This is a genomic window from Synechococcus sp. Cu2B8-bc1011 (genome assembly GCF_047302735.1).
In the GTDB taxonomy this organism is placed as follows: Bacteria; Cyanobacteriota; Cyanobacteriia; order PCC-6307; family Cyanobiaceae; genus Synechococcus_C.
In genome coordinates, this window is the sequence record NZ_CP138915.1 from 223915 (window position 1) to 336424 (window position 112510).

Consider the following 112510-nt stretch of genomic DNA (forward strand, 5'->3'; position numbering starts at 1 on the left):
TAAAAAAACCTCTTGCATGCAGTTGCATAACAAGAGGTTGCTTACTAATAGACAGAACGAAAGTTCATCCCTCTCACGAGGGATGAACTTTTAACCGATCAGAACTTGAAGGTGGTCTTCAGAAGTCCACCGAAGTTGTTGAAGGTGTCGTCGCCACGGCCTCCACCGAAGGCTCGGGCAGAACCATCGGTGAGATCACCATAAGGACGGCTGAGGTAATAGATCGCAGGAGTTACAGAAATGTTGTCTGTAACTTGGAACTGATACCAGAATTCCCAGGCATAATTGCCATCTGCAACGAAGTCAGATCCCGGAACGTCGCTGCGGAAATCAACGTTCGTGACGAAAGTGGGCTGACCAACGGCCATACCCAAAGTGTTGCCCTTCATGAAGGCATCGGCCCACTGAAGACCTACATACCAGGACTGAGTTGTCGCAGAACGGAAAAATTCATTGTCATCACCATCGGTAATGCTGTTGTAGCCCCAACCAGTGCTGATGCTAGGAATCCAACCAGGTTGCTCAGGAGACCACCAGGCACTCAAACCAACAGAAGAGCTGTTGCCGTTGTTGGTGAAAAAGTTGGAAAGAGGTGTGCCTTGACCGGAAAGGTCAAAGGTGTCCCCTTGGTAACGGTTCTTAGAGCTGTAGTTGTAAGCAGCTGCAAGGCCCCAATTCTCAGGAGCGTAAGCAATCTGAACAGTTCCGCTCGAACCAGCACAGTCAGTGGCAATTCCACCTGAATTACTACAATCTTCTATCCCGAAAAATCCTTCTGGGCCACCTGGGGTGGAGTTGCCACCATTAGTGCTCACGTAGTTAGCACTGATACTGAAGTCGTTGGACTCCCAGCTCAAACCTGCACCAGCACCTAAAGCTAGGTTGTAAGCAGCAGGAGCACCCGCGTAGGTGAAGATATCAAGAATGGTGTCGGCTGGGTAAGCACTTGGCCATACAGCCAGCATGTCGTCCTGACGGACACGACCACCAACGGTTGCAGTGAAGCTGCTACCGATTGGGAACTGATAGAAGAGACGATTAACTGCAACGCTGTTGTCGCCTGAAGGCTCTTCAAATGCAACTTCCAGGGCGTTAAGACCCACGTAGCCGCTGCCACCGTAGGTTGAATCGTTGAAGTTGCCAGCACGCAGAACCGTGCGAAGCAAGTCCTTACCGGTGAAGCTGGTGTCGAGGAAAAGCTTCAGGTCGTAGTTAAACGTTGTGCCGCCTGAAAGAGCAGCAGCTTCTTCATCACGCTTGCCTCCGAAGAAACCGTCAGCATTACCGCCATAGCTGTTAGCACCAATCACGAAGGTGGCAACACCTTTCAGCTTGGTGGTGGTGGAGAACTGAGTGGCTTCCAGTTCGCCAACGCGGGCTTCCAAACCGTCAACACGGCCCTTGAGGATGGCGAGTTCCTTTTCGAACTCCTTCATCAGGCGCTTGAGCTCGTCGGTCACTTCGGTGACGCGGTCGAGACAGGCGTTCAACAGAGCAGCCGCTTCAAAGCGGGTCATCGCCCTGTTGCCGCGGTAGGTGCCGTTGGGGTAACCGGCCACACAGCCGTAGCGCTCGATCAGGTTGCTCAGAGCCTGATAAGCCCAGTCGGTTGGGTAAACGTCGGAAAACTGAGTGATGCTGGTGACTTGCTCGCCAGTGGCGGCATAGTCAGACACACCGTTGATATTGAGCTCAGTGGCGTTTGCAGCCACTGGTGCCAAAAGGCCCAGGGCAGCTGGGGCCACCAGCAGTTGATGGAAAAGTTTCATTTTCGGTCCTCACACCAAAAAATTGAGGTATCGAGACGCGTGGCGTCGTGTGTAAATTGATACACCCACAACGTAAAACAAACAACACGCATGCCAGATGAGGCAATGGCACAGATCAAACAGCCAAGGCCCTAGGCGCTTCTCAAGCCTTTTGTTTTCAGCGCTAACAACCCTTCTCAGACAATTTGTGGAGCACCGAAGCCACAACAACCGAGAGTGACAGTTGTCCCACTGGTGCAGGTGTTGAACCAGCTCCACACCTTTCCAAAAAGCAGAGTAGGCATTCGAAGAACTCAACAACTACTAATCCATCACTATTCATCATCCAAACAGGAGAAACATCAAAGCAATAAAAAACCCCTTACATGCAATTGCAAATAAGGGGTTCAAAGTTAAATCGCTAAATTGCAGAGAATCCCTCTCACGAGGGATTAACTTTTAACCGATCAGAACTTGAAGGTGGTCTTCACAAGTCCACCAAAGTTGTTGAAGGTGCCGTCTGAATCGCCTTCAAGATTGTTGGTCGCGTATCCAAGTGGGCGGCTCAAGTAGTACAGAGCTGGAGTCACAGAGATGTTGTCTGTGACTTGGAACTGATACCACCACTCCCATGCATAGTTGCCATCAGCAACAAAGTCACTTCCGTCATTGATGAAGGAGTCGTTATCCCAACTTGTTACGAAGGTTGGCTGACCAACCGCCATACCAAGGGTATTGCCCTTCATGAAGGCATCAGCCCATTGCAGACCTACGTACCAAGATTGTGATGTAGCACCATCAATTGAGCCGAAACCACCGCCGAAATCAGCGTTTGAGATGTCAACAGAGTTGTAACCCCAACCAGCACTGATGCTAGGAATCCAACCGGCTTCTTCAGGAGTCCACCATGCACTCAAGCCAAAAGAATTAGTAGTGCCGAGAGAGCTGAAAAGGTTGGCAGTAGGGGTGCCATTACCGGAATAAATACCAGCTCCGTTGTTACCTGATGCATAGTTATATGCAGCAGCTAAACCCCAGTTTTCAGGAGCATAGGCAATCTGCACTGTTCCGCTCGAAGATGCACAATCTGTGGCGATACCACCGCAGTCATCTGCATCTCTGAGGAAGGCATTCGTATCAGCAACACCAGGTGTGCTGTTACCACCGTTGCCACTCACGTAGTTAGCGCTGATGCTGAAGTCGTTGGATTCCCAGCTCAAACCACCACCAGCACCAAGCTGAAGGTTGTAGGTCTGAGGTGCACCTGCGTAGGTGAAGAAGTCGAGAACAGTGTCAGAGGGATAAGCACTAGGCCATACGGCCAGCATGTCGTCCTGACGGACACGACCACCAATCGTTGCAGTGAAGTTGCTACCGATTGGGAATTGATACCAAAGGCGGTTCACCACAACGTTGTTAGGTGAACCTTCTTCAAAGGCTGTCTCTAGAGCATCGAGGCCGACATAGCCGCCTCCGCCATAGGCGGAATCACCAAAGTTGCCACCACGCAACATTGTGCGAAGCAAATCCTTACCGGTGAAGCTGGTGTCTAGGAACAGACGCAGGTCATAGTTGAAGGTTGTTGCACCAGAAAGTGCCGCAGCTGCATCAGCACGCTTTTCGCCAACAATTCCATTGGAATTGACAATTCCTGCTACGTCAGCAAGACCCTGCCTTGCGTCACCACCGAAGCTGTTAGCACCGATCACGAAGGTCGCTTGACCTTTCAGTTTGGTGGTGGTGGAGAACTGAGTGGCTTCCAGTTCGCCAACGCGGGCTTCCAAACCGTCAACACGGCCCTTGAGGATGGCGAGTTCCTTTTCGAACTCCTTCATCAGGCGCTTGAGCTCGTCGGTCACTTCGGTGACGCGGTCGAGACAGGCGTTCAACAGAGCAGCCGCTTCAAAGCGGGTCATCGCCCTGTTACCGCGGTAGGTGCCGTTGGGGTAACCGGCCACACAGCCGTAGCGCTCGATCAGGTTGCTCAGAGCCTGATAAGCCCAGTCGGTTGGGTAAACGTCGGAAAACTGAGTGATGCTGGTGACTTGCTCGCCAGTGGCGGCATAGTCAGAGACACCGTTGATATTGAGCTCAGTGGCGTTTGCAGCCACTGGTGCCAAAAGGCCCAGGGCAGCTGGGGCCACCAGCAGTTGATGGAAAAGTTTCATTTCGGCCTCACACCAAAAATTGAGGAACTTGACGTTTTGCGTCAATACAAAATTATTAAAACCACTCCCCCTTACCGAATAGCGCTGTGACAGAAAAGACGATGGAATGTATTCGATCAGACGAAAACGGAGCTGCGATGTAGCTTTTAATACCAAAAATTCCAGCTATGTATTAACACGAACACATCCAAAGAGACATGCTCGGGGAATCCAAAAGAGCAATTGGTACACTGCGCTACAAAACAGGCTTGGCATTTCTAGCTTCAGCAAAATACCCGCGATAAAACAATTCACACAATCAAAGGGAAGACAGACATCGAGAAACAACAACAAAAACGATCGCGAATGAATCGATGGCTTTCACCCACAAATCAGCGCCAGGAAAACTTTTAGAGTGAAACAGAGGCAAAAGAAAGGCCCCAACTTAAAAAATTTCAGCCAAGACACTTCTCCCAAACAATCTATTAACAAACAAAGAAGACGAAAAGCAGGCAAGAACTTCAGTGAATTGATTGATGAGCCAAACAGAGACGCAAAGGGCTCAGCACACAGCACCAATCGAGTTCAAACAGGAACCCATCAGAGAAAGAGCGGAAACATCCGGCAGCCCTCTAAATACTGACCCCAGATGCAGCTCCTACGCACATCTCCAACAGACAAACGAAAATCCCAAATGCTACAAACCGAGAGCTGCTATTAAGTATTGACTGCAGTTGAAGAGTCCACACTGATAGCCATCGGGCTGAGAGGCATAATGCTTCATTCGAATGAAAGCTGCCGATGGCGCGAACAAAGGGCCACAACCTGCTTAAAGCAATCATCGTCGCCGTCATTCCAAGCCTCATTGTCTACGCACTGGCCATCAATCTTAGCGCCATGGCAGGAATCAAAGGGATTCTGGTGATCAGAGACCTCGCTCAAACGTGTGATTCCGCGCTAGGCATCGGTCTGATTTCAAACTTGGGATACCTCCTCTGGATCGCAACAGCTGCGATCGCGCTGTTTACTGCATACGGCACACCAACAAATAGCCAGCACAAATTAAAAGAGCTATTGCTTTGCGGGGGCTGGTTTTCATTCATACTCTGCATAGACGACATGTTCTTATTGCACGATAGATACATTGGCCAAACATTCCTGTATGTAGTTTACGCAGTATTCGCCTTCCTCATTGTTTTCAGATTCCGAGAGCAGCTGATCAAAAACGGGGGAGAAATATTTATCCTTGCCACAACTCTATTGGCTTTTTCTGTATTAACCGACAAGTTCCAACGCGATCTCGTCGACATCCTGCCAGTTAAATACGAAACAATACAGATTTTCGAGGAAGGAGTGAAATTTCTCGGAATATCTTCCTGGTTCTATTTTTGGTGGACCACCTCCTCAAAATTCATAAGGAAAGCAGCAAGCCATGAAAATCGTTAGCCATTCGCTGATCCAATAGAATTATCTACACATCCAATGAGTCAAAGAAAAATCAAAAAGGCACTTTCGTGGATTGCCAACAATCTGGATCTCAGGCCAATTTACTTCCTTATTGTTTTATATACAGTTATTCGTTGGCTACCCTTTGGAATCTTCGGATGGCTTCAGAACGAGGACGGGCTGATGGAGTGGGGCAGCGTGGCCCTGCTAATCCTCTCGGCCATCAACGCTTTTCGTCTTCAAAAGCAATCACAGCAAAGATGGGAACGGCTTGGATGGCTGTTGTTGTTGGTTCTCTTCTGCCTCTTCATCGGTGAAGAAATCAGCTGGGGCGAGCGACTGCACGGTGCCGGCATCGACGCCATCCGATCGATCAACACGCAAGGAGAAACGAACCTGCACAACATCGCCGTCTTCCAGGGGAAAGGGCTCCTGCATCTCGGATGGGCAGGCCTCGGTCTGGTCCTCGGCCTGGCGGGATTCGTATTCCGCACCGCGCCCCTCATCCCCGCCACGCGGTTCACGCTCTATTTCACCTTGCCAGCGATCTGGTATCTGGGATTCGAATTCTGCGGGAAAGCCGGCGAATGCCTGATCACTGTCGCCAATCATCAGGAGATTTATGAACTCTTGATCATCGCTGGGCTCTACCTGCACACGCGCAGCTGGTGCCGAACGCGTGGCATTTCAACCCGTATCTTCGGCACTGGCTGATGCTCCTGCGCCATCAAAACCTGATCTGGTGGATCGCCCTCGGGCTGATCTGGTCGCTGAGCTGTGTGCTCGACCACACGTGGCTGCAGCTAGATCAACGCCTGCCCTCTTGGGATCAGGCCGAGTACCTCAGCAGCGCAATTGAGCATGGCAGGCAGCTGAGGGTGCTCGACCCGGGCCGGTGGGAGGGGTTGCAGGCGCTCCTGGATCTCTCACCAAAAATCCCTCCTCTGTCATCCATTCTCAGCGGAAGCCTGATGGCCATCGTCGGGCAAAACCCTGATCAGGCCGGATGGATCCTGAGCTTCTGGCATGGGGTCGTGTTGCTGACAGTGGCGAGCTGGGGCCGGTGCATTGGCGGCCGACGTCTTGGAATCCTCGCGGCGCTCTTTCTCGCCATGGCTCCTGGCATGGCAGAACATCGCGTTGAGTTCACCCTTGACCTAGCACTCACAGGAACGACAACGCTGGCCTTGTTCCTGCTGTACCGCTGGCAGCGACCTGGTTCGCAAGGTGGCCAATGGCCTCAGGCCATCGTCGCTGCCACGGCCCTTGCCGCTTCAGTTCTCACCAAGCAGAGTGCACTTCTGGTGGTGGCTCTCCCTGCGATCTGGGCCGGACTGCAAGCTCTGAGAGAGCCCAAACGCAGCCTTCAGCTCGTAGCAGGTCTTGGACTCGCGTTGATCGCGATCATTCCCTGGCTGCAGCACAACTGGATCACGACACTTGGCGGAACACAACGCGCCGTGATTGCATCGGCGGCCGAGGAAGGCGACCCCGGCCTGCTGCAGTTGGAATCGTGGATCTGGTACCCACGACTGCTACCGAAACAGGTGGGAGGCCTGGTGCTCGGCGGCGGACTTGCCGGTTGTTTGCTGCAAGCTATGAAGCGAAGCAATTCCGGTGGAATCGAGAAAACGGAAGGGATGGGCTGGCTTACAGGCACGGCAATCTGTGTCCTGATTGCGACGAGCCTGAGCCCCAACAAGGATGCTCGTTACATCGCACCCCTATTGCCACTGTTGAGCATCATCCTGGCCAGGGGCTGGCTGCTCCTACTGCAGGCCTTCGGCAAACGGCCATGGCAACGGGCCATCGGCCCGGTCCTGCTCCTACTGGCCTCCTTGCTCAGCGCAATCGAGCTCATCCGGATCCAGTGGGGTGACATCCGGGATGCGCCGGGATCTCCCGCGGCGGACGTGATTGCAAGCCTCAGACAACGAGAAGGGAGTGATCACGTCACGGTTCTGATCGCCGCCAGCGACCGCGATCTCAATGAACAGACCCTGAGCTACCTCGGCAATCTTGATGGCGGAGCCATCGATGTAAGGCGACTGGGCCGTTCCAAGGGGCAAAGCACTCTCGCAAGAGAACAGGCTGAGTGGTGGATTCTGGCCACAGGTGATCAGGGCACCTCTCGCAAATCAGCCCGCCAACTGAGCAGAGAAGTAAGACAGGATCCTCGCTTTGAACGGGTTCAGACCTGGCCCTGGAGCAAGGGGAGGGATATCGAGCTCTGGAAACGCAAGCCGACGGCTCCTGAACCGGAACGCTTTGACAGGCGGTTCATTGCACTGGCACGGAGCATGGAGGAAGGCCCTGCAGCGCTCGAAGCCATCTTCGGCTCCATTGAGCCCTGGCACCTGCTGGATCCGAGATTCGCATACCAAGAGCGTGTTGAGAACTGGGCGTTAGCGCAGCTGGAAGAAAGCCCTGATGACCGGGACGCTCTCTGGAGCCTGGCCTTGATCAACGTTCTGCGCAATCGACCGAACAAAGCTGCTGACTGGTTTGAGCGCATCCAGAAAGTCGAAGGAGAAGAGAGCTGGGCTCGTACTTACCGGCTCGTCGTCTTGATCGCGAACTGGCAGACCTGCAAAGCATCCTGGTCGGCCTCCGATCAGATGGAGAAACTTCAATCCGGTCAGCAGCGAGACATCATCACGGCTCTGCGAGATCTTGCACGAACAGCATGCTTTGACCCTCGCGGTCCCATCGGGCTGTTCTCCAGTCTCGAACCGGCTGTGACAACAATCATTGACTCGATCGAAGGGACATCGCGCTAGCCCGGCGCTGTGGATCGCGACCTGAGCAAACGGCGAAGTGACGTGAAGCCATGCATCCAGAGGCCCAATCCCATCAGTAACTCGATTGCCTCCTGATCATTGCGGATGCGATCGCCATGGCTGATCCATGAGACATCCCAGTAAAAATAAAACGCTGCAACAATGAGGAAATAAAGACTGAACCGACGCGCTGGGAAGGCTTCAATAGCAGGAAAAAATCGCCAACCAAGCCAGCCCAGAAAAACCCCTGCAGCCATAAACGAGGCGTGCAGATAGTTTTGAACACCCTCAAGATTATGCAAATTTGATTCGCCTTGGGCATTGACATCTCGAAGGAGATCAAATCCAAAGCCCGTCAACCTTTCGCCCCAGCTAATCTCCTCTCCGGCAACATAGAGACAAAAAACCGTCATCAACAACCACCACATCGCCTGCATACGACGGCGACGATTGAACGAAAGCAAAAAACACAACAAAGCCGACAGCCCGGCACCCAGATAAGCAAAAAACTGCAACCATTCAGCCAAACCGTCTTCACCTTTCCGCCAAAAGTCAAAAACACCAAAAGGCAAAAAATACACTATTCCATACAAAACAATCAAATAGACCAGCGGGAAAAGATCAACGCTAGGAGCCAAGTCTCCCCAAGGAGTTTTAATTACACGTCGCCCAGATTCTTCAGTAGCCACTTCCAAAAGACGCTCCAATCAATGCTATTGTATATGAGAGCAAATCTGGCAATTTGCATAGCTAGCCCTGTGAGCTCCTGCATGACAAGCAGCCTGCAGGAATAGATCTAAGCATTGATCCACTATTTTGAAAAGGAATTGATGGATCATTGTTGACTTTTGCCTGAAGGCTTTAGCCCTAAACGTCTAATCCGCCTGGGGCTTTAATACTGTCAGCAATACCATAGCAATGTCGCCTGGCTGACTGACAAAAGGGTTCTGATGGAACAACTTGACCTATGACTTCACGCTAATCCATGCTCAACAGAATTCAACGCCTCCAACCAGAGAGTCGAATTAAATGGGTAGCACTTTTATTTGCAGGCCTTGGGATATTGCTTCTGTGGTGGAGATTGATAAGCCTTAGTGCTAGCTACGACCAGGGTATCTTTCTGCAAGTTTTGTGGAATGGCATAGGAGGCCACCCGTTTGAAAGCACACTATCTTCCCAGCTCTCCACGAATGTAATTCATAGTGGAGAAGTTCCGTCCGTTGCCTATCAAAGACTTAGCCAACATTTCACGCCAATTTTAGTCACTTGGATCCCACTCGTTCGTCTCCTCGGGATCTGGGCACTGCCTGTCGTACAAATCAGCCTAATTACAGGGGCTGGCTTAGTTCTCTTTCAACTTGCCAAACTTGACCTTAGCCCAAACCTTGCAGAAAGGATCACCGTAGCCTTTTACTGCGCCAATGCCATTGTTGCTCCAACCCTGAGCAATTTCACAGATTTATGCCAATTACCACTCCTAGTTTTTGCGCTCCTTTACGGCTTAAAAACCAATCGCACGGCCTTATGGATTATCAGCGCGCTACTGATTCCATTAATACGAGAAGATACCGGGGTCGTTCTCGCAAGCATTGGCCTATGGCTCTCAATCAAAGATCAACGACGACGCACAATTGGCATTCTGTTTGTTATCACAGGGCTTGCATGGGTTGGCATCGTCACGAACATGCTGATGCCGATTTTTGGAGATGACAACAGCAAACGATTTATGGTGGCCAATTTCGGGCAATTTGCACCCGACGCAGAAAGTGCATCAAGTTTTGACATCGCCAAACAAGTTTTTGGTCAACCATTGACTCTTCTCCGCGAACTGGTCAGCCCACCAGGAGACACCTTGTTGTATTTCCTGGGCATGGGACTACCACTCCTATTCGTTCCCTTAATTTCAGCCGATGCACTTTTAATGGCATCACTTCCCCTTCTAGGGCTATTGTTAGCGCGAGGGAGCAACGACCCTCTATCGATCAATATTCGATACACATTTTTAGTCGTTCCGGGACTGTTCGCTGGCACAAGCCTGTGGTGGAAATCACGGCAAAATCTATTTAACTCAAGAAAGCTCAGAAATATATGGGCTGGATGTATAGCATTATCTTTAATTTTTGCCGTTGCTGGCAACCAAAATCGAAGCTTTTCTTTCCTCATTCCAGACAGCATTCATCCATGGGTTTATCAGCCCCCCCTTCAGCAATGGGAGCATGGAGTCAAAGCCAGACACGCCCTTCAATCAATCCCTGCCAATGCGTCAGTGAGCGCCAACACAAACTTAATACCTTGGCTTGCCCAAAGACAGGTTTTAGTGCGCTTTCCGCACGGCACCGAGTATCAAGACATCAATGAGCAAATGCATTCCGTTGACTGGGTTGCGGTTGACCTTAAGACGCTGGCTCATTTTTCCGAGGCGTTTTCAACAGATCGGAAACGTCTGAAGAAAAGTCTGAAGTGGCTTGATGAAAACTCCTCAATCTATCGAGTTCAATCCATTGAAGACGGCGTTGTGGTTTTGAATCGCAATGGCAAAACTGATCAAAAACTGCAACAGGATCTAAATCGATTGATTCAGAGTTTTAAAGCTAAAACGATGCCCCCAAGCCAGAGGTGAAACACCTTTTGGCTTGGGGGCTCTCGCCGGGTCTGCTTTGTCGCAGAACCGATTGATCTAGGAGCTAGATGCCGGAATCAGCCGGCGTTCTCCGCGATCAGCAAACCCTGAATGAAAGAACTGGAACTCATGGACACCTCCTCCGAAATGGATTGATGTTGCCGGCGATGCATGCGACAAAGACTGGTCGAGCCGAAGATCGATAAGCCTTGTCACACCGCTGCAAACTGTACCTATGCAGCATAAAAGAGAAACGCCTTTAGTGCTAAGACACCCTTGATTGCTTCTCTGGCTCGAAACACTGGTTGTTTGGCTGCCTTGGCTTGTCAACCACCCTCTTATCTACAGAAATCCCCTGGAGCAACTCAACCATGGCCGTAGCGCTCTAAGGCTGATCAATACCATCCCAAACGGCAGCAGCGTTGCCGCCACCACCGGGTTGATCCCCCACCTGGCCAATCGCGAGGTCCTGATCCGATTTCCATACAACATCCACTATCAGGATCAAAGCGGACAACAGTTTCCTGTGGATTGGGTTGTGGCTGATTTGCACAACCAACGCATGTTTCAGACATTCATCAAACAGCGCAAAGGTTTGGAGAGAAACCTCCGACAGCTGAATGACCTCATCGGTCAAGATTACGGGGTTTTTGCTTTTGACGACGACGTCGTCCTCCTGCAACGTCAAACCACAGGGGATGCATCTCAACAAAAAGATTTCGAGCGCTTCGCTGAGGCGCTGAACCTCTAAAACGAGTCTCATCCCATTAAAAAAGCCTTCCATAAAAGGAAGGCTGACTGAATGATGAAAAAGCTCTGAATCAGAGAGCGTTACCGCGGGGCAGAACCTCTTCAGGGAAGACGAAGTTTTCGTGCGGCTGGTCAGCCGGTGCCATCCAGGCACGCAGACCTTCATTCAGAAGAATGTTCTTCGTGTAGAAGGTTTCAAATTCAGGATCCTCTGCTGCGCGAATTTCCTGTGACACGAAGTCATAGGCACGCAAGTTGAGGGCAAGGCCGACGATGCCGATGGCACTGGTCCACAAGCCCATCACTGGCACAAACAGCATGAAGAAGTGCAGCCAACGCTTGTTGGAGAACGCAATTCCGAAGATTTGGCTCCAGAAACGGTTGGCGGTGACCATCGAATAGGTCTCTTCTTCCTGGGTGGGTTCAAACGCCTTAAAGGTGTTCGACTGTTCACCATCCTCAAACAGGGTGTTTTCCACCGTTGCACCGTGAATGGCGCAAAGCAGTGCACCGCCAAGAATGCCGGCCACTCCCATCATGTGGAAGGGGTTCAGGGTCCAGTTATGGAAACCTTGGAGGAACAACAGGAAGCGGAAAATTGCAGCCACACCAAAGGAGGGCGCAAAGAACCAGCTGCTCTGTCCCAAGGGGTACATCAGGAACACGCTGACGAACACCGCAATCGGACCTGAGAAGGCGATGGCGTTGTAGGGACGAATGCCGACGAGACGAGCAATTTCGAACTGACGCAGCATGAAGCCGATCAATGCGAAGGCGCCGTGGAGAGCTACGAAAGCCCAGAGGCCTCCAAGCTGGCACCAGCGGACAAAATCACCCTGGGCTTCTGGGCCCCAGAGCAAGAGAAGGCTGTGACCCATCGCATCAGCGGGGGTGGACACAGCAGCAGTGAGAAAGTTGCAACCCTCGAGGTACGACGACGCGATGCCGTGGGTGTACCAGGAAGTTACGAAGGTGGTTCCCGTTAACCAGCCACCAATGGAGAGGTAGGCCGTGGGAAGGAGGAGAATGCCGGACCAGCCGACAAACACAAATCGGTCGCGCTTGAGCCAGTCATCGAGGACGTCGAACCATCCCCGCTGCGGCATGCGACCTGCAGCGATCGTCATGAGAGAGCTTCATGAAGCTTTACGTTTGTGAGCTTAAAGGGCTTGGCACTTTTTGCAGAGACAAGTTGGCCCAGCTGCTCAGAGATGAGTGAAAATACTCAGCCCGCCGTTTCCTGCTTCTGGCGAGGAGAATGGGACCACAACATTTTTTCACCTGTGTACGTCGTCGAATTAGCTCTTCGCATGAGCCCGATGCCTATCTCTGTTCAACGCAAGGAGTCGGGAGATGCTGAATCTGTCTATCAACAGGTTCGTCAAGCCCTTGAACAGGGACAGCCACGATTGCTCGAAATGACCTGCGAAAAAGTCGAAGGCAAACGGCTCAGCGTCCTCACGAGCGACGTTTTAGCTGTTCAGATCTACGAGAAAACGGCGGCATCCGGGGGAAGCAAACGCCCAGGTTTTTCACTCGACAGCTAATCCCTGTGGGAACGGACACCAACGAACGGGTTCTTCAGTTTGAAGGCGTGAATTTTTGCTGGCCCTGCGGAACCCGCGCTCTGGACCGATGCAGCTTCAGCGTTCCAGCTCCAGGTCTGTGGATGCTTGTTGGCAGCAACGGGAGCGGGAAAAGCACTCTGTTTCGAATGATTGGGGGGTTGATCCAACCACAAGCGGGACGCGTGGACTGCAAGGTTCAAACGGCCTTGGTGTTCCAAAATCCCGACCACCAACTCCTGCTCCCAAGTTGCGGCAGCAACCTTCTCCTGAACCTCCCCCCCACGCTTGCCCCTTCCCTCAAACGCAAGCGGATCGCCCATCTGCTTGAACAGGTTGGACTTGCTGGTATGGCGGCCCGGCAAATTCACACGTTGAGTGGAGGCCAAAAGCAGCGTCTAGCAATCGCTGGCGCTCTAGCCAGCGAAGCAAAACTTTTACTCCTTGACGAACCGACAGCCCTACTGGACCCATCCAGCCAAAGCTCGGTCTTGGCAACGGTGCAACAGTTGTGTCACCGCTCACTCAATCCACTCACAGCTCTGTGGATCACGCATCGGCTGGATGAACTGGACCATGCTGATGGCGCAGCACTGATGAAAAAAGGCATGGTTGGCCCCTGGGAGAAAGGCCTTTCCTTGCGCCGCACGCTCAAGGCACTTGCCTAAGTCAGGGCCAGACAGTTAAGGTCTCCTGGTCCCAATCCTCGGTAGCTCAGCGGTAGAGCGGTCGACTGTTAATCGATTGGTCGCAGGTTCGAATCCCGCCCGGGGAGTTTTTTAATGACTGTCATCACCCACAAGGTGGTGACTTTTTTTGGTCTTAGCAGCACTATTTTTTCTTCAATCAGAGAAAATTTTCCACTGCATGCCATCCAAATCAAAAGATTTCCTGTAGAGGCGCGCGAGCCAATCTCTGAGTTACTACGTCAAACCCCTGTCAGGCAAAGGGCTTTTAGAGGCATGCCAACCACGAAGGACAGCTCCTGAATTCTGCACAAATTGGTTGATCTTGAGAGAATTACTCCTTAATGACGCGGCACTACCTCGTCCAACTGTTTTTTCGCCAGCATTTTGATGAAACCTTCCATCCTGCTGATCGAAGACGACCGGGACATGAGCGAACTGGTAGGTGGACACCTCGAGCACAGCGGTTTTGATGTTCAGCGAGCCGATGACGGCATTAAGGGCCAGGCACTTGCCTTGCAATACACCCCAGATTTAATTCTCCTTGATTTAATGCTGCCCAATGTGGACGGGCTCACGCTCTGCCAACGACTTCGCCGCGATGAAAGAACGGCATCCATCCCCATCCTGATGCTGACCGCCTTGGGTGGTACGAAGGACAAGGTGAGTGGGTTTAATTCGGGCGCCGATGATTACCTCACAAAACCATTCGATCTTGAAGAGCTTCAAGCACGGGTGAAAGCGCTCCTTAGGCGTAGCGACAGAGCTCCTATCGGAACGTCGGGAAATCATCACGAAATTCTGAGCTACGGACCCTTGACCTTGGTACCTGAGCGCTTTGAGGCGATCTGGTTCGAGCATCCGGTGCGACTCACCCACTTGGAATTCGAGCTTCTGCATTGCCTGCTCCAACGCCACGGTCAAACCGTTGCACCCTCTCTCATCCTCAAGGAAGTTTGGGGTTACGAGCCAGACGACGACATTGAAACGATTCGCGTTCACGTCCGTCACCTGCGCACGAAATTAGAACCAGATCCACGCAAACCTCGGTTTATCAAAACGGTTTATGGAGCTGGCTACTGCCTCGAGCTGCCTACCGGATCCCAACTCGATGGACTCCAGGATGTTCTTGCTCAAGCGCGCCAGGATCGAGAGCAAAAAGCTGAAGCAACAAATCGGGCCACGGCCTGATTCAACGATCAAAGCCCCATCAAATCGAGAAATGTGACTTCCCAGGCCAACCTGGGTTGCACAAATGAAAGCAATTGAACGCGTAGCTTCTCGAGTTTTCGTAGAACCTGCTCATTTTGTTGTTCCCTCCAAAGGCGCTGCTGCAACCAATTGATCAGCCAAAGCTGTTGCTCGCCGTCGAGAGCCTCAGTGAGATCACGCGCGAGCCCCAGGGCCTCAATCGGCTGGGTTGGCAAGGCGTGCAAACGTCCTATCAGATCCGGTGAAACACGTGACCACTGCCTGACATGGTCCAATAACGCCCCTGGAGAGCCACCAGCCATTGCAACCAATTCAGGCTGGGCCAGTCCTTGCTTCACAGCCTCTTGATCGACCTCAGCGGACAAACGTTGGAGAACTAGCTGCATATCTTCCGCACTGAGCTGGATCAATCGAATCAGCTGACAGCGTGAACGAATCGTGGGAAGCAAGCGCTCGGGAGCCGCCGACAACAAGATCAAGACTCCATGGCCCGGTTCCTCAAGCGTTTTGAGCAGAGCATTGGCGGCAGCCTCCGCCATCGCTTCCGGCTCCTCGAGCACAACAAGACCACGCGACGACTCCAGCGGTTGACGTGACAGAAAACGGCTGATGTCTCGAATCTGATCCAACCTCACAAGGGGAGGGGTTCGTCGACTCACGCCTACCTCTTCAGCTTCAGAGCGAGAGATCAAACGCCCCTGGTGGCTGTAGCTGGGTTCCACCCAGAGGAGATCAGGGTGGTTGCGTTCTGCCAAGCGACGCCGGTGCCGTTGATTGCAATGGCCTTCACTGATCACGCCCTCGAGGAAGCGCAGCACAGCAAGGCGACGGCCAACACCTTCTGGACCAGCGAAGATATAAGCAGGAGCGAGACGCTCCTGCTTCAGGGCTGACTTTAAAAGGGTCACAGCAAGAGGCTGGCCCACCAGATCAGCAAACAGATCTTGGTCTTCAAGCACTACGTTGCTCATCGCTGCCAAGCCGCAGCTCGGGTGAGCAAGGCGGTTTGAATCGCCTCCGCAACCTCCAAAAGCGGACGGTCGGCCACAACCGACACCCAGCCACGCGCCTGAGCCATGGCAGTAAAGCCCTTGGAAACACGCTCTAAGAAAGCAAGTCCTTCCGCTTCGATTCGGTCTTCCTCACGACTTCCGCGTCGCTGAACACTCAAGGCCAAAGGGATATCCAGCCAAACCGTCATGTCGGGGCTGAGACCTCGTGTGGCAATTCGCTCGAGATCAGTGATGAGCTCCCGATCGAGACCTCGTCCGTATCCCTGGTAAGCCATCGTCGATCCCGTGAAGCGATCACTGAGCACCCAATCACCCCGCTCTAAGGCGGGCTGAATGACTCGGTCCACGTGTTGGGCGCGATCCGCTGCATACATCAGCAATTCTGCTGTAGGCCCAGGGTCAGCATCTCGAGGGGGATGGAGCAAAAGCTGACGAAGGCTTGCCCCCAGGGCCGTTCCCCCTGGTTCTCGGGTCACAACCAGCTGAGATTCATCGGGCATCAGTCCGCTCTTTGGAAGCCAACTGGACAGCTGCTGAAGCTGAGTCGTTTTGCCGCAACCATCGATGCCCTCCAGCACCAGCAGTCGCCCCTTCCGCCTGACCATGGTTAGCGAAGCCGCAAGCTGAGGGCATTCAGGACCACAGACACCGAGCTAAATGCCATGAGTAAAGCTGCCAGAGGTGGGGATAACAAGAGGCCAAAGCCAGGCAACAACACACCAGCCGCAATCGGCAAAGCGATGAGGTTGTATCCAAAAGCCCAAATCAAGTTCTGACGGATCTTGGCCATCGTTCGCCTGGCCAAGCAAAGCGCCTCAGGCACCGCCTCAAGCCTGTCCCCGAGCAGCACAAGGTCAGCCGTGTCCTGTGCGATCTGGGTTCCCGTGCCCACTGCGATGCCAAGGTCGGCTGCCGCCAAGGCGGGGGCATCGTTGATGCCGTCACCCACCATCGCCACAGATCCCTGCTCGCGCAAAAGCTCAAGCCGTTCAAGTTTCTGATGCGGCAAGAGCTGCCAAGCCAGATCAGCGTCGGCGAAACCAAGCTCTCGTCCCACCCTTTCAACGGTCTGACGACGATCCCCACTCAACATGGCGACGGACTGACCCTGGTCTCGCAAGCGCTGGATGGCGAGCGATGCGTCCGGGCGAAGTCGATCGTCGACGGTGACGAGACCCAGTGGATTCTCAGCCAAAGCAACAGCCACTAACGACTGCCCACGCTGAACAACCGAATCGAGTGTTTCTTGCTGTTGCTCCGTCCAGGAGACCCCTTGATCACGCAGCCATTCCGGGGAGCCAACGCGCACCAGACCATCCACTCCTTGCAAACGACCTTCCATCCCCGCACCAGGTGTGGTGCGGCTGGACTCAACTCCTAGAAGAGGCAACTGAAGCCGTTGCGCCTCTTGCAACAGCGCATGAGCTAATGGATGACGGCTCGTCTGCTCAAGACTGGCCGCCAACTGCAGCGCTTGAGGGGGATCCTCGCTGACCAACACGGAATCCACCAGGGGCCGCCCAAGCGTGAGCGTGCCTGTTTTATCGAACACCATGCGCTGCACAGAAGCTGCCAACTCGATCACATCCCCACCTCGAAACAACCAGCCCTGCTTCGCTGCCAAGCCTGAAGAGACGGTGATCACAGTGGGAGTGGCCAACCCGAGAGCGCAAGGGCAAGCAACCACCAGCACGGCAATGGAGAGTTGGAGCGCGAGACCAAGTGGCGTCTCAGCTCCCGCTCCAAGAGACCCATGAAGGCCATGGGCATGGCCGTGATCCATCAACGCGACAGGGACATCAAGAACTTGAGGCCAGAGACGACACCCGACCTGCCACCAAAACAAGAACGTGAGAGCAGCAAAACTCACCACCGCGTAACAAAACTGACCGGCCACTCGATCGGCAAGGCCCTGAATCGGCGCCTTTCTTGCCTGGGCTTGCTCCACCAAATCAATGATGCGCGCCAGAGCGGTTTCACGACCAATCCGCTGCACCTCCATCATCAAGGTGGCCTCCAGGTTGAGGCTGCCGGAACTGAGCTCAGCGCCTGGAGAGGCATCCAGAGGTAAAGGTTCCCCAGTCAGGCTGGAGAGATCCACGGCCGAATGCCCCTCACGCACGATTCCATCCACTGGAACACGATCGCCGGCCAAAAGCTGAATCTTTTCCCCTGGTCGCAGCGCCGAAACAGACACCTCCCGAATCGCGCCATCGTCCATCAACAATCGAGCAACATCGGGCTGGAGAGCCGCTAGGTCCTGTAGAGCACGGCCCGTGCGATGGCGAGCCCTCTCTTCTAGGAAACGACCCAGCAACACAAAGCCCAAGAGCATGACTGGCTCGTTAAAGAAGCAGGGCCAACCCACCTGAGGCCAAACCAAAGCCACCAAGCTGGCCAAATAGGCACTTCCAACACCAAGGCTGACCAGGGTGTCCATCGTTGGCACACCCATTCGAGCTGAGCGCCATCCGGCAATCAGAATGGGCCTTCCCGGCCCTGCCAAAGCAACAGTGGCCAAGCCAGCGTGAAAAGGAAGCGAACCAAGGGTTGGAACGTGGACGGTTCCGGCTTCAGCCAGATGACCCACCACCGACAACACGAGCAAGACAAGAGCAACGATCAACTGACGCCACTGCTTCCACCAACCCCAACTGCGATCAGCCTCAACCGCTGCACCAAAGGTATTGATCTCGCGAGGATGGGCACTGAAACCCCTGGCCGTTAAGGCCTCAACCACTCCATCAAGATCAGCAACAGCATCGTTTTCAAAGCGAAGCCAAGCGCTGCGAGTGACAAGATTCACGCTGGCTTCGCAGACCCCAGGTTGATCAAGAAGCGTGCGCTCAACCGAACGAACGCAACCGCCACACTTCATTCCCTCCACGTCTAAGAGCATCGTGGGAGGTGACTTTGTGGCGTTAGCGGAATTTGTCACAACTGCAGAACGCATTCTTGAACGCTAGGCAGGGCTGCTGATTCCAGTCAGGATGGAGTCACACCTTTTTTGGGTTTCCTGTGCCGCGCAGTAATCGAAACGACAATTTTATCGACAAAAGCTTCACGGTCATGGCAGATCTGATCGTGAAGCTGCTGCCGATTAATGCCCGTTCCAAAGAAGCTTATGTGTATTACCGCGACGGGCTCTCCGCCCAGAACGACGGTGATTACGCCGAAGCCTTGGAAAACTACGAGGAAAGCCTGAAGCTTGAGGAGAACCCGATCGACAGGGGGGAGACCCTCAAAAATATCGCCATCATCTATATGAGCAATGGTGAGGAAGAGCGAGCGCTGGAGACCTACCAAAAGGCATTGGAGGAGAACCCCAAGCAACCGTCATGCCTGAAAAACATGGGCCTGATTTTTGAAAAACGCGGTCGCACTGCTGAAGAAGAGGGACGTCGTGATGATGCCGATGGCTGGTTTGATCAAGCAGCAAACGTTTGGACCCAAGCCGTGAGGCTGAATCCAGGTGGTTACCTCGAAATTGAAAACTGGCTGAAATCAACCGGCCGCAGCAATGTGGACGTGTACTTCTGAGGGTCATGCTTCGTGATCAGCAGGATTCACACCAAGGGCTAGGACAAGCGCTTCCGTGATCGAGCCAGCTTCGTGCAGCTCCAAGTTCAAGCTGGCCTCCCCAGTTCCGAGTCCACACCCTTTAGGAACAACTGCTCGTCTGAATCCAAGGCGGACGGCCTCTTGCAAGCGCAACTCCAACTGCCCAACAGGCCTGAGCTGCCCACCAAGGCCCAGTTCACCGAGCAGGACGGTGCCTGCCGGCAAGATGAGATCGCGATAACTCGCCACAACAGCAGCAGCCACCCCCAAATCAGCCCCAGGCTCCTCTACATCGAGGCCACCAGCTACAGCGAGGTAGCAGTCGAAACGTGACAGCGGCAAGCCCATGTGCTTTTCGAGCACCGCCAGGATCTGATGCAAACGATTGACCGCAATCCCTGTAGCCGTGCGTCTTGGACTCGCATAGCTCGTGGTGCTGACCAAGGCCTGGAGATCGACGACAAGAGGCCTGGTGCCCTCACAGGCAACAATCGTCGCGACTCCACTGGCCTCATCACCACTCAGAAACAACTCGCTCGGGTTGTTGACCTCAACAAGACCTTGACCCTGCATTTCGAACACGCCGAGTTCATGGGTGGCACCAAAGCGATTTTTAACGGCACGTAGAAGTCGATGACTCGCAAAACGATCCCCCTCAAAGGTGAGCACGGCGTCCACCAAATGCTCGAGAACCTTGGGTCCTGCCAACAACCCCTCCTTGGTCACGTGGCCGACAAGCAGCAAAGCCGTGTTCTGACGCTTGGCTAATCGCTGCAGAGACGCGGCACATTCCCGCACTTGAGCAACAGATCCCGGAGCGCTCGACAGGTTGGCGTCATGCAGGGCCTGAATGCTGTCGATGATGGCGACATCGGGCTGCAGAGCCTCGAGCTCTTCCAACACCAACTCGAGATCTGTTTCGGCAAGCAGTTGAAGCCCCTCGCTCTCTCCACCCAAGCGCAACCAGCGCAACTTCACTTGCTGAGCTGATTCCTCAGCGCTGACATAGAGAACGGACAGACGGTTCGCCATGACCGAAGCGCTTTGAAGCAGCAGCGTGCTTTTACCGATCCCTGGGTCACCCCCCACAAGCACCAGCGAACCGGGTACAACTCCACCGCCCAATACACGATCTAATTCTGGGTAGCCGCTCTCAAGACGTTGAATCGGCCGATCACCCAGATCGGCCATAGCGGTCGAACGTCGCGCCACTGGAGCCTTTGCTGCCTCGGCAGGAGCACGTCTGCGCCGCCCGTCGTGTTTCGGAGCGGTTTGCTCGACCAGAGAATTCCAGCTACCGCAACTGCTGCAGCGGCCAAAAAACTGCCGAGTCTGCGCACCACAGCTCTGACAAACAAAGATTGAAGCGGGTCGGGACACGTCGAACTATGAAGAAAGTTGGCTTTCGGTGAATGAACGGGGCCTCCGTCCATTTATCTGTAACCAATACCAGTACGAAATAAGTTCGGATATGACGGCCACAGCCGCCAGCAAGGAAACCATTCTCGTTGTCGACGACGAGGCGAGTATTCGACGCATTCTGGAAACCCGCCTGTCGATGATTGGTTACAACGTTGTAACCGCCTGCGATGGCACGGAAGCTCTCGAAAGCTTTGAACAGTGCAATCCAGATCTGGTGGTCTTGGACGTGATGATGCCAAAGCTTGACGGCTATGGAGTCTGCCAAGAATTACGCAAGGAGTCGGATGTTCCGATCGTGATGCTCACCGCCTTGGGTGACGTTGCAGACAGGATTACCGGGCTTGAGCTGGGTGCTGACGACTATGTCGTTAAACCGTTTAGTCCCAAAGAGCTTGAAGCAAGAATACGCTGCGTTCTGCGCCGGGTAGAGAAAGAACAGATCGCTGGAATCCCCAATTCTGGAGTGATTCAAGTCGCAGATTTACGGATCGACACTAATAAGCGTCAAGTGTTCCGTGCAGATGAACGGATCCGCCTCACCGGAATGGAGTTCAGCCTCCTAGAACTGCTCGTAGGTCGCTCTGGCGAACCATTCAGCCGCGGTGAAATTTTGAAGGATGTGTGGGGATATACACCTGAGCGTCACGTGGACACCCGGGTCGTGGATGTTCATATCTCACGGCTTCGCTCCAAACTCGAAGACGATCCGGCCAATCCCGAGCTGATCCTGACGGCTCGGGGAACCGGTTACTTGTTCCAGCGCATCATCGATTCCGTTGCACCCGAAGGATCCTGAATTCAGCCCGGCCGAAGAAGCCCGGAGCAGACCACGCCGATCAAAGGCGGTGAGAAGACTTGTGATTTGGTATCGGCGCAATAGCGCCGTGACCAGTCTCGTCGACACCGCCACCACCTCTGCCAGCGCTGCGGGCAACGTTGCTGAATCGGTCGGATCGATGGCAGGAAGCGTTGTCACTAACGCCGGAAGCATGGCGGGGCAAATGCTCCAACCGGTGATGGACCCGCTGCGCCGCTTGCAAACCACAGAGGTCGGTGATGACGGACTCATCAAGGACAGTGATCGCCTTTGGGTAGCGGTCGATGGAATGGGTGGAGATCATTCCCCTGGGGAGATCCTGGAGGGTTCTCTGCAAGCGATCGATCGGCTGCCCTTGCGAATCCGCTTTGTCGGCGAAACCAACCGGGTCATGGAGGCTGCTGAGGCCTCTGGACTCACAGAACCGCTCAACCACGCGATCAACGCAGGCCACCTAGAGCTGATCCCCAGCGGACCTTCCGTGGAAATGCATGAGGAAGCCACTGTTGTGCGCCGGAAGCGTGATGCCAGCGTCAATGTCGCCATGGATCTAGTGAAGCGCGGAGACGCCTTGGCGATTTACTCCGCGGGAAATTCTGGCGCTGTGATGGCTTCTGCCATCTTTCGCCTTGGTCGCCTTGCCGGGATCGATCGACCCGCCATTGGAGCGCTGTTCCCCACCAAGGACCCAGGCCAGCCTGTGCTGGTCCTTGATGTGGGAGCAAACATGGACTGCAAGCCTGCCTACATGCATCAATTTGCTTTGCTCGGAAACATCTATTCCCGAGATGTTCTCCAAGTCGATCGCCCGCGCATTGGCTTGCTCAACATTGGCGAAGAGGAATGCAAAGGAAATGAACTCGCTCTACGCACCCATGAATTACTTCGAGACGAAACCCGTCTTCATTTCGCAGGAAATTGCGAGGGAAGAGATGTTCTGTCCGGTGAATTTGATGTGGTGGTTTGCGATGGCTTCACTGGAAATGTGCTGCTGAAATTCCTTGAATCGGTCGGCAGTGTTCTGCTCGGCGTTCTCAGAGCTGAATTACCGAGGGGACGGCGCGGCAAAGTTGGCTCAGCTTTCCTGCGCAGCAATCTCAAACGGATCAAGAAACGGCTCGATCACGCCGAACACGGCGGTGCACTTCTCCTTGGTGTGAATGGGATTTGTGTCATCGGCCATGGAAGCAGCAAAGCCCTATCCGTCGTGAGCGCTCTGCGCTTAGCTCACTCCGCTGCAAGTCATGGCGTGATGGACGATCTCGCCGAACTCAGCAAGCCAGCACCACTCAAAAGCTGAAGCAACCTGTCTGGACTGTGATTGACTGGCGCCACTGACAGCGCTTCCACATTGGCTGGAACTCCCCCACCCTTCCGTGGCATGGCTCTGGTCGCAAGTGGCAGCGCCCAGGCGAACCAAACCATCAGCAATGCTGACCTCAGCGAGCGGGTGCAGACCAGTGACGAATGGATTCGCACACGCACCGGCATTCAGTCTCGGCGCGTCAGCACTCCAGATGAATCGCTCAATGATCTGGCTATCCGTGCTGGGCAACAGGCCCTGGCGATGGCCCATTGGGAGCCTGAAAGCCTCGACCTGGTGTTACTAGCCACCTCCACCCCTGACGACCTGTTTGGATCAGCACCAAGAGTTCAGGCCGGATTAAACGCGCACAACGCCGTGGCCTTTGACCTCACGGCGGCCTGCAGCGGCTTTCTCTTCGCGCTCGTGACAGCCGCCCAATACCTGCGCACAGGCGCCATGCAACGGGTGCTCGTGATCGGCGCCGACCAGTTGAGCCGCTTTGTCGACTGGGACGACAGAAGCACGTGCGTGCTCTTCGGTGACGGGGCTGGCGCCGTTGCCCTCGAAGCCACCTCTGCAGAATCCGATGGCTTATTGGGTTTCAAGTTGCGCAGCGACGGCAGCCGCGGCCATTCGCTGACCTTGCCGCAGATCCCCACCAGTCTTCCTCTGGTCAACACCACCCGTCATCAATGCGGCGGCTATCTGCCGATTCAAATGAATGGACAAGAGGTGTACAAATTTGCCGTGCGCGAAGTGCCAGCCATCCTCAAGGAGCTTCTAGAGCAAACAGCCACAACCCCTGACCAACTGGACTGGCTGCTGCTTCATCAAGCCAACCAGCGCATTTTGGATGCCGTAGCGGATCGATTTTCAATTCCTCACTCCAAGGTCTTGAGCAACTTGGCGAACTACGGCAACACCTCTGCCTCCACGATCCCGCTCATGCTTGACGAAGCCGTACGCGACGGCCGCGTGGCACCTGGTCACCTGTTAGCGAGTAGTGGCTTTGGAGCTGGCCTCAGTTGGGGGGCTGCATTGTTGCGTTGGCAAGGTCCCGCCTAGGCTCCCAGCCATCTTTACCTGCCAACGATGACGATTGCCTGGGTGTTCCCCGGTCAGGGGTCTCAGAAGTCGGGCATGGCTTCGCCCGTGCTGACCCTTCCCGGAGCGGAAGAACGATTTGCACTTGCTTCCAGTCTGCTTGGCAGAGATTTGCTGGCGATCTGCCAAGGGGAAGCCGATACGCAAGCCGATCCCGCCGATCTCAACGACACACGCAACACCCAGCCAGCGCTCTTCGTCGTTGAAAGCCTGATTGTGGATGAACTCCGCAGACAGGAGCGCGAGCCAGCGTTTGTGGCTGGCCACAGTCTCGGAGAACTCGTAGCGCTGTATGCCGCTGGTGTGTTTGATGTAACGACAGGCCTTGCGTTGATGCAGCGGCGCTCAGAGCTCATGGCAGCCGCTGGAGGCGGAGCGATGACTGCCGTGATCGGCTTTGACCGCGATCAGCTTGAAAGCCTTGTCTACAACACCGATGGCGTGGTGATCGCCAATGACAACAGCGCTGCGCAGGTCGTGATCTCAGGAACCCCGGAGGCCGTGACAAGCGTGAGTGAGCAACTCACCTGCAAACGCGCGATTCCCCTCGCCGTGTCAGGAGCTTTCCACTCACCCTTGATGGCAGAAGCGGCTGCAGCATTTCAGGTCCATCTGGAGGGCCTGGCTTTCGAAGATGCTCGCGTTCCTGTCCTGAGCAACACCGATCCAACCCCATGCAGTGACGCCTCTCAACTGAAGCAACGTTTGTGTAAGCAGATGACCACAGGTGTTCGCTGGAGAGAAACCATGGAAACGCTGACATCGAAGGGGGTCGACACCTTGGTCGAAGTGGGACCAGGGAATGTGCTTAGTGGCCTAGCCAAAAGGGCCATGAGTGGTGTCACGACAGTCCAGCTCTCGAGCTCGGCTGATTTAGGTCTCTAAGAAGCCATGTCCCCTCTTGTACCCAGCCCGAGCGAAGGCTCTGCTGTCGTCCCTCTAGTCGCGCCAAAACCGAGCCTGATGTATCAGCTCGTGAGCTACTTGGTGGTGTTTCCGATCTTTCGAGGACTCTTAAGGGGGTGGACGAGCGGCAACGCATTGGTGCCTCTTCAAGGGCCATTGGTTGTGGTCGCGAATCATGGTTCCCATCTCGATCCGCCTTTGCTTGGCCACGCTCTGGGCCGTCCTGTGGCGTTTATGGCCAAAGCCGAACTCTTCCGGATCCCAATCTTGGGAGGCATTATTCGCGCCTGCGGCGCTTATCCCGTGAAACGGGGGGCCAGTGATCGAGAGGCGATTCGTACAGCCACAGCTCGCCTTCAAGAAGGTTGGGCGATCGGTGTCTTCCTCGATGGCACCCGTCAAGTGGACGGCCGCGTCAATCAACCCAGACCAGGCGCAGCCTTGCTTGCTGCACGCAGTGGAGCGCCACTCCTCCCTGTGGCAATCATCAACAGCCATCGCGCCCTAGGTGCGGGAAGGGGCTGGCCAAGACTCGTTCCCGTTGCACTTCGCATCGGAGAGCCCATTCCTGCGCCGACCGGTCGGAAAAAGCCTGAGCTAGAAGCCACAACCCAGGAGCTTCAACGGCGCATCAATGCCTTGATCGATCAAGGCGTTGGAACTCCTTGAGGCCAATTCCGTAGGACCCAAGGCTTGAGGTCTTGACCTGTGATAACCCAAGTCAGCGCCCTGAGCCCATCTCCCAAGCGCTTGCCCAACGTCTCCTTTCCACAGGAGGGCTGACAAGCAACGGGCACCCCGGTGAGACGGATCCCTCGACTTCCTGCCACCAGCCGTCCCACGGTCATGGCACGGGGCAAATGATCTTCGCTTGTGACCAAATAGACGTGTCTCACACCATCGCGTTTTAAGTCATCAACCAAGGATGTGAAATTCGTGAAGGTGTCCTTGGCTCGGTAATCGAGCACAACCCGGCTCTGGTCCAACCCCGCATCCCGTACCAGCCATTTCGCGTACTCAGGATTGCTGCCGCCACTCACCACCAAGGGGAGCTCCAACTGCTGCGCCAATCGCAGTCCTACCCGTTCACGATCGAGATCTCCTCCCAGCACGAGAATGCGTTGCGGAGGCTCAACCGTGGTGAGGGCCTTACGGAAAGGCTTTAAGGGCCCAGTCGTCGTCGCCCAAGCCAAAGCAGCAAGGATCACGAGTGAGGAGCGCCAACCTGGGGCCATTAGACCGGACCCACAGGCGACGTGGGGTAAATGGGCAGCACAGGCTCCCAGGGGCCTGGAGCGTCCTCCTGCTCCCAGTGGCAACAACGCTCAAGCAGATGCTGCACATCCGAAGCAACATCAAGCTCCATGGTCAGAGCGGGAGATGGCTCTTCGTCCTCTCTAAGTAAACGAGGTTTTTCTAGCTCTTCCACAGGGACGGAGCCGGAACGTAGGCGGTAGCGCCCAGCGACTCGACCACGACGGGGAAGGGGCTGAATGATCGAGAAGGGCTCCAAAGCCTGACTGGGCGTTAAGACGGCGGATAACCGCTGGGCCATCAAAGCGAAACTGCTCTCGCCATGCAAAGGACAACCCAACTGCTGAGCCAGGGTGCGGGCCATCACGACGGTTAAGCGAGTCCCCGTGAACCCTCCTGGACCTGTACTCACTGCCAAACGGCCAATCGAGGCCCATTCCGCTCGTGGGAGCAGTTCCTCGACAGCAGGAATCAAACCATTGGTGAGCTGACGTCCCATCGAGCGAGAGAGGATACGTACTCCCCCAGTGGGGTCTTCAGCGTCGCGAACGGCAAGGCCGAGGGTTTCACTCGAACTATGCATCGCCAGCAACCAACGGCTCATCGGGGCAACTCCTGTTCAGGGCGCAATCGCTGCCATCGTCCGTAATCAGCCTCAAAGCTGGAGCAAGCTTGCACATCCCATTCCACGCCAACGCCCCCCCCGCTGAGGTCATGAAGGCTGATATGAATGCGTGGATCTTGGGGACTCACGTCAGGCTTGTCAGTGAGATGAGCCACACCATGCTGCCGTTCCACAGCGTGATAGGCCTGACAACGATCCACCCAGCGGCAATCCACGCAGATGCACATCCACCCCACCTCTGAAGAGGACTCCATTCTGGAGGGGGAGGCCGGCTTTATGGCATGCCAACTGATGACGCGGCTGCAGCCGCAACGCTGGCCGATCCCTCTCAATCGTTTACCCACAGGAACGGTGCTGGTGGGCGGAGCCGTCCGTGACGGATTGCTGAACCGTTTGCCAGAGCATCCAGATCTCGACATGGTGGTTCCAGCGGATGCGCTGGGACAAGTCCGCAAACTTGCTCAAGAGTTTGGTGGCACTTGCGTGGTGCTCGATCGAGACAGGGATATGGCCCGCCTGGTGCTGGGGAGATGGACGATCGATCTTGCAAGACAAGACGGTGATGACCTCACAGCTGATCTCTTGCGACGTGACTACCGAATCAATGCCATTGCTCTAACCCTCAAACCTCAACCACAACTGTTGGATCCCAGTGGCGGCATTGCTGATCTACGCGAGCAACGCATCACTGCCATCCACGAACAAAACCTGCTGGATGATCCCCTGCGGCTGTTGAGAGCCCTCAGGCTGTCCGCCGAGCTCTCGATGACGATTGACCAGGGCACCCTGGAGATGATTGCCCGCCATCGCCACCTATTGCCCAAGGTGGCACCAGAGCGCATTCAGGCTGAATTACTGAAGCTGGTTCAAGCCAACAACGCCGATCAGGCGATCCATCTGCTGCACTCGTTGAAATTGATCGCATCGTGGAGCTCCGATCAACCGCAAAGGAAGCTCAACGCAAGCGCTTTAACGGCAGACGAACAACCACTCGCCTTACCGCTAGCGCGCTTAACGCAGTTACTCAGCGATCAAGGAATGCATGATTTGCGTTTCAGCCGAAAGCAAATTCAACGCTGCTTGCGACTGAGGGCATGGTGGAACCGAGATCAACAGCAAAGCGTTAACAATCTGACTGAGCGGGAGCGCTTAAAACTGCATGAAGAGCTTGAAGAGGATCTCCCTGCTTTCACACTGGCTTGGCCAATCGAGCGCCAAAAGGAATGGCTGCGGCGCTGGCGTGATCAGGACGACATCTTGTTCCATCCCTGTGCACCACTGAATGGTCGAACATTGCAAGCAGAGCTTGGCTTGCGTCCAGGGCCACGATTAGGGGAGCTGATTCATCATCTTTGCCTTGAACGAGCCTTTGGTCGGATTCGCAGCCATGACGACGCCATTCAGTGTGCACGCGCTTGGATGAACAAGCCGCTGTGATTAACTGACTTGCCTTAACGACAGCGATCGGCCTGATAGGCAGTTTTCTTCTCTCCCCCCCCGTCTCATGAGCGTGCGTCTTTACATCGGCAACTTGCCGCAAACATTTGAAGCCAAAGAGTTGGAGACCCAACTCACCAGCGTGGGGGAGGGAATCCGCTTCAAAACCGTTCTGGACCGCGAAACGGGCGCGTGTCGCGGCTTCGGTTTCGCGAATGTCGACGATGAAAAAGTCGCTGATGCTTTGATCGAGCAATTCAACGGAAAGGATTTCAACGGCAATACCTTGCGCGTGGAACGCTCTGAACGACGCGAGAACAACTCAGGCGGAGGAGGCGGTCGTCGTGGCGGCCCAGGCGGTCCTGGCAACGCCCCAGGTTCAGCACGGAAGGCCGTCAACAAGGTGGTTCACAGCGACGCAAAAGCTGAATCCGCACCCGATCCCCGCTGGGCTGGAGAATTATCCAAGCTTAAAGATTTACTTGCAGATCAGAAGACAACAGCCTGATTTGTTTTTGGCTTTGTGATCACTTAGCGGGACTGAGCGATCACAAAGCATCTAGGAAGCTCAAGAATTTTAGATAATTTACCCACGAAGGCACGACGATTAAAAACGTCATATTTATTGCGTTCAATCTCGTCGAGGATCCCTCTATAAAGACGAAGAGAGGTCCAAACAGGCCAGCGAGCATCGGCAGATAACCAGCGCACTCCAGCTTCCGAGCGAACGAACCATTCTCTGGCACGGGCCAGTTGAAATGCCATCAGCTCAATCCAGGCATCATTGATCCTTCCAGCTAAAAGGTCCTCCTCACTGACACCAAAGCGGATCAGATCTTCCTGCGGCAGATAGATCCGTCCTCGGGCACGATCTTCTCCAACATCACGAAGAATATTAGTAAGTTGATTGGCAATCCCTAAAGCAACAGCTGCATCAGAAGGGTCGGGGCAATCACTCCAAGGCGCAGAAGTGTATGCCTCGTCAACACCCATCACTCCCTGGGTCATCAAGCCAACGGTTCCAGCAACGCGATAGCAGTAGAGCTTTAAATCTTCAAACGTGGGGTAGCGGGTCCAAGACAGATCCATCCGCTGGCCCTCGATCATGTCGAGGTAGGGCTGTATGCCCTGTGGAAATCTCTGCAAGGTGTCCAGCATCACCGCATCTAGATCATCTGAGACATGGCCGCTAAAGAGCTCTCTTGTTTTTTCTTCCCAACGGTCAAGTCGCTCGGCAAGCTCATCAACCGATCGAGATTGAGCCTCATCGCTGTCCATGAGCTCATCGGTCCGTCGACACCAGACGTAAATGGACCAGATTGCCCGTCGCTTCTCCAGTGGGAGGAGCAACGTGCCCAAATAAAACGTCTTTGCCCACTCAGCTGTCTCGCGGCGACAAGCCTCGAAGGCTGCATCGAGATCCGAAGCTGCGAGGGTCATGACTCAGGCCGAGACCGGCTCGCTGACAGAAGACGATGATGACAGTTGATCGCGCTTGCGGTCCACAGCTTCTGCGCAAAGTTTGCCGCTCAACACTGCCCCCTCCATGGAAGCCAAGTAACGCTGCATCGTATAATCGCCCGCCAAGAAAAAGTTTTTAATTGGGGTTGTTTGATCAGGCCGAAGCTGCTGACATCCAGGCGTAGTTTTATAGACAGACAGAGGAGTTTTTACAACTTTAGACTTGCGAAGCTTTGCGGGATTATCAGTTCCGAAATGCATTGGGAATAATTTCTTAAGCTCACCCATGGTCGCTTCAATAATATCCTCATCACTGCGGCCAATCCAATCCTTCGCAGGAGCGAATACAAGTTCAAGCATCGATCGGTCCGGATCTTCATACTCCTTACAAGCAATACTCATATCGGCGTACACACTTAGCAAGGGCGAACGACTGAAGAGCAAGTGATCAATGTCCGTAAGCTTTCGGTCAAACCAAAGATGAATATTGATCACCGGCACTCCGCGTAGACCATCCAACTTGCGAAAGACATCCATTTGTTGCCATGGCTCTGGTATCAACAGCTTGAAAGGATCCACAGGAAGTGCACTCACGTAAGCATCAGCAACGAGATCAAAACTTTCCTTACCCTTCACCCCTCCAATATGAAAAGCAGCAACGCTTCCATCAGCGTTGAGCTTGATCTCTCTTAATGGGCTATCCAGATGCACCTCACCTCCGAGCGATTGAACATGCTCCACAATCGGGTCACATAGACGCTCAGGAGGTGCTCCATCAAGAAATGCCATGCGGGAACCATTTTTTTCCTGCAGAAAGCGATTCAGGGCGGTCAACAACACTGTTGATGAAATTTCATCGGGATCAATGAAGTTCAAAGCCTTACTCATGGCAATGAAAACTTCATCATTAACGCGCTCAGGAATGTTGTGAAGCCTGAGCCATTCAGTCCAAGAATATTTATCGCACTCTTCGACATAACCCTGGCCTCTTAGCATGGCTGGGACCAGCCCGATGCCAAAACTAATTTTTTCTGGCCAAGACAGCATGTCATTGTTACCAAGAATTGCTGCAACACCATTCATAGGTGCCGGCAAATCTGGAAAGTCGAAGCGACTGTAAGTACCAGGCTCTTCTGGCTGATTAAAAATCATCGAATGGCTCTTCCATTGGAGCCTGTCCTCAATATCCAGTTCTTTAAACAACTGAAGCATGTTCGGGTAAGCCCCGAAAAAGATATGCAAGCCCGTTTCATACCAGTCGCCATCTTCGTCTTTCCAAGCCGCAACTTTCCCGCCAAGCACGTCCCTAGATTCCATAAGGATGGGGGTATGACCGGCGTCCGCCAGATATTTCGCGCAGGAGAGACCAGCCAGTCCTGCTCCCGCAATGGCGATACGCATGCTTCAGACCACAATTTGAAGACAACCTTAAAAGGATCACGGCCCGGTTCGCTTCCTAAAGTCTTCAGCAACCGCAAGCGCGGTGTCCTTACGCAATACAAGCCCCATGGCCGACACCCTGCTGAAGAGCACCACTCGCCACGTGCGTCTATTCACAGCTCGAGTCAATGACGGGCGGCTCATTCCAGACCCCAATCAGCTCACTCTCGACCTGGATCCAGACAACGAATTCCTATGGAATGACAGCTGCGTCCAGACGATTCAACAACGTTTTCGTGAGCTGGTAGAGGCCCATGCAGGTCAGCCTCTGAACGATTACAACCTGCGCCGGATCGGCTCAGAACTTGAGGGAAGCATTCGCCAGCTCCTACAGGCAGGCCAACTGAGCTACAACCCTGATTGCCGCGTTCTGAACTACTCCATGGGCCTGCCCCGCACCCCTGAACTGCTGTGAGCCGCTCCCCCTACGACCGTCCACGGGGCGGAACTCCACGTCGTCCTGACGAGCGCAGAGGAGGTCGTTACAGCCCTCCGCCAATGGGCAACAACGAGGGTGGGGATGGAGGCGGTCGTTTCAACACGACCAGAATTGCTGTCCTCGCTGGAGTTCTGGTGGTGGGAATCGGAATCGGCAGTGCTCTCACGAGCACAACGCAGGGAGATCAAGGCAACATCGCCAGCAGTGAGCAATTGGATTTAGCGGTACCAGACCCCGAATTTTGCAAGCAGTGGGGAGCAAGTGCCTTTGTGATGGACATTGAGATGTATACGACCATGAACCCATCCAGCAGCTTCGTGACGCAGCCCACGCTGCAACCAGGCTGCGTGATTCGCCGAGAGAACTGGGCCGTCTTACGCAAGGAAGGAGCGATCACCGCTGCTCAGGAACGGCAATGCAAACAAAGAATGAACACCTTCGCTTACATCGGCTCAGTGAGAGACAAACCTGCTGTTCGCTGCGTTTACCAAACTGATATCACTCAAAACAAATTTCTCACCAAAGGGATCGCCGACGACACTGTTGGTATCACCCCAGAAGCTGATCAGTTCTAAGAGGCGTCAAAAACTGTGGCTATGGGTTCTGGCCCTACGGCCGCAGCCCTTGGCTGACGCAAAGGACTATCGGCACTGGCAAACACCGGCAAAACATCACACCGAAAAGCTTCGGCCGCCCGTGAGCAATAACGCGCTGGATGGGTAATCAGCCTTAGCTGGCGCCTCACCTGCAGGCCCGCCACCAATGGCTTATGCAAACTGCCTGCTGTGAGCTCCCTCTCAATCGAGACCACCGGAAGGAAAGCGGCACCCAAGCCGGATTGCACAGCATTTTTGATGGCTTCAAGGGAATTGAGCTCCATCTCAATCCTCAATCTCTGCACATCCAAACCAGAACGAGCCAGAAGCTGGTCCACCATCTTCCGAGTGGTGGACTGGGCATCTAAACAAACAAATCCCAATCGATAGAGATCCTCCTTGCTGAGTTCGGGCAGGCGCGCGAGGGGATGCTTCACCGGAAGCACCAGCGCCAATTCATCACTGGCGTAAGGAACCACCTGAAGCAACTCATTCAACTCTGCAGGTAATTCGCCGCCGATAATGGCCAGATCGATCTGACCATTCGCCACGCTCCAGCCCGTTCGTCTCGTGCTGTGAACATGCAACTGAACTGCCACATCAGGAAATTTTTGCCGAAAGAGCCCAATCATTCGGGGCATCAGGTAAGTCCCCGTGGTTTGACTCGCCCCAACCACGAGAGATCCTCCCTTGAGGTTGTGCAAGTCATCCAAAGCACGACACGCCTCGTGGCACTGACTCAGAATTCGATCGCAATAGCTCAGTAGCAAGTGACCGGCTTCGGTGAGCTGGGCCTTGCGGCCGCCGCGGTCAAACAAAGACACCTCAAGCTGCTTCTCCAGGTTCTGGATCTGCAAACTGACCGCTGGCTGCGTGACGTAAAGACTGTCTGCAGCTTTTTTAAAGCTGCCTTCACTAACGATGGCGCGGAGGATACGAAGCTGATCCAGTGTGAAAGGCAGATCGGCCATAAGCGACAGCCGACCCGGCGGGGATAGCTCCAAAACTTTAGAGGGAAAGAGCCCACCGCCCTTCAGAATTACCCTCCACGCAGCAACTCTTTGGATGAGCTCCTAGGCGGCGGAATGCATCACTCCAGCTTGGTGATGCTGTTGCTGCTCTTCGTTTTCGCTGTGATTCACAGCGGTGGGGCTGCCCTTCGGACTCGTGCTGAAGCCAAAATCGGCGCCAGGGCCTGGCGAGTGCTATTCGCCGCATTGAGTATTCCCTCGGCGATTGTCGTGATCGGCTATTTCCTTGCCCATCGGTATGACGGCCTCAGGCTCTGGAATCTGCAAGGTGTACAGGGATTGGTGCCAGTGATCTGGGTGCTAACAGCCATCAGCTTTCTCTTTCTCTATCCAGCCACCTACAACCTGCTGGAAATCCCTGCTGTGCTGAAACCGCAAGTGCGTCTCTATGCCTCCGGCATCATCAGGATTAGCCGACACCCTCAGGCCGTTGGTCAGGTTCTCTGGTGCTTTAGCCATGCCCTTTGGATCGGAAGCAGCTTCATGGTCGTGACCTGCATCGGCCTGATCGGACATCACCTTTTCGCTGTGTGGCATGGAGACCGACGCTTAAAGGCTCGGTTTGGTGATGACTTCGTGAAGCTGAAACAAAGCACATCCGTACTGCCTTTCGCCGCTGTTCTTGATGGACGCCAGACCCTGATTTGGAGCGAGTTGCTGCGGCCAGCACAACTCGGCATCGCGATCGCTGTGGGAGTTTTTTGGTGGGCTCATCGCTTCATCTCCTTGGCAGGGATCGCGTTCCTTCACTCACGTCTTGAAGGGCTTTTGAGCTGAGCTGCCTACACTCAAACCACTCCGCTTCACTCGGATGCCTTCGGCTGCCGATTTCGCCTGGCTGATTCCAGTGCTCCCTCTTGTTGGGGCCTTGATCACAGGGCTTGGCCTGATCAGCTTCAATCGCACCATCAACCGGCTCAAAAAACCGGTGGCCTTGCTGCTAATCAGCTGCATTGGAGCTGCAGCGGTCATCAGCTATGCCGTTCTGTTCGAGCAGTTGGGTGGAGCTCCCCCGGTTGAGCATCTGTTCATCTGGGCGAGTGCTGGAGACTTCAGCCTTCCGATGGGGTACGTCGTCGACCCGCTGGCCGCTGTGATGCTCGCCTTGGTGACCACGGTGGCGCTGCTGGTGATGATTTACTCCCACGGCTACATGGCCCATGACAAGGGTTATGTGCGCTTCTTTACCTATCTGGCGATCTTCAGCAGCTCCATGTTGGGGCTCGTGGTCAGTCCCAACCTTCTGGAAATTTATGTGTTCTGGGAGCTGGTGGGGATGGCCTCTTACCTCTTGGTGGGCTTCTGGTACGACCGTGAAGGCGCAGCCCATGCGGCCCAGAAAGCGTTTGTCGTGAATCGTGTTGGTGATTTCGGACTCCTGCTCGGGATCCTCGGGCTCTATTGGGCCACGGGAAGCTTCGGATTCCAAGGCATTGCCGATGGATTATCAGCAGCCGTTAGCAGTGGCGTAGTGCCGGGATGGGCAGCGCTGGCTCTCTGCCTCTTCGTGTTTATGGGGCCAATGGCCAAGTCAGCCCAATTCCCTCTTCACGTTTGGCTGCCCGACGCCATGGAGGGACCCACACCGATCTCTGCCTTGATCCACGCGGCCACCATGGTCGCGGCAGGAGTTTTCCTTGTTGCCAGGTTGGAACCTCTCTACTCCCAGTTCCCTGCTGTAGGCACGTTCATCGCCGTGATTGGAACGATCACCTGCTTCCTAGGAGCCTCCATCGCTCTAACCCAGATGGATCTCAAAAAAGGACTTGCATACAGCACTGTCTCTCAGTTGGGATACATGATGCTGGCCATGGGCTGCGGTGCGCCCGTTGCGGGCATGTTCCACCTCGTGACCCATGCCTTCTTCAAGGCAATGTTGTTCCTTGGCTCGGGATCTGTGATCCATGCCATGGAAGATGTGGTGGGTCATGAACCTGTCCTCGCCCAAGACATGCGACTGATGGGTGGACTTCGAAAAAAGATGCCGATTACTGCCATCACGTTTTTGATCGGTTGTGTGGCCATTAGCGGCATCCCACCCCTGGCAGGCTTCTGGAGCAAAGATGAAATACTCGGCCAGGCCTTCAACAGTTACCCCCTGCTCTGGGCTGTTGGTTTTGCCACTGCGGGCATGACCGCCTTCTATATGTTCCGCCTCTACTTCCTCACCTTCGAGGGTGAGTTCCGAGGCAATGATTCAGCTCTACAACACGAGCTCATGGCGGCCGCAGGAAAGAACGTTGAGGAAGGTCACGATCACCACGGCGCAGGAAGTGTTCACGAGTCACCCTGGTCCATGACCCTTCCGCTCGCAGTTCTCGCGGTGCCCTCAGCGCTGATCGGCTTGCTCGGAACTCCCTGGAACAGTCGCTTTGCTGGGCTGCTGAATCCCGAAGAGGCAGCAGAAATGGCCGAACACTTCAGCTGGGGAGAATTCCTTCCACTCGCAGGAGCCTCCGTTGCGATTTCCGTAACCGGTCTGACGGTGGCCGTCCTCGCCTACGCCCTGCACCGAATCGACCTCGGCGAACTGGTTGCAGCTCGCTTCCCAACCATCAATGCCTTCCTGGCAAACAAATGGTATTTGGATGCCATTAACGAGAAATTGTTTGTCCGCAGCAGCCGAAAGCTGGCCCGTGAAGTCCTCGAAGTAGATGCAAAGGTTGTGGATGGCGTGGTGAATCTCACCGGACTGCTCACCCTGGGCAGTGGGGAAGGCCTCAAATACTTTGAAACCGGCAGAGCCCAGTTCTATGCACTCATCGTGTTCGGCGGAGTGATTGCCTTAGTGGTCCTCTTCGGAGTCCTGGGCTAAACGATCCTTTGATTCCGAAGCTTCAGGAATGGGGTTATGTGTGTCAACGCCTATCGAGTGGATGCGCGTTCGCCCAAGATTTCTACACTCCGTGCAGTGGTGAAAGACCTGTCCCGTGCTCGAATTTGCCGTAAGCGCACCCTTTGATCCGGCATTCGACATCTCAAGCGGTATCGTTCCGGCCACTTTCCCGTGGCTGAGCCTTTCGATCCTGTTCCCCATCATCGGGGCCTTCATCGTTCCATTCATTCCGGACGATGGTGATGGCAAACAGGTGCGCTGGTTTGCGCTCGGCATTGCTCTCACCACCTTCCTCATTACAGCGGGGGCTTATCTCACGGGATATGACCCCAGTTACAGCGGACTCCAGCTCTCGGAGCGGGTGAGCTGGCTGCCCAATCTCGGGCTGACCTGGGCGGTTGGGGCCGATGGGCTCTCGATGCCCCTGATCCTGCTGACGAGCTTCATCACAGCCTTGGCGGTCCTGGCCGCCTGGCCCGTGACCTTCAAACCCAAGCTGTTCTTCTTCTTGATCCTGGCGATGGATGGCGGCCAAATTGCCGTCTTCGCCGTCCAAGACATGCTGCTGTTCTTTCTCGCCTGGGAACTGGAGCTGCTTCCGGTTTATCTCTTACTGGCCATCTGGGGCGGAAAGAAACGTCAATATGCGGCGACAAAGTTCATTCTCTACACCGCTGGCAGTTCTCTGTTCATCCTGTTGGCGGCCCTCGCCATGGGCTTTTTTGGCGGTGGAGTCCCCAATTTTGAGTACAGCGTTCTCGCCCAAAAGGGTTTCAGTACTGGATTTCAGCTGCTCTGTTATGCGGGATTGTTGATTGCATTCGGGGTGAAATTACCGATCGTTCCACTCCACACCTGGCTGCCTGATGCCCATGGGGAGGCCACAGCGCCTGTGCACATGTTGCTGGCTGGCATTTTGCTGAAGATGGGTGGCTACGCGTTGATGCGCTTTAACGCCGAAATTCTCCCTGTAGCGCATGCCCAATTCGCACCCCTGCTGGTGGTGCTGGGAGTCGTGAACATCATTTATGCAGCGCTCACATCCTTCGCTCAACGCAATCTCAAACGCAAAATCGCTTACAGCTCCATCAGCCATATGGGCTTCGTGCTGATCGGCATCGGCAGCTTCAGCGAGCTAGGGACGAGTGGCGCCATGCTGCAAATGATCAGTCATGGACTGATCGGAGCCAGTCTGTTCTTCCTCGTGGGAGCCACATACGACCGGACCCACACCCTTCAGCTGGATGAGATGGGTGGCATTGGCCAAAAGATGCGCATCATGTTTGCCCTATGGACTGTTTGCTGCCTTGCCTCCCTTGCCCTGCCTGGCATGAGTGGATTTGTGAGCGAACTCATGGTCTTTGCAGGCTTTGCCACGGATGAGGCCTACACCCTCAGCTTCCGAATCGTGATTGATGGTCTGGCAGCCATTGGCGTGATCCTCACACCGATCTATTTGCTGTCGATGCTGAGAGAGATCTTCTTCGGGAAAGAAAACAGCGAACTCGTATCGCACTCCAATCTTGTCGATTCAGAACCCAGGGAGGTCTACATCATTGGTTGCCTGCTGGTTCCAATCATCGGCATCGGGCTCTACCCAAAGCTGATGACTGACAGCTACAGCAACACGATCTCAGCTCTTGTCGAGCGTGATGTCGTCGCGATGGAGAGGATCACACGACCAACAGCCCCTCTAATTCGCAGCACCTCCCTTGTGCCAGCGGTGTTCTCAGCACCAAAACTGACCCAGGCCAGCCAGCCCGTCTCGTAAAGAACTTCGTCCTTTCTCTGCGAATGCGATTCAGACACTGAATCGCTCCTTAATTTTCAGACGCCTGTCGCACACTCTGCTCTTTTCGCCATGCGTCAGATCAATTTCACTCTGATTTTCATCTTTGGCCTCGGCACGGTGTTTTTCACGTTGGAAAACACCAACCCCACCACGGTGACTGTCTTGCCGTGGATGCACTTCACCTTGCCTCTGGCCGCTCTTCTACTCCTATCAGGGGGTATCGGTGCTGTAGCAGCCTGGCTTTTTGCAAGCTGGAGCGGAATGCTCAACACCGTGGAGCGATTGGGCAAAGCCACTGAATTCGAAGCCCAGCAGGTTCGCATTCAAGAATTGGAAACCGATCTCGATCGCTACCGCTCAACGGTGCAAACCCAGCTAGGGCTCCTGCCCTCAGGCAGTAGTGACTCGGGCTCTACCTCAACGGAGACTCCCACTGTCGACATCGACTCAAAGTCCTAAAAAGTGAAAGCCTGACAGCCACAAAGCAGCGAATCTCCTGTGGGGACTGGCGTCCCCTGGATTGGACCGATACCTTTCCAACAGATTGAGGTTGTCTTTGTCTGATGCCGGCCTGACATCAAAAGCTGATGCCGGCGCCCGTCTCGCGATTCGTCTGCTCCAGGATGCTGCCCAAAGTGGCACTCTCGATCCTTGGGACGTCGACGTCATTTCAGTGGTAGACGGGTTTTTAGATCAACTCAGACAACGCATTGAAGTCCCCCGACGGGTTGCCGCTCAGCTGGGCCAACCGGGAGGAAGTTACGAACGCGATCTAGCCGAGAGCAGCGAAGCGTTTCTCGCTGCATCGGTGTTGGTGGGGCTCAAAGCGGAGGTGCTTGAAGCCAGCACCCTCCCTCCAGAACCAATGATGGAAGACGCTTTTGACCCTGACTTCATGGAGCAGGGTTGGCTGGATCCACGCTTCAATTTGCCGCGCCATCCTGAACGTCACCTTTTAAGGCGCCCTGTTGCGCCTCCTCCTTTGAGACGGCCGGTCACGCTGGGGGAACTGATCGAACAGCTGGAGACCATTGCTGAGCAATTAGAGACCGACGAACTCGACATGCGCCGGCGCCAGCGTCAGAAGCGCTTCAGCAATCGTGAGGCAATCGCCCAAGTAGCAGCGTTGGCCCACCGGGAAAAACTGCCTGAAACCACTGCCGCGCTAGGGGTGTTTTTAAAAGAATGGGAACAGGCCTTGCACTGGGTTGATTTCGAGTTTCTCGTCAGTCGCTGGGCAGAAGCAGCTGCGCCTGACCTCGACAAAGACCGCGTTGGCGTGTTCTGGGCTCTTTTATTCCTGTCCTCTCAAAGTCAGGTCGAACTGGAACAAGTTGGCTCGCTGCACGCACCCATTCGTTTAAAGCGTTTGCTCGTTGCCGGCGAAATCACTCAACTGCCGATCAACAGCCTCGAAGTGCCAGATATCACGCCGACCTTGCCGGCGATTGCCGCCTAATCACCCTCTTATGTTGATGACTACCTTTTCAAGCTTGGTACGTCCATGAAGGCCATGATCCTGGCCGCAGGCAAAGGAACCCGGGTGCAGCCGATCACGCATGTGATCCCGAAACCGATGATTCCGATCCTGCAGAAACCGGTGATGGAGTTCCTGCTGGAGCTTCTCAAAGAGCATGGTTTCACTGAGGTCATGGTCAACGTGTCTCACTTGGCCGAGGAAATCGAAAACTATTTCCGCGATGGCCAGCGTTTCGGCGTCGAAATCGCTTACAGCTTCGAGGGCAGTATTCAGGACGGCGAACTGATCGGTGACGCACTTGGTTCTGCGGGTGGTCTCAAAAAAATCCAAGATTTTCAAACCTTTTTTGATGACACCTTCGTGGTGTTATGTGGTGATGCCCTAATCGACCTCGACCTCACCGAGGCCGTTAGGCGACATCGCGCCAAAGGAGCTCTCGCCAGTCTTGTCACCAAAACGGTCCCGAAGGACCAGGTGAGCAGCTACGGCGTGGTAGTAAGCGATGACGACGGCAAAATCCAAGCCTTCCAAGAGAAACCCAGTGTTGAGGAAGCTTTAAGCGACACCATTAACACCGGCATCTATCTTTTCGAACCTGAGATTTTTGAGCACATTCCCTCTGGGACATCCTTCGACATTGGTGCCGATCTCTTCCCAACCTTGGTGAAGCAAGGAGCTCCGTTTTATGCCCTACCCATGGATTTTGAATGGGTCGATATCGGCAAAGTGCCTGATTACTGGCAAGCCATTCGCAGCGTTCTCCAGGGGGAAGTTCGCCAAGTTGGCGTTCCTGGGAAAGAGGTCAAACCAGGCCTGTTTACGGGCCTCAATGTGGCGGCCAATTGGGACAAAATCAACGTTGAAGGTCCTGTCTACGTGGGAGGGATGACCAAAATTGAAGATGGCGCCACGCTGATCGGTCCAACGATGATTGGCCCTAGCTGCTACATCTGCGAAGGCGCAACCATCGACAACTCGATCATTTTTGACTACTCCAGGATCGGGGCGGGCGTGCAACTGGTCGAGAAACTTGTGTTCGGCCGCTACTGCGTCGACAAAGAAGGGGATCACATTGATCTGCAAGAGGCTTCCCTCGATTGGTTGATCACCGATGCACGCCGCCAGGATTTGGTGGAGCCATCTCCTCAACAGAAAGCCATGGCAGAGCTCTTGGGCACCGATCTCACCCAGGCAAGCTGACGCCTGCTCGCTTCAATATCGCTGGAATGCGTTCCTCTGCTTTGATGGCCATCAAATGCACCCCTTGAGCTACCCCTAGGTATTGCTGAACCTGTTCAGCGGCGATTTGAATTCCCTCTGCCGCAGGGTCTGGCGCGGCCTCCAAGCGAGCGATCAGCCTGTCGGGAATGCAAGCACCTGGCACCATCCGATTAATAAAGGCTGCGTTGCGGGCCGACTTGAGCAAGAACACACCCGCTAGGACTGGCAGATCCATCGGCTCGGCTATTTCACGGCAAAACCGTTCCAACACAGCAGCATCCATCACCATCTGCGTCTGAATAAAACGTGCCCCAGCATTTTTTTTTCGCTCCATGCGGCGTATCAAGCCTGACCAGCTCGCACACTGAGGATCAGCCGCGGCTCCAGCGAAGATGTCAGTCGGGCCATCGGCAAGATCACCCTTTACCGGATCATCCCCGCGATTGAAGGCCGTGACCTGCTGAAGCAAACGCACAGATTCCAGTTCATTCACGGGGCGTGCTTTGGGCTGGTCACCAGCACGAACAGGGTCACCGGTGAGGCAAAGGAGATTACGGATCCCCAAAGCATGGGCACCCAAGAGATCCGCTTGAATCGCAATGCGATTGCGATCGCGACAGGCCATCTGCAGCACGGGCTCGATGCCTTCGTCCAACAGGAGGCGCGCTACGGCAAGACTGCTCATCCGCATGACTGCGCGACTGCCATCCGTGACATTGACGGCATGGACAAGACCCTTCAAGCCCTTGGCCATCTCAAGAACATGTGATGCGTCTCCACCCCGTGGAGGCATCACTTCAGCCGTAATGGTGACGGTCCCAGCCTTGAGGCTGCTTTGCAGCGCTGAACTCAAACGAATGAACGCTTCTGCAGGCCACTATGGAAGATCAGGTTCTCCATACCTGCTTAAGATACAAATCATGGTCCAAGAAGAATGGCCATCGGTGAGGTGCCCTGTTCAATGACTATTTCCCTCTCCAGCCGAGAAATTGAGATCATCGAACTGGTAGCCGAGGGGCTGACCAATCAAGAGATCGCTGAACGACTGACGATTAGCAAACGCACTGTCGACAACCACGTCAGCAACGTCTTTACCAAAACGGGCTCAAAAAATCGTGTGGCCTTACTGAACTGGGCAATGGATCACGGGAAAATCTGTCGTGACGGCTTCAATTGCTGCACCCTTCCTCCAGATGCCTCCGACGAGACCTGACCGGAAGCGGGACAGGAATTGGGATTTCTGTTAATGAGCAGCTCGCCAAAGGGAGACCAAACAAACTGGCGTAAGCGAGACAGGCCTCACGATCTAATCCTGTGAAACGCAGGATCCCATCAGAGTCGTAAAGACCGAGCATGCCGCTCCATTTGCGAACCATGCTCCAAATCTAAAGGAAATCAAAAGATTTTTTCGGTTTGCGGCCAATATTGGTCAATCCAATCCTGGGGCCACGTGCAAAACGGTTGGTGGGCGAGGGCTGCATTGCTCCAGCGCTGGTCTCCTGTGATTTCAAAACCACACCAGTCGGGAATGGTTAATGGGCTATCGGGGGAGTCGAGCTCAACCTCAGCCAGGATCAATGGTGAATTGCTTCCTTCAAAGCAATCAACAACCCAGTCGCCTCCTTCCAGTTGAAGGGAATAGCGCGTTTTAATCACGCGATGGGGGGCCAGCGCCCACAACTCCTCCGCATCCGTCGCCGGAATGTCGTATTCAAATTCATGGCGCGCGATCCCAGCGGCAGGAGCCTTCAACGTCAGCCATGCCCTGCCATCTGCGCGCAAACGCATGCGCACAGTGAATCCATCTGGCGAGGCTGACAAATACCCTTGACGCAGCGGTTGAGGGGGGCCTGCCGCAAGACGCCAACCGGGGTTTGTCACCAAGAATCGCCGTTCAATCTCCAGTGCCATCTCAGTTTGAGGAGGGGGCACTATCCAGCAAACTTCCCGCCCAGTGAAGTTTGCCGGACAGCGTTCGGTAGTAGGAGGGACTTTGCTCCAGTTGCACCATCAACGCGTGATGCGCAGCCTGCTGAATCACGCAGCATTCACCTGGACCAAAAACCTCTCCCGCAGCCCCATCCTTCCAAAGTTTCACCTGCCGGCTGGCATCACCCAAAGGCCAAATCACAACCCTGGATCGAGGCGGCAACACCACGGTGCGACTCGACAAACTCATCGGACAAATCGGACTGACGACAATCGCATCAATCCCTGGATGCAAGATCGGGCCGCCCGCCGCCATCGCATAACCCGTGGAGCCCGTAGGCGAGGCCAAAATCAAGCCATCTCCTCGGACTTGGTCAACAACCTCACCATCAATCTCCATTTCAAGAATGCAGGTTGGAGACAAATCTTCGTGATGAGGCTTGAGGTAAAGGTCATTCAATGCCCAGTGAATCTCCTGATGGTCCTTGAGACCATCGTCTGCACCAGAGGCCTCCTTAGAACCATGGAGATCCCCCAGGCGTTGGATCACAGCCTGCAACATCATTCGCCGTTCTAAAGCGAAACGATCTTCCAGCACGCGCTGCCACAGTCCCTCACTCCGCAGCAAACCGGGATCATGGGTCAGGAAGCCAAGATGGCCTCCCACATTGAAACTCAGAATCGGGACATCCAGAACCGCGAGATGTCTGGCAGCACCAAGGACAGTTCCATCACCACCAAGCACCACCGCCAGATCCGGTAGCCGAGGCTCAGAGGCCAGCAACCCTGGAAAAGGGTCTGCAGTCAGACCACTCATCGCCAGGACAGTTGTCACACCGCACGTCTCAAGCTCATCGGCACAGCGACGAGCTTCTTTCAACGCTAGTGGGCTATCTGCGCGATAAATCAGCCAGACCCGTTGAAGGCGCATAACAGCGTGTCGTCTTTACCAGCGCAACAGATTGAAGCGTTCCATGTCCACAGTGACTCTGTTTCGATACAGCGACAACAAGATCGCCAGACCAACTGCAGCCTCAGCTGCTGCAACTGTGATCACAAACACCGAGAACACCTGGCCACGAATGAGTTGGCCGTCGACGTAGGAAGAAAACGCCATCAGATTGATGTTCACTGCATTGAGCATCAACTCAATGCTCATCAACACCCGAACAGCATTACGACTGTTGATGAGACCCCAGACCCCCGTACAAAACAGAACTGCTGCCAACAGCAGGTAAGCCTGGAGAGGAACGGAACCGGAAAGAAGCTCAGAGAGCATCACAAATAAAGGAGAAAGAATTCAGGCGCGAGGCTGGTCAACAAGTAATGGAGTGCGTGCCTTCTCAATCAGTCCCTGATCAACCTCTTGACCGGTGACAGGATCCACGGATTGAACGTCACGACGGGCCAGAACAATTGCTCCAATCATGGCCATCAACAATAAAACGGATGCCAACTCAAAAGGCAGTAAGTAATCGGTGAACAAGTGCTCACCAATTCGTACGGTTGCATCCTCCCCAATCGGGGCTGGGCCCTTGGTCCAAGGAGTGGTGACTACAACGCGGGTCAAAAGAGCAAACAGACCCACGCACACACCACCGGACAGAAGACGACGTATGGGAAGTCCGGGAATCGGAGCCAGATTCTCCTTCTTGTTGACCAACATGATCGCGAACAGGATCAAGACGTTCACAGCACCCACGTAGACCAGCACCTGGGCCGCTGCCACAAAACTGGCGTTGAGCAGGAGATAAAGACCTGCCACTGCCAGAAAGACTCCACCGAGGAGGAAGGCCGAATAAACAATGTTGCTCAAGAGAACAACACCGAGAGCTCCCAGAACGATGACGGCACTCAGAGCCAAAAAACAAATGAGCTGCGTTGACGCGGCGATCGTCATCCTGCGCTCTCCTCCTCATTGGAAGCTGATGAGGATGATTCTCTCTCATCCTCTGCAGCCTTCATGGATCCAGCCGCTTTGAGTTCCTCGAGGATTTGCTCAGGGAGTTTGCCGGCTCGGGGACGGTCAGGAGAAACGCCATGGGGCTGAACTTCCCCAGCAGGCAAATACACCAGTTCCCGCAATGGCTGAACCGATGGATCTGTCGTCACGCTGGTCGGTAAGCGGCCTAACGCAACGTTGTCGTAGTTCAGGCTATGGCGATCGAAGGCTGCCAATTCATATTCTTCAGTCATCGATAAGCAATTGGTGGGGCAGTACTCGACGCAGTTGCCACAGAAAATACAAACCCCGAAATCAATCGAATAATTGCGTAGCTCTTTTTTCTTCGTTTCCTTGTTCATCACCCAATCAACCACTGGAAGATTGATGGGACACACCCGCACACAGACCTCACAAGCAATGCACTTGTCGAACTCGTAATGAATGCGTCCTCGATACCGCTCCGAGGGGATCAGCTTTTCGTAGGGGTATTGCACCGTGACCGGACGGCGCTTCATGTGGTCGAAGGTGACCGACAGGCCTTGCGTGAGATTACGGGCCGCATCCACTGCATCCCTGGTGTAATCACCAACCTGTTGAAGGAAGCCAAACATGGTGTGGAATCGGGGAAGTGAACGATCGAGGAATCAAAGCCCGGCTTTCATGATGCCGCCGGGAAGGGGGAGCTGACGAGATCAGCCGCCAAAAGCAACCGGGAAGGCCAGCTTGAGGGCTGCTGTGACCAGGAGGTTGACCAAGGCGAGAGGCAACAGGAATTTCCAGCCAAGATCCAACAGCTGATCAATCCTGACCCGTGGAGTGGTCCAACGCAAAAGAATCGCGATAAAGACCAGCAGATAGGCCTTCAAGACAGTCATCACAATGCCCACGGCGCCTGTGATCAACTGAACCAAAGGCGCATCAATGGGCTGACCTAACCAGGAAGCAAGCCATTCAACAGGGATTGGGAAGCTCCAACCACCTAAATAAAGGATGGAGACGAGGAGAGCAGAAAGAACGAGATTGATGTAGCTGCCCAGGTAGAAGAGGGCAAATTTCATCCCCGAGTATTCCGTCTGATAGCCAGCGACGAGCTCTTCCTCAGCTTCCGGAAGGTCAAAAGGGAGACGCTCACATTCCGCAAGCGCACAGATCCAGAAAATCAGGAAACCAACCGGCTGGCGCCAGATGTTCCAACTCAAGACCCCAGCGCCGGTTTGTTGATTAACGATATCGACGGTGCTTAAGGAATTGCTCATCATCACGACGGCCAGTACGGCCAACGCGAGAGGGATTTCATAACTGATCGACTGGGCTGCGGCACGGAGACCACCCAACAACGAATATTTGTTATTTGAGGCGTAGCCACTCATCAAAAGCCCAATGGGCTGAACGCTGCTGAGCGAGATCCAAAGAAAAATGCCAACGCCCACATCGCTGATCAACAGGTTCTGACCGAAGGGCACGATCAACCAGGACAAAATGACCGGAACCACCACCAGCACAGGGCCGAGAGTGAAGAGAATGCTGTCTGCGCGATCCGGAATGATGTCTTCCTTGACGAGCAGCTTGAGCCCATCGGCAAGAGGCTGAAGAACGCCCAGAGCTCCGGCATATTCAGGACCAACCCTTTGCTGCACGGCTGCAGAAATTTTTCGTTCAAGCCAAACCGTGACCAGAACCCCTACAACAGCGGCCACAAGGACCAGCAACATCGGGAAGGGAAGCCAGAGCATGCGTGCAGCCTGGGCCGAGAGTCCAAACCCCTCCAGTGCCTGACTGAAGCTCTGCTCAAGATCAAGACCCGGGCTCACCAGAGCCGGCGCGGTGGTGGCGAGGGTAGTCACCATGGTCGGAGAAGAGATAGATGCAACTTAAGCGCCCGCGGCATTCACCCGCTGATCCGCAGGGACCCAATGACGCATGGACGTACCGGTATAAATCTGAGAAGGGCGGAAAATTCGATTCGCACCGAGCTGCTCCCTCCAGTGAGCCAGCCAACCAGCGACGCGGGAAATCGCAAACACAGGGGTGAACAGATCTCTAGGAATTCCAAGCTTCCTGTACACAAGGCCTGAATAAAAATCAACGTTGGGATAAATCCCCTTAGGCCCGAGTCGAGTGGCGGCAGCCGTCTCAAGGGCATGGGCCACGTCGTAGAGCTCGTCGTGACCAAACCGAGCAAACAACTCCTCAGCCAATGACTGAAGGATCACCGCCCGCGGGTCTTTGACTTTGTACTCACGGTGACCAAAACCCATCACTTTGCGTTTGCTCGCCACGGCTGACTCGAGGTAGGAGTCGGCCTGTTCCGGAGTCCCAATCTCCTCCAACATCGCAAGCACATCTTCGTTAGCTCCACCATGGAGAGGGCCTGCCAAAGTTCCTACTGCCGATGCCACGACGGCGTAAGGGTCAGTCAACGTGCTTGCCGTCACCCTGGCGCTGAACGTGCTGGCATTAAGACTGTGCTCAGCGTGAAGGATCAAGCAGCGATCAAAGATTCGAGACGCGAGAGGATCGGGCTCTTGCTCCGTGAGCATGTACAAGAAGTTGGCTGAGTAAGCCAAGTCGTCGCGGGGCTGGATTGGATCCTGGCCTTTACGAATCAACTGGAAGGCCGCCACCATTGTTGGGATCTTGGCGATCAGCCTGACAACAGCGTCATAGATGTACTGGGGATCATCAATGGCCCGACGGGAATAAAAGAGTCCCAGAGAGGCCGCGCTCGATTGAAGAGCATCCATCGGATGCCCGTTGGCAGGAAAGCACTTCATCATGTCGCGCACCCGAAAGCTGACGCGACGATGCATTTGCACTTCGTGCTCGAAATCTCGAAATTGCTGAGGTGTCGGTAGTTCACCCCAGATCAACAAATACGTGGTCTCCAGAAAACTGCTGTGGACCGCGAGGTCATCTAGGGAGTAGCCCCGATAGGAAAGGCGCCCCTGCAGTCCGTCAATGTCACAAATTGAGGATTGGGTGGCGGGAACACCCTCCAGACCAGGTCTGAACACCAACCCCGTGCGTTCATGCCGGATTTCAGGACCGCCGGTCTGATTCACCACCACCCACAACGACAACTCATCAACGCAACCTAAACGCAGCCCGGCAACAACAGACGTGGTCTTAGCAACCCCTGCAGCTGCGCTACGCCGCGCGGATCTGGGTGGGATGCGTCCCAACGGAGATGGCAAAGCCCTGCCTTACGCAAACGCAGGCCAGCAGATCGCGCACCGATCAACTCCGCAGCCAGCAAACTCAAATCAGGTTCGTGCCCCACAAGCAGACACGAGCCTTGCAAGCGCCGAACCAAGGGCCATGGATCCCCCCCAGGCGCAAGACAACTGATGAGCTCAACCTTTGGAGCCATGCCAGTTTTGACCGCCAGCTCAGCTGTTTCACGCGCTCGACGATAAGGACTGCTGTACAAGCGCTCGGCGATCAATCCGAGATCGCGCAGACGGCTACACACCTTGAACGTGCGCTCAAGGCCCAAAGGCGTCAGACCACGATCCGGATGATCCGCGCCTTGGTGGCGCTCTTCAGCAATACCGTGACGGAACAGCAGCAGATCAACCAAACCGGAGCTGAGCCCTCAGTCTCAAGCGGTTGGAACCGACTTGATCAACGCCCTCCTCTTCTTGGTCGACACCAGCAGCCAAAGCAAGCTCCTGCACCGCTGGGAGCAGGGGCCGTCCAGCCACCGACTGAATCAAGCTCCAGGGCCGCCACTTTTGAAGCTGAGCGCGGCTGGGCTCGGTTGCCAATGCCAACTGTTGCGCCAGAGGGGCCACCCCCTCGTCCTGCAAGGCCTCTAGTTGATCCAAACGAGGCTCGAGGGCTGAATGATCCTGACGCTTTGTCAGAGCATCCAATGTTTGCCCCCACCAGTCTTGGCCGGATTCGCGTTCTAAGGCAACGGCAAGCTGGGCCTGGAGCGAGGCTTCACCCCGCTGCCGCTGCCTGGCTAGCCGGGTCCATACCTCAAGAGCTGAGCCTTCAGAGGGGAGGGCCGAACGCACAAGCCCCTTGGACTGGAGATCCGCATCCACAGCCTCCAAACCGGGCTGATCACTGGATGTTCCCAACAGCCAACCCTCGTCTCCCTGCTTCCAAAGCAGTGGGCCCGCATTCAACCCCACCACGGCTGAAGCTCCCTCGGTTCCAAGCGTTTGAAGCGTCTCCTCAAGAACAGGCGCCAACCATTGGGCGACGGGGTCCTCACTCTGAGGGCTGAGGAGGCCGGCAGGATCCGAGAGCACAGCCAAGGCAGTGGCAGATCCTCCAGCTGAACGCATCAAAGACCGAGACATCGTTAACCCATTCCCTGAGCTCCCAAGCGGCTGTTGAAAACGCAAGACAGCATCCAGATTGAGGGCCGTCCCTTTGGGTTCCAGTGCTGCCACTAGGCCAACAAGGTCATCGTGATCAGAGATTGAGCGAGGCATCCCTAGCCACCTCGCCATCGCAACGGGATCGGCGGTTAGCAGAGCCGCACCACGCCCGAGCTCCTGCAAATCCGCGACAAGAGCTTCGTCTCCAAGTTGGTGCAGAGCATCCAGCTGAGATACATCCAGGGACTGCTCCAGCACACCACGGCTGGAGGCGATTAGAAGCAGGTCATCGTCGATCAAGGCGGTAGCGATGGGTTGTGGCTCTCGACCAAGCAGCGCTCCGCGGCCGCTGATCACACCAATACCGCGATAGCGACTGATTTGCAGATCGGTTCCAGCCAAACTGCGGGTTTGCCAAAAGCGTTGGAGAAAACGCTTGGCACCGTCTTGATCAAGGCTGGTGAGGGCAAGCACCCAACCCGCCGGTGCATCGGAGACCGGAGCAATCAAAGACAGGCTGACCTGGGGACCGATCCAATCCGCGAGTTCCCCCACAAAATCCAAACCCGCAAGGGCAAAGGCTCCATCCCGCAATTGCTGCGTGCTGTCACGCGCTTGGCGTCGGCGTGAGACGGGTGCCACCGCCTGGGCATACGCAGGCATGCGTACAGGATCAGCGAGCCAATGCAAACTGAGCGATGCGTCTCTAGGTACAAACCGAGCGGCTCGTGGCAACACGAGGGGTTGCCCGACAAGTTTGAGGGGACTCTGCTCTGCCATCACCCACCACAAGCCCAATGCGGTGGTTAGCAGCAACACCACCGCTGCAGCGATAGCTAATAGGAAGGAACGCGCCTTCATGACGCAGCAGGCGTGGGTATGACCTCATCTTTATTCATGATGAATCCCATGACATCCTCTTCACCCCAATCCATCAGCGCCAGAGGCCTTCAAGAGTGGCTGTCGAGCGGCACCTCCCTTCAGCTCGTGGATGTTCGTGAGCATTCCGAAGTGGAAATCGCTCCCTTCCCCGGACAGGTGGAACATTTACCGCTGAGCGAATCCAATCTGTGGCTCTCCGAGCTGACCACAAGGCTGACGACCAGCAAGCCCATCGTGGTGATTTGTCACGCCGGGATCCGCAGCAGGAACTTTGGTTGCTGGCTCTTAGAGCAAGGACAGGGGTACGACGTTTGGAACTTGGAAGGTGGCATTCATGCCTGGAGTGTGGAGGTTGACCCCAACGTTCCCCGCTACTGAGCAGCGGTTCATGACAACGGGACCAATCCGAGCGGAAACCTCCGTACGATCTCGATGCTGATTGTGTGCCTGTGCAGCCGCTGCCCCGCCGACAACAGGAGGTACTCAGGGCCACGGTGCACCACTACGTCGACACCATTGAGCCAGTGGGAAGCCGCACCCTGGTTCAAAGGTTCGATCTGCAAGCCAGTGCTGCCACCGTGCGTTCAGCCATGGGGGCCCTAGAGCAACGGGGTCTTCTGACCCAACCACACACATCTGCGGGACGAGTTCCGAGCCCAAGTGGATACCGGCATTACGTGGATTGCTTGCTCCCTAGGCCCGGAGCAATCGCCCAACATCTCGATCAGGAGCTCACCCAACTCAGCCTTCGCTGGGCAGCTCTTGATGACCTGCTCCAAAACATGGCCAGGAGGCTCACCGACTTCACGGGACTGATGAGCCTGATCACTCATCCCACCCAGAGACAACCGGCACTGGAAGCCATCCGACTGGTTCGTAGCGAAGAGCGCTTGCTAGTGATGTTGGTGAAAAATTCCAGCCAAGCCAGTCACCTCAATCTGCGGCTGCCCCACGGCAGTGAACATCAAATCGAAGCGATGGATCAGTGGGCGCGCCGGCAGCTCGACAGCAACGGCAGTTTGAATTGGAATGCACTTCCAAGAGAACTGCAGGCCTGCGGCAGGGCCCTCCGGGATGCCATCGACAGCCATCAGACCTTGGAGACGACTCAAGAGACCAAGGCCTTATTTCACGGAGTGTCTCGTCTCGTCGCGGAGCCCGAATTCAGCCAAAGCGCCAAGGTCAGACCACTTCTAGAACTAATGGATCAAAGTCCCGCAGCCCTGACCCTCTCCGCTCCCGGTCCTGGCTGCGGCGTCTGGATTGGCCAAGAACATCCCGAACAAGCTCTTCACCAATGCTCAGTGGTCCAAGCCACTTACACGAGCGCCACTGATGGAGTCGGGCACGTGGCACTTGTGGGTCCGATGCGGATGGCCTATGCCACAGCACTTGCTGCAGTGAAGAGTGCAGCACATCGTCTCGACTATCTCCTGAACTGACATGGGGTTTTGCTCGTCCGTGCAAGCGATGGGGAAGAAGCCCGACCCATCGTCAATCACCTCGTCAACGAAGGCTTCGTGAGCATTGCCGTAGCGAATCAGAACGACGCCTATGGGAACGATGTACTTGCCAGCAGATTGAAAGCCTTACGGACCCATGATCTCGGCTCTGTCAGCACAGCCGCTTTGCAGCGAACCGCGGCATCAGGTGCTTCGTTGCGAAGGTGAGGAGTACTCGTGAACCGAAGCAATGCTCGAGAACGAATCACATCGAGATTGTCTCTTCGAGGAAATTGAACCAGAAAATATCTAAGACAACGATCACGAGAATTAATCAAAAGCCCCAAAAATTCAAGCTGATACCCAAACTTATTGGGGCACTTCAACAATCAGTGAAGCACTGTGTTTAAAGCTGGTTTCCGAGTTTTTCTGCCACGGTGTTCACATCTTTATCACCACGACCAGAACAATTAATCACAATTTCACTGCCGTTGGGAAGCGTTGGGCACAGCATTTCCAACCAAGCAAACGCATGGGCCGTTTCCAACGCTGGAATGATTCCCTCCAACTCACTCACGAGCCGTAAAGCTGCGATCGCCTCATCGTCGGTCACGGCACCGTATTCAGCGCGGCCGATTTCCCGCAGATAGCTGTGCTCTGGCCCCACACCGGGGTAATCAAGACCAGCGCTGATGGAATGCGCTTCCTGCACCTGGCCGTCCTGATCTTGAAGCAGCAGGCTCATCGCCCCGTGCAGCACACCCACTCGGCCCTCAGTAATCGTGGCGGCATGTCGTCCGGTTGCCACTCCATCTCCAGCAGCCTCAACGCCAATCAGGCGAATAGAAGTGTCTTCAACAAACGGATGGAACAGACCCATGGCATTGGAACCTCCACCCACACACGCCAACAACACATCAGGGAGCCGCCCAAAGGCTTCCATGCATTGCTCTCTGGCTTCGTTACCAATCACGGCATGGAAATCACGCACCAACATGGGATAGGGATGCGGGCCGGCCACAGATCCAAGGATGTAGTGGGTGGTTTCCACATTGGTCACCCAATCGCGGATGGCTTCGCTCGTAGCGTCTTTCAAGGTGGCCGTCCCTGCCGTAACAGACTGAACGGTGGCTCCCAATAAGCGCATGCGGAACACATTGAGCGCCTGACGACGCATGTCTTCAGCACCCATATAAACGACGCACTCCAGGCCGAAACGAGCACAAACTGTGGCTGTAGCCACGCCATGCTGACCAGCACCAGTTTCAGCAATGATCCGCTTCTTGCCCATGCGCAAGGCCAACAAAGCCTGACCAAGCGCATTGTTGATTTTGTGCGCACCCGTGTGGTTGAGATCTTCACGCTTCAACCAGATGCGTGGGCCACCGTCGGGTCGGCGGTAATGCGCAGTTAGACGCTCCGCTTCGTAAAGAGGCGTAGCTCGACCTACATACGTTCTCAGCAACCGGTTGAGCTCAGTTGTGAAGGCTGAATCCTTCCAAGCTTCCGCGGCTGCTTGTTCAAGCTCCGCCAACGCTGGCATCAGCGTTTCAGGGACGTACTGCCCCCCATAACGCCCGAACCGTCCATGCGCTTCAGGTCGAACCGAAGGCGTGAGACTGGAGGGATCTGGAGTGCTGGCAGTCGGCAGAGTGCTTGTCACAGGTCTGGCAGGCCGCTGAAACGGCGTCTTGCGATGCGTCAGCGTAAACAGGCGATTACACGATGTCGTGGATCACAGGCCGTAATGCGCAGATCTCGAAATCCAGCTTGCAGAAGAGTGGCAGTCATATCGAGACCGAAATAGTCCTCGATGTAAGGCTCCGTACTCTTCAGGAGAGTCGCGACGGCGGCTGGCAGGCGTTGCAACACCGACGAAGCTGGATCCTGATCCACCATCAGCAGCACACCCCCAGGCTTAAGAAGACGCGCGGCTTCCGCACAAACCTCACGGGTGGCGGTTTGAGGCAGCTCATGGCAAACAAACTGAAGGCTGATGAAATCAAACGTCTGGTTCGCCCAAGCGGTGTGTTCCGCAGCGGCATGGCGCCACTCACTAATCAAGCTGTCGCGATCTCTGACCTTTGCCACAGCCAGCATCTCCGGGGAGAGATCTAAGCCAACCAGCCGAGGCTTCTTCAGTCCCCGTTGATCGGCCCGGTTGTTTAACCAACGGGCAAGCGCCTGAGTGCTGACTCCAACAGAACAACCCAAATCCAAAACCTCATGGACGGAATCGCTCAAGAGCGGTTCCACAACCGCGTGGATCGCGTCACGGAGTCGTGTCTGAGCCTCTAGAGGTGCAAGCTTTTCCTCAGGCCAGATTCGCAGGGCCATCGCATCGGTAGCTTGCTCAGCCTCCGCTGCTGCCTGCCAGCAGAGGTTGCCCTGCTCATAGGCATGGAAACGTGCTTGGTAATAGGCAGGAGGAACCAAACCTTCGGTGCGGCTCTGTGCCAGCAGGGGAGCGGCAGCCTCCCGTAATTCAGACCGCCGCTTCCGCCAAGGAATACCGTTGCGCTCAGCTGTTCGGATGATCAGCTGTCGTGCCTGAAAAAACAGCGGGCGACGCAATAGGCGAATGCCAATCAAGCGTTCAATCCAGCGGCCGAGCCCCCGACTGGAATCAGCCCATTGGGGCGCGGGAGCGAACTCACTCATCGTGAGAAGCGGCAGAATGGGAGGAATGCAAATAGAACATGCGCAAGGGGGGCTGGCAAGAATTCAGCAATGCCGACAGTCTGCAACGCCCTACTGGGCCATCAGTAGGAGTGACACCCAAGGGAGAGCAGGTCGTTCGCGTGCAGCCCACCCGAGGCGGGAAAGGGGGAAAGACCGTCACGGTGATCCGAGGTCTTGAGTTGGATCCAGATGGGCTCAAAGCCCTCTTGAAAAAGTTAAAAACACGGATTGGCAGCGGCGGAACTGCCAAAGATGGCGTGATCGAATTGCAAGGTGATCAAGTCGAGCTCAGCCTCGAGCACCTCAAGAAAGAGGGTTATCAACCGAAGAGAGCCGGAGGCTGAGACGTCAGCCCACTTTGTGCCACGAGACAATGCCATCTTTCGCGTTCCGTTCATGGCCGCCGCCGACAATCCAAAAGCCACCAACATCGTTTGGCACCAGGCCTCGGTCGATCGCGACACTCGAGCTGAGCAACGCGGGCACTGCAGTTCAATTCTCTGGTTTACGGGCTTAAGCGGAGCGGGCAAAAGCACCTTGGCCAATGCCGTGAACGCTGCTTTGTTTGAACGCGGACTTGCCACTTACGTGTTGGACGGCGACAACGTTCGCCACGGCCTCTGCAAGGACTTGGGCTTTTCCGACGCCGACCGCGAGGAGAACATCCGTCGCATTGGAGAGGTAGCCAAGCTGTTCCTCGATGCAGGCGTCATCGTTCTCACGGCGTTTGTATCCCCGTTTCGAGCTGACCGCGACAAGGCCAGAGCCCTTGTGAATACTGGAGACTTCATCGAGATCCACTGCGCAGCCGATCTCAGCGTTTGCGAAGAACGCGACACCAAAGGGCTCTATGCCAAAGCACGTGCCGGGGAAATCAAAGAATTCACAGGAATCTCCAGCCCCTATGAGGCACCCGAACAGCCTGAGCTCAACGTGAACACAGGCAACAGCAGCCTGGACAGCTGCGTTGATCAGGTCATCCGCTATCTGGTCGACAAAAAAGTTATTCCTGCGCAGAGCTGATCGTTCTTGAAGGGAGATCAAAGCCCTGACGATCAGCCCAGGCGTCGATCAGGGTTTTGATGCAGCTCGCCACTGGCACGGCTAACAACAGTCCGAGAAGCTCTCCAAAACCAAAGAGAGCGCCCGCTCGCGCACCAAGGGGGAGCGCAATGAGCAGCCAAGCCGGCTGCAAGCCAACGATGCTCCCCATTAAGCGTGGCTGGATCACTTGATCCACGATCTGACCAACACCAATCGCTGCCGCCAGGATGGCGATGCCCATGCCCGGATCTTGCACTGCTAGCAAAACACTCACCGCAACGATGGTGAAAGCACTGGCATAGGGGATCAAAGTGGTTAAACCAATCAGGACAGCAAACAACACCCCATAAGGAATCTTCAACAGCGTGAACACCGCAATCTGACCAGCGCTCAAAATCAAAGCGAGCACGACCTGACCTGCGAAATAGCCCCGAAAGGTGCGCGTAACCGTGGTCACGACCAGCTGGCGCCATTCCTGCGGCAACCAACGAACCAACCCGGCAGAGATGGAATCGCCTCCGAGCAGAAAAAACACCGCCAGCACCAGAACGATGACGGTGTTGATGGTGGTGCCGAGGGTCGCGCCAAGGATGCTGAGCAACTGTTGACTTAACTGACTGGCTAGACGACTGGCACGCGTCAGCACATCGCTGCTCAGATCACCAAATTCACTCGGCAAGCCACGGGCCATGGCCCATTCCTGGAGACGAGCGATCAAGCCTTGGGATGCTTCAAGCCAACCTGGCAAGGCATTAATCAATTGCGCGAGTTGGTCAATCAGAAGAGGAACCAACGTGATCCCTGAGATCACCAAGATTCCGACGGCCACCAAAAAAACGAGAGAAATCGAAAGCCAATCCGGAAGCCCCCTGGCATGAAGCCAACGGGAGGGAATGCTCAGAAGGAAGGCGATCAGGGCAGCCGTCAAGAACAACCCCGGGAAGGGCGCTAGCGGCACAAGCAACTGACGCAACACAAATAAGTTGAGCGTCAAAAGAGGTAGGGCTAGTCCCCAACGCAGCCAGGCAGGACCGAACATCAAACGTTCCGTTGAGAGTGAATTGTGAAGCGGACCAGGGCCGAAGCTGTGTAATCAGCTACTCGACATTGAATCCAGATACGCGTCAGCACCGAGATCTTTGAGGCGGGCATCCTTGGCAACCACCATGTCGTGAAGTTGCTGGCGATACGCCTCCAGTCGTTCAGACAAGGACGAATCACTAATCGCCAGAATCTGAGCGGCCAGCAAACCAGCGTTTAAACCTCCGCCAATCGCAACCGTGGCAACAGGGACTCCACCAGGCATCTGCACAATGGAATGCAGGGAGTCCACTCCAGACAGAGCTCGACTCTTCACAGGGACACCGATCACGGGAAGCGTGGTTAGTGAGGCGACCATTCCTGGGAGATGAGCAGCACCACCGGCACCAGCAACGATCACTTTGAATCCCAGCTGTTTGGCATGCCGTGCAAAGTCCACCATTTCCAGGGGAGTGCGATGGGCCGAAAGCACACGCACCTCAACGCTGACGCCTAATTCTTCGAGAACCGAAACCGCTGGCTTCAGGGTCGGCAAGTCAGAATCACTTCCCATAATCACTGCAACAAGGGGAGTCGCGACGATTGTGGGCTCCGATGGCTTGGACACAGCAAGCTTGCAGCGAGACTGCCATCGTCCCGCATTGGCTTCAGAGGACCATTCCCCATGCGCCGGATCACACACGTCCGTCTCGCCCACAGCGCGGCCAAAGGCGGGCACTCTCAGCAGTGGTGGCTTCAAGTCGATCAGCAAGACCGCATTGTTGATCTGGGGCTCATGCCTGAGGGATCTGCCATGGCAGGTGAAAACTGGCGCGGAGATGTGCTCAGCCCGATGGGCATCGACCTCCAGATCAATGGGGGCTTTGGACTGCCCTTCCCAGAGCTGACAGAAGCTGAGTTGCCGCAACTCCTGCAGCTCCTCGATCAGCTCTGGTGCGATGGCGTGGAAGCGATCAGTCCCACGCTTGTGACTTGTGGCGCAGAGCCCTTACGCCGAGCCCTTGCAGTGCTCAGACAGGCACGTAGCGCTCACCAGCCCTATCGCTGCCAGCTGCTTGGTGCCCACCTGGAAGGCCCTTTTCTTGCCGATGCACGGCGGGGAGCCCATCCACGCCAACATCTCGCCACCCCAACCATGACCGAACTCAAAGCACGGATTAACGGCTTTGAGAATGAGATTGCCCTGGTCACGCTCGCTCCAGAACTGGATGGGGCGGCAACCTTGATCGAACACCTTTGCGACCTGGGAATTCGCGTGGCCCTTGGTCACAGCACAGCAGATGCAACCACAGCCAACGAAGCGTTTAATAGAGGCGTAACGATGCTGACCCATAGCTTTAATGCAATGCCGGGGTTGCATCACCGCAATCCCGGCCCCATCGGAGCCGCCTGCCAACGGGATGACATTGCTCTCGGCCTCATCGCTGACGGGGTTCACGTGGATCCAACGATGGCGGTGCTCTTGCAGCGGCTGGCGGGCGATCAACTCGTGCTTGTCAGCGACGCACTCGCCCCCTACGGATTAGACGACGGGGTTCACCACTGGGATGAGCGGGCGCTGCTTGTTAAGGATGGCACCTGCCGGCTTGAGGATGGAACCCTTGCAGGCGTGACCTTGCCGCTACTGGAGGGAGTGAAACGACTCGCGAGCTGGGGCGACAATCCAGTTGCATCCATTCATGCCGCAACGGTTGCACCCAGGAAGGTCCTGAATTCAAAGGCCACGTTCCAGCTCATGGGACGCCCTCTGAACGAACTGTTGCGCTGGCATTGGAATCACGAAACCAAAATCCTGAGCTGGCAACACGCTGACTAAGATTTCGCGACCTTTCCGTCTAACCCCATGTCACCCGAGCCACTGCTGGACAACAAGCAGGCTGAAAAGCAGGAGGTCAAGGGGTACTTCGAAACCACAGGGTTCGAACGCTGGAATCGCATCTACAGCGAAACGGATGATGTCAACAAGGTGCAGCGCAACATTCGCATCGGTCACCAGAAGACCGTGGATGAGGTGTTGACCTGGATCCAGGAAAGCGGTGAGCTCAACGACGTGAGCTTCTGTGATGCGGGGTGCGGTGTGGGCAGCCTCAGCTTGCCTTTAGCAGAGATGGGCGCTGGCTCAATCAACGCCAGCGACATTTCTGAAGCGATGGCGAAGGAGGCTCAGCGCCGCGCTGAGGAGGCGGGCTTGACCATGAGCAAGCTCAATTTCTTCGCCAGTGATCTCGAAAGCCTCAGCGGCACGTTTCATACCGTCTGCTGTTTGGATGTGTTCATTCACTACCCACAACCAGCCGCCGAAGAGATGGTGAAACACCTCTGCAGCCTCACCGAGCAGAGGCTAATTGTGAGCTTTGCTCCCTACACCCCTTTGCTGGCCTTGCTCAAAGGCATCGGCCAACTCTTCCCTGGCCCCAGCAAAACCACCCGCGCTTACACCCTGAAAGAAACGGGCATTGTGCAAGCCGCTGAGTCCTGTGGATTCAAATTGGTGCGCCGCAGCTTGAACAAGGCACCGTTTTACTTTTCGCGCCTTTTGGAATTCCAAAAGAACTGACCCCACTCAGCTCGAATTCCTTCAATGCCTTGCACCGTCTCGGCCTCTCAACAACTTGGGAGGCTGAGCCTTGAGCGATAGCCACTTGGACGACGGCCAACACAAACCCTCCAGGCTCCAAGCGTGCAAGTGGTATCCACCATCCCCTGGTGTTGCGGTTGCACACAGCCCCTGATCGGATCGATACAAGGGATCTCCGAGCAAGGGACACCCAAGTTGGGCAAGGTGAATACGAATCTGATGGGGGCGGCCTGTATGGATCTGCACTTCCAAGAGGTCTCCCCTCTCCCCTCTCTCCCGCAGTTGCACTTCAGAGTGAGCCGATAGGCGCTTACGCAATGGCTCCGGAGTCGATGGCTCTGGCCCCCAAATCCAACCGAGCAAAGGATGTTGCCTCTCCACCACATCGGTTTGGATCACAAGCGTCTGACCTAGCTGGAGACCCTCCCAAGGATGCGTTAGAGCCAGGTACGTTTTTCGACAAACACCCCCAGGCCGAAATTGCTTCGACAACGCAGCCCGGGTTTCGGGCCGACGGGCGCAAACCTGAAGGCCAGACGTGAACCGTCCGAGCCGATGAATCGGCTTTGGCACCGAGATCTCTCCAACAGCGCGGCTGCTCCGCTCCAACAATGACGTCAGCGTGTGCACAAGGAAGCCGCCACCTGGCATCACCGGCAATCCTGAGGGCTTATTCACGACCAGCACATCCCCGTCATCGTGAATGACCTCCCATTGGTCAGGAACCGCAGCCTCCACCCAGGGCGGACGCGCCCAACGAATCCAATCGCCAGCCTTGACCTCAACGTCATCGGAACAAGCCAGACCATTAAGGGTGATTTCCCCGCTGGCCAAGCGCAGCTGCCACGTCGCCATAGAGGAGTGGCGATGGCGCAGCGCCAGCACAGCGCTCAATCGGGTGGACTGTTCCCCTGGCCGAACCCGATCGCAGTACGTCCAGCCGTTGTTCAACGCCGCCGGCCGCCATCCCGCCGGCTCAGCCATTAGGTCACAAGGTGATGTTGGAGGGCATAACGCACGAGCTCCGTGCGGCTAGAGGTTTCCGTTTTGATGAAAAGCCGACTCACGTACTTCTCCACATTGCGAATGGAGGTCTCGAGCTGCCGCGCGATCTCCTTATTCATCAGACCCTCAGCCACAAGCTGCAACACACTTGCCTCCCTTGGCGTGAAATTGTGTTGGACCGGGTCCTGATTGGGTAGGGCATCGGCCTGCGCAAGAAGCGAGCGGATCTCTGTGATCTGCTTGGCCATCTGACCCATATCAGTGTCAGCGAACCGAGCTGCCTCCTGCAACAACCGCTGCTGCCGCAGAGCAACATTTCGGACCCTGGCGACGAGTTCATCAGGGTCAAATGGTTTGGGGATGTAGTCATCCACGCCCGCGAGATAGCCCTGAGTGCGATCCGCTGTCATCCCTTTAGCCGTGAGAAAAATCACTGGCGTTCCGCCCAAACGCTCGTCCTCGCGAAGCTTGCGAAGCAAGCCATAGCCATCCAGGCGAGGCATCATCACGTCGCTGATGACAACATCGGGCAGCATTTGCTGAGCTTTGCTGAATCCTTCTTCTCCGTCCTCGGCCGTCGTGACATCAAACCCTTCATCCTCTAAGTAAGCCTGAACGGCAGTACGCAAACCAGGCTCGTCATCAACGAGCAGCAACCGTGGTGTCAGAACCTCGCTAGGAGTCTCCGTCATGGACCTGACGCATCTACGCGAAATCTAGAGGCGCTATTGGCTTGGCAACCGCAAAATCTCTTGGGATTCCTTGTGCAACGTGGAGAAACCCAAAGCCTTGGCCTTCTCTGTCAAGGCAGAGGGATCGTCACCAGCAAGCTCTGGCTCACAGGCAGCCCACCACACCAGATGGTTTTCCCGGTTCGCCGAGGTGACCAAACCACCGGGGTTGAGCCGCTGAAGATAAATCGCACTCTGATCGCGTGTGACACGCATGGGATCAGTCCGACTGCAACTCACCGATTCCGTTGGGATGATCAGATTCTCAGGCGATTCCCGCCAAAGCTTGTATCGCCTTAAATCAGGATCAGCCGAATCCACCTGGATGGCAAAAATTCCGAGAATGGACGTGCCACCAAGCTCACGCGTCTCGAGCACGACCAAATCGGCAGGCCGCGACGCCCGCATCTGTTCAAGGACCTTCTCACGCAGAGATGGCTCTGCCAAGCCGGGCTGCAAAACACCGATCGCGAGCAAACTCAAGCTGGTCATCCAATAAGCCGCACGCATCAGTTAGGACGACAGACTCACACCATGCTGCCAAGCCCCGAAGCCGTCTTGACTCCATCGGCACCGATTGCCCTCGACCATCAAGCCACAACGCCGTGTCACGAGGATGTCGTGACGGCCATGGAGCCCTGGTGGAGTGAACAGTGGGGAAATCCTTCTAGCCGGCAACATCGGCTCGGACTGACGGCCGCCGCCGCCGTGCAGATGGCCAGAGAACAAATAAGCGATTGCCTGAGCTGCTCAGCTGAACAGCTGATCTTCACCAGCGGGGCCACAGAGGCCAACAACATTGCTCTGCTCGGACATGCACGCGCGATCGCTCGCGAGAGGGGACAACCAGGGCATCTGATCAGCATGGTCAGTGAACATCATGCTGTTCTCGACCCCCTGCGGCAGCTTCAGCGCGAAGGCTTTCGCATCACCCTTCTCTCACCAGAGCCGGATGGTCTCCTCGACCCCAAAAAGCTTGAGGCAGCCATCACTGAAGACACCCAATTGGTGAGTGTGATGCTGGCCAATAACGAAATCGGCGTCATCCAGCCACTCCCTGAAGTCGCGGCCATTTGCAGAGATCGGGGTGTGACTCTGCACAGCGATGTCGCTCAAGCCTTCGGCCACATCCCCTTCGATAGCAAAGGACTTGGCGCTGATTTTCTCAGCCTGAGCGCCCACAAACTGAACGGGCCAAAAGGGATTGGCGCTCTGATCTGCAACCCAGGCTTAACGGTTGAGCCGCTGCAATGGGGAGGGGGGCAAGAGCGGGGGTTGAGACCTGGCACCTTGCCGGTGCCGCTCATCATCGGATTTGCCAAAGCGGCAGAGTTAGCAAGAAGCGATCTCGCTAGCCGTCGTCGACGCATCGAACGTTTACGCAATCGGCTTTGGGAGGGCCTGAAACAAGGGCAGCCATCGCTACTGCTCAACGGACATGCCACGGCGCGACTACCGCACAATCTCAACATCACCATTGCAGGCGTCTCGGGAAGCAAGCTGCATCGAGCGCTGCGATCCCAAGTGGCCTGTAGCAGTGGTTCGGCCTGCAGTCGCGGCGAACCTTCCCATGTGCTGATGGCCTTAGGTCGAAGCCGCCAAGAAGCTGAAGCGTCGCTGAGGCTCAGCCTGGGGCGCAGCACCTCGGACGGCGACATCGACCGGGCCATTCAGGCCATCAACAAGGTCGTTCACCAATTACGTCATAAAGCGTGAAATTTTTAGTGCGCGTCGCTACTTTCCGGCCAAGTCTTTCAATCAACATCTGGCAATGAGCGACACCACGGAGAGCAGCAGGCTCCACGTCCTGCAAGCGATTGAAGATGGCTGGTCAGGCTTCACCAAAGCGCCATTGCCATTTGTGCTGTTCACACTTTTATCGGGCGCGCTGGGGCTGATCTTTCAGGTGATAAGCCATGGAGCCGCCATGAGATCTTCAGCAGGATCAGGGTTTGATCCAGTCACCGCCCTGCTGATGATTGTCTCCGTGATTGGCAGCACCGTGATCAGCCTGTGGGCGGTCACAGGCCTGATTCGCGGAGCATGGAAGGCCCTTAATGGCCATAAGCCGTCGTTTGGAGACCTCACGCGCTGGGATGGTCAAGCAGCAGGGCGCCTGTTCATCAACCAGTTAGTGCTAGCCATTGTTCTGGCGATCATTTTGTTCATCGCCATTGCCATCGGCACGGGCCTTTTTCAGATCAATCAGGCTTTGGCCGTGATTCCTGGCCTGGTGGCCGGCATCGTGTTTCTTTATCTGGGGGTGAATCAAAAGTTCCTCCCCTTCATTGCGATCGCGGAAGAGGGCAATCCTCTTCAAAAAATTCAGCGAGGAAGAGCCGTCGTTGATCCCAGCTGGTGGTGGATGCTCCTGCTCCTGATCGTGGAAGTTGTGATCCTGGGCATTGGACTCCTGCTCAACGGAGTTGGCCTTCTGGTTGCTAGCCCCTTGGTGATCTGCATCTCAACAGCGGCCTACCGCCAACTGTTTGGCACAGAAGATCAAACCGGTTTTCTTAGTGAGAACTGAGTCCGATAAAGGCCACGACGCCGAGCAGTGCCAAGACCAGCTGAGCCAGACGACTCACAAGCAGTCCGGCAACCACCGCTAACCCGACAACTGCTCCTTGGCGTAATGCTTGAAGCCACCCAAGATTCAAGGGTGGCTTTTTTTTAACCCAGGTTTCCACCACCAAGGCCCCAAGCCAGGGGCCAAACAAGGCCCCAAGCAATGGACCGCCAAAGGGAAGGGCGGGTAGGAGGCCGAACACCCCTAAGAGCAGACCCACACCAGCCCCTGCTGCTGACCAACGGCTGGCCTTCAGGCGCATCGAAGCCAGGCCTAAAGCCAAGAGATCGGCAACAAGGCCCAGACCAAACAACAGCAAAGCGACAACGAGCTCAGGCCAGGCCTGTTGCCATCCGACAGCAACAATCCAAATCAAGCCACCCGCAGGAAGCCAGATCAACCCTGGGAGCAGGGGCAAGAGCGTGCCCGGAATGGCCAGCAACTGCACCAACAGCGCTATCCACCAGAACAAGTCGGGAGACCATGGGATGCTCATGACTCAGACCGAGCGGTGTCGGGCCTCCGTCTGGCAAGTCTCAGTTTTGCGCTGCGACTGCGCGGATTACCTGCCTGCTCCTGTTCTGAGGCCATCAACGGTTTGCGCGTGACCCGTTCAAGCCTCTCGTCTTGAAGAAAAGCGGTTTTGACCCGGCGATCCTCCAACGAATGAAAGCTGATGATCGCGAGGAGACCGTCAGGCTTCAGCCATCCAGGCGCTGTCTGAAGCAATCGGTCCAACACTCCCAATTCATCATTCACAGCAATCCGCAGCGCCTGAAAGGTGCGCGTGGCGGGATGAATCCGTCCCCGCCGGGCTTTCGGGGGGTAACAACCGGCCACGGCATAGGCCAACGCTGCCGTCCCGGAGTAGGCCCCAGCGGCCTCAAGATCCGCCTTGATTCGCCGAGCAATCCTGCGAGATAAACGCTCCTCGCCAAAGCCATAAATCAAGTCAGCGAGTTCATTCACATCCAGCCGCTCGATCAGCTCCGCTGCCGTTTCTCCTCCCGCCTCTGGGTTCATGCGCATATCTAAGGGACCGTCCAGCCGGAAGCTGAATCCTCTGGAGGCCACATCCAATTGGGGACTGCTCACCCCGAGGTCTGCCAGCACGAGCGCCACCGGTTCCTGGGGTTCAAACGCAGCAAAGTTGACCGGCACGATCTGGATGCGCTCAAGGAAGGACTCCAGCCTTGAAGCAGCAGCAGCCCTGGCCGAATGGTCCTGATCCAAACCAATTAAACGCACGCCAGGAAAACGTTCCAGGATGAGTTTGCTGTGACCACCACCACCCAACGTGGCATCAATCACAGCTGTGTTCTGCCAAAGGGATGGGGGTTGCTCAGACAAAACCTGCATCAGCGTTTCAGCCAAGACGGGCAGGTGACTGAACGTCACAGCAGAAGTCAGCGGGTGATCGGGCATCGGTCCTTCCTAAGATCCCGATAACGCAATGAACCTCGGCTCACCATGACGCAGCTGGAAACGCGCACCGAGCCGATGGTGGTGAACTTCGGCCCCCATCACCCCTCCATGCATGGGGTGCTGAGGCTCGTCGTAACCCTGGACGGTGAAGACGTTGTGGATTGCGAGCCCGTGATCGGCTATCTCCATCGCGGCATGGAGAAGATCGCCGAGAACCGCACCAACGTGATGTACGTGCCGTACGTGAGCCGTATGGACTACGCAGCGGGCATGTTTTACGAAGCGATCGTGGTGAACGCTCCAGAGCGGCTTGCCAACATCCCTGTGCCCAAGAGGGCTAGCTATATCCGGGTCTTGATGTTGGAGCTCAACCGGATCGCCAACCACCTGCTCTGGCTTGGCCCCTTCCTCGCTGATGTTGGTGCTCAAACACCGTTCTTTTACATCTTCCGTGAACGGGAGATGATTTACGACCTCTGGGAAGCCGCCACGGGTCAGAGACTGATCAACAACAACTATTTCCGGATCGGTGGTGTTGCCGCCGACTTGCCCTGGGGCTGGTTGGAAAAATGTAAGGATTTCTGCGATTGGTTTGGTCCAAAAATTGATGAGTACGAAAAACTCATCACCAACAACCCTATTTTCCGTCGCCGCATTGAAGGGCTCGGCGTCATCGGCAGAGAAGAGGCGATCAATTGGAGCTTGTCAGGTCCAATGCTGCGTGCCTCTGGTGTGCCTTGGGATCTCCGCAAAGTGGATCACTACGAGTGTTACGACGATTTCGATTGGGATGTGGCCTTTGAAAAAGAGGGTGATTGCTTCGCTCGCTATCGCGTCCGCATTGAGGAGATGCGTCAATCGCTGAAAATCCTGCGCCAAGCCTGCGACATGATTCCTGGCGGCCCCACAGAAAATCTCGAAGCTCAACGGATGGCAGGGGGCAAAGACAGTCCCTTTGCCGGATTCGACTATCAATACGTGGCCAAAAAAGTTGCGCCCACCTTCAAAATCCCCAATGGCGAGCTCTACACCCGCCTGGAATCAGGCAAAGGCGAAATCGGGGTGTTCATCCAGGGCAACAACGATGTCACCCCCTGGCGCTTCAAGATCAGGGCCGCTGACAGCAACAACCTCCAGATCCTTCCTCACATCCTGAAGGGACACAAAGTTGCCGACATCATGGCGATCCTGGGCTCGATCGACGTCATCATGGGATCCGTCGATCGCTGAACGATCTGAACCACATTGTGCGCCAACTTCGCCGGTCAGGGTTCTTCATCCCAACTGCTCTGACCGCTGTTCTGTGGTTCAAAGGACGCTATCCACAAGTCCCTGGCTGGGGCTGCCCTTTTCGAGCCCTTACAGGGATTCCCGGTCCTGGGTGTTACCTGACGAGAGCCACCTCAGCCGCTCTCACCGGCGACTTTCAGCTTGCCTTGGACTTCCATCTGTTTGGACCAATCGTGGCGGCAGCGTTGCTTGGCTGGAGCCTCATGGCTCTACGCAAGCGACGGCTCATCCCAATGCGTGTTGCTCTTGCACCGATGAGCATCATCACCTCAGCCTTCGTTCTGTATTGGCTGCTTCGGCTGGTGCTCAGCTATGGCTTTGGAGTCGTTGGTTCGCCAGGCTTTCCAGCAACAGGCTGAGCCCATCCACTGCGCTTCTCCGTCGCCTTCTCCATCACAGTGCCATCCTCCGACCACTGGCTTCAGCTCCAACGAAACGTCCGCTTTGGGGAGACCGATGCCGCCGGCGTCATGCATTTTTACCAGCTCTTTCGCTGGTGCCACGAATCCTGGGAAGAGAGCCTCGCGCGTTATGGCATCGCCGCGGCCGCCATCTTCCCAGGCTGTCGAGATAACTGTCAGGTGCCAACCGTGGCTCTACCGGTGGTGCATTGCGAAGCCGATTTCCAACGGCCAGTGCATGGCGGCGATGAGCTGCGGATCCTTCTCGAACCTCAACGGCTCAACCCGGGCTGCTTCGAGGTGAAGTACCGCTTTCAGCTCGAGGATATGGATGTTGCTCGTGGTCTGATTCGACACCTAGCCATCGAGTCTGAAAGTCGCAGGCGGTGCGCCTTACCGGAACCCATCGATCTGTGGCTGGAAGCTTCAACCGTAGGGAGACTCGAACCGATCTAATTGCAGCGTCGTTGCGAAGACACAACAGTGATCGCCCACACCAATCCAGCGACCTGGAGCGGCAGCATGCAAGCCGCAATCACCAAAGGATGAAAGCCGTCATGCGCATGAGTGGATAAGGCTGTTCCACTGACGCCAGCTGCGATCGCGAGCAGCAAGGTGGTCGCTGATGGCCAAACACGGGGCATTGCCATCAGAACCAAGCCTTTTGCTGATCGAGATACATCTCCCGGAATTCGTCTGTGGATTTCGTGAGATAGATGATGCCTTCAATCATTCCAATAACTGACATCACACCAGTGGCGATGCCACAGGTCACAACACCACCCGCCAAACTCACCACCAACATGATGATTCCGGCGTTGTTGTACCCCAACACAAATTTGTGAATTCCGAATGAGCCCAAAAAAATGCCTAACAGACCTGCTGCCAGCTTCTTGTTGCTGATTTCAGTTTCCGACAGCACGGTCATGGACTTAGCGCAGAAGACTTGATTCTTGCGACTCCAACCATCCCTGCCAACGGCCCCGTTCCCATTTGCCCTCCAACGAAGGTTCAAGAACCGCGCATTCGAGCCATTGCATCGGCTGCTCGGCTGGTAGCCATCCTGAGGTGATCGAGCGCAGGGAGGCGTGCAGCGACGCCCAGCCCTCGGACTCGATCCAGCCATCACGGCAACGCACCAACGCCACCAAACGCTGCCCCCATTCCTGACTGGCAATCGGCAGCAGCAGCACTGCTTCCAACGGCAGTCCCTGCTCCTGGGCTTGATGCAGCAGGCGTTGGCTGAGCTGCTCAGGAAACACCGTTTCACCACCGGAATGGATGGCACCATCGATCCGGCCTTGGATCTGCACGTTTAGAGCCCCATCTCCTGCGGTGATCAAAGCGGCAGCATCTCCGCTGCACCACCAGCCCTCGGCATCCACAAGAGGGTCCAGCCGACCATCAAGCCAACGCGCGAGCGCCAAACGCCGCGTCCGCACCCTCAACACACCATCCCGATCCAGGTGCAGCTCCACATCATCGAGAGGTGCACCACATCCCCGCTCCCCCTCAAGAAAGCGATCGGGCGCCTGCGCCACCACCATCGCAGCTGTTTCCGTAGATCCATAACAAGGAGCAAGGCGAATCCCCAACTCGCGAGCACGCTCAGCCAGGGGGGCAGAAAGCCCGGCTCCTCCCACCCAAACCAGCGCCAAATTCTGCAACCACGCCACCCCCTCAGGGTGATCCAGCAACCGTTTGAGCTGGGTGGGCACTAAAGACACCGCAGCCGGTTTCTGGCCCCAACGTGGTAAGTCCAAACAGGTTGCCAGCAAGGACGGCGGATCTTTCATCAATGGCGGAGGGAGCGACACGTGCTGCGCGCCCCAAAGGCGACCGCGCCACCAGGGCATCAGGCCACTGATGTGATGAAGCGGCAGGGGGTTGAGCAAGATCAACCCCTCGGGGCTGAGCCCAATCCCCTCCAGCCACCGAGCACACGCTGCCGCAGAGCGATCCAAGTGGGTCCAGGGCTGGAGGCACAAGCTGCGCCCCCCCTGGCTGCCACCACTGGCCAACACCACACCACCACCGAGCGGCCAATCAAAGGCAGAGCTTGAAGGGTCGCCATCGGCTTGACCCCCACCAGCCTGCACCGCTTGTAGGTGCACCCAAGCCCCCGCCTCCACCGCTTGCTGCAGGGCAGCGAAGGTCTCCCTAGCGCCCACGGGCTGCACCACCAATGGCACCAGTGCCTGAAAGTCGGCGCTCACCCGCTCACCTCAGCTGCGGCCCAGACCTCTGCCGGATCGGAACTAAACAAGGGGCCAGCGGGACACCACCCCGGGGCCAGCCCAGGAGCCGCCGGTGTTTCCCCTTGAGCCTGAAGGGCCGCTAGATGCGCCAACCAACGGCCACCAATCCCGGTTTCAAACGTTGTACTCAGCATGAGGCGAGGCTTACCCCGAAGCAGATCCTGCAGGAGAGGCCTTGGGTCTCCCTCCAACAACGGTCGGCGCACCTGCCAGCCCTCCCACTGATCGCGCCAGGTGGGATGGGCCTGCAAAGACTCATCCAGAGCGACCGGAACCACTGATGCGATGGTCTGAAGGCCCTCCCAATCATCGGCCGCAAGCGGTTGCTCCAACCACTGCAAGCGTGGATCCCCGCGAAGCTTCTCCACCCATCGCCAAGCCTGAAGCCTGTCCCAGCCGCCATTGGCATCGAGCCTCACTCGAGCGGAAAAAGGAAGCTTGTCGAGCAGACCCTGCAGCAAGCACCACTCCTCCTCGAAGTCGCAGGCTGCCACCTTCCACTTCAGCGTGAAAGGCGAGTTGGAGTCCACAGAGGACAAAAGGCGATCCAGTGCATCCCGCATCGCGACTCCTGCCGGCAACAGGAACGCCGACGTTGGCGCCTGTAGCCAACCAGCAGAGGAGGCACTCCCCAGCTGGCCATCAAGCTCAGCCAGGGCAGCACCAAGGGCGAAAGCCAAAGCAGCTGGCACTGTTGCGAGCAAGTGTTCAAGGCTGCTGACAGTCCAGACCACTCCAGACTCCATCATCCGAACTAAGGCGGCCTGGCAAGCCTCATGATCTTCAGTCGCCAAGGGCGACACCTCTCCCCATCCAAGACGGCCAGCCGAGTCCTCCAAGCGCAACAACCACCCACGACGGTGCTGCAACACACCAGAGGCCGTCAGCAGCGGCTGGCTGAGCTGAAACGCATAGGGCTTGATCTGCAACCGAAGCTCCATGCCTTTCAACTCAGGAGGGGGCCCAGCGCTAATCCAGCACTTAAGCCAAGACCATTGAGAGCCTGAAAACGGAGCGCCAAAAATTTGCTGCCAGCGATTCGATCCGGTTCAGCGTGGTGATCACGCAGCAAACGAATCAGCGCTGCTGCCGCTGGAAGGCCAATCGCACCAAACAGGGCCGTGAGCGGCCAATCACCGTGAAGAACTGGCACCCATTCGAGCGCGAGGGTGCCTGCCACAAACCAGGGCACCAAGCTCGCCGCTTTGGCCGTACCCAAACGCACCACCGGGGAGCATTTGCCGTGGGCCGCGTCCTCATCCACCTGATGAAAATGGGAGCAAAACAACACCAGAGACGTTGCAAGTGCAGGGCCTGAGCCAAGCATCAGAGCCAGTTGCCAAGGCACTGCTGCCTGATCAGCAGGAGCCAACACAAGCAACGCTGCTGCGGTCGCAAACGGCCCAAACGCCAGCCAGCAGAGAGGCTCCCCCAAACCCCGATACCCCAACCGGAAGGGTGGACCTTGATACAGATATCCCAACCCACAGCTCAGGAGCACCAGAGGAAGCACGGCGAACGAACTTCGCAACGCGAGCGTCAACATCAAGGCCAGGCCTGAAAGCAACGCAAGACAGGCCCAACGACGTACAGGCCGGCGTTGCCCTACCAGCGCCACGATCGAATGAGGTTTGCCGGCCACATCAACACCTGTTTCGGCATCAAACAAGTCATTGCTGAGGTTCTCCCAAAGAAGAAGAAGCACCGCAGCAAGCAAAAACCCCAAAAAGTGATCCCAACGCACCGGCGCCTGGACACCCTGTCGCCAGCCCGCAGCTAACACCACAGGCATCACGGCAACCGAATACATCCGCCACTTAATGGCGGCCTTCCAGAGGCGTTGACGATCGGACATGGCGTAACGGGTTGCGACAGCCTGGCGATCTGGCATGGGCTAGATCCAGACACGCCGCGACATGGCTCATACATTTGAACAGGATGCTGCACTGATTCGCCTGCGCATGACAGCCGCTTTCAAACAACCAACGGCTGCTCAATCTTTCGGCACTCTGCTCGAGTGGGCTCAACGCGCCTGGAATCAGCGCCAAGTCGAGGAGGGCACCTTCAGCATCGCCCTGCCGATCGCCCCTCAGGATCCTCTCAAACAGTTGCCATGCCTGGCGGTCGACAGCTCTTTTCGTTTCCTATGGGACAGCGCACCAGGCCTCTGCCTCGCTGCAGCTGGTCAATGCCAACACCTGGAGCTGGCAGGTCCGCGACGATTTGAGCTGGCCCAACGCTTCAGCGACACCACCCTGCAACGATTGATTGATGCCAGCCCTGAAGCACCTTGCCAGGCCCGTTCACGGGTCTTGCTGGCCTTCAGCTTCTTTGAACAGAGCAAGGAGCAGCAGGGACATATTGACGCCGTTCCCTGCTTGCAGGCGCTGCTCCCACGCTGGCAATTGAGTCGGCATGGCCAACAAAGCTGGTTGCGGATGCATGGCCATGCCTGCGATCCCTCGGATGTGCGTGTTTTAACGGAAGCGCTATGGCAGATGGCCGAAGCGCTCAACGCAACCTCGCCCCTCGCTGAGCAAGACGATGCAACGGTTCTGGGCACCCCCGTGGGTTGCTGGAAAGAGAGCTACCAGCCAGCACTCGAGCAAGGGCTGAAATTAGTGAACGATGGAGCGCTGCACAAGCTGGTGCTGGCCGTGCGTCAATCGATCGAACTCACCACACCTCTCTCTCCATTACGTCTGTTGCGGCGGCTGCGACATCAGCAAACGGGCAGCTGTCGTTTCCTCTGGCAACGAGGAAGCAACGATGCTTTTTTTGGAGCTTCCCCTGAGCGACTGCTTAATCTGCGCAACGGACGATTGCGCAGTGATGCCCTGGCTGGTACTGCAGGACGAGGGGAAGGCGGCGACACCCTGATGCAGTCGAGTAAGGACCGACATGAGCATGAACTAGTGGTCAAGGCGATCAGCGACAGCCTTGGCGAAAAGGGACTCAACCCCCAAAGACCTCGGCGTCCCCAACTGGCACGACATGGGCATTTGATCCACCTACATACCCCTATTTGTGCGGATGCCACAGGGCATCAGGCCCTTGCTCTCGCCGCCGCACTCCACCCCACTCCAGCGGTGGCGGGCTTGCCAAGGCGGGAGGCGATGCATTGGCTGCAAACGCTTGAACCGTTCGAGCGGGGTGGTTATGCAGCACCCATCGGTTGGATCGACCAAGCCGGTGATGCGGAATTGCGGGTTGCCATCCGCTGCGGGCATCTGCGCGGAAACCAACTGGATCTCACCGCAGGGGCTGGCCTTGTGCGGGGATCCATTGCCGAACGAGAGCTTCAGGAGGTCAGCCAAAAGCTGGCCGTGTTGGCCGACCAGCTTGATCTTCACTCAGGGAATAGGGAGCGAACGCAGACGCCACTCCAGCGATAACTGCATGAGGACGTCTCCTTCCTGAGATCAGGACGAAGACCCACTCAGGCGAGCAATCACCAGGTCGGCCAGGGGCACATGCATCAATCGCTCCACCTCGCGAATACCCGTTGGACTGGTGACGTTGATTTCACTCAGCATCCCGCCGATCACATCGATCCCCACAAAGAACAAACCCTCCGAGCGCAAGGCCGGGGCCAAGGCCTCACAGATCAAGCGTTCACGCTCCGTGAGCTCCGTGGCCTCCGGGAAGCCCCCAACGGCGAGATTGCTCCGAAACTCCCCCTCTTTGGGCTTGCGGTTCACGGCTCCCAGGGGTTCTCCATCCACGAGCAGAATTCGCTTATCGCCATCGGTGACAGCAGGCAGAAAGCGTTGAGCCATCACTGGAAGCGAGCCCTGTTCGGTGACCAGTTCAAGCAACGCCCCAAGTCCTGGCGCGGACGCTGAAACGCGCACAACACCTAAACCAGCCCTTCCCCCGAGGGGCTTCAAAACCACTTCTTCTTGTTCAAGAGCAAAGGCCGACAGCTCCGAAACACGCCCCGATACCAGTGTGGGGGCCATCCAGCGACTGAAGCGCAGGGCTCCAAGCTTTTCATTCCAACTACGCAGCGATGCCGGACGGTTCAGCACCAAGGCACCCGCTCGCTCGGCCACATCGAGCAAATGGGTTGCATAGAGATAAGCCTCATCAACGGGAGGATCTTTCCGCATCCAGATCGCTCCAAAGCGATTGAGCGGACAGCGCTCTGGTTCGCCGATCTCAATCCAGGGATCGGGCTGCACTGGCACAGCAACCGCTAAGGGCTCATCACCCAAAGCAATCAAATCTGCAGGCGTAGCCGCCCAGACCTCATGACCGGCGCGCTGGGCCGCCTGCATCAAGGCGGCTGTGGAATCTTTTGCAGGGTTGATCCGTTCCAGCGGATCCAACACGAAGAGGTGGCGCATGGCTGACACCTCTTCAGGCCTGACCGGCGAGCAGGCCATCTAGTTTCCCCGCCCGCTCCAGGCCATGCAATTCATCGCAGCCTCCTACGTGCTGGTCATCGATAAAGATCTGAGGAACGCTGCGTTTGCCGTTGCCTCGAGCGGCCATCGCATCACGTCCAGGCTCATCCCCATCCACCGAGACTTCTGTGTAGGCCACACCTTTGCGGTCCAGCAAACCCTTGGCGCGCACGCAAAACGGACAGGTGCTCCAGGTGTAGATCTCAACCTTGGCCATCGAACTGCCGCGTACAAAGGCTGAATCTTATGCAGGACAACCGCGCTGATAGCGTCGAGATCAGAAGACTCCCTTGCACCATTGCTGGATCTCACAGACTTCAAACGCGATCTTTCCGAGCTCACTGACCGCCTGGGCCATGCCCAGGACTGTCTTTGACGTACCTGCACTGAACGCCAGGCAGCAGGATCTCGAGCAACTCGCCGCTCAACCCGACTTTTGGAACGATCAGCAAAACGCCCAGAAGCAGATGCGTCGCCTCGACGAAGTCAAGGCAACGCTGCAGCAACTTGTGGATTGGCGTGGAGCGATCGACGATGGGCAAGCCACTCTTGAGCTCTATGAATTAGAGCCTGACGAAGACCTCCTCGGGGAGGCTCAGCAGGGACTCGATCAGCTGCGACAAGCGCTGGATCGCTGGGAGCTGGAGCGCCTTCTCAGCGGGGAATATGACAAAGAAGGTGCGGTCTTAAGCATCAATGCCGGTGCAGGAGGCACTGATGCCCAGGACTGGGCCCAGATGCTGCTGCGGATGTACACCCGTTGGGCCGAAGACCAAGGGATGAGCGTGAGCGTCGATGAACTATCGGAGGGAGAGGAAGCGGGCATCAAAAGCACCACGATTGAGATCGAAGGCCGCTACGCCTACGGCTACTTACGCAACGAAAAGGGCACCCATCGATTAGTGCGGATTTCGCCATTCAATGCCAATGACAAACGGCAAACGAGCTTCGCGGGGGTGGAAGTGATGCCGAAGCTGGAGGAAGAAGTTGATCTCGATATTCCTGAAAAAGATCTCGAGGTCACGACCTCCCGCTCCGGCGGGGCTGGTGGACAAAACGTCAACAAGGTGGAAACAGCCGTTCGCATCCTCCACGTGCCCACCGGCCTAGCGGTGCGCTGCACTCAAGAGCGCTCTCAGCTTCAGAACAAGGAGAAGGCCATGGCCCTTCTGAAGGCGAAATTGCTGGTGATTGCTCAGGAGCAGCGTGCAGCAGAAATTGCCGACATCCGTGGCGACATCGTTGAAGCCGCCTGGGGGAATCAGATCCGCAACTACGTCTTTCACCCCTATCAAATGGTGAAAGACCTGCGCACCCAAGAGGAGACCACAGATGTGCAAGGCGTGATGGATGGAGATCTCAACCCCTTCATCCAGGCGTTATTGCGCCAAGGTGTGGACCGCCCAGGCAGCGACGACGACACATGACGCAGGCTCCCGAAAACAACAGCACCCCCTCTAAGCCCCAAAGCGACGAGAAGGGGGCACCACCGCCGAGTTTCGTGAAATTAGCCATGCGCAACATGGTGCGCAAAGGCGGGCAGAGCCTGTTCCATTTCGGCCTGACCGCTGCAGGCTTCATTGGTTTCATTCTTGTGGTGGCCTGGTTAGGGCGACCAACACTCCCGCAATGATCACGCTCGATCTGGCCTTCAGCCCTGCAGCCGCTGACCTCATCGATGCAGCGGATGACGAAGGCACACGCTCCAGGCTGCAACACGCCAGAGACTGGGAGTGTGAGTTGAAGGCTTGGATCGAAGCTCTTCGTCTGGAGCGCGGCAACCCATGTCCCGAAGTCGTAAGGGGCTGCGACTCGGTCAGCCTGGGGGTGTCGCTGCTCGATGACGCCAGTATCGCCGAACTCAACAAACGCTGGCGCCAGAAACCCACTTCAACAGACGTGCTTTCCTTTGCTGCACTGGAGAGTGAGATGCCAATGGGTGCAGGCCAGGAGCTTGAGCTAGGAGACATTGTCGTGTCGGTGCCCACCGCCCGTCGTCAAGCGCTGGAGCAGGAGCATGGCCTGGAACGGGAACTGCGCTGGTTGGTCAGTCACGGGCTTCTGCACTTGCTGGGCTGGGATCATCCCGATGAAGACTCCCTCGCGGCAATGCTGCAGAAACAGGAGCATCTGCTTGGCATGGGGGGTAACGTTAATTCCTTAGGTGAGATCAACTGTGAATCAGCAGATGAAGTCACTGCTGAACTCTGAAGACGGAGCACCGGTGTTTGAGGAGATCAGCCAGAGCAGCACCCAACGAGCCCATCGTGCAGCCAAACGGGGTGCCTGGCGGATCGCGGGGGATCTCCCCTCAAGCTTCCGCTACGCGGCCCAAGGTCTGGGCTACGGCTTCGTTAGCCAAAGGAACTTCCGGATCCACGTTTTTACGGGAGCGGTGGTTTTAGGACTGGGGATTTGGCTCCAACTCCCCGCGATTCAGCTGGCGGTGTTGGTGCTCACGGTGGCTGTCGTGTTGGTGCTGGAGCTACTGAATACAGCCATTGAGGCTGCGGTGGACTTGGCAATCGGCAGGCGGTTCCATCCCCTAGCCAGAATTGCCAAGGATTGCGCTGCTGCTGCTGTTCTTGTCTCAGCGATCAGCTCAATGCTGATTGCGCTCCTTCTTCTCCTTCCACCCCTGATCCTGCGCCTGGGCCTCTAACCATGCTCCTGGTTATCGATAACTACGACAGTTTCACGTTCAACCTCGTGCAATACCTGGGGGAACTTGCCAGCCAGTTCGAGGTTGCGACCGACTGTCGCGTCGAGCGAAACGACGCCCTCAGTCTCGAGGAGATTCGCGACCTCAATCCATCCGCCATTGTGCTTTCACCTGGTCCAGGCGATCCAGATCAAGCCGGTGTTTGCCTCGAGGTCTTACGCCAACTGTCACCCACCATCCCAACCCTTGGTGTTTGCCTCGGCCATCAATCGCTCGCGCAGGCCTATGGCGGTCGCGTTGTGAGAGCCAGCGAACTGATGCATGGCAAAACATCTCCTGTCCTGCATCGCGGTGAAGGCGTCTTCGCCGGGCTACCCCAACCCCTTACCGCGACCCGTTATCACAGCTTGATTGCTGAACGAGACACCCTTCCGAACTGTCTTGAAGTCACTGCCTGGCTGGACGACGGAACGATCATGGGGCTGCGCCATCGCGACTACCCCCACCTACAGGGAGTGCAGTTCCATCCTGAGAGTGTGCTCACAGAAGCGGGGCACCAGCTGCTCGCCAACTTCCTGCGTCAAGCAGAACACCAGTGACATCACTGCTAGCTTCCTGGTCAAAAAGACGGTCAACAATGTCGGTCCACGAACGGGTTCAGAGTCTTTTCCGAATTGTTTTGAGTGGCTCGGCACTCGTGGCGATCGGAACTGCTGCGCCAGTTCGGGCCGCAGGCGTCACCGTGACCAATTACGGCCATAGCGCCTTACTCATCCGCGGAGGTGGCCAATCCGTGATGGTGAACCCGTTTCGTGCCGTGGGCTGCGCCAAAGGACTCGCTGAGCCACGCGTGAACGCAACGGTGATTCTTGCCAGTTCGGAATTACCTGATGAAGGGGCTCGCATCGGTGGCGGGACCTATTTGGCCAAACCAGGCTCCTATCGCGTCGGAGGCCTCAACATCGAAGGGTTCGCTGCTCCCCATGACCGAGTGGGGGGCCGTCGTTTTGGCCAAGCCACGATCTGGCGCTGGCAACAGGGAGGTCTCAACTTTGCCCATCTCGGAGGCACCGCCGCCACACTCAGCGGTGAAGACAAAGTGCTTCTCGGTCGCCCCGACGTCTTAATCATCGGCGTCGGCGGCGGCGGCAAGGTCTACGACGGAGAGGAGGCTGCCGAAGTTGTGCGCGCGCTCAATCCGCGCAGGGTGATTCCTGTTCAGTACGTGAATGGCGAGGCTCCCGCTGGATGCGACCAGGGCGGAGTGCAACCGTTCCTGGATGCGATGTCCGGCACGAAGGTGCGCAAAGTAGGGCCAAACCTCAACCTGCCTGGAAACCTCGGTGACAGCACCGTGATCGATGTCATGCGTTGATCACCTCACCCCCCAATCATCGGCATCGACGCCAACAACGCTGACAGTTCGGCTCGTTCCATCCCGGCAATTAAGGCCAACAGGAGAAGAATCCTCGCCTTCTGAGGGTTGAGGGTTCCTGCCGGCAACAAGCCAAGCTCATCCTGAAGCGGACAGGGATGAACAGGACCCCTACCGCAACGACTCGCGCGCAACATCAGGGGCAACACACCAGGCCAGGTTTTGATGGCCTCACGTTCCCCTGAAGACAATTGGCCGGCCCCGGTGCCAGTCCAGACCACCCCCTTCACCCCAGCATGAGAGAGGGACGAAACCAAGGCCAACGAAGGATTCACACAGCCATAAAGGATGGCCACTTCAGGCCACTGAGCTGGCAATGCAAGCGTGGCGAAAGGAACGGATCGGAATCTGGACGCCTCCGGCAGATGCACTCCGCTGTCATCCACCCAGCCCAGGGGGCCCAAATCTGGACTTTGAAACGCACCCACACCCTGTGTTGCCACCTTGGTGACAGCCCTGGCTCCATGGATCTGGCCATCCATCACGACAAGCACCCCATGCCCGCGGGCCTGAGGGCTACCTGCCACTTGCAGGGCTTGAAAAAGATTCAGAGGACCATCAGCACTGAGGGCTGTGGCCGGACGCATCGCTCCCACCAACACCACTGGCCGCGGATCGTCAATGAGTAGCTCCAACAACCAGGCGGTTTCTTCCAAGGTGTTGGTGCCGTGGGTGATCACGACTCCCGCCAACTCGCAGGACTCGGCAAAAGCCTCACGGATTCGCGTCACCAGACGCTTCCAATGCTGAAACTGCAAATCAGCACTATCTAAATTGGCTAGTTGTTCCACCTGAAGCTGGGCCACCCCCTGCAACTGCGGCAGCTCCTGAAGGAGTTCCGATCCAGACATCGCCCCAGCGGTGTAGGAGTTGAGAGAGGTCCTAGTGACACCACGGCCTGCGATCGTGCCACCCGTGGCGAGCAGAAGCAAGGTCGGGGGTGGGGTGGGGTGATCGACCGTCAAAGCCCTGAATCAATCGCCTGATAGGCCAGCCAAAAGCGCTGCATCTGCTCAGTGGTGCCGATGCTGACGCGCAATGACCCATCAATCTGGGGCTTCCCTGCCATGGAACGCACCAAAATGCCCGCTTCCCGCAGCTTCGCGTCCACGAGCTGCGCTGAACGACGAGGCCAAACCAGGAGGTAATTCCCCCCAGCAACATGGTGAATGACACGCTGACGCGTCAATACAGACACAATCCAGTCACGAGCCCGTAACACCTCTTCGACATAGGCGTCGGTATAGGGCTGATCATTCAAAGCCGCCATCCCCGCCGTGACGGCCAAACTATTGACGTCATAGGGGCCCGTGACCCTGCCCACCCGGTCCACGACATCGGGATGGCCAAGAGCAAACCCGATCCGCAAGCCGGCGAGGCCAGCGGTTTTCGCCAAGGATCGGAGCACGAGCAGATTGGGCACCTCACGAAAATCAATCGAGGGCAAGACGCTGTCTCCCGTGAAGGCCTCATACAACTCATCCACCACCACAAGCGTTTCAGGCGCCGCGGTTGCAAGGTCCAACACTTCATCCGCCGGCAAACGCGTTCCCGTGGGGTTATTGGGATTGCACACCATCAAGATGCGCGGTGTCCGCAACAGGGCCGCTCGAATCGCCTCCATTGGAAACGCAAACCCGGGCATCTCGTGGGGCAAGGCCTCAACCGCCATCCCCTGCATGCCCGCGCATGGGGCGTAGTACCCAAAGGTGGGACTGGTTGTCAGCAGGGTGTCTCCGGCGGCGCCATAGGCATGGATCACGGCATGGATCGCAGCATCCACCCCGTTGAACACCCCAACGTGCGCAGACGTCAACGCACAGGCCAAGCCTGCCGGGGAAGACTCGAGATTGGCAATCAGGGCTTCGCGAAGACCGTCGTACTCGGGATAAATCGCAATCTGATCGGACGGGTACTCGCGAATTGCCTCCGCGACCCTGGGGCTGGGGCCCATCGTGTTTTCGTTGAAATCGAGCCGCAACAGGTTGCGTCGCCCTTCGAGAGGAGCGCTATAGGCCTTGAGCTGCTCAACCTCAGGCCGGGCACGCATTGCATTGCGTTGAGGGTGTCCGTTCACAGCAAATCCCACGTCACGAAACGAGCAAAACGTGAACGTGATTTCGAACCACTGGTCCTGAACTGGCCCGGAATGGTGTCACTACATTCGCTCCAACGTGGCAATGCCCAATAATCCCAACCCTGCCTTCAGGGTATCGGCGGTGAGACGGCACAACGCCAAACGGGATCGCAGGGACTGACCCTCAGCCTTGAGCACTGGGACCTGGTCATAAAAGCGATTGAACACTTGCGATAACTCGAATAAATAACTGCAGAGGCGATTGGGCAGCAACTCCTCCTCCACCTCGGCGATCACCGCATCGAATTTGAGCAGCTCCCTGACCAGGGACCACTCCTGTGGCTCGCTGAACTGCAGCATTCCCGCCTCCGCCTCAAGATCTCCACCCTTGCGCGCAATTCCAGCAATGCGCACCACCGCATAAAGCAGATAGGGGGCTGTGTTGCCTTGCAAGGCCAGCATCCGATCGAAGCTGAACTGGTAATTCGTGATCCGGTTCTGACTGAGGTCGGCGTACTTCACCGCCGCGAGCCCCACCGTGCCAGCCACATGCTCAATGAACTGGTCGTCCTCGCTACGCCCCTCCTCCTCCAATCGCCGGCGTAAATCGGCTTCGGCCCGTTCCACCGCTTCGTCGAGCAGATCCCGCAACCGAACCGTGTCACCCGAACGGGTTTTGAGCTTCTTACCGTCCTCGCCCTGGACCAGCCCAAAGGGAACATGCTCCAGCCGGCCGTGCTCTGGAATCCACTTCGCCCGTTTCGCCACTTGAAACACACCCGCAAAGTGGTTCGCCTGACCCGCATCGGTGACGTAAATCACGCGGCGCGCGCCATCGCCCTCTGGGGCCAGCGCAAAGCGATAGCGGATCGCTGCCAGGTCGGTCGTTGCGTAATTAAAACCACCATCACTTTTGCGAACGATCACAGGCAAGGGCTTGCCATCCTTCCCGTTCACACCCTCAAGGAAGACACACTCCGCACCGTCATCAGTGACGAGCAAACCAGCCTCCTTCAAGCCAATGAGGACTGACGCCAGAAACGGGTTGTAAAACGATTCGCCTCGTTCGCTCAGACGAATATCGAGTCGGTCGTAAATCTTCTGGAACTCACGCCGCGACTGATCACAGAGCAATCCCCACGCCTTGAGAGACACCGGATCCCCACCTTGAAGCTTCACCACCTCCTCGCGAGACGTGGCCTGAAAGACTTCGTCTTCGTCGAAACGCTTCTTGGCCTCGCGATAAAAGGCCACCAAATCGCCAAGATCAACCGCATCGGCAGTCTTGAGAGTCTCGGGGGCCACCTGTTTGAGATGGGTGATCAGCATCCCGAACTGGGTGCCCCAATCACCCACATGATTGAGGCGCAGCACCCGATGACCACGGAACTCGAGCACTCGAGCCAAAGAATCACCAATGATCGTGGAGCGCAGATGGCCGACGTGCATCTCCTTGGCGATGTTGGGGCTGGAAAAATCCACAACCACCGCTGCATCGCTCTGCACCTCTGGTACGCCCAGGCGCGGATCACCCAGCCGTGCTGACACTTCAGCCGCTAAGCGCTCTGGCCGGATGGTGAGATTAATGAAACCTGGACCGGCAATCTGCGGTTCCAGACACAGGGCTGCAAAAGCTGGATCCGCCTGAAGCGCCTCCACAATCGCCCCGGCAATGTGGCGTGGAGCCTGCTTGAAAGGCTTGGCCAAGGGCAAGGCGCCATTGGCCTGGAAATCACCAAATTCCGGCTTGCTTGCAGGCGCCAGCTGGGGATCCAGCAGAGCATCCACGTCCGGGAAGGCCCGCTGCATCGCCTCACGCAACTGGGTGTCTAAAGCCTGGGCGATGCGCAGCATGGAAAGCAGCGGTGAACGAATTCAGGTCCTGATCATCTCCCGGCGCGGGAGTCCCCTCAGGCCCTGACCAACCAGGCAGCAGCTGCAAAAGGAACGCCATGCCGGCAACAAACAGGCCGTCTAGTCTCCAGCCTCTTGAAAGGGAAGACGATTGGACCGCAAGATCTTCTACGACTGCGTTCGAGATGATCTGTTCAACGGGGTGCTCAGGCAGCAGAACGTGAATGGAATGGAGGCCATCCTGAACTTCTGGGACGCACCACCCAACCCACCAACAGGCGCGTTCAAAACCAACTGGGACATCCGTTCAATCGGATGGCTGGCTTACATGCTCGCCACAACAAAACATGAAACAGCCTCCACGATGCAACCGATTGATGAATATGGAGATAGCGCCTATTTCACACAGATGTATGAGAATCGATCTGACCTTGGCAATACTGAACCTGGCGATGGAGCCAGGTTTCATGGGCGGGGATTTGTGCAGCTCACAGGCCGGGCGAACTACACAGCAATGACCGGCGTGGTGCAATCAATCTTCCCCGAAGCACCCGATTTCACTGAACATCCGGATGCGGTCAAAGATGATCGCTATGCGGCAGTAATCATGTTTAACGGAATGTTTTGTGGGGTTTTCACAGGATGGGCTCTCAAGGACTTCATCGGAGATCCTCACAAGGGGCAAATCGTGGACTACTTTCACGCCCGCAAAATCATCAACGGCATGGACAAAGCCGATCTGATTGAAAGTTATGCCAAAAAATTCTCCACAGCCCTCGACAAGGCAGGTGCGAGCGCATGATTCAAGCCTTATTTCTAGCAATGCCGTAGTCGCTCAAGCGGGGAATCCTGATCTCCTCGCCCCATTGGCCCAGGAAGCCAACCCACTGTTGCAACAGAGCCAATGAGGCCTCAAACCGGGATCAAGACCTGACACATTGCAGCAACAAATTCAGCATTTACGATGCTGAACTGAAGCCGCTAAAGGGACAAATCAACACTCTGCTCCACCACCTCTTCCAATAACTTTCCAGACATCAAACAATGACAACTGAAGCTCGCAAAAGCAAAAACAGGACGATTGCAATTGGATCACTATCAACGGCCATGCTGTTCAGTGTGGCCTTACCCGTACAGTCCGCACTTCCACCCCGATATCAGAACGTTATTGACCTAGAAGCAATGACAAAGTTCATCAAGCAACACCCCAAAGTTGCCAGCTCACTTGAAGCTATCAATGTAAGGAATGCTACGGTTCGATTTGGCTCAGATTGCAAGGTCATGTTCAAACGAGAGGGGCCAATCGTGATTGGTCCAGCTGGTCCGTTGGTCTTCAAAGAGTCCAGCTGCCCCATTGATTAGTGCCACCACGCAAAAAGCTGGAACCCGAATAGAGGTCCAACACAGCAAGGCAGACTGCTTAACAATCTCCATCCATATTCCACTCATCAAAGGACTGATCAAAGACGCCTCCTCTACCTGGAGACGCTTGAGGACAGATCACTCCTCATCCAGAAATCATGGCTCTCGATCACCAAGGCCCCTGATCATGGCGACCCAATCTTTGACATCTCCTCAATATTCAGAGCCCTAGGGATAGGATTAATAGGCATTGAGCTAAACCAAAAACATGGCCATCAATGCAGACACGGTTCGCCGCATCTTCTCGCCTCTCGAATCAGGTGATGGAGAAAAGTTCTTCGAATGTGTTGCCGAGGATGTTGATTGGACGGTGGAGGGCACCCACCCGCTCGCCGGACACTATCAATCAAAGCAAGAGTTTTACAGCCATACCTTTGCGCGACTCAACAATATTCTCCAAGAAGGGACTCAACTTCATGTCCAGAATGTACTCACCGATGGTGATTGGGCGGTCGTTGAGTTGCGTTCCCATGCCTTCGCCAAGAGTGGAATGCGCTTCGACAACCGATATTGCTGGGTTGTTCGCTTCAACGACACAATGATTGTGGAAGTTAGAGCCTATCTTGATTCCGCGCTGGTCCAACAACTGATCGACGCCAATGAGACCTCTGTCTGAGTTCATGACATCGCACTCAACAGCACTCGAACAGCGACTCCAACTCAAGGCTTATGACCAACAAGACGTAAACGACAATTTCAATGAAGAATTAGAGAACCGATTTCTTTAAAGCCTTGTTTCCAGCAATGTTTTGATTTCGGATGGTGTGAGTGCAATTGGATTATTGCGGTTGCTTGCTGCGCCAACGATTCGATCCAGATCTCCATGGGTGATGCCGTAGTCGCTCAATCGAGGAATCTTGAGCTCATCCACCCACTGGACCAGGCAGTCCGTGAGGTGATCCACTGCAGCGTTGTTCTGAGTGAGGTGGCTGCCACCAGGCAGCAAACGGCCAACACGGGCCATCCGTTCAACCGCAGGGTTGTGGGGATCGCGTTGTTTCAGAGCACTCCAGTTCTGTTGTTGCGCTGCTCCCATCAAGGTTCCGCAAATCACGCCGTGGGGCATCGGGAACCACCCCCCAATTGGCCCCGCTAGGCCATGAACAATCCCAAGGCCGGCATTCGCCAATCCGATCCCTGAGCAGAGTGAGCCATAGGCCATGTGCAAGCGAACTTGCGGATCGGTGGATCCCTCTCCACAGGCACGACGCAAATTCGGCACTAAGTGTTGAAGCCCGCTCCAGACGATCGCATCGCTCAGAGGTGATGCCGTTGGAGAAAGAAAGGGCTCAAGAAGCTGCGTGAAGGCATCCATCCCGCATGCTGCCGTCACATCGGCAGCGGCACCGGTCAACAGAGAACCATCCAAGATCACTGCGCTTGGGACAAAGTTGTTATGCCGCAACGACTTCTTGTAGCCATCAGGGCCCACATCGCTCAGCACTGCATTTTTAGACACTTCCCCACCGGTTCCTGATGTGGTGGGAATCGCAAGGAAAGGCAGCGTGATTCCGCTGTGAGCCAGACCGCGGCCTACACCCTCCAGGTGATCCAGCACAGAGTTTCCGTGGGGAATCATCGCGGCAATCGCTTTTCCAAAATCGATCACGCTGCCGCCGCCGATGCCAATCACAGCATCAATGCCCTGGCCAAACCAATGCTGCGTGGTTTGATCCACCAGCTCTGTACTGGGTTCACCAGCACAGATCACATGGGAGTGCTTGGCTCCAGCATCGTCAATCAAGCTCATCACCACGCTCAGCTGACCCATCTCCTGCAGCGAAGCCCGGCCTGTAAGCAGAAGAACAGACTCAGCTTTGAGTGAGCGCAGCCAGGCTGTGATCTCTTTGAGCGTTCCCGTTCCGCAGTGAATCGGGGGGACGCGTGCAAAAGAAAACGAAACCGTCATGGTGCAACCGATTCGTAGGGAACACCCTTCCGCGGTTCAGCCATCCAGTCGGCAACGGTTTCCCTCCACTTGAGGTAATGCGCTGTGCTCTTGTGGGCTGCTGCTGCTGCCTCCGATTCGTACGCCTCGTACAGCAGGAACAGGCTGGAGTCGTCTTTGCTTTGGAGGATGTCAAAGCGTTGATTGCCAGGTTCCTGAATGGATTCCTTGTGATTCAGGATGGAAGCCTGGCGGAACTCCTCGATTCGATCGGATTTCACATGGACGTGAACGCAGGTGACGTACATCGAAGACCTGTGTAAAGGTGACTTCCAATCCAACCATCCAGCGAGCAGGCTTCCAAGCCGCCTCACAGGCCTCGCTGATGTCCAGTTGCAGTTGCAGTTTCCCGTTGCATCGCGACCTACGGGATATCAGGGCGTAGGCGCATGCTCAGATCCAGCCAGCGGCTGCGCGTCTCCGGCGTACAGATGTGAAGAAGTTGATGTCCGCTCTTCAATGGAGGCAAGCCTTGGGCAGAAGGCGTCATGGAGGAAGAGCTCCACCTATTGAGGGCCATCGCACAGCAAAACGGAGAAGCTCTGTATCGAAGAGATGTAGCAGTCGTAGGCGTTAAGAACGGTTCAACAACCACCGATCAGCCGCTAAACATCAGCCATTAAGATCGCAAATCAAGAGAAAAACAACAAGAGAGACCAAGACAATCTCTTAGGAAATTACACAGAGTCACCGTCAGAAGGTGCAGAAAAGAGAGCAGATTTTTCGGCTTGATTTCCCAAGAGTTCGCAATAATCAGCAAATTCCAGTGGCCTGGAAAAATAATATCCCTGGAAGACTTGATATCCCATACGACGAAGGACATCAAACTGGGAAAAATCCTCAACTCCTTCAACAATCGCCTCAGCACCAATCGACGAAGACAGGGCAAGGCTAGCCTTCAAAATAGCAACAGATGGAACAGATTCAAGGCTGCTGGAATCAAATGAATGAAGCTGTGCGACAAAGCTCTGATCCAACTTCAGTGAATAGATTGGCAGGGAAAGAAGACTTGAAAGGCTAGCAAAACCTGTTCCAAAATCGTCGATATGAAGGCAGATACCGGCCTCGTGAAGGCCATTCAGTCGACGAGTCGCAAGGTCATCTAGGAATCCAGATTCTGTGATCTCAACATGCAAATACCTTGGCGCAACGCCAAAACGTTGAAGATTCACCAACAATGTTTTCACGAGATCATGCTCCCGAGAAGAAAGCTGACTGGCCGAAATATTAATTGACAGGGGAGGAATATCCCCACTTCCATGGAACGAAGAAAGAGTGCGGCAAGCAGCTTCAATAACCCACTCACCTATTGAATGAATTTGACCAGTTTGCTCAGCAAGTGGAATAAAAACTCCCGGACTAACAGGGCCAAGGCTTGGACTCTCCCAGCGCAATAGAGCCTCAGCACCCACAATCTGCCCTGAGACATTCCATTGTGGCTGAAAAACTAGTCGAAATTCATCATTGACCGCAGCCTGGCGGAGGCTGAGTTCAAGATTCCATAATTCGGCCGTTCTCGATGTAATGTAATCTCCAAAAATGACAATGGGCTCTGCCACAGAATTGATTCGCCGTGCCTGATCTAATGCAGATGCAGCACTTGAGAGGATGGACTCTTCATTGTCTCCATGGTCCGGAAATGAACTGATGCCTGCATGAAAACCGAGACCATAAAAACCATCGCCGTACGATTCCAGCAGAGATGGCAATTTCTGGACAAGATGAAGAGCAGCAGAATGCGCAGCCTTGGAATCGCGTCCATTTAAAATAATTAGAAACTCATCAGAATCAGGCCTAATTAAATGGTCACCATCCTGAAGCCAATCCTGTAAGACGACGGCAGTAGCACGAAGAATTTCGTCACCCTTTGCGCGACCGAGATAAGTATTGAGGCGACCAAAACCCTTCAAATCGAGCCATATAAGAGAAACGGGTAACCCAGTGGAAATACTATCTTTTAAGTGTGCATATGCACTTTTTAAATTTCCCAAACCAGTCAGCTGATCACACAAAAGACTTGACTGCAATGAAAGCGATGACTCCTGTTGAACATCAACATTAATCATGAGTCCTTCGCAGATCAGGAGATCATTGTCGCGAGTAACGCTCATTCTCACCTCATACCACGACCAACGACCGTCGAGAGAGACCCCACGAAATGGCCGGCTAGTAATGTCATTACCAAAACCATCACTTTCCAACAAAGCCTGGGCAACACTAGACATATATTCCCGATCATCTGGATGCACATCCTGAAGAAATGATTGCAAGAGAAAGAGTGCAGAACCAGACTCCATTATTTCTGGAGCCGTAAAATGACAATGAATATATTCGTCAGACTTGAAGTATTCCTGCATTGCCTTCCCCTCAGGAGACAGCGGGAATCGAAAGAACTCAACACCAGCGCGCCTAAGCAAAGCAACTACATCAGAGCGAATCGGAAGACGATCTACCGAAAGATTATTATTTGGCTGCTCAGAATCAGTCATGGTGTCACCGTGGAGATGGCTTTCACTAAATCATCAGAACTACGGGGGCGGACAAGAACATCAAACTCCGAGACCGTAATTCCATGCTTAGTAGGATATCCACACGTACCAGGGATCCTAGCCATCTCATAGCGAGAAAGAAGCTCTTGAATAATAGCCGGAATAACTGACATGACAATATACTTGCCAGCACAAACATGAGACATATGGCCGAAGTGCAAGTAATCTAGGGATGGCCTATTTGGATTGAATTGCCACGGTTGATCCACATACTTAGGATCAAACATGGCAGAGGAATTCCAGGCCATCACCAAGGTATTTGCCGAGACCGATGAGCGGTAAGAAGCACTCACTAACTCAGTTCGGCTCTTGCAGTGACGATAAATCACAGGATCACCGGGAGAAAAGCGAAGTGCCTCTAAGACAAATCCTTGTAGCGGATTCAAAAACAATTGATCCCCATCCATCGGAGACTTAGCTGCTTTTGCAGCTTGTTCAAGAATGCGAGGACGAGAGATCAACTGATCAATGACCTGGCAAATCGTATTGATCAAGGGCAGGACTGCTCCAACAAGAAATCCCGTCAGGTTGATCCGAATTGCAAGATCATCCATACCTGGGGTGCCTGACTGTTGGAGCCTGAGACACCGTGCCAGAACGGTATTGGCACTCTCTAAGTTTGTACTGGATTGTTGCTTTGCAGTCGCGATCTGACGATCAAGATCCTGATTGAACAAGACCGCAGAAGCCAAGGCAGCCTCTCGACTGTCGTCACCATTAAGGTCGTAAAAAATATAGTGAAAGAGATGTGAGAACCAAACAAAATTGAAATCGATCTCGGCTGCTCCTTCGGCATTCACAGCCTGCATCGGAAGACGAACGCCGAAATATTTTTCAATAAATGATTGAATAACAGGCAGAACAAGATCTTTTGGCAAGCTCAAAACCTTCGAGCCATCGAGATCACGGAGCACATCTGTTCGCGATTCAAATGCAAGAAAGCTATCGACAGATGCATCGGCAGCAATCCGGTGACATCGATGCACATCATCCCGGCGAAAAACTAATCTCATATTGGAAATATCGCGGGTGTACGTTGGCGATGTGGATTGCATGCCAAGAAGAAAGTTGCCAGAAGAGCGGCCATTTTGCGTGACATCACACATTCTCGGTCCATAGACAACACAAAAATCCTCGGAGCGCTCCAACACCTCTTCTACATCCTGTCGCCTCAAGAGATGAAGTTGTCGCATCACAGGAAACTCATCACCATGACTGTATTCCTTGATGTTGACGCCAGGTAACCACGCAGGAAGAGTAAAGCGATTAACAAACAGACGCATCAGCGACAAGACAAAGTAAATCGTGATGTGCTTATTTTTTACGACCAACAATCGTTGCAGCAGAGAAGGATAGAATGCTCTTTTTCTGTAGTGTTTGCTTTCAGTAAGTGGATCCGGTCCAAAAACACCGTTAACGCCTAGTGAGCGAATCCAATCAATAGGGAGCAACAAAACTTCCCTAACAAAACTTGTAAAAATAGAAACCAGGGAAAAGCTTGTTTGGGAGCGATGGCGGAATTCACGATGGATGCGATAACGAGGATTAACCCAAAACAACTCCGTTAGCAAATCGCCTGCAAAACGTAGAAAGCGAACAATAAATTCAATCAACTGCAGACTATATAAAAACAGCATTCGCGACGAACGCATCAAGGAATAGAGAAGTAGCGCTGCAAGCAAAAGCAACTCATAATGCGACAGCAATGTATCAACAAAAGGTTCGATTCGTTGACAAGATAACTCAATCCATGCGCCAACACTTCCCAAAGCGACATCGACAAGTGAAGACAGATCCTCTGAAATGCTGAGGACAGGAGTGATGGTGGATGGCACCGACATGAAAGCAAGAGAGTGAATCAGATGACTAGCCATAAGGATCAAAAACGGTTCTCAGCTAACAAGCGGATCGCTGAAAGGCTGGGTACAAAGAAATAAGCACCACCTCGACACACCACTGGCTGTGGGGTGGGCTTGGCTACAAAAGGAAGCGTGCATGAACCATCTGGCCCTTCAGATGAGATCATCACTTTTGTACTCTTCCTATCACTCGCCACAGAAGGATGGAGTGCACCAGCGATAGGACAGATGTCATTCCCTAAATTGAAATCGGATCCATAGTTCAACCACTGCTGCTGCATAAACTCAAACTGCCTTGCAAGATCTGCACAAATAGCGACAAAAAAAGTTCCTCGTTCTGAATCAGCTGAGATGGATGAATCATGATCAATGGGATTCTCGTTCATCAGCTCCGAAGGTGAGCCATAGGTCATGCCACGCCTTAAAATTCGACGACGGTTCACAAGCAGAGAGCTTGCTTGAGATGTTTCTGACGGATCGGAATCATTGCGCACTGAAGGATCACCACTATCTCGGGGATTACTACGACGAATATGTGCGGCAAATGGGCACCTTCTGCCTTTTGTATCATCAGACTCAAAGGTAAAGCGTGTAAATTTAGTTTTAAATTGTTTCCAAGCTTCTTTTGCACTAGGCCCACCCTTTTGAGCCTCGCCTGCCAACGTCAGGAGACGTTCTCGAAAGCTCAGCCATGATTCATACGTCGGAGCATGCACCAATGGCGTGCCATCATCCCAACGTCCAACAAGTTTCGCACGAAGAACTTTTAACGCTTTGGTGAATTGAGAAGCAGCGGAAGGTTGCTCAGAAGATGATGAGCATTCAACCTGATCAAGCCAATGCTCCATCAATGGAGTCTGATTCACCAAGGCATTATGAAAGGCGGTGACATTCTGCTCTAGTTTACGAACAGCCATGAATGTTCCATTTTTGCTGAAGGTATAGGGCATTGGATGGCACGTTGTTTCCTGAGCTTCATTGGGATAACCCAAGAGGAATTCTCCTGGGGCGATCGGTCTCCACTGACCACAAGAGAGATGACCTTGCCCTTGTGCCATCTCAGCTTGAAAAGCAGCTGGATATTGACCATCAAAAACAGGATCTCCGATTCCATCGAAGAATCCAAAGTGTTCATATTCGCTATATCGCAAATCTGTAAGTTCTGCCGATGAAGCAACATACCGGCTCTTTTTTTGGTTATCTAAGTCTGCTAAATACTGATCATCACTAATACCGGAAATTGCAAGATCCTGGAGTCGCGAACGGAACAATGATTCACACTCAAGCCATTTCGATTCAGGATCAGCACTGGAGTGTCCCGTCAGAGCAACCAAACGATGCAGTTCAGCCTGATCCAGTAAGCGCCTGGACTCTTGATCCAGATTTTCAATCATCATGGATCGCGCTAACTTAAAAGTCTCTTGACAATGATAATCAGACTTTGAAAAGGATTCACCTCTACGCAGACAAACCTTTTTCAAACAAGAATTAAATGCAACACGCAAGCTGATCATCAAATGCGTAGTTTGTTCGTGTTGATCATCCTTCCAGGCATTATTCCAATCAAGTCGATTATCATTCAACATTTCAGCTCTATCCCACATTCCATCTAAGAAAGCATCTGGAAATTGACGAAGAACTGAATTGGGAACGCCTAAAGCCTTAAGACCTGATGCTGTAAAAGCAATATTGAGCAGAGCATCTGGAGTATCCTTTCTCAGCTGATCCGCAGGAATCTGCATTTGATCGGACCGCTTTGACGGGAAAAACTGAGCTGTCGTGATTTGAGGCTGAATCCAGCTCAGAAATTTCTGAGCTTCCTCTTGGTCACGAACATGAAAAATGAAGTGACGTGCAAGAGGGTAAGAAGATCGACCATAGGGGAGCAAGATGTTTCCCTGGATATCAAGGCGGTCCAAAATTGTTGTCATGGCATTAACGAACAGAAAAGTATTTGCCAGGTTGCAAGGAAGGGGAGTGACTATCGGAAGGCTTGTGGTCATCTAAAAAACTCGCAAAGCGCTGGCGAATTCTGCCCTTATTAAACCGATCGCTTTCCTGCCAATCGCCATACATCTCTAGAAACTTTTCTTGAAGATACAATGACTTTGCAATTGACTTTAAATCAACACCATCAATTTGAGACAGCGGCATATTTGCACTATTGATGAAATAACGCCATGCAAACATAAATAAAACCACGGAGGCCATAGCCAGCCCACCAAAGCCTATGAGCCCCAATGGATTCAATGCTTGGTAAACATCACTCAAATTCACTTGCGACAATGCTGTGTCATATAAAAGATTGAAAATCAAACTTACGAAACAAATAGCCAGCACGAGAAGTGCCATAACAACTAAAATGAAGGGCAAAATTCCTACAATGATCAGACCCCATCGATTTTTAAATTCAGAGGGCGACAGTTGATCTGTTGATGGGTCCCAACGTTGCACTTTGTCGGCAACCCAAAAGTAAGCAGAGAATGGATATGTTGTCTCAACTTCATGAGAAAGGAGCAATCGCTCTACTGAGTGATAAACATGCCAATACTGTGTATGTGCCTCCAAAGTCCTTTGGTCCTGAGGAGGCGGTGGAAGAGAAAATCCCTCACAATGATGAAAAATTTTAGTCAATTCCTCGCTGGCATAAGGCCATAACTCAGACAAATAGTCTTGAACGCAAGACGTTGAGCTGGGATGACAATCAAAATCAATAGCGATTAGGAGATAGGGTGACTCAAGTGCGTCGATTCTGTCTTTTTCCGAGAGAAGATCCTTACCAGCAAATAACGTCCTTAGAAAATCTATTAGAGAATCATTCCGGCGGCGGCCATTATAAAAGAGCTGGTCAACAACAACAAATCTGGCAAAATGTGTACAGCGTGTATGATCAAATAAGTGCAAGTTATCTAATTCTGACACCGGAGGATCAATATTTTTTAGGAACGAATCAGATAGTTGATTCAAATAGTCTTTGAGGTGATGAGCATACGATTGAGTAGCATCACAAGGGTCAGAAACATTCTCTTGACACGCCAAATTAGTATATAGTCCGGTCTTGATCGGCAACAATGCCGTCAACTGATAAAACCCTGCCTCATGGCTCGGCATTTCAAAGAGTCTCCTTGGAAAATTGAATTAAGTAAGAAGCATTACTGAAAGTTTTCAGGCGAGTGTGGAGGTGGCTTACCGGTGGAAGGAAAATGATTCGCCAAATTCGCCATGACAGACTGAAAGTGTTGAAAAAACAAATCATCCTTAGTTGCATCATTCTTATCTGGGTCTTGATTAATCTCAGACAACTGCTCTTCTAAATAATTAATTGCCTTACGAACTTTCAAGGCGCTGGAAACATCTCGCAGCGAAAATCCCGGAAGGGCGTTGTAATAGTAAGAACACTCTATTGAATTGTCGTCGATATAAGATTTGAATGGGCTGCTTGGGATCGACTTTGGATAGCCAATACTGCGATACCACATGGTATCCATCCCCAATGAAATCACATCCGAAAACTCATCCAAATAGACATCCCAAGTCCCATTGAAATTTGAGACAAACAAAAGGTACGAGTAACGCGTTTTAAACTTTTCAGAGCGCCCGGGCCATCGATCCTTAGGCAAAATCACCCATCTTGCGAAATGGATCATTTGAAGATTCACCAACGGGAAAAACTGTGCTGGAAGGGAACGATATAAAGCAAACAAAAAACGGTTAATCCAAGAGCACCACAGAGGAGTAACGACCGTCAGGGCAGAAGATTTACCAACGATGTCGCCTAATGGCATGCCAAAAAGGAGTAGTCCTTGAAAGGAATTTTAGAAACACCAAGAAAATCACAACATTGGCTCATCAAAAGTATAAGATTAATACTTGATGAGAATGCAATTAAAGTCTGGTGAAACGCAGATGCCAAAAACGTGAGCGATCTCTAATTTTCTAAGGATTGAACGCAAATGAAGTGATGGGCAAGTTATTTGTTATTGGAGATAACATTTCACATAGTTTTCGAAGTGGCGGAAAAGCACTTGGCCGTTCAATTGTGAAATGGCTTTCAGACAACAAGCATAGTAACGTTTCACAAGCAAAAACCTGAAGACACGAAAAAGGACAATAGTAAAAGTATTTATTAGAGAGAACTTCGAAATGGGCACAAGTATCTGGTCGTTTTTAGGCATTCCAAATCAAATTGGAGTGACCCTTTTCATGGCGTCCTTGACGATATCGTTGGCCCCATATTTAGGAGAACTTGATTTAGGTGTGCTCAAAATCCCAAAGATTTCCAGCCATCAAGCCTCTCTGTTCAAGAGATTGGGCCCGATCCTTCTTATAGTGACATTAATTTGTTCTGTTCCAATACTTCCATCCCAGATTTTTCATACAAAAGCTTGCGGAAATAAATCATTCTCCATTGACTTCATTGTCGAGGATGATGTAGATACTTCCAGAAAAGTAACTCAAGTCAGGGAGCTGACTCCACTCCAAGAAAATCTAGAGCTATGCAAGCTCCCCAATGGTGTGTTTGGGTACGGGATAACATGGGGAATAGACAGACTAATAGAAGGAAGATGGGGTGATAACTGTGGCGTCACTCTTCAGAAAAACCCAGGCTTAAACAGTAATATAGAGATTCATAAGTCGTCAAACGGCACTATGTACGTATTTGCGTATGCCTCAGAATCCACCCTGTTGAGCCTGAAAGATCCAACCAGGGATAAACCAATAGATATTCGTTTGTTTGATAAGCCATACAAGGAAAACAGACACCTAATTGGTATACCATCATCAAGAATTAAAAATTGGTTTGACCGTAGAATTCAAAATGATATTACAGTCTTCGATGCCACTCTTTGCTAGCTCCTATACCCAACAAGGCGCTGCAAAAGCCGCAGTGCGGCGACGTCGTTGAGCTTTTCCATCTAATTTTCTTGAAAGTATTCAAATGAAAGTTATTCACCTAGCAATCGCCACCAATGAAATAGAAAAAAGCGTAAAAGATTACACAGAAAGGCTGGGCGTAGAGCCAAGCATTGTCGTTCCAGATGAATATGCATTATGGAGAACAGAGCAAATCAATTTATCAATAAGGCAAGACGCTAGCTGCAATCCAGGAGAGCTAAGGCATCTTGGCTTTGAAGATTCAAATGCAAAAGCTTTTACAGCATCAAAGGATGTTAACGGGATTCTTTGGGAGTCATTTAACGCAGAGCAACAAGCAGAAGAAATCAATAAATTCTGGCCAAATGCAAACTATCAGCCGAGCAAAGCTGGTTAAATATTATTTCTTGCTCATACGACCGACAAGCAGGGTATAAGTTGCCAAGCATCTCAAATTAAATAAACGCATGCATAGGGACTAATTCCCGATAGAAAAACTATTGACTGAATAGATATCACTTGAACAATTTGCACCCGACTGAGATGTCAAAGCATTGATTGCCAGGTTCCTGAATGGATTCCTGGTAATTCAGGATGGAGGCCTGAGGAAACTCCGCGATCCGTTCGTGTTTCACGTAGAGGTGAACGCAGGTGACGTACATCGAAGACCAGTGCAACGCTGGAATCATCAACGGCCTAGAGAATTCGATCAGTGAGCCCCCTTAATCGAATCCAGGCTGATGGCTTGGAATCGCGATCCAGCTGATCTGATGTTGACGCAGCTTGTCGTCTGTACCGACGAGTGGCTGTTCTGAATGGCCATCTCCATAAAGAGCCAGCTCGTAGAGGAGATTCATGCAGAACTTGCCCTGAAAATAACCACCATGGCCATCGATCGTGCTGAGTTTCAACGACCCAGCAAGCATCGCCATGAGCGTGGCGGCGTAGTTGAAAAACCTCTGCACGGCATTGCGAGCCGTGAACGCACTGAGATAACGCCCGCCATCGTCGTAGTCGGTGCAGTCGATCACATTGAGCGGGTAGCCGATCCAGCGTTGACAACGGAATGTTCTTTTATCACAGAGGCTTTGCGTCCCCAATGCGCCATGGAGTTCAAGGTCACTCAGGTCGCCGACACGCTTGCCGTAACCCTGCCGTCGCGTGCGCCCTTTGATGCTCAGATTGCCGAGCCGATAGCCACCAATGCGCGTACCCGAGGGAAACACGAAGTAATTGGCCAGGGTTGAGGCGAGCCGCAACACCATATCGGCATCATTGACAAACAAAAATGTCTGGCGAAAACGGCGCAGGCAACTGGCCAGGTAATTGGACCGTCCTGTGGTGATGGTCCAGACAGGAATGTCGGCAGCAACGAGGATCAAACGATCAAGGCTAAAAAGATCGCCAATCTGCGCGAGCTGTTCTCGCTGTCGTTCGTTCGCTTGCTCCTCGAAGGACGGCGGGCAGCTTGGACCACCAAAGGGACCCGACTGGGCATTGGCCGACCAGAGGTGAGAATCCGCTTCGGGATCGAAGACATTGGTGATAACACGGATGAGCATGGTGGTCAGGAACGTGCCCATGCTGTGACCCAGGAAACTGAGGCTGATCCGCGGCTCCTTACCGCTCTGAAGATCAGACAGATAGCTGCGATCGGGGATGATCTCCTTGACCAAGTGGTGGAGAGCTCTAACCATCTCAACGGCATCGAACACACCAAACGTGCTGGCTCGTTCACGGTCGCGAAAGTACGTGACCATACGCAGCAGCATCAGTGTGATTCCGATCCCCAGACACAATTGACCGATGGCAGCGAGCCAACCGGCAGCCAAGAACGCGAGCAGGCTGCCGAGAGCGAACAGCAACCACAGGCCCATCGGCATGGCACGGATCCAGCACAAAGGTCCTCCTGCACCAATCCGCTCGGACGGCCAGGCGTAGTGCAAAAACAACACATAATCATCAGGGGGTGATTCCGTGAGCCGACAGGCGTCGTCTCTGAACTTGCGTTCCGCCTGCTTGTATTCCTCCCTCACACTCTTCAAGGGAACGTTGTAGCCGTGGATGCGAACCACCACGCGCACACGCTGGGACTTGCCGTTGCTCTGCTGCCGTTGGAAGTACTCGGACAGATGGGTGCGCAGCTGCGCGAAGTTCTGGGCGTTGTTGTCAAAATCCGCTCGAAAATCGGGTTGTGTCAGAGCCAAGCGAAAGGGCCTCTCGGCCTCCAGGGGTGCGGTACTGCAAACCAGCATGTGGCTGAAGCAGGGGGTCTGCTCTGAAGGGAAGGGCTGGTATTTGAGAAGAGCGAGTTCAGGTTGCCGCGTGGTGATTGTCATGGTGAATGGCTCTGCACGCTGGTCTGCCCTGGGGTAGCCATCTCCGATCAATCAGCGCCCGAATCGAACCGCTTCCTTCCAATTCATTAGCAGTGTTGCTGACCGGAACGATCGTTCAAACGATTGCTCAGGCACTGATCGTTGAAGATGATGAACCAGGACCACGATTGATCGCACACCGTGCCCCAAAGCACAGAACCAGCTGAGCAGCTACGCACCTTGCTGGAGCGGGACACCTGCCATCTGATGCCCTGCTGTTTTGATGCCTTATCAGCACGGCTGGTGGAGCAGGCCGGTTGTGCACTCACTTTCATGAGTGGGTTCTCCGTGGCGGCAGCCCGAGCCGGACTGCCGGACACGGGCCTGCTCACGGTGACGGAAATGCTCGATCAGGGCCGCTCGATCTGCGATGCCGTGTCGATCCCGGTGATCGGTGATGGCGACACCGGCCACGGCAATGCCGCCAATGTGCAGCGCACGATGCACCAATTCGCCAAGGCAGGCTTTGCCGGAATCATGCTGGAGGATCAGGTGGCTCCCAAACGCTGCGGCCACACCGGCGTGAAAGCTGTCGTCGATCGCGATGCGGCGATCGCCAGGATTCAGGCAGCCGTTGATGCCCGCAAGCAGGGCGCCGATCTGGTGATCGTGGCGCGCACCGATGCACGATCGGCGCTTGCAACAAGCCAGGGTGATGAAGCCGCCCTGGAAGAAGCGATCTGGCGTTTGAAGGCCTTTGCTGAGCTTGGCGCTGATGTGCTGTTTTTGGAGGCACCCCGCAGCGAGCAGGAAATGCTGAGGTTCTGCGAGGAGGTGCCGGGCAAGCGCATGGCGAACATGCTGGAAGGAGGCATCACACCGTTGTTGTCGACCGAGCGTTTGGGTTCGATGGGCTTTGCGCTGGCGGCCTACCCGCTCACCCTGCTCTCAACGGCCGCCTTCTCGATGCGACAAGCTCTGGTGGACCTCCAAGCAGGCAATACTCCTGAGCAGATGCTCAGTTTCAAGGAGCTAAAAACACTGGTGAGGTTTGACAACTACCTCGAGGGAGCTGATCCAGCCTGAAGCGTCTCCCATAGGGGTGGCGCATATAACTACTAAATGGAGAATCGATGGAAGTATTTTGGCTACAACATAACGGATGAGTTTTTCAAAAGAAATGGCTCCTACGTCCACATCACTTGACCACCCAGAAAACCTTGAACAAGAACTAATACAGATTCGTCACTGATTAGATGTTGACCGTTGCCTCTGGCTCGTAGCAATGTTTAGGCCCCTCCACACGAGTGCTGGGTTGCTGGCATGATCCATGATCTTTGATTTCGGAGATTCGTTGCTGAGTAGATCTTGCCGCGATCATCACCAGGCGGGCAATTTTGTGGAATAGATACCAGGCAGAAAACAACTTGATCGCCAATTTTTGATGTCGCCACATCGGGATTAAATTCATATGAAACTTGGAAGCCTCCATTGTCATATTGAATGGTTGTTCCTTCGTCTTGCGTGTAATCCTTAGGCGGGATGACCATCTGTCGGTCATGAAACCGTGTACCGATAGCTTTGATCCTCGTTCGAGAGCACGTCCCGGCTCTCTCAGGTACGCCACTCACCATGGGTGTCTTACCGTTTTCGATAAGAGAAAGCCTGAACGCACCAATCCATGGCGGATTAGAAAGGTGTGCTCCAAACTCGCTAAGTCCGTCAATAACCTGAGCCTGAGTGTCAAGAATGCAGAGCTTATTATTCCCGCATGCATGGCGAGCATGCAAAGACGATAAAAGAAAATCTTGCGTGATGGATCGGCTTTCTCCCTTGACTTGGCTATAACCACGCGAGACTATTTGATCAAGCTCGGATAGCTTGTGGTCACTGCAAATTGTGATTTCATCTTGATATTGCGCATGATTACAATCAAAGCTTGGCCGAAAGCTCTTAGCGCTAGCCTCCGATGCACTAAAAAGTGCAAATAGGCCCATCAAGACATTCATCCAAAGAGCGATTTGAATCATGGAATTTCAGACGAATTGATTATCTTTATTTATTAATAAGGCTACATGGCGCTTGTCAAGTAACGATTGATCTCAGGCTTCTGGCCTTAGCACCGTTGGCTTTCAAGCTGAGCTCTGGGAGCGATCTTCTCTGTGAACAAGATCACAATCTCCGCTGATTCAGATCATCGAGTGATCCGTTGAATCCAGCAATGGTGAATGAATCGGAGCATGAACTCCGCTGAATTCAACCATTTGTATTTTTGAAAATGACAGAGCAACGCAAACTCACGGCTCAACGAGTCCGCGAAGACGCAAATGCTTTAGCTGCCGGGCGCGTCCAGCCGCAACATCAAGCCAACGGCGACGAACAGCGCTACGAATCCGCGAGCTACCCGATGAGCTTCACCAAGGGGCTTGATCACAACACAACCACTGGCTTGGTTGAGCAATCAGGAGACTTCGAGGCGTTCCGTTCCGCCATTGACAATGGCTTTGCCGAGGACTTCACCCGGCAAGTACCGGTACCGCACGCTGAGCCGCGTCGTAAGTGGGAGGCCCCGACTGCTGGCACGGTCTACGAACTGCAGGGACCTGACCCTCAGGCCGTCACCATTCCGCCCGCACCTGCTCTTTGCAGTGACGAACTGACCTTTGAAATGGCGGAGGTTTACGAACTAGCGCTATTACGTGACCTGCCCTTCAACGCCTTCGTTGCGGGCGGTGGCTCAGCGGCATTAGCTGATTCGACCGCTCGCCTCAACAACCTTGCCTATGCCCAGGACGGGTTCAACAGCCGGCCGCGCAAGACCAACAGCAGCAAGCAACTCGACGCGCAAACGGTCTTTCGTGGATCCAGTCCGGGCGTTGAGCGAGGTCCCTACCTCTCGCAATTCATGCTCATCGGCAATGCCAGTCCGAGTGAGGGCATCACGCCAGATCAAGGTTTCATCAACTTCGGTGCCCAGAGGATCGACCAGCGCGTGCTGGAGGCAAGGCAGCAAGACGACTACATGATGAAGTGGGATGACTGGCACCGGGTTCAGCAGGGCTATGAAGTAAGAGGGGATCGTTTCGATCCCTGCAAGTCCTCGGGACCGGGGCAGGCCTTCACCGGCCAGCGGCGATTTATCCATACACCCCGTGATCTAGCGACGTACGTCCATGTGGATGCGCTGTATCAGGCCTATCTCAATGCCTGCCTGCTGTTGCTTGGCAACGGCACCCCGTTTGATCCTGGGTTCGATCTTCTTTCAGGAGGAGGCGAAGGCCTACTCCATGACCCTGCCAGTGGCCAGAAAGTGCCCTTGAACGCTGGTGGCTTTGCCCTCTGGGGCGGCCCCCATGTGCTCAGCCTGGTGACGGAGGTGGCAACGCGTGGGCTCAAGGCCGTGCGCTATCAAAAGTTCAACAACCATCTACGCCTTCGCCCTGAGGCCCTGGCAGCGCGGATTGAAAAGGCTCAGGAGATCGAATACCGCTTCCCCGAGATCTGCGGTTGCTTCAGCGAGATGGCCAGCGACCTCCAACAAACAGTGGATTTAATTCGCAATCACAACCAGTCTCTCGCTGGGGACGCCACGGCTCTGCTGCCGATGGCTTTCGCAGAAGGTTCGCCGATGCACCCTGCCTATGGCGCCGGACACGCCACCGTTGCAGGTGCGTGTGTGACCATTCTCAAAGCCTTTTTCAACACCTCCGCACTCTTCGTCAAGATCAACGATTTAGCTGGTTTCTATAGCAAGCAACACATCTTGGATCGCCTCAAGTGTGGTGATTCTGTTGAAGCCGGGGCCTACCAGGTGACCGACTGCGGCAAGAGGCTGGAGTTCGAACGATGCGGTTCCTTCCACTTAATCGAGGGGAAGGACGCCACATTCAAGCCAGATGGGACAACAAACCAATCTTGTTGCCCTCTAACGCTGGAAGGAGAGCTCAACAAGCTGGCTGCGAACATCTCGATTGGTCGCAATATGGCGGGCGTGCATTATTTCTCGGACTACTACGACAGCCTTCGTATGGGCGAGGAAATAGCGATCGGCATCCTCGAAGAGCAGGCCCTCTGCTACAAAACGGATCCCTTCGTACTCAGCGTGCCCACATTCGATGGTGATGTGCGTCGCATCGGTCAGCGATAATTCTTGCGCTATGAAAATCGCGAAGGATTCCAACTAACAGAACCAATCAGCGGCGCGCACTTCTGACGCGTCCGCTGATTATTTGCGTTAGCCGCCCCCCTTACAAAAACTGAAGTCGGATTGCAATGAACGTACGCGAAAGATTGAAGGCAGGCCGTGCCACAACGAAAGATGCTTTGGAGTTGTTCGATGTACTTGAGCCCGTGGATGTTGACTTCATGCTTGGCAATTGGAAGGGCAAAGGCTTTCATACCAACCACCCAATGGATGGACTTCTCGAGACCTATCACTGGCATGGGAAACGCTTTGAAAGTCTCGAAGATGTTCATCCATTGGTGTTTTCAACACGTCGCGGAGGCGTTGCCAATGTCAACCCCGGCTTGATGGGGTCGGCGTTGAATCTGCCCATGCCAAAGTCAGCGATGGTGGGTCGTATCTTTCAAACACTTCTGCCTTTTCTTACAACATCCAAGTCCAGGGCTCGGTTGCGCATGACAACCTATCGAGGCAAGTCGAGCGCAACCATGCTTTACGACCAGCTGCCGATCAACGACGTGTTTCGCAAAATTGATCGGGATACCGTATTCGGAGTTATGGATTTGAAAGGAATGAAGTTGCCGTTCTTCTTCATCCTTCAGCGTGAGCAGGGGAGCGAACAATTGCTTGAAAGTGCAAGGCCTTGACGAGCCGCTGTCTCAACTTCAGAGTCAGCTCTCTTTTGAAAAACTCGATCAATATAAATCTAGAAAAACTCAAGCCATCATTCATCCTAAAGGAGTTATTGCAAGCAAACTTGAGGGGGCGAAAAAACGGTGCGCAGGGTTGTCAAATAAACTGAAAACGTAGCCAATCCGTACGATGTACTTCGTCGTAAGCCGAGCGTTATCCGACGCTGATTAAGTTCACTCAGATGGAAGCCTACGAATGTCCGACACAATCATTGACCGCTTTTCTGAACGCGTCGTCGATGGCGATATTAACGGCGCGATCAGGCTCACGACGGATGAAGAAAGTTCGAAGTGCAAGGACCATCAAGCGTTCCCATCTACGGCAAATGTCATTGCCATGGACATTCGGGCGACGCGCGGCAACGACCAAATAGTTTTTGGATACGGCACTATGCAGCACCTCGTGAAACGAACGGGTCGGCGATACCAATCCGAATGGGCCCTGTATTGCATTCTCAGCGATGGAAAAATATCTCACTATCGGATTTTTGAGGACACAGCCGCTTTGGTAGCTGCTTACATCAAATATTGAGATCTGAGCGTTTGCTCCCTGGTTCTCAGCCTGAAAGCCCAAGAGTTAAAAACGCACAACAACCTTGAAGCGAGCAACACATCGATGACAAGTTCTGGATCAGAAGCAGCCACCGGTGAGCAGACGGAGCGGACTTTGGATCCAGTCGTCCTGGAGCGATGTCGCGATCTGGTGGGATTGCTTTTCCCATGGGACATGAACCGGGCGCTGGAGCTGGCCTTGCTCAAAACCTTCTGTCTGCCATCGATTTCAGGCTTGCTTCACCAGACCGGTGAATTTGAACAACGACCCCGCAAGCGCTACGACGACACAGCCTTGATCGTCGCAGAGCTGGTGCGGCTGGGCCCTGATACCTCTGGGGGCAGGGCCATCATCAAGCGGCTCAATCGGATTCACTCCACCTACACCATTCGCCAGGAGGATTACGCCTACGTGCTCTCCGGTTTCGTGGCCGAACCGATTCGCTGGATCGAGAGTTTCGGTTGGAGAGCTCTCCAACCCCTTGAGCAAGAGGCTTTGTTTTTGTTCTGGGATCATGTGGGCAGCCTCATGCATCTTGAGCAACGCCCACGCAGTTTGCGTGAACTGATGGAACTCAATCAGCACACAAATCTCGAACTATTTGCCTGCGCCGAAAGCAACCAGCAGGTTGCCGACGCCACGGTCGCCATGCTGCTGGCTCCGTGGCCCGCACCCTTCCACCCATGGCTCCGTTCCACCATGAGATGTTTGTTGGAACCAGAAACACTCAGCAATTTGAACTGGCCGTCCGCTCCGGTCTGGCAGACCCATATCGTGCGCGTTGTGCTCCACTGCCGCAGCTTCATCCTCTGCACAGCGCGGCGTTTCTGGGCTCCCCAGCGAAGAGGCTTTTTCTCCGAGCGACCAACGTCCAGCTATGGACAACAGTTCACTCTGGAACAGATTGGCCCTCCATCACTCTTGCCTCGACTGAATAACAGCCACAATCCTGATGACTGAGAGCGACTGCTCTGCTTGCGTACTAAATTTTTGGAGAAATTTCATCCATTGCAAATCAATTCTGCGAGCTGCAAGCCCGCAGAATTGAACTTGGCAAGGGTCAAGCTGACTAATCAATGGGCGCTAAACAGAAATCGCACCTTTCCCAAGCCCAAAGCTCACAAACAAACGCTAAGAAGATCAGTTCAAAGAGGTTTTTTGCATCGCCACAGGGATGCGAGGAACGGGGAAGCCTGCCTGACCTAGCACTTCAACAATCATGCGATTCGCATCAAAATAGACTTGCCAGTAGTGACTGATGTGTGCGTAAGGACGGACAGCTAAACGTGGCCCCCTCTCACTGAATTCAAGAACCTCAACTTCGGCCTCAATTTCACTCGCTTGATTAGGAACTTTCTTAATCCCTTCCTTCAGCAAAGTGATCGCCCTAGCAACATCAGCGCTGTTATCGAGTTGAGCAACAAGATCAACACGGCGATAAGGCGTTGCCGAGTAATTCTTGATTGTGTCACCAAAAAGCTTGGCGTTGCCCACAATATTCACAACATTGTCGATAGAGGTAATCGAGGTGACGAACATACCCACCTCATTCACAGTGCCTTCAACACCACCTCCATCGATATAGTCACCTACCAAGATCGGCCTAAAAAGCTGCAGGAATACACCAGCAGCGAAGTTGCCCAGCATGCCACTCCAAGCTGCGCCGATCGCAATACCAGCACCAGCGAGCAGGGCAGCAAAACTAGTGGTTTCGACGCCAAAGAAGCCAAGAATGGCAACAATAAGAACAACCCGAAGCACCACTCCAATGATGCTTAAAAGGTAATTAACTAGTGTTGAATCAAGAGTGCCCTGCCTAAAGAACCGTCTTAAAAGTCGGAGAGCCAAACCAATCAGCCAGCCACCAACGACCCATAGAGCAGCCGCACCAACAAGCTTAAAAAGAAAAGGAACAATCAACGCCGAGACGGCATCAAAGCTAAAAACCAAGAAAACTGAAGGGAACACCCCCATGAGATTCAGAACCTTTGAATCACTGCCGTACAAGAATGACAAGTCGATAGATTGATGTCAGCCAATTAGCAGCAAATTCACAAAATCTCGGCATTCACAATCGACAGTCCACTGCAACAGAAACTCGCCACAATAAACGGCACAAAAAGAACCCAAGGGAACACCTACAAAAGAGCAACAAACAGCTTCTGGCAACGCTAAATGGTTATCAATATCACGGATGCCACGGTTAGATACTAATCCTAACGCTTACATCCCAAGCAAAACTTAGCGCCTACAGATCGATTCGAGCATCGCATAAAGCAAACTATAAGTGGTTTTTAAGGAAATTCTCATCAACGCAAATTACCCGATCAGCAATTAACCAGGATCCTAATAACCAACAAAAACAGTTAAATGCACTCAAATCGCAGAATTAATCCATAGCGATTCGTCCTGACACATAAATCGACAGCAACCAGCTGACACCAGCAAACACCAACCACTTAAAGATTGATAAGTTTTCAACATTCACAGAGCTGCCACTGATGCATGAACCGTATTAGTGAATCAAAATGCAATCAGATAGCTGAAAGTGATGCGCAGCCTAACCATGATCGTTGCAGGGGTGCTCGTGAGCGCTTGTAGCCAATATCAAAGTCTTCCCACACCTCAAAAAAATATCAGCACCCTTCAATGTGGAGAGATTGGAACGGTGCAATACAGCTCTTGGAACCAGGGAGACGCAATGAAGACTTCGATCACCATCGGATCCAAAACCTGGAATGGAACAGAAGAGGGAGGGAGTATGCGTTTCTTCACTCCCGACCAACCATCAGAAAACAGCCCGTGGATGAACTTCTACCAGGACAAAGCCTGGCTTTATCTGAACTACAAAGGTGATGAAGGCTGGAGGGATCTGAATGGAGAGCAATCCTCTCAATACCGAAGCACCCATCCTGAGTTGAAAACGATTGAATGCACACCAGTCAATCGTGATGACAGCATCGTGGGCTATTGGCAAAGCAACGAGACTTCCAGACCCTGGATCAGCATTTCCTATACAGGAAATAACAACAATACCTTCAATATCGAAGCATGCCCTAACCCACAAGATGCAAAAGGCCAGGCAAGCTGCCTCAGCCAAACAGGGACATGGAACAATGACACAACCTTTCAATATGAATCAAGTAATTCACAAGAGATCGTTGGACGGGTGAATCTGATAGATGACGAAATCACACTGTTATCTGATAATCAAAAGGTTGACACCTGGGTTCGCAAAGCACAATCCATGCTCTGCAGCTTCAATGGTGAAGCACTCAAGCAGGCTACGATTCGCGACGGCACGCTGATCAAGATCAAGTGGTCCGACGGTCCCAAAATGACCTACAGACCCATAGCCCCCGCACAAAATCAAATCTATCAAGATACACTCGGTGGACGTTGGAAGGTGATAAATCGTCTTCAAGGGATCGATGGCACACTAAAACTGGTCAATGTCGGCAACCAAAACACAATTGCTTGCCAACCAAAGCCTGAGAACAATGAATGAAGATGTGCATGACGAGCAAATGAAAAACGACGACGGTTGTGATGTTGCAATTAGAGATTGCAACACTGAATAAGTGCACGAAGGGCCGACAAGCTCCTGATCAACCCAGTCGTTAACTTGATTGCTCTTTTCGTGCTTCTTGGTGACCCCCTTTCCATAAATGAATGCCTCATATCCTGGCAGCGCTTGCACCTCTGCTGCCCTTGTCAGGAGGCATGATTGAAGGAGTGATCGCTGAATAGAGCCTCAATCAATGGTGGAACTTCAACACAGTTGTGGTACACAATCTCGCGATGAATGTTCAAATTGTTTTCTTTGCTTTGTTGTCATGAAAGAGGTCAGTCATGTTGCGACAACAGATTGCTTGAGGAAAAACTCCATGGATTCAAAAGCGCGCGTCAGGTCAAGAGCGATCGGCCAAAAACGGTGGTTGCATAACCTTGAGACACAGCTGATCTCCATGCGTCATAGATTCATCAACACTAAACTCAATGGGGTCAATCAATAGGACAGATACGATGAACTTCCCTTACAACTTAAACAATCCAGCAAAAAGCTATTCATTGCCAAATCAGTACAAAGAGATTTCTGGCTTATCACCTCTAGAGAGCAACAACTCCCTGGCTTTTGTGCAAGATGAGGCCGTGCAGATTCACATCTTCGATTTAATTTCTGGAACGGTTACAGAGCACATCAAGCATGATGATGGCGATTCAGAAGACATTGTTATTGCAGGGAATACGGCCTATTTACTAAAAGCCGGAAAGCACCCTGCAATCTACAAAGTTACTGACTTTACCTGCAACAATGCTCATTATGAACAATACCGCCTGGATCTAGACAAGGATCAAGACCCGGAAGGTTTATGCCATGACGTCGAAAGAAATCGCCTGTTAATTGCTTGCAAAGGCTCGTCAAAGAAAAATGATCGAACGCGAAGCGTTTACGCCTTTGACCTCCAATCAATGCAGATGGATCATTCACCTGTGTTCGCAATCAATAGTCAGGATTTCCTAAACGACTCAGAAGACACGTTCAACCCTTCCGGCATCGCAATTCACCCTCAATCCAATGATCTCTACATCATTGGCTCCAAAGGGAAAAAAATGATCGTTTGCTATACCTTAAAGGGACATTTCAAAGGGGCCTGGAGATTGGACAAGAGTCAGTTCATTCAGCCCGAAGGAATTGCATTGATGCAATCTGGAGAGCTAGTGATTTCAAGTGAAGGGAAAAAGGGCAAGAAGGCCAAGATATTGATCTTTTCCAATCACAATAATCTCGAATGACCATCATCAGCTCCCTTCACCCCTGCATGATCAATGACTTCCAGAGCATCTAAGACAGTCTCCACGCCAGGCCATCAAAAAACAAAAGCAATAGGCAGAAAGTGACAACCTTCATTCGAAATCAATGGTTCAATTTAAGCGCATTGCTCCTTCTTTTGATCACAGCTCTCTCGTTATATCCCCTTGACCATCTGCCCGAAGCTCCGGGGTCAGATAAAACGCACCATTTCATTGCCTACGCAACTCTTGCCTTTCCAACCGCACTGCGACAACCCAAGCGATGGCGAACCATAATCCTCTGTTTTGCACTTTATGGCGGCCTCATCGAACTCATCCAGCCCCACGCTAATCGCTATGGGGAATGGATGGATTTCCTAGCAAATGGTTGCGGGCTTTTGATTGGCGTTGCGTTGGCATATGCAACCAATCAACTTGAAAAACATAAAACAGACAATCACTAGATTGCCCCCACAACTTGCGAAAGAATAGCTTTACTTTCATCAACCATCTTTCAAGCCAATCAAACGCTCTGCAGCATCACATCAAAGGAGGTCAAGACAACCCAGAACAGAAGACTTCGTTCCATCGCCGCAACAAGTGCAGCCCATACTCATCACCCGGGGGGCGTGAAGCGCATGCTCAGATCCAACCAGGAGCTCCGCGTCATCGGCGCACTGGTGGAAATCAAATCCACCCCCGTTGTGGCGTAGAGCTTCAAGTGGGCAGGGTTGACCCCAGACGCTTCCAGCACAATGGATGCCCGAGTAGGGCGCGCTTCTGCCTGGGCGCGCAGCAGGGGAACCAACGTGGTCAAAGCCTCCGGGCTGAACTCATCGAGCAGCAGGGCATCCGCACCTGCTGCCACCGCAGCCTGGGCTTCGTCTGACGTTTCCGCCTCCACAATCACCCTGGCGGGCCAGGGTGCATCAGATCGCACCGCTGCAATCGCGGCTGTTACTCCACCCGCCCAAGCCAGGTGGTTTTCCTTGAGCATGGCTGCGTCATCCAACCCCATGCGGTGGTTGATCCCCCCACCACAGCGGACGGCATATTTCTCCAGCTCCCGCAGACCTGGAGTGGTCTTACGCGTGTCGGCTAAGGCCACACCAGTGCCTTCCAACTGGGCCACAAGAGCGGCTGTTGCCGTGGCAATGCCAGACAGACGCATCGCCAAATTCAGGGCCGTGCGTTCCATCGCCACCAATTGTTCCGCCGGCCCCCTGAGCTCCAACAGTCGCTGCCCAGCCTCGATTGGGGTGCCATCCCGCACGAGCAGGCGCAATTCGAACCCCGATGCTGAAGAACTCACCAACTCCCTGAACAAGGGCTCCAACAACACGCCGCCACAAAACACCCCGTCTGCTTTGGCCCGCCAATGGGCTTCACCCTCTCGCCCCCGCAGGGCGGGAGTGGTGAGGTCGCCGCGGCCGAGATCCTCCTGAAGCCACTCCGCCAGCTGTTGGCGCAGTCGTGGAGTGATCGAGAGGTCCGCTCGTGCCAAGGCTTGTAAAGAATGGACTGCTCCCATGATGAACTTCGGCTCCCTCCCCCAACCGCACACCGTGCCCCCGAAGCGCATCTGACTGGCTGTGATCAACTGCCTTCGCAATGCAACAGGCCACGAAGACGTCTTGGTTCATCGACGCAGCGATACTGGCCGTGTGGTCATCGCACCGTCCAATCCATTGCTTGCTGACCGAGACCCTGCAAGGAACGTCGTTTTTCCTCAAAAAATTGAATTATTCGATAGCCATTTTCATATCATCGATACCCGCTATCCATTGATACGCAACAATGGTTATTTGCCCGAAGAATTTACCCATCAAGACTACAGAAAAAGGCTATCAACATTTGATCTTGCAGGCGGGGCTATCATTTCTGGCTCATTTCACGGCTTTGATCAAAGCCATCTTTTAGCCGCTTTAAAATCACTTGGCCCCAAGTATGTTGGAGTCACTCAACTGCCAAACAACATATCGGATGACAAAATCATTGAGCTCAACTCGGCTGGGGTACGAGCCTTAAGATTCAACCTATACCGTGGAGGGCCCAAAAGAATTACTCATATAGTCTCAATGGCAAAAAGAGTTCATGAACTTGCAAACTGGCATGTCGAATTGTATTTAGACTCCGCACATCTTGAGGAGCTATCCAGTGCATTACTGCCATTACCTGCTGTCTGCATCGACCACCTAGGGATGAAAAAAGAAGGTTTTCACCACCTTCTTAAACTTGTAGAACGAGGCCACAAGGTGAAAGCCACTGGCTTTGGTCGAATAGACTTCGATCCGTCCGAAGCAATCAAGTTATTCCATCAAACCAATCCAGATTCACTACTATTTGGCACTGACTTACCATCAACAAGAGCGTCGATACCCTTTCAGCTCAGCGATATCCACATCATTCTTGAGTCTCTTGGCGGTGAAGCTGCAAAAAAAGTTTTAAAAGAGAATGCAATTGAGTTTTATAAAATAAAATCTAGCTTCTAAGCCAAGAATACAAATCGCGGATGGCTTCGGCGTAAGCCTTCAATGTCACTCGATCTCGAGGCGTCCGATCCTGGCCATGTCCAGGCAGATCAAAACTCACCGTCTGGTGACCTTCACTCTGAAGCTCCTTGGCACAAGCGTCCCAGCACCAACTTCCGTGAGATCCACCATGCACCAGAACAAAGACAGCCATCACATCCAAGTCTTTTTCAAAAGTCTGATGGGATTTGATTGGAGGAGATTAGGCAGGGTGTCTGCAAATTCGATTGATCCTCAGGGTCACCGATCTCAGGCGATCACCACCTCGGCTAAGCCTTTCAGATCGAATTTTTCCCTGGCATGGCTCTCTGATGCGGCACAGCTTCAGGCCGAAAGCCACTGCAGCGACACCCTGCGCTGACGTGGACCGTCGAGCTCAACAAGCATCACCTCTTGGTACTGCCCCAATTGCACCTCCCCGTTGCTGACATTCACGGTGACCTCATTGCCGAGCATCAGAGCCTGCAGATGAGCATGGGCATTGCGCGGCTCATCATCCGGAATGCCACGGCGCAGTTCCAGGTCGTCATGCTTCCAGCCAGCGCCTGGGGGTGCCTGCAGGCTCAACCACCGCTTCAGATCCATGAGGAGCCGTTCCTCCATTTCATTGATGATCACAGCAGTGGTGGTGTGCTGGCCTGACACGACCACGGCACCATCCCGTTCACCAATGGAGTGAACAAAGCGACGTAGCTCGGCGGTGAGGGGCAAGCATTGAAAGGATGCCTCGGTGCGGAGGCTCAGGAGCTGAGAGGTCATGTCGTCATGCTGGCGTCTAAAACAGCTAATTGATCAAGGAGACGTTGTATGGCCCTGATTCCCCGCTGGCAGTACATGACCCCAGAGAGCAAGGCGTTGGTTAAGCGTGGCGGCGTCAGCGTGCTGGTGCTGCTTGTGGCAAGCGTGGTTCTAAGGGCACTGTTGCCTTGGGTGCTGCTCGCAGTGGTCGCCTGGTTTGTTTGGACCTGGACTCAACGGCGCTGACATCCCGCAGCAGGAGCACAACGATCACCTTGTCGGAGAGCCTCCAGAAGGCATCTGATGATGAAGCCAGTCTCAGCCAACCATGCAGCTCCAGGTAAAGCGCCTCATCGGGCCATGGCAGCCAGGAGACCTTGATGGGTTTCTGGCCCTGGGGCTCAACAACCTGATCCAGATCCTGCTGATCATCAGCCTCTGCCGAGGTGTTCTTGGCTACCCGGATGCCCTGCTGTTCGGACAGATCTTGCCTGCCGCCGGAGTGAGTCTTCTCGTTGGGAATGTGGCGTACACCCGACTGGCCAGGCAACTCGCAGCCAGCCAGTGCCGTGAGGACTGCACCGCCATGCCCTATGGCATCAATACGGTCAGCTTGTTTGCCTACATCTTTCTCGTCATGCTTCCGGTCAAGCTGGCGGCCCTCAATGGCGGAATGACAGAGGTTGAGGCCATCAGCCGCTCCTGGCATGCGGGGATGGTGGCCTGCATGGGATCGGGTTTGATCGAAATCGTGGGAGCCTTCAGTGCCGACCGCTTAAGACGCTGGCTCCCACGAGCCGCCCTGCTCTCCACCCTTGCCGGGATTGCCCTCGGCTACATCGCCCTGGGATTCCTGCTGCGCACCTATGCCCATCCTCTGGTGGGACTCGCGAGCTTGGCCGTCATCGTTCTCGGCTATTACGCCAAGGTGCGATGGCCCTTACCCACAGGCCTGATGGCCGTTCTTCTGGGCATGGTTCTCGCCTGGAGTAGCGGCTTGCTCGCTCCCAGTCCAGACGCCTGGCAAGACAGCATCCGCACCATCAGCTGGCATCCACCGACGCTGCAGCTACAGATCCTTTGGGAGAACCGAACCGACCTCTTCCCATGGCTCGGGGTGATCGTGCCGATGGGGCTTTTCAATGTGATCGGATCTCTCCAAAACCTCGAAAGCGCAGAAGCGGCTGGTGATCACTACGCCACCCGCACCTGCCTGCTGATCGACGGTGTTGGGACACTCGCCGCTGCAGCACTCGGTTCCTGTTTCCCCACCACGATTTACATCGGCCATTCAGGCTTCAAAGACATGGGGGCGCGCTCTGGCTACTCCTGGCTGAACGGTGTCGTCATGTCGGCAGCTTGCTTCTTTGGCTTGTTCGGCTTGCTGGCACTCTTGATCCCCATCGATGCCGGCATGGCGATCGTGCTGTACATCGGCATTGCGATGACAGCCCAGGCGTTTCAGGCCACGCCCTCACGCCACGCCCCCGCAGTCGTGCTCGGACTGCTTCCTGGCCTGGCTGGATGGGGCGCCCAATTGCTGAAAGCCGGATTGCGCGCCGGTGGACTGGGCACGCCAAAGCAACCCTTTAACCAGCAAATGATCGACCAGCTCGCCCAGGGTGATGTCTGGGCAGCGGGTGCCTTTGCCTTGGAGCAGGGGCAGATCATCACAGCGATGCTGTTGGCAGCTTTGCTCGTATTTGCCATTGAAGGCCGCTTCCTCGCCGCCGCAACCTGCAGTGGGATTGCAGCCGTGCTCGCCTGGTTTGGCGTGATTCATGCCTGGCAATTTTCCACCGGTGACACCGTTGTGAATCTGGGCTGGGGAACCGGTCAGCCCTGGGCTATCGCCTATGCGCTAATCACCGTATTGATTTTGATCGCCCGACGCTTACCCCAACAACCGGAGGGGAAGTAATCACTTACCGATACAGAAGCGAGAGAAAATCCGGTCCAACACCGACTCCGTGAGCTGCTCACCGGTGATCTCACCCAGGCTGCAAATCGCCTGACGCAAATCAATCGTCCAAAAATCCCAGGGGAGACCATCGACCGCCACCTGCTCACTACGGGCCAGGGCCTCAGCCGCAGTGACCGCCAGATCAGACTGACGCTGATTCAAAGCCAGAAGCAAGGGCTGTTCGCCTAAGGCGCCACAACGCTCCAAGACTGCACGCACGAGAGCCTGTTCCCCGTCTCCCGTGACCGCGCTGAGGCGCACATCCGCAACCGATGCCGCAACCGACGCATCAACGGGCTCAGCCTTCAGAGGAAGGTCTGCTTTGTTGCCGACCCTCAGGCAGGGAACCCCTTCAGGGATCAGGGCAAACAAAGCCTGATCGTCATCCAACCAGCCCTGGGCGAGATCAAATAACAGCAGGACCAGATCGGCACTCGCCAGGGCGTCGCGGCTTCGAGCAATCCCCAACTTCTCCACGGCATGACTGGTGGCCCTGATGCCTGCGGTGTCCAGCAGGGTGATTGGGACCCCATCGAGCACGATCTCACTTTCCAGCAAATCCCGCGTGGTCCCTGGCAAGTCGGTCACGATCGCCCGCTCCCGGCGACTCAAGAGGTTGAGCAAGGAGCTTTTTCCCACGTTTGGCCGGCCCACCAGCGCGACCCTCAATCCATGGCGCACAACTGATCCCCGCTCGCCATCGGCCACGAGGTTGAGCAACTCCAAGCGAACAGCTTGCAGCTCCTGCAAGAGCGCCTCACCATTCAAAGGAGGAAGATCCTCTTCAAAGTCCACGCGGGCCTCCAACTCACTGAGCTGATCGAGCAATCGCTCCCGCAAGACCACCATTGTTTTCTGGATCCCGCCATCGAGACCCGCCATCGCCAATTGCGCTGCCCGCTGGCTGCGCGCTCCCACCAAATCACCAATTGCTTCCGCCCGGGTGAGGTCAAGACGGCCATTCAGGACAGCGCGTTGGCTGAATTCACCGGGCAGGGCCCGTCGCACTCCTGGCTGCTCCAAGACACGTGCCAAGACCTGCTGTACGGCGATCACCCCGCCATGACAATGAATCTCGACAACGTCTTCACCGGTAAAACTGCGCGGCGCCAACATCACCAACACCAACACCTCATCGAGCCGTTCCACACCGCCGTCAGCCACAACATGTCCATACAGCACCCGGTGGCTCTCCCACACCTGTTGACCAGGAATCACCGTGATCGCAGCAACAGCACCTACAGCACTGGGACCCGACACCCGAATCACGGCGATGCCACCCTGCCCCGGTGCCACTGCGGTAGCGATCGCAGCGATCGAAAGCGCCTGATCTGGACCAATCCCAGACATACCCAGATCCCTGCCGCCATCACGCACTCCTTCCTACGATCCCGAAG

Annotated in this window: 119 protein-coding genes and 1 tRNA gene; 62 read left to right on the plus strand and 58 right to left on the minus strand. The window is 54.6% G+C overall.

Annotated features, from left to right (window positions below):
* Nucleotides 1-98: 98 nt before the first annotated feature.
* Together SIC18_RS01240 and SIC18_RS01245 are read right to left on the minus strand one after the other, a co-directional pair.
* Nucleotides 99-1769 carry an iron uptake porin gene (locus SIC18_RS01240; RefSeq protein ID WP_413429958.1) on the minus strand — a complete coding sequence of 557 codons (1671 nt, stop codon included), beginning with the start codon at nucleotides 1767-1769 and terminating at the stop codon, nucleotides 99-101.
* A gap of 446 nt (nucleotides 1770-2215) precedes the next feature.
* On the minus strand, nucleotides 2216-3916 hold the full coding sequence (locus tag SIC18_RS01245) for an iron uptake porin (RefSeq protein ID WP_413429959.1): 1701 nt from the start codon (nucleotides 3914-3916) through the stop codon (nucleotides 2216-2218).
* A gap of 780 nt (nucleotides 3917-4696) precedes the next feature.
* Between SIC18_RS01245 and SIC18_RS01250 the strand changes: the two genes are divergently transcribed.
* From SIC18_RS01250 to SIC18_RS01260, 3 genes are all read left to right on the plus strand, one after another.
* On the plus strand, nucleotides 4697-5341 hold the full coding sequence (locus tag SIC18_RS01250; RefSeq protein ID WP_413429960.1) for an oxidoreductase: 645 nt from the start codon (nucleotides 4697-4699) through the stop codon (nucleotides 5339-5341).
* Between the two features lie 183 nt (nucleotides 5342-5524).
* Nucleotides 5525-6055, plus strand: a complete 531-nt coding sequence (locus SIC18_RS01255; protein ID WP_413429961.1) for a pectate lyase — start codon at nucleotides 5525-5527, stop codon at nucleotides 6053-6055.
* Nucleotides 6055-8121 (plus strand): ArnT family glycosyltransferase, encoded by a 2067-nt coding sequence (locus tag SIC18_RS01260; RefSeq protein ID WP_413429962.1) that lies wholly within the window; start codon nucleotides 6055-6057, stop codon nucleotides 8119-8121. Before SIC18_RS01255 ends, SIC18_RS01260 begins: the two co-directional genes overlap by 1 nt.
* Here the strand turns inward: SIC18_RS01260 and SIC18_RS01265 are convergent.
* On the minus strand, nucleotides 8118-8828 hold the full coding sequence (locus SIC18_RS01265) for a pectate lyase (RefSeq protein ID WP_413429963.1): 711 nt from the start codon (nucleotides 8826-8828) through the stop codon (nucleotides 8118-8120). The genes SIC18_RS01260 and SIC18_RS01265 overlap by 4 nt on opposite strands.
* 278 nt (nucleotides 8829-9106) lie before the next feature.
* Between SIC18_RS01265 and SIC18_RS01270 the strand changes: the two genes are divergently transcribed.
* Nucleotides 9107-10741 (plus strand): DUF2079 domain-containing protein, encoded by a 1635-nt coding sequence (locus tag SIC18_RS01270; RefSeq protein WP_413429964.1) that lies wholly within the window; start codon nucleotides 9107-9109, stop codon nucleotides 10739-10741.
* 280 nt (nucleotides 10742-11021) lie between these two features.
* Nucleotides 11022-11492 carry a DUF2079 domain-containing protein gene (locus SIC18_RS01275; RefSeq protein WP_413429965.1) on the plus strand — a complete coding sequence of 157 codons (471 nt, stop codon included), beginning with the start codon at nucleotides 11022-11024 and terminating at the stop codon, nucleotides 11490-11492.
* Nucleotides 11493-11562: 70 nt separating this feature from the next.
* Here the strand turns inward: SIC18_RS01275 and psbD are convergent, their stop codons facing one another.
* Nucleotides 11563-12618, minus strand: a complete 1056-nt coding sequence (gene psbD, locus SIC18_RS01280) for a photosystem II D2 protein (photosystem q(a) protein) (protein ID WP_048347340.1) — start codon at nucleotides 12616-12618, stop codon at nucleotides 11563-11565.
* A gap of 156 nt (nucleotides 12619-12774) precedes the next feature.
* On the opposite strand from psbD, the gene SIC18_RS01285 reads away from it, so the two are divergent.
* The 4 genes from SIC18_RS01285 (at nucleotide 12775) to SIC18_RS01300 (ending at nucleotide 14933) form a co-directional block, all read left to right on the plus strand.
* Entirely contained in the window at nucleotides 12775-13038 is a 264-nt protein-coding gene (locus SIC18_RS01285) for a hypothetical protein (RefSeq protein WP_041426744.1), read from the plus strand.
* A gap of 5 nt (nucleotides 13039-13043) precedes the next feature.
* Nucleotides 13044-13724 carry an ABC transporter ATP-binding protein gene (locus tag SIC18_RS01290; protein ID WP_048347341.1) on the plus strand — a complete coding sequence of 227 codons (681 nt, stop codon included), beginning with the start codon at nucleotides 13044-13046 and terminating at the stop codon, nucleotides 13722-13724.
* Between the two features lie 35 nt (nucleotides 13725-13759).
* Nucleotides 13760-13831, plus strand: a tRNA-Asn gene (locus tag SIC18_RS01295).
* 301 nt (nucleotides 13832-14132) lie between these two features.
* Nucleotides 14133-14933: a response regulator transcription factor gene (locus SIC18_RS01300; RefSeq protein WP_048347342.1), complete on the plus strand. Its 801-nt coding sequence runs from the start codon at nucleotides 14133-14135 to the stop codon at nucleotides 14931-14933.
* An 8-nt stretch (nucleotides 14934-14941) separates the two neighbouring features.
* Here SIC18_RS01300 and SIC18_RS01305 read toward each other — a convergent pair whose 3' ends face one another.
* From SIC18_RS01305 to SIC18_RS01315, 3 genes are read right to left on the minus strand one after another with little or no spacing between them, the layout of a single operon-like run.
* Nucleotides 14942-15925 carry a DNA polymerase III subunit delta' gene (locus SIC18_RS01305; protein WP_413429966.1) on the minus strand — a complete coding sequence of 328 codons (984 nt, stop codon included), beginning with the start codon at nucleotides 15923-15925 and terminating at the stop codon, nucleotides 14942-14944.
* Entirely contained in the window at nucleotides 15922-16572 is a 651-nt protein-coding gene (gene tmk / locus SIC18_RS01310) for a dTMP kinase (protein WP_048347344.1), read from the minus strand. Before tmk ends, SIC18_RS01305 begins: the two co-directional genes overlap by 4 nt.
* A 2-nt stretch (nucleotides 16573-16574) precedes the next feature.
* Entirely contained in the window at nucleotides 16575-18920 is a 2346-nt protein-coding gene (locus tag SIC18_RS01315) for a heavy metal translocating P-type ATPase (RefSeq protein ID WP_413429967.1), read from the minus strand.
* A 116-nt stretch (nucleotides 18921-19036) separates the two neighbouring features.
* Here SIC18_RS01315 and SIC18_RS01320 point away from each other — a divergent pair, with 116 nt between their 5' ends.
* A complete protein-coding gene (locus SIC18_RS01320) occupies nucleotides 19037-19507 on the plus strand; it encodes a photosystem I assembly protein Ycf3 (RefSeq protein WP_284498561.1) in 471 nt (156 codons plus the stop codon).
* Nucleotides 19508-19510: 3 nt separating this feature from the next.
* On the opposite strand, the gene radA is transcribed toward SIC18_RS01320, so the two are convergent.
* Nucleotides 19511-20908: a DNA repair protein RadA gene (radA, locus tag SIC18_RS01325; protein WP_413429968.1), complete on the minus strand. Its 1398-nt coding sequence runs from the start codon at nucleotides 20906-20908 to the stop codon at nucleotides 19511-19513.
* Between the two features lie 91 nt (nucleotides 20909-20999).
* Here radA and rpaB point away from each other — a divergent pair, with 91 nt between their 5' ends.
* The 5 genes from rpaB to SIC18_RS01350 all read left to right on the plus strand — a co-directional run bounded on the left by rpaB (nucleotide 21000) and on the right by SIC18_RS01350 (nucleotide 25752).
* Nucleotides 21000-21746 carry a response regulator transcription factor RpaB gene (gene rpaB, locus SIC18_RS01330; RefSeq protein WP_048347348.1) on the plus strand — a complete coding sequence of 249 codons (747 nt, stop codon included), beginning with the start codon at nucleotides 21000-21002 and terminating at the stop codon, nucleotides 21744-21746.
* A complete protein-coding gene (gene plsX / locus SIC18_RS01335) occupies nucleotides 21727-23067 on the plus strand; it encodes a phosphate acyltransferase PlsX (RefSeq protein ID WP_048347349.1) in 1341 nt (446 codons plus the stop codon). The genes rpaB and plsX overlap by 20 nt, the downstream gene beginning before the upstream one ends.
* Nucleotides 23068-23148: 81 nt before the next feature.
* Nucleotides 23149-24138 carry a beta-ketoacyl-ACP synthase III gene (locus tag SIC18_RS01340; protein ID WP_048348345.1) on the plus strand — a complete coding sequence of 330 codons (990 nt, stop codon included), beginning with the start codon at nucleotides 23149-23151 and terminating at the stop codon, nucleotides 24136-24138.
* A gap of 27 nt (nucleotides 24139-24165) precedes the next feature.
* Entirely contained in the window at nucleotides 24166-25062 is an 897-nt protein-coding gene (gene fabD, locus SIC18_RS01345) for an ACP S-malonyltransferase (RefSeq protein WP_048347350.1), read from the plus strand.
* Nucleotides 25063-25068: 6 nt separating this feature from the next.
* On the plus strand, nucleotides 25069-25752 hold the full coding sequence (locus tag SIC18_RS01350) for a lysophospholipid acyltransferase family protein (RefSeq protein ID WP_048347351.1): 684 nt from the start codon (nucleotides 25069-25071) through the stop codon (nucleotides 25750-25752).
* On the opposite strand, the gene SIC18_RS01355 is transcribed toward SIC18_RS01350, so the two are convergent.
* From SIC18_RS01355 to SIC18_RS01365, 3 genes are read right to left on the minus strand one after another with little or no spacing between them, the layout of a single operon-like run.
* Complete coding sequence (locus tag SIC18_RS01355; protein WP_413429969.1) at nucleotides 25731-26318, minus strand: YdcF family protein; 588 nt, start codon at nucleotides 26316-26318, stop codon at nucleotides 25731-25733. The two genes, SIC18_RS01350 and SIC18_RS01355, sit on opposite strands and share 22 nt — an antisense overlap.
* Nucleotides 26318-26941, minus strand: coding sequence for a tRNA (adenosine(37)-N6)-threonylcarbamoyltransferase complex dimerization subunit type 1 TsaB (gene tsaB, locus SIC18_RS01360; RefSeq protein WP_048347353.1), 624 nt, complete (start codon nucleotides 26939-26941; stop codon nucleotides 26318-26320). Before tsaB ends, SIC18_RS01355 begins: the two co-directional genes overlap by 1 nt.
* Nucleotides 26938-27189: a Ycf34 family protein gene (locus SIC18_RS01365; protein WP_048347354.1), complete on the minus strand. Its 252-nt coding sequence runs from the start codon at nucleotides 27187-27189 to the stop codon at nucleotides 26938-26940. Before SIC18_RS01365 ends, tsaB begins: the two co-directional genes overlap by 4 nt.
* Before the next feature lie 49 nt (nucleotides 27190-27238).
* On the opposite strand from SIC18_RS01365, the gene SIC18_RS01370 reads away from it, so the two are divergent.
* Both SIC18_RS01370 and SIC18_RS01375 read left to right on the plus strand, forming a co-directional pair.
* Nucleotides 27239-28399 (plus strand): CCA tRNA nucleotidyltransferase, encoded by a 1161-nt coding sequence (locus SIC18_RS01370; protein WP_413429970.1) that lies wholly within the window; start codon nucleotides 27239-27241, stop codon nucleotides 28397-28399.
* A 67-nt stretch (nucleotides 28400-28466) separates the two neighbouring features.
* Complete coding sequence (locus SIC18_RS01375; protein WP_048347356.1) at nucleotides 28467-28907, plus strand: RNA recognition motif domain-containing protein; 441 nt, start codon at nucleotides 28467-28469, stop codon at nucleotides 28905-28907.
* Nucleotides 28908-28930: 23 nt separating this feature from the next.
* On the opposite strand, the gene SIC18_RS01380 is transcribed toward SIC18_RS01375, so the two are convergent.
* Together SIC18_RS01380 and pds are read right to left on the minus strand one after the other, a co-directional pair.
* On the minus strand, nucleotides 28931-29839 hold the full coding sequence (locus SIC18_RS01380) for a phytoene synthase (protein ID WP_413429971.1): 909 nt from the start codon (nucleotides 29837-29839) through the stop codon (nucleotides 28931-28933).
* 3 nt (nucleotides 29840-29842) lie between these two features.
* Nucleotides 29843-31261: a 15-cis-phytoene desaturase gene (gene pds, locus SIC18_RS01385; protein ID WP_250395580.1), complete on the minus strand. Its 1419-nt coding sequence runs from the start codon at nucleotides 31259-31261 to the stop codon at nucleotides 29843-29845.
* A gap of 106 nt (nucleotides 31262-31367) precedes the next feature.
* On the opposite strand from pds, the gene SIC18_RS01390 reads away from it, so the two are divergent.
* Entirely contained in the window at nucleotides 31368-31715 is a 348-nt protein-coding gene (locus SIC18_RS01390) for an NAD(P)H-quinone oxidoreductase subunit M (RefSeq protein WP_048348346.1), read from the plus strand.
* Nucleotides 31712-32314, plus strand: a complete 603-nt coding sequence (locus SIC18_RS01395) for a DUF3172 domain-containing protein (protein WP_048347359.1) — start codon at nucleotides 31712-31714, stop codon at nucleotides 32312-32314. The genes SIC18_RS01390 and SIC18_RS01395 overlap by 4 nt, the downstream gene beginning before the upstream one ends.
* Here SIC18_RS01395 and SIC18_RS01400 read toward each other — a convergent pair.
* A complete protein-coding gene (locus SIC18_RS01400; protein WP_048347360.1) occupies nucleotides 32311-33306 on the minus strand; it encodes a LysR family transcriptional regulator in 996 nt (331 codons plus the stop codon). The genes SIC18_RS01395 and SIC18_RS01400 overlap by 4 nt on opposite strands.
* Before the next feature lie 114 nt (nucleotides 33307-33420).
* Here SIC18_RS01400 and SIC18_RS01405 point away from each other — a divergent pair, with 114 nt between their 5' ends.
* The 6 genes from SIC18_RS01405 (at nucleotide 33421) to SIC18_RS01430 (ending at nucleotide 40674) form a co-directional block, all read left to right on the plus strand.
* Nucleotides 33421-34143, plus strand: a complete 723-nt coding sequence (locus tag SIC18_RS01405) for an NnrU family protein (protein ID WP_048348347.1) — start codon at nucleotides 33421-33423, stop codon at nucleotides 34141-34143.
* Between the two features lie 34 nt (nucleotides 34144-34177).
* Nucleotides 34178-36181 (plus strand): NAD(P)H-quinone oxidoreductase subunit 5, encoded by a 2004-nt coding sequence (locus tag SIC18_RS01410; protein ID WP_413429972.1) that lies wholly within the window; start codon nucleotides 34178-34180, stop codon nucleotides 36179-36181.
* A 115-nt stretch (nucleotides 36182-36296) separates the two neighbouring features.
* Nucleotides 36297-37973, plus strand: a complete 1677-nt coding sequence (locus SIC18_RS01415; protein ID WP_048347362.1) for an NAD(P)H-quinone oxidoreductase subunit 4 — start codon at nucleotides 36297-36299, stop codon at nucleotides 37971-37973.
* 90 nt (nucleotides 37974-38063) lie between these two features.
* A complete protein-coding gene (locus SIC18_RS01420) occupies nucleotides 38064-38453 on the plus strand; it encodes a lipopolysaccharide assembly protein LapA domain-containing protein (protein WP_048347363.1) in 390 nt (129 codons plus the stop codon).
* Between the two features lie 97 nt (nucleotides 38454-38550).
* Nucleotides 38551-39453, plus strand: a complete 903-nt coding sequence (locus SIC18_RS01425) for a segregation/condensation protein A (RefSeq protein WP_048347364.1) — start codon at nucleotides 38551-38553, stop codon at nucleotides 39451-39453.
* 45 nt (nucleotides 39454-39498) lie between these two features.
* Complete coding sequence (locus SIC18_RS01430; protein ID WP_048347365.1) at nucleotides 39499-40674, plus strand: nucleotidyltransferase family protein; 1176 nt, start codon at nucleotides 39499-39501, stop codon at nucleotides 40672-40674.
* Here SIC18_RS01430 and SIC18_RS01435 read toward each other — a convergent pair.
* On the minus strand, nucleotides 40658-41548 hold the full coding sequence (locus SIC18_RS01435; RefSeq protein ID WP_048347366.1) for a methylenetetrahydrofolate reductase: 891 nt from the start codon (nucleotides 41546-41548) through the stop codon (nucleotides 40658-40660). The genes SIC18_RS01430 and SIC18_RS01435 overlap by 17 nt on opposite strands.
* A gap of 81 nt (nucleotides 41549-41629) precedes the next feature.
* Here SIC18_RS01435 and SIC18_RS01440 point away from each other — a divergent pair, with 81 nt between their 5' ends.
* Nucleotides 41630-41908: a helix-turn-helix domain-containing protein gene (locus SIC18_RS01440; RefSeq protein WP_048347367.1), complete on the plus strand. Its 279-nt coding sequence runs from the start codon at nucleotides 41630-41632 to the stop codon at nucleotides 41906-41908.
* A 182-nt stretch (nucleotides 41909-42090) separates the two neighbouring features.
* Here SIC18_RS01440 and SIC18_RS01445 read toward each other — a convergent pair whose 3' ends face one another.
* The 9 genes from SIC18_RS01445 to SIC18_RS01485 all read right to left on the minus strand — a co-directional run bounded on the left by SIC18_RS01445 (nucleotide 42091) and on the right by SIC18_RS01485 (nucleotide 49764).
* Complete coding sequence (locus SIC18_RS01445; protein ID WP_048347368.1) at nucleotides 42091-42606, minus strand: CYTH domain-containing protein; 516 nt, start codon at nucleotides 42604-42606, stop codon at nucleotides 42091-42093.
* A gap of 1 nt (nucleotide 42607) precedes the next feature.
* On the minus strand, nucleotides 42608-43555 hold the full coding sequence (locus SIC18_RS01450) for an NAD(+) kinase (RefSeq protein WP_413429973.1): 948 nt from the start codon (nucleotides 43553-43555) through the stop codon (nucleotides 42608-42610).
* Between the two features lie 15 nt (nucleotides 43556-43570).
* Nucleotides 43571-43903: an NADH-quinone oxidoreductase subunit NuoK gene (gene nuoK, locus SIC18_RS01455; RefSeq protein ID WP_006854001.1), complete on the minus strand. Its 333-nt coding sequence runs from the start codon at nucleotides 43901-43903 to the stop codon at nucleotides 43571-43573.
* A 21-nt stretch (nucleotides 43904-43924) separates the two neighbouring features.
* Complete coding sequence (locus SIC18_RS01460; RefSeq protein ID WP_048347371.1) at nucleotides 43925-44524, minus strand: NADH-quinone oxidoreductase subunit J; 600 nt, start codon at nucleotides 44522-44524, stop codon at nucleotides 43925-43927.
* The gene (gene ndhI, locus SIC18_RS01465) at nucleotides 44521-45180 is read right to left on the minus strand and encodes an NAD(P)H-quinone oxidoreductase subunit I (protein ID WP_048347372.1); all 660 of its coding nucleotides are present in this window, start codon (nucleotides 45178-45180) and stop codon (nucleotides 44521-44523) included. Before ndhI ends, SIC18_RS01460 begins: the two co-directional genes overlap by 4 nt.
* An 81-nt stretch (nucleotides 45181-45261) precedes the next feature.
* A complete protein-coding gene (gene nuoH / locus SIC18_RS01470; RefSeq protein WP_413430480.1) occupies nucleotides 45262-46380 on the minus strand; it encodes an NADH-quinone oxidoreductase subunit NuoH in 1119 nt (372 codons plus the stop codon).
* Nucleotides 46381-46440: 60 nt separating this feature from the next.
* Nucleotides 46441-47637 (minus strand): citrate synthase, encoded by a 1197-nt coding sequence (locus SIC18_RS01475; protein WP_157028671.1) that lies wholly within the window; start codon nucleotides 47635-47637, stop codon nucleotides 46441-46443.
* Nucleotides 47638-47663: 26 nt separating this feature from the next.
* Nucleotides 47664-48149 carry a SixA phosphatase family protein gene (locus SIC18_RS01480; protein ID WP_413429974.1) on the minus strand — a complete coding sequence of 162 codons (486 nt, stop codon included), beginning with the start codon at nucleotides 48147-48149 and terminating at the stop codon, nucleotides 47664-47666.
* A complete protein-coding gene (locus SIC18_RS01485) occupies nucleotides 48142-49764 on the minus strand; it encodes a DUF3352 domain-containing protein (protein WP_413429975.1) in 1623 nt (540 codons plus the stop codon). The genes SIC18_RS01480 and SIC18_RS01485 overlap by 8 nt, the downstream gene beginning before the upstream one ends.
* Before the next feature lie 48 nt (nucleotides 49765-49812).
* Between SIC18_RS01485 and SIC18_RS01490 the strand changes: the two genes are divergently transcribed.
* The 3 genes from SIC18_RS01490 to SIC18_RS01500 all read left to right on the plus strand — a co-directional run bounded on the left by SIC18_RS01490 (nucleotide 49813) and on the right by SIC18_RS01500 (nucleotide 51455).
* Nucleotides 49813-50163: a rhodanese-like domain-containing protein gene (locus tag SIC18_RS01490; protein ID WP_048348349.1), complete on the plus strand. Its 351-nt coding sequence runs from the start codon at nucleotides 49813-49815 to the stop codon at nucleotides 50161-50163.
* A gap of 71 nt (nucleotides 50164-50234) precedes the next feature.
* Nucleotides 50235-51227: a heat-inducible transcriptional repressor HrcA gene (hrcA, locus tag SIC18_RS01495; RefSeq protein ID WP_048348350.1), complete on the plus strand. Its 993-nt coding sequence runs from the start codon at nucleotides 50235-50237 to the stop codon at nucleotides 51225-51227.
* 9 nt (nucleotides 51228-51236) lie between these two features.
* A complete protein-coding gene (locus tag SIC18_RS01500; protein WP_413429976.1) occupies nucleotides 51237-51455 on the plus strand; it encodes a hypothetical protein in 219 nt (72 codons plus the stop codon).
* 178 nt (nucleotides 51456-51633) lie between these two features.
* Here the strand turns inward: SIC18_RS01500 and trpB are convergent, their stop codons facing one another.
* Complete coding sequence (gene trpB / locus SIC18_RS01505) at nucleotides 51634-52890, minus strand: tryptophan synthase subunit beta (protein WP_048347378.1); 1257 nt, start codon at nucleotides 52888-52890, stop codon at nucleotides 51634-51636.
* Between the two features lie 38 nt (nucleotides 52891-52928).
* Entirely contained in the window at nucleotides 52929-53888 is a 960-nt protein-coding gene (locus SIC18_RS01510; protein WP_048347379.1) for a class I SAM-dependent methyltransferase, read from the minus strand.
* 38 nt (nucleotides 53889-53926) lie between these two features.
* On the opposite strand from SIC18_RS01510, the gene SIC18_RS01515 reads away from it, so the two are divergent.
* Both SIC18_RS01515 and cysC read left to right on the plus strand, forming a co-directional pair.
* Nucleotides 53927-54253, plus strand: a complete 327-nt coding sequence (locus SIC18_RS01515; RefSeq protein ID WP_413429977.1) for a translation initiation factor — start codon at nucleotides 53927-53929, stop codon at nucleotides 54251-54253.
* Between the two features lie 52 nt (nucleotides 54254-54305).
* Complete coding sequence (gene cysC / locus SIC18_RS01520) at nucleotides 54306-54932, plus strand: adenylyl-sulfate kinase (RefSeq protein ID WP_048348351.1); 627 nt, start codon at nucleotides 54306-54308, stop codon at nucleotides 54930-54932.
* Here cysC and SIC18_RS01525 read toward each other — a convergent pair.
* A complete protein-coding gene (locus SIC18_RS01525; RefSeq protein ID WP_048347381.1) occupies nucleotides 54913-55992 on the minus strand; it encodes an AI-2E family transporter in 1080 nt (359 codons plus the stop codon). The two genes, cysC and SIC18_RS01525, sit on opposite strands and share 20 nt — an antisense overlap.
* Before the next feature lie 54 nt (nucleotides 55993-56046).
* The gene (purE, locus tag SIC18_RS01530; RefSeq protein ID WP_048347382.1) at nucleotides 56047-56547 is read right to left on the minus strand and encodes a 5-(carboxyamino)imidazole ribonucleotide mutase; all 501 of its coding nucleotides are present in this window, start codon (nucleotides 56545-56547) and stop codon (nucleotides 56047-56049) included.
* A gap of 111 nt (nucleotides 56548-56658) precedes the next feature.
* Between purE and SIC18_RS01535 the strand changes: the two genes are divergently transcribed.
* Together SIC18_RS01535 and bchM are read left to right on the plus strand one after the other, a co-directional pair.
* Entirely contained in the window at nucleotides 56659-57810 is a 1152-nt protein-coding gene (locus tag SIC18_RS01535; RefSeq protein WP_413429978.1) for an N-acetylglucosamine-6-phosphate deacetylase, read from the plus strand.
* Nucleotides 57811-57837: 27 nt separating this feature from the next.
* On the plus strand, nucleotides 57838-58551 hold the full coding sequence (gene bchM / locus SIC18_RS01540; protein WP_048347384.1) for a magnesium protoporphyrin IX methyltransferase: 714 nt from the start codon (nucleotides 57838-57840) through the stop codon (nucleotides 58549-58551).
* Between the two features lie 21 nt (nucleotides 58552-58572).
* On the opposite strand, the gene SIC18_RS01545 is transcribed toward bchM, so the two are convergent.
* From SIC18_RS01545 to SIC18_RS01555, 3 genes are read right to left on the minus strand one after another with little or no spacing between them, the layout of a single operon-like run.
* Entirely contained in the window at nucleotides 58573-59556 is a 984-nt protein-coding gene (locus SIC18_RS01545; protein ID WP_413429979.1) for a pseudouridine synthase family protein, read from the minus strand.
* Complete coding sequence (locus tag SIC18_RS01550; protein ID WP_048347386.1) at nucleotides 59556-60269, minus strand: response regulator transcription factor; 714 nt, start codon at nucleotides 60267-60269, stop codon at nucleotides 59556-59558. The genes SIC18_RS01545 and SIC18_RS01550 overlap by 1 nt, the downstream gene beginning before the upstream one ends.
* Before the next feature lie 33 nt (nucleotides 60270-60302).
* The gene (locus SIC18_RS01555) at nucleotides 60303-60800 is read right to left on the minus strand and encodes a hypothetical protein (protein ID WP_245407154.1); all 498 of its coding nucleotides are present in this window, start codon (nucleotides 60798-60800) and stop codon (nucleotides 60303-60305) included.
* A gap of 42 nt (nucleotides 60801-60842) precedes the next feature.
* Between SIC18_RS01555 and SIC18_RS01560 the strand changes: the two genes are divergently transcribed.
* Both SIC18_RS01560 and SIC18_RS01565 read left to right on the plus strand, forming a co-directional pair.
* Complete coding sequence (locus SIC18_RS01560) at nucleotides 60843-62024, plus strand: cysteine desulfurase family protein (protein WP_413429980.1); 1182 nt, start codon at nucleotides 60843-60845, stop codon at nucleotides 62022-62024.
* A gap of 55 nt (nucleotides 62025-62079) precedes the next feature.
* Nucleotides 62080-62838: a hypothetical protein gene (locus tag SIC18_RS01565; protein WP_048347389.1), complete on the plus strand. Its 759-nt coding sequence runs from the start codon at nucleotides 62080-62082 to the stop codon at nucleotides 62836-62838.
* Here the strand turns inward: SIC18_RS01565 and SIC18_RS01570 are convergent.
* The gene (locus SIC18_RS01570; RefSeq protein ID WP_413429981.1) at nucleotides 62825-63373 is read right to left on the minus strand and encodes a DUF456 domain-containing protein; all 549 of its coding nucleotides are present in this window, start codon (nucleotides 63371-63373) and stop codon (nucleotides 62825-62827) included. The two genes, SIC18_RS01565 and SIC18_RS01570, sit on opposite strands and share 14 nt — an antisense overlap.
* Nucleotides 63370-64302 carry a 16S rRNA (cytosine(1402)-N(4))-methyltransferase RsmH gene (rsmH, locus tag SIC18_RS01575; protein ID WP_048347391.1) on the minus strand — a complete coding sequence of 311 codons (933 nt, stop codon included), beginning with the start codon at nucleotides 64300-64302 and terminating at the stop codon, nucleotides 63370-63372. Before rsmH ends, SIC18_RS01570 begins: the two co-directional genes overlap by 4 nt.
* A gap of 45 nt (nucleotides 64303-64347) precedes the next feature.
* On the opposite strand from rsmH, the gene SIC18_RS01580 reads away from it, so the two are divergent.
* The 3 genes from SIC18_RS01580 to SIC18_RS01590 are packed head-to-tail and all read left to right on the plus strand — an operon-like array spanning nucleotide 64348 to nucleotide 66449.
* A complete protein-coding gene (locus SIC18_RS01580; protein WP_048347392.1) occupies nucleotides 64348-65532 on the plus strand; it encodes an NAD(P)H-quinone oxidoreductase subunit H in 1185 nt (394 codons plus the stop codon).
* Between the two features lie 17 nt (nucleotides 65533-65549).
* The gene (locus SIC18_RS01585; RefSeq protein WP_413429982.1) at nucleotides 65550-65951 is read left to right on the plus strand and encodes a DUF2752 domain-containing protein; all 402 of its coding nucleotides are present in this window, start codon (nucleotides 65550-65552) and stop codon (nucleotides 65949-65951) included.
* A 39-nt stretch (nucleotides 65952-65990) separates the two neighbouring features.
* The gene (locus SIC18_RS01590; protein ID WP_413429983.1) at nucleotides 65991-66449 is read left to right on the plus strand and encodes an acyl-CoA thioesterase; all 459 of its coding nucleotides are present in this window, start codon (nucleotides 65991-65993) and stop codon (nucleotides 66447-66449) included.
* Here the strand turns inward: SIC18_RS01590 and SIC18_RS01595 are convergent.
* The 5 genes from SIC18_RS01595 to menA all read right to left on the minus strand — a co-directional run bounded on the left by SIC18_RS01595 (nucleotide 66446) and on the right by menA (nucleotide 70142).
* On the minus strand, nucleotides 66446-66643 hold the full coding sequence (locus SIC18_RS01595) for a hypothetical protein (RefSeq protein WP_245407155.1): 198 nt from the start codon (nucleotides 66641-66643) through the stop codon (nucleotides 66446-66448). The genes SIC18_RS01590 and SIC18_RS01595 overlap by 4 nt on opposite strands.
* Nucleotides 66643-66921 (minus strand): TM2 domain-containing protein, encoded by a 279-nt coding sequence (locus tag SIC18_RS01600; RefSeq protein WP_048347396.1) that lies wholly within the window; start codon nucleotides 66919-66921, stop codon nucleotides 66643-66645. The genes SIC18_RS01595 and SIC18_RS01600 overlap by 1 nt, the downstream gene beginning before the upstream one ends.
* Nucleotides 66922-66925: 4 nt before the next feature.
* Entirely contained in the window at nucleotides 66926-68125 is a 1200-nt protein-coding gene (locus SIC18_RS01605; protein ID WP_413430481.1) for an AMP-binding protein, read from the minus strand.
* 80 nt (nucleotides 68126-68205) lie between these two features.
* A complete protein-coding gene (locus SIC18_RS01610) occupies nucleotides 68206-69192 on the minus strand; it encodes an o-succinylbenzoate synthase (protein WP_048347397.1) in 987 nt (328 codons plus the stop codon).
* 5 nt (nucleotides 69193-69197) lie between these two features.
* Nucleotides 69198-70142, minus strand: coding sequence for a 2-carboxy-1,4-naphthoquinone phytyltransferase (gene menA / locus SIC18_RS01615; RefSeq protein WP_413429984.1), 945 nt, complete (start codon nucleotides 70140-70142; stop codon nucleotides 69198-69200).
* A 70-nt stretch (nucleotides 70143-70212) separates the two neighbouring features.
* On the opposite strand from menA, the gene SIC18_RS01620 reads away from it, so the two are divergent.
* Nucleotides 70213-71646 carry an isochorismate synthase MenF gene (locus tag SIC18_RS01620; protein ID WP_250395665.1) on the plus strand — a complete coding sequence of 478 codons (1434 nt, stop codon included), beginning with the start codon at nucleotides 70213-70215 and terminating at the stop codon, nucleotides 71644-71646.
* A 27-nt stretch (nucleotides 71647-71673) separates the two neighbouring features.
* On the opposite strand, the gene gshB is transcribed toward SIC18_RS01620, so the two are convergent.
* Nucleotides 71674-72600, minus strand: coding sequence for a glutathione synthase (gene gshB, locus SIC18_RS01625; RefSeq protein ID WP_413430482.1), 927 nt, complete (start codon nucleotides 72598-72600; stop codon nucleotides 71674-71676).
* Nucleotides 72601-72613: 13 nt separating this feature from the next.
* A complete protein-coding gene (gene grxC / locus SIC18_RS01630; RefSeq protein ID WP_048347400.1) occupies nucleotides 72614-72877 on the minus strand; it encodes a glutaredoxin 3 in 264 nt (87 codons plus the stop codon).
* An 81-nt stretch (nucleotides 72878-72958) separates the two neighbouring features.
* On the opposite strand from grxC, the gene prfB reads away from it, so the two are divergent.
* The 6 genes from prfB to SIC18_RS01660 all read left to right on the plus strand — a co-directional run bounded on the left by prfB (nucleotide 72959) and on the right by SIC18_RS01660 (nucleotide 76697).
* A protein-coding gene (gene prfB, locus SIC18_RS01635) for a peptide chain release factor 2 (protein ID WP_157028622.1) occupies nucleotides 72959-74087 on the plus strand; the annotation gives its coding sequence in 2 pieces (ribosomal slippage) (nucleotides 72959-73033 and nucleotides 73035-74087; 1128 coding nt in all).
* Entirely contained in the window at nucleotides 74084-74293 is a 210-nt protein-coding gene (locus tag SIC18_RS01640; protein WP_048347402.1) for a DUF3285 domain-containing protein, read from the plus strand. Before prfB ends, SIC18_RS01640 begins: the two co-directional genes overlap by 4 nt.
* Nucleotides 74290-74871, plus strand: coding sequence for an rRNA maturation RNase YbeY (gene ybeY / locus SIC18_RS01645; RefSeq protein ID WP_413429985.1), 582 nt, complete (start codon nucleotides 74290-74292; stop codon nucleotides 74869-74871). The genes SIC18_RS01640 and ybeY overlap by 4 nt, the downstream gene beginning before the upstream one ends.
* Complete coding sequence (locus SIC18_RS01650) at nucleotides 74849-75322, plus strand: diacylglycerol kinase family protein (RefSeq protein ID WP_250395504.1); 474 nt, start codon at nucleotides 74849-74851, stop codon at nucleotides 75320-75322. Before ybeY ends, SIC18_RS01650 begins: the two co-directional genes overlap by 23 nt.
* Nucleotides 75323-75324: 2 nt before the next feature.
* Entirely contained in the window at nucleotides 75325-75921 is a 597-nt protein-coding gene (locus SIC18_RS01655; RefSeq protein WP_048347405.1) for an anthranilate synthase component II, read from the plus strand.
* A 38-nt stretch (nucleotides 75922-75959) separates the two neighbouring features.
* A complete protein-coding gene (locus tag SIC18_RS01660; protein WP_413429986.1) occupies nucleotides 75960-76697 on the plus strand; it encodes an MBL fold metallo-hydrolase in 738 nt (245 codons plus the stop codon).
* Nucleotides 76698-76702: 5 nt separating this feature from the next.
* Here the strand turns inward: SIC18_RS01660 and SIC18_RS01665 are convergent, their stop codons facing one another.
* From SIC18_RS01665 to argS, 3 genes are all read right to left on the minus strand, one after another.
* Nucleotides 76703-77722, minus strand: coding sequence for an asparaginase (locus SIC18_RS01665; protein WP_413429987.1), 1020 nt, complete (start codon nucleotides 77720-77722; stop codon nucleotides 76703-76705).
* A complete protein-coding gene (locus tag SIC18_RS01670; protein ID WP_413430483.1) occupies nucleotides 77719-78807 on the minus strand; it encodes a pyridoxal phosphate-dependent aminotransferase in 1089 nt (362 codons plus the stop codon). The genes SIC18_RS01665 and SIC18_RS01670 overlap by 4 nt, the downstream gene beginning before the upstream one ends.
* 108 nt (nucleotides 78808-78915) lie before the next feature.
* A complete protein-coding gene (gene argS, locus SIC18_RS01675) occupies nucleotides 78916-80688 on the minus strand; it encodes an arginine--tRNA ligase (protein ID WP_413429988.1) in 1773 nt (590 codons plus the stop codon).
* Between the two features lie 151 nt (nucleotides 80689-80839).
* On the opposite strand from argS, the gene SIC18_RS01680 reads away from it, so the two are divergent.
* Together SIC18_RS01680 and SIC18_RS01685 are read left to right on the plus strand one after the other, a co-directional pair.
* Nucleotides 80840-81490, plus strand: a complete 651-nt coding sequence (locus SIC18_RS01680) for a hypothetical protein (protein WP_413429989.1) — start codon at nucleotides 80840-80842, stop codon at nucleotides 81488-81490.
* Between the two features lie 828 nt (nucleotides 81491-82318).
* On the plus strand, nucleotides 82319-82726 hold the full coding sequence (locus SIC18_RS01685) for a nuclear transport factor 2 family protein (RefSeq protein WP_250395662.1): 408 nt from the start codon (nucleotides 82319-82321) through the stop codon (nucleotides 82724-82726).
* Nucleotides 82727-82834: 108 nt separating this feature from the next.
* Here SIC18_RS01685 and SIC18_RS01690 read toward each other — a convergent pair whose 3' ends face one another.
* From SIC18_RS01690 to SIC18_RS01700, 3 genes are all read right to left on the minus strand, one after another.
* Nucleotides 82835-84019 (minus strand): iron-containing alcohol dehydrogenase, encoded by a 1185-nt coding sequence (locus SIC18_RS01690; protein ID WP_413429990.1) that lies wholly within the window; start codon nucleotides 84017-84019, stop codon nucleotides 82835-82837.
* Nucleotides 84016-84306 carry an antibiotic biosynthesis monooxygenase gene (locus SIC18_RS01695; RefSeq protein ID WP_413429991.1) on the minus strand — a complete coding sequence of 97 codons (291 nt, stop codon included), beginning with the start codon at nucleotides 84304-84306 and terminating at the stop codon, nucleotides 84016-84018. The genes SIC18_RS01690 and SIC18_RS01695 overlap by 4 nt, the downstream gene beginning before the upstream one ends.
* 116 nt (nucleotides 84307-84422) lie before the next feature.
* Nucleotides 84423-84548 (minus strand): hypothetical protein, encoded by a 126-nt coding sequence (locus SIC18_RS01700; RefSeq protein WP_413429992.1) that lies wholly within the window; start codon nucleotides 84546-84548, stop codon nucleotides 84423-84425.
* On the opposite strand from SIC18_RS01700, the gene SIC18_RS01705 reads away from it, so the two are divergent.
* On the plus strand, nucleotides 84547-84681 hold the full coding sequence (locus tag SIC18_RS01705; RefSeq protein WP_413429993.1) for a hypothetical protein: 135 nt from the start codon (nucleotides 84547-84549) through the stop codon (nucleotides 84679-84681). The genes SIC18_RS01700 and SIC18_RS01705 overlap by 2 nt on opposite strands.
* Nucleotides 84682-84735: 54 nt before the next feature.
* Here SIC18_RS01705 and SIC18_RS01710 read toward each other — a convergent pair whose 3' ends face one another.
* From SIC18_RS01710 to SIC18_RS01730, 5 genes are read right to left on the minus strand one after another with little or no spacing between them, the layout of a single operon-like run.
* On the minus strand, nucleotides 84736-86547 hold the full coding sequence (locus SIC18_RS01710; RefSeq protein ID WP_413429994.1) for an EAL domain-containing protein: 1812 nt from the start codon (nucleotides 86545-86547) through the stop codon (nucleotides 84736-84738).
* Nucleotides 86544-88448 carry a cytochrome P450 gene (locus SIC18_RS01715; protein WP_413429995.1) on the minus strand — a complete coding sequence of 635 codons (1905 nt, stop codon included), beginning with the start codon at nucleotides 88446-88448 and terminating at the stop codon, nucleotides 86544-86546. Before SIC18_RS01715 ends, SIC18_RS01710 begins: the two co-directional genes overlap by 4 nt.
* A gap of 38 nt (nucleotides 88449-88486) precedes the next feature.
* Nucleotides 88487-90397, minus strand: coding sequence for a Dyp-type peroxidase (locus SIC18_RS01720; protein WP_413429996.1), 1911 nt, complete (start codon nucleotides 90395-90397; stop codon nucleotides 88487-88489).
* A gap of 4 nt (nucleotides 90398-90401) precedes the next feature.
* Nucleotides 90402-91577: a hypothetical protein gene (locus tag SIC18_RS01725; protein WP_413429997.1), complete on the minus strand. Its 1176-nt coding sequence runs from the start codon at nucleotides 91575-91577 to the stop codon at nucleotides 90402-90404.
* Nucleotides 91578-91618: 41 nt separating this feature from the next.
* Nucleotides 91619-92251 carry a hypothetical protein gene (locus tag SIC18_RS01730; protein ID WP_413429998.1) on the minus strand — a complete coding sequence of 211 codons (633 nt, stop codon included), beginning with the start codon at nucleotides 92249-92251 and terminating at the stop codon, nucleotides 91619-91621.
* A gap of 418 nt (nucleotides 92252-92669) precedes the next feature.
* On the opposite strand from SIC18_RS01730, the gene SIC18_RS01735 reads away from it, so the two are divergent.
* Nucleotides 92670-93320 carry a hypothetical protein gene (locus tag SIC18_RS01735; RefSeq protein ID WP_413429999.1) on the plus strand — a complete coding sequence of 217 codons (651 nt, stop codon included), beginning with the start codon at nucleotides 92670-92672 and terminating at the stop codon, nucleotides 93318-93320.
* A gap of 85 nt (nucleotides 93321-93405) precedes the next feature.
* Complete coding sequence (locus SIC18_RS01740) at nucleotides 93406-93738, plus strand: hypothetical protein (protein ID WP_413430000.1); 333 nt, start codon at nucleotides 93406-93408, stop codon at nucleotides 93736-93738.
* A 325-nt stretch (nucleotides 93739-94063) separates the two neighbouring features.
* Here SIC18_RS01740 and SIC18_RS01745 read toward each other — a convergent pair whose 3' ends face one another.
* Complete coding sequence (locus tag SIC18_RS01745) at nucleotides 94064-95680, minus strand: hypothetical protein (protein WP_413430001.1); 1617 nt, start codon at nucleotides 95678-95680, stop codon at nucleotides 94064-94066.
* 5 nt (nucleotides 95681-95685) lie between these two features.
* Between SIC18_RS01745 and SIC18_RS01750 the strand changes: the two genes are divergently transcribed.
* Both SIC18_RS01750 and SIC18_RS01755 read left to right on the plus strand, forming a co-directional pair.
* Nucleotides 95686-95886 carry a hypothetical protein gene (locus tag SIC18_RS01750; protein WP_413430002.1) on the plus strand — a complete coding sequence of 67 codons (201 nt, stop codon included), beginning with the start codon at nucleotides 95686-95688 and terminating at the stop codon, nucleotides 95884-95886.
* The gene (locus SIC18_RS01755) at nucleotides 95861-96745 is read left to right on the plus strand and encodes an isocitrate lyase/PEP mutase family protein (protein WP_413430003.1); all 885 of its coding nucleotides are present in this window, start codon (nucleotides 95861-95863) and stop codon (nucleotides 96743-96745) included. The genes SIC18_RS01750 and SIC18_RS01755 overlap by 26 nt, the downstream gene beginning before the upstream one ends.
* Before the next feature lie 203 nt (nucleotides 96746-96948).
* On the opposite strand, the gene SIC18_RS01760 is transcribed toward SIC18_RS01755, so the two are convergent.
* Nucleotides 96949-97689: a hypothetical protein gene (locus SIC18_RS01760; RefSeq protein ID WP_413430004.1), complete on the minus strand. Its 741-nt coding sequence runs from the start codon at nucleotides 97687-97689 to the stop codon at nucleotides 96949-96951.
* A gap of 248 nt (nucleotides 97690-97937) precedes the next feature.
* Here SIC18_RS01760 and SIC18_RS01765 point away from each other — a divergent pair, with 248 nt between their 5' ends.
* The 4 genes from SIC18_RS01765 (at nucleotide 97938) to SIC18_RS01780 (ending at nucleotide 102047) form a co-directional block, all read left to right on the plus strand.
* Complete coding sequence (locus SIC18_RS01765) at nucleotides 97938-99806, plus strand: vanadium-dependent haloperoxidase (protein WP_413430005.1); 1869 nt, start codon at nucleotides 97938-97940, stop codon at nucleotides 99804-99806.
* A gap of 125 nt (nucleotides 99807-99931) precedes the next feature.
* A complete protein-coding gene (locus tag SIC18_RS01770) occupies nucleotides 99932-100489 on the plus strand; it encodes a DUF4334 domain-containing protein (RefSeq protein WP_413430006.1) in 558 nt (185 codons plus the stop codon).
* Between the two features lie 241 nt (nucleotides 100490-100730).
* Nucleotides 100731-101066: a nuclear transport factor 2 family protein gene (locus SIC18_RS01775; protein ID WP_413430007.1), complete on the plus strand. Its 336-nt coding sequence runs from the start codon at nucleotides 100731-100733 to the stop codon at nucleotides 101064-101066.
* Between the two features lie 84 nt (nucleotides 101067-101150).
* Nucleotides 101151-102047 (plus strand): DUF2236 domain-containing protein, encoded by an 897-nt coding sequence (locus SIC18_RS01780; RefSeq protein WP_413430008.1) that lies wholly within the window; start codon nucleotides 101151-101153, stop codon nucleotides 102045-102047.
* 180 nt (nucleotides 102048-102227) lie between these two features.
* Here SIC18_RS01780 and SIC18_RS01785 read toward each other — a convergent pair whose 3' ends face one another.
* Nucleotides 102228-103037 carry a mechanosensitive ion channel family protein gene (locus tag SIC18_RS01785; RefSeq protein WP_413430009.1) on the minus strand — a complete coding sequence of 270 codons (810 nt, stop codon included), beginning with the start codon at nucleotides 103035-103037 and terminating at the stop codon, nucleotides 102228-102230.
* Nucleotides 103038-103848: 811 nt separating this feature from the next.
* Between SIC18_RS01785 and SIC18_RS01790 the strand changes: the two genes are divergently transcribed.
* The 3 genes from SIC18_RS01790 (at nucleotide 103849) to SIC18_RS01800 (ending at nucleotide 106345) form a co-directional block, all read left to right on the plus strand.
* Nucleotides 103849-104595 carry a hypothetical protein gene (locus SIC18_RS01790; RefSeq protein WP_413430010.1) on the plus strand — a complete coding sequence of 249 codons (747 nt, stop codon included), beginning with the start codon at nucleotides 103849-103851 and terminating at the stop codon, nucleotides 104593-104595.
* A gap of 518 nt (nucleotides 104596-105113) precedes the next feature.
* Nucleotides 105114-105884: an SdiA-regulated domain-containing protein gene (locus tag SIC18_RS01795; RefSeq protein WP_413430011.1), complete on the plus strand. Its 771-nt coding sequence runs from the start codon at nucleotides 105114-105116 to the stop codon at nucleotides 105882-105884.
* A 101-nt stretch (nucleotides 105885-105985) separates the two neighbouring features.
* The gene (locus SIC18_RS01800; RefSeq protein WP_413430012.1) at nucleotides 105986-106345 is read left to right on the plus strand and encodes a VanZ family protein; all 360 of its coding nucleotides are present in this window, start codon (nucleotides 105986-105988) and stop codon (nucleotides 106343-106345) included.
* Nucleotides 106346-106497: 152 nt separating this feature from the next.
* Here SIC18_RS01800 and nadC read toward each other — a convergent pair whose 3' ends face one another.
* Complete coding sequence (gene nadC, locus SIC18_RS01805; protein WP_413430484.1) at nucleotides 106498-107385, minus strand: carboxylating nicotinate-nucleotide diphosphorylase; 888 nt, start codon at nucleotides 107383-107385, stop codon at nucleotides 106498-106500.
* Between the two features lie 130 nt (nucleotides 107386-107515).
* Between nadC and SIC18_RS01810 the strand changes: the two genes are divergently transcribed.
* Nucleotides 107516-108373 carry an amidohydrolase family protein gene (locus tag SIC18_RS01810; protein ID WP_413430013.1) on the plus strand — a complete coding sequence of 286 codons (858 nt, stop codon included), beginning with the start codon at nucleotides 107516-107518 and terminating at the stop codon, nucleotides 108371-108373.
* Here the strand turns inward: SIC18_RS01810 and SIC18_RS01815 are convergent.
* Both SIC18_RS01815 and SIC18_RS01820 read right to left on the minus strand, forming a co-directional pair.
* Nucleotides 108363-108566, minus strand: a complete 204-nt coding sequence (locus tag SIC18_RS01815; RefSeq protein ID WP_413430014.1) for an alpha/beta fold hydrolase — start codon at nucleotides 108564-108566, stop codon at nucleotides 108363-108365. The two genes, SIC18_RS01810 and SIC18_RS01815, sit on opposite strands and share 11 nt — an antisense overlap.
* Nucleotides 108567-108736: 170 nt before the next feature.
* Nucleotides 108737-109171: a secondary thiamine-phosphate synthase enzyme YjbQ gene (locus SIC18_RS01820; RefSeq protein ID WP_048347428.1), complete on the minus strand. Its 435-nt coding sequence runs from the start codon at nucleotides 109169-109171 to the stop codon at nucleotides 108737-108739.
* A 48-nt stretch (nucleotides 109172-109219) separates the two neighbouring features.
* Here SIC18_RS01820 and SIC18_RS01825 point away from each other — a divergent pair, with 48 nt between their 5' ends.
* Both SIC18_RS01825 and SIC18_RS01830 read left to right on the plus strand, forming a co-directional pair.
* On the plus strand, nucleotides 109220-109396 hold the full coding sequence (locus SIC18_RS01825; RefSeq protein WP_157028628.1) for a hypothetical protein: 177 nt from the start codon (nucleotides 109220-109222) through the stop codon (nucleotides 109394-109396).
* Between the two features lie 82 nt (nucleotides 109397-109478).
* Nucleotides 109479-111071, plus strand: a complete 1593-nt coding sequence (locus tag SIC18_RS01830; protein WP_048347429.1) for a permease — start codon at nucleotides 109479-109481, stop codon at nucleotides 111069-111071.
* Here the strand turns inward: SIC18_RS01830 and mnmE are convergent, their stop codons facing one another.
* Entirely contained in the window at nucleotides 111072-112463 is a 1392-nt protein-coding gene (mnmE, locus tag SIC18_RS01835) for a tRNA uridine-5-carboxymethylaminomethyl(34) synthesis GTPase MnmE (protein ID WP_413430015.1), read from the minus strand.
* Nucleotides 112464-112510: the final 47 nt, after the last annotated feature.

Bases quoted from the DNA above. Each gene is read 5' to 3' on its own strand.
- gshB (WP_413430482.1), bottom strand. From the start codon at position 72,600: ATGCGCCACCTCTTCGTGTTGGATCCGCTGGAACGGATCAACCCTGCA.
- SIC18_RS01370 (WP_413429970.1), top strand. From the start codon at position 27,239: ATGGCATGCCAACTGATGACGCGGCTGCAGCCGCAACGCTGGCCGATC.
- SIC18_RS01620 (WP_250395665.1), top strand. From the start codon at position 70,213: ATGACAGCCGCTTTCAAACAACCAACGGCTGCTCAATCTTTCGGCACT.
- SIC18_RS01640 (WP_048347402.1), top strand. From the start codon at position 74,084: ATGACGCAGGCTCCCGAAAACAACAGCACCCCCTCTAAGCCCCAAAGC.
- SIC18_RS01760 (WP_413430004.1), bottom strand. From the start codon at position 97,689: ATGATTCAAATCGCTCTTTGGATGAATGTCTTGATGGGCCTATTTGCA.
- SIC18_RS01410 (WP_413429972.1), top strand. From the start codon at position 34,178: ATGCCTTCGGCTGCCGATTTCGCCTGGCTGATTCCAGTGCTCCCTCTT.
- tsaB (WP_048347353.1), bottom strand. From the start codon at position 26,941: ATGAGCCGTTGGTTGCTGGCGATGCATAGTTCGAGTGAAACCCTCGGC.
- SIC18_RS01560 (WP_413429980.1), top strand. From the start codon at position 60,843: ATGCTGCCAAGCCCCGAAGCCGTCTTGACTCCATCGGCACCGATTGCC.
- SIC18_RS01305 (WP_413429966.1), bottom strand. From the start codon at position 15,925: ATGAGCAACGTAGTGCTTGAAGACCAAGATCTGTTTGCTGATCTGGTG.
- SIC18_RS01825 (WP_157028628.1), top strand. From the start codon at position 109,220: ATGGCCCTGATTCCCCGCTGGCAGTACATGACCCCAGAGAGCAAGGCG.
- SIC18_RS01460 (WP_048347371.1), bottom strand. From the start codon at position 44,524: ATGACGATCGCCGCGTCAACGCAGCTCATTTGTTTTTTGGCTCTGAGT.
- SIC18_RS01250 (WP_413429960.1), top strand. From the start codon at position 4,697: ATGGCGCGAACAAAGGGCCACAACCTGCTTAAAGCAATCATCGTCGCC.
- SIC18_RS01775 (WP_413430007.1), top strand. From the start codon at position 100,731: ATGTCCGACACAATCATTGACCGCTTTTCTGAACGCGTCGTCGATGGC.
- SIC18_RS01485 (WP_413429975.1), bottom strand. From the start codon at position 49,764: ATGAAGGCGCGTTCCTTCCTATTAGCTATCGCTGCAGCGGTGGTGTTG.
- SIC18_RS01830 (WP_048347429.1), top strand. From the start codon at position 109,479: ATGCAGCTCCAGGTAAAGCGCCTCATCGGGCCATGGCAGCCAGGAGAC.
- SIC18_RS01440 (WP_048347367.1), top strand. From the start codon at position 41,630: ATGGCCATCGGTGAGGTGCCCTGTTCAATGACTATTTCCCTCTCCAGC.
- SIC18_RS01420 (WP_048347363.1), top strand. From the start codon at position 38,064: ATGCGTCAGATCAATTTCACTCTGATTTTCATCTTTGGCCTCGGCACG.
- SIC18_RS01355 (WP_413429969.1), bottom strand. From the start codon at position 26,318: ATGGCCCCAGGTTGGCGCTCCTCACTCGTGATCCTTGCTGCTTTGGCT.
- SIC18_RS01820 (WP_048347428.1), bottom strand. From the start codon at position 109,171: ATGACCTCTCAGCTCCTGAGCCTCCGCACCGAGGCATCCTTTCAATGC.
- SIC18_RS01445 (WP_048347368.1), bottom strand. From the start codon at position 42,606: ATGGCACTGGAGATTGAACGGCGATTCTTGGTGACAAACCCCGGTTGG.
- SIC18_RS01565 (WP_048347389.1), top strand. From the start codon at position 62,080: ATGAGCGACACCACGGAGAGCAGCAGGCTCCACGTCCTGCAAGCGATT.
- SIC18_RS01380 (WP_413429971.1), bottom strand. From the start codon at position 29,839: ATGACCCTCGCAGCTTCGGATCTCGATGCAGCCTTCGAGGCTTGTCGC.
- SIC18_RS01750 (WP_413430002.1), top strand. From the start codon at position 95,686: ATGGCTCTGCACGCTGGTCTGCCCTGGGGTAGCCATCTCCGATCAATC.
- SIC18_RS01720 (WP_413429996.1), bottom strand. From the start codon at position 90,397: ATGACAACAATTTTGGACCGCCTTGATATCCAGGGAAACATCTTGCTC.
- SIC18_RS01490 (WP_048348349.1), top strand. From the start codon at position 49,813: ATGACATCCTCTTCACCCCAATCCATCAGCGCCAGAGGCCTTCAAGAG.
- fabD (WP_048347350.1), top strand. From the start codon at position 24,166: ATGACGATTGCCTGGGTGTTCCCCGGTCAGGGGTCTCAGAAGTCGGGC.
- SIC18_RS01770 (WP_413430006.1), top strand. From the start codon at position 99,932: ATGAACGTACGCGAAAGATTGAAGGCAGGCCGTGCCACAACGAAAGAT.
- mnmE (WP_413430015.1), bottom strand. From the start codon at position 112,463: ATGTCTGGGATTGGTCCAGATCAGGCGCTTTCGATCGCTGCGATCGCT.
- SIC18_RS01725 (WP_413429997.1), bottom strand. From the start codon at position 91,577: ATGCCGAGCCATGAGGCAGGGTTTTATCAGTTGACGGCATTGTTGCCG.
- purE (WP_048347382.1), bottom strand. From the start codon at position 56,547: ATGGGAAGTGATTCTGACTTGCCGACCCTGAAGCCAGCGGTTTCGGTT.
- ndhI (WP_048347372.1), bottom strand. From the start codon at position 45,180: ATGTTTGGCTTCCTTCAACAGGTTGGTGATTACACCAGGGATGCAGTG.
- SIC18_RS01580 (WP_048347392.1), top strand. From the start codon at position 64,348: ATGACGCAGCTGGAAACGCGCACCGAGCCGATGGTGGTGAACTTCGGC.
- rpaB (WP_048347348.1), top strand. From the start codon at position 21,000: ATGACGGCCACAGCCGCCAGCAAGGAAACCATTCTCGTTGTCGACGAC.
- SIC18_RS01430 (WP_048347365.1), top strand. From the start codon at position 39,499: ATGAAGGCCATGATCCTGGCCGCAGGCAAAGGAACCCGGGTGCAGCCG.
- SIC18_RS01240 (WP_413429958.1), bottom strand. From the start codon at position 1,769: ATGAAACTTTTCCATCAACTGCTGGTGGCCCCAGCTGCCCTGGGCCTT.
- SIC18_RS01735 (WP_413429999.1), top strand. From the start codon at position 92,670: ATGGCGTCCTTGACGATATCGTTGGCCCCATATTTAGGAGAACTTGAT.
- SIC18_RS01515 (WP_413429977.1), top strand. From the start codon at position 53,927: ATGCGCAAGGGGGGCTGGCAAGAATTCAGCAATGCCGACAGTCTGCAA.
- SIC18_RS01790 (WP_413430010.1), top strand. From the start codon at position 103,849: ATGCGTTTCTTCACTCCCGACCAACCATCAGAAAACAGCCCGTGGATG.
- SIC18_RS01700 (WP_413429992.1), bottom strand. From the start codon at position 84,548: ATGACGCCTTCTGCCCAAGGCTTGCCTCCATTGAAGAGCGGACATCAA.
- SIC18_RS01780 (WP_413430008.1), top strand. From the start codon at position 101,151: ATGACAAGTTCTGGATCAGAAGCAGCCACCGGTGAGCAGACGGAGCGG.
- SIC18_RS01545 (WP_413429979.1), bottom strand. From the start codon at position 59,556: ATGGCTGAGCCGGCGGGATGGCGGCCGGCGGCGTTGAACAACGGCTGG.
- SIC18_RS01690 (WP_413429990.1), bottom strand. From the start codon at position 84,019: ATGACGGTTTCGTTTTCTTTTGCACGCGTCCCCCCGATTCACTGCGGA.
- SIC18_RS01535 (WP_413429978.1), top strand. From the start codon at position 56,659: ATGCGCCGGATCACACACGTCCGTCTCGCCCACAGCGCGGCCAAAGGC.
- SIC18_RS01765 (WP_413430005.1), top strand. From the start codon at position 97,938: ATGACAGAGCAACGCAAACTCACGGCTCAACGAGTCCGCGAAGACGCA.
- SIC18_RS01525 (WP_048347381.1), bottom strand. From the start codon at position 55,992: ATGTTCGGTCCTGCCTGGCTGCGTTGGGGACTAGCCCTACCTCTTTTG.
- SIC18_RS01740 (WP_413430000.1), top strand. From the start codon at position 93,406: ATGAAAGTTATTCACCTAGCAATCGCCACCAATGAAATAGAAAAAAGC.
- SIC18_RS01815 (WP_413430014.1), bottom strand. From the start codon at position 108,566: ATGGCTGTCTTTGTTCTGGTGCATGGTGGATCTCACGGAAGTTGGTGC.
- SIC18_RS01650 (WP_250395504.1), top strand. From the start codon at position 74,849: ATGAAGTCACTGCTGAACTCTGAAGACGGAGCACCGGTGTTTGAGGAG.
- cysC (WP_048348351.1), top strand. From the start codon at position 54,306: ATGGCCGCCGCCGACAATCCAAAAGCCACCAACATCGTTTGGCACCAG.
- SIC18_RS01340 (WP_048348345.1), top strand. From the start codon at position 23,149: ATGGCTCTGGTCGCAAGTGGCAGCGCCCAGGCGAACCAAACCATCAGC.
- SIC18_RS01405 (WP_048348347.1), top strand. From the start codon at position 33,421: ATGCATCACTCCAGCTTGGTGATGCTGTTGCTGCTCTTCGTTTTCGCT.
- SIC18_RS01685 (WP_250395662.1), top strand. From the start codon at position 82,319: ATGGCCATCAATGCAGACACGGTTCGCCGCATCTTCTCGCCTCTCGAA.
- SIC18_RS01705 (WP_413429993.1), top strand. From the start codon at position 84,547: ATGGAGGAAGAGCTCCACCTATTGAGGGCCATCGCACAGCAAAACGGA.
- ybeY (WP_413429985.1), top strand. From the start codon at position 74,290: ATGATCACGCTCGATCTGGCCTTCAGCCCTGCAGCCGCTGACCTCATC.
- SIC18_RS01795 (WP_413430011.1), top strand. From the start codon at position 105,114: ATGAACTTCCCTTACAACTTAAACAATCCAGCAAAAAGCTATTCATTG.
- SIC18_RS01255 (WP_413429961.1), top strand. From the start codon at position 5,525: ATGGAGTGGGGCAGCGTGGCCCTGCTAATCCTCTCGGCCATCAACGCT.
- SIC18_RS01570 (WP_413429981.1), bottom strand. From the start codon at position 63,373: ATGAGCATCCCATGGTCTCCCGACTTGTTCTGGTGGATAGCGCTGTTG.
- menA (WP_413429984.1), bottom strand. From the start codon at position 70,142: ATGCCAGATCGCCAGGCTGTCGCAACCCGTTACGCCATGTCCGATCGT.
- SIC18_RS01695 (WP_413429991.1), bottom strand. From the start codon at position 84,306: ATGTACGTCACCTGCGTTCACGTCCATGTGAAATCCGATCGAATCGAG.
- bchM (WP_048347384.1), top strand. From the start codon at position 57,838: ATGTCACCCGAGCCACTGCTGGACAACAAGCAGGCTGAAAAGCAGGAG.
- SIC18_RS01320 (WP_284498561.1), top strand. From the start codon at position 19,037: ATGGCAGATCTGATCGTGAAGCTGCTGCCGATTAATGCCCGTTCCAAA.
- SIC18_RS01670 (WP_413430483.1), bottom strand. From the start codon at position 78,807: ATGCGTGCCCGGCCTGAGGTTGAGCAGCTCAAGGCCTATAGCGCTCCT.
- nuoK (WP_006854001.1), bottom strand. From the start codon at position 43,903: ATGCTCTCTGAGCTTCTTTCCGGTTCCGTTCCTCTCCAGGCTTACCTG.
- SIC18_RS01550 (WP_048347386.1), bottom strand. From the start codon at position 60,269: ATGACGGAGACTCCTAGCGAGGTTCTGACACCACGGTTGCTGCTCGTT.
- psbD (WP_048347340.1), bottom strand. From the start codon at position 12,618: ATGACGATCGCTGCAGGTCGCATGCCGCAGCGGGGATGGTTCGACGTC.
- SIC18_RS01510 (WP_048347379.1), bottom strand. From the start codon at position 53,888: ATGAGTGAGTTCGCTCCCGCGCCCCAATGGGCTGATTCCAGTCGGGGG.
- SIC18_RS01555 (WP_245407154.1), bottom strand. From the start codon at position 60,800: ATGACCAGCTTGAGTTTGCTCGCGATCGGTGTTTTGCAGCCCGGCTTG.
- SIC18_RS01270 (WP_413429964.1), top strand. From the start codon at position 9,107: ATGCTCAACAGAATTCAACGCCTCCAACCAGAGAGTCGAATTAAATGG.
- SIC18_RS01400 (WP_048347360.1), bottom strand. From the start codon at position 33,306: ATGGCCGATCTGCCTTTCACACTGGATCAGCTTCGTATCCTCCGCGCC.
- tmk (WP_048347344.1), bottom strand. From the start codon at position 16,572: ATGGTCAGGCGGAAGGGGCGACTGCTGGTGCTGGAGGGCATCGATGGT.
- SIC18_RS01655 (WP_048347405.1), top strand. From the start codon at position 75,325: ATGCTCCTGGTTATCGATAACTACGACAGTTTCACGTTCAACCTCGTG.
- SIC18_RS01300 (WP_048347342.1), top strand. From the start codon at position 14,133: ATGAAACCTTCCATCCTGCTGATCGAAGACGACCGGGACATGAGCGAA.
- SIC18_RS01315 (WP_413429967.1), bottom strand. From the start codon at position 18,920: ATGCGTTCTGCAGTTGTGACAAATTCCGCTAACGCCACAAAGTCACCT.
- SIC18_RS01595 (WP_245407155.1), bottom strand. From the start codon at position 66,643: ATGGCAATGCCCCGTGTTTGGCCATCAGCGACCACCTTGCTGCTCGCG.
- rsmH (WP_048347391.1), bottom strand. From the start codon at position 64,302: ATGCCCGATCACCCGCTGACTTCTGCTGTGACGTTCAGTCACCTGCCC.
- SIC18_RS01350 (WP_048347351.1), top strand. From the start codon at position 25,069: ATGTCCCCTCTTGTACCCAGCCCGAGCGAAGGCTCTGCTGTCGTCCCT.
- argS (WP_413429988.1), bottom strand. From the start codon at position 80,688: ATGCTGCGCATCGCCCAGGCTTTAGACACCCAGTTGCGTGAGGCGATG.
- SIC18_RS01710 (WP_413429994.1), bottom strand. From the start codon at position 86,547: ATGACTGATTCTGAGCAGCCAAATAATAATCTTTCGGTAGATCGTCTT.
- SIC18_RS01600 (WP_048347396.1), bottom strand. From the start codon at position 66,921: ATGACCGTGCTGTCGGAAACTGAAATCAGCAACAAGAAGCTGGCAGCA.
- SIC18_RS01390 (WP_048348346.1), top strand. From the start codon at position 31,368: ATGGCCGACACCCTGCTGAAGAGCACCACTCGCCACGTGCGTCTATTC.
- SIC18_RS01730 (WP_413429998.1), bottom strand. From the start codon at position 92,251: ATGCCATTAGGCGACATCGTTGGTAAATCTTCTGCCCTGACGGTCGTT.
- SIC18_RS01660 (WP_413429986.1), top strand. From the start codon at position 75,960: ATGTCGGTCCACGAACGGGTTCAGAGTCTTTTCCGAATTGTTTTGAGT.
- pds (WP_250395580.1), bottom strand. From the start codon at position 31,261: ATGCGTATCGCCATTGCGGGAGCAGGACTGGCTGGTCTCTCCTGCGCG.
- SIC18_RS01610 (WP_048347397.1), bottom strand. From the start codon at position 69,192: ATGGAGCTTCGGTTGCAGATCAAGCCCTATGCGTTTCAGCTCAGCCAG.
- grxC (WP_048347400.1), bottom strand. From the start codon at position 72,877: ATGGCCAAGGTTGAGATCTACACCTGGAGCACCTGTCCGTTTTGCGTG.
- SIC18_RS01450 (WP_413429973.1), bottom strand. From the start codon at position 43,555: ATGCGCCTTCAACGGGTCTGGCTGATTTATCGCGCAGATAGCCCACTA.
- SIC18_RS01260 (WP_413429962.1), top strand. From the start codon at position 6,055: ATGCTCCTGCGCCATCAAAACCTGATCTGGTGGATCGCCCTCGGGCTG.
- SIC18_RS01715 (WP_413429995.1), bottom strand. From the start codon at position 88,448: ATGTCGGTGCCATCCACCATCACTCCTGTCCTCAGCATTTCAGAGGAT.
- SIC18_RS01245 (WP_413429959.1), bottom strand. From the start codon at position 3,916: ATGAAACTTTTCCATCAACTGCTGGTGGCCCCAGCTGCCCTGGGCCTT.
- SIC18_RS01365 (WP_048347354.1), bottom strand. From the start codon at position 27,189: ATGTGCATCTGCGTGGATTGCCGCTGGGTGGATCGTTGTCAGGCCTAT.
- SIC18_RS01375 (WP_048347356.1), top strand. From the start codon at position 28,467: ATGAGCGTGCGTCTTTACATCGGCAACTTGCCGCAAACATTTGAAGCC.
- SIC18_RS01745 (WP_413430001.1), bottom strand. From the start codon at position 95,680: ATGACAATCACCACGCGGCAACCTGAACTCGCTCTTCTCAAATACCAG.